General features: G+C 36.0%; 103 protein-coding genes, 3 tRNA genes and 1 pseudogene. 68 read left to right on the top strand and 39 right to left on the bottom strand.

Annotation, left to right across the window (positions count from 1 at the left end; translation table 11 throughout):
- A partial coding sequence (locus EGH73_RS10985) for a GLPGLI family protein (RefSeq protein WP_148041703.1) occupies positions 1–815 on the bottom strand: 815 nt, incomplete at its 3' end.
- Positions 816–872: 57 nt separating this feature from the next.
- Positions 873–1,622 carry a Rossmann-like and DUF2520 domain-containing protein gene (locus tag EGH73_RS10990; RefSeq protein ID WP_123281872.1) on the bottom strand — a complete coding sequence of 250 codons (750 nt, stop codon included), beginning with the start codon at positions 1,620–1,622 and terminating at the stop codon, positions 873–875.
- 120 nt (positions 1,623–1,742) lie between these two features.
- Between EGH73_RS10990 and EGH73_RS10995 the strand changes: the two genes are divergently transcribed.
- From EGH73_RS10995 to serS, 12 genes are all read left to right on the top strand, one after another.
- Positions 1,743–2,300 (top strand): RNA polymerase sigma factor, encoded by a 558-nt coding sequence (locus EGH73_RS10995; RefSeq protein WP_123281873.1) that lies wholly within the window; start codon positions 1,743–1,745, stop codon positions 2,298–2,300.
- 72 nt (positions 2,301–2,372) lie between these two features.
- Entirely contained in the window at positions 2,373–2,948 is a 576-nt protein-coding gene (locus EGH73_RS11000; protein WP_123281874.1) for a hypothetical protein, read from the top strand.
- Between the two features lie 17 nt (positions 2,949–2,965).
- Positions 2,966–3,568, top strand: coding sequence for a hypothetical protein (locus tag EGH73_RS11005; RefSeq protein ID WP_123281875.1), 603 nt, complete (start codon positions 2,966–2,968; stop codon positions 3,566–3,568).
- A 129-nt stretch (positions 3,569–3,697) separates the two neighbouring features.
- Positions 3,698–5,842 (top strand): peptidylprolyl isomerase, encoded by a 2,145-nt coding sequence (locus tag EGH73_RS11010; RefSeq protein WP_123281876.1) that lies wholly within the window; start codon positions 3,698–3,700, stop codon positions 5,840–5,842.
- Positions 5,843–5,965: 123 nt separating this feature from the next.
- Positions 5,966–6,913 carry an MlaD family protein gene (locus EGH73_RS11015; protein ID WP_123281877.1) on the top strand — a complete coding sequence of 316 codons (948 nt, stop codon included), beginning with the start codon at positions 5,966–5,968 and terminating at the stop codon, positions 6,911–6,913.
- Between the two features lie 3 nt (positions 6,914–6,916).
- Entirely contained in the window at positions 6,917–8,230 is a 1,314-nt protein-coding gene (locus tag EGH73_RS11020) for a 4Fe-4S dicluster domain-containing protein (protein WP_123281878.1), read from the top strand.
- 51 nt (positions 8,231–8,281) lie between these two features.
- Complete coding sequence (locus EGH73_RS11025) at positions 8,282–9,067, top strand: (Fe-S)-binding protein (RefSeq protein WP_123281879.1); 786 nt, start codon at positions 8,282–8,284, stop codon at positions 9,065–9,067.
- 146 nt (positions 9,068–9,213) lie between these two features.
- Positions 9,214–9,702 carry a hypothetical protein gene (locus tag EGH73_RS11030; protein ID WP_123281880.1) on the top strand — a complete coding sequence of 163 codons (489 nt, stop codon included), beginning with the start codon at positions 9,214–9,216 and terminating at the stop codon, positions 9,700–9,702.
- Positions 9,703–9,725: 23 nt separating this feature from the next.
- A complete protein-coding gene (locus EGH73_RS11035) occupies positions 9,726–10,859 on the top strand; it encodes a glycosyltransferase (RefSeq protein WP_123281881.1) in 1,134 nt (377 codons plus the stop codon).
- Positions 10,860–10,861: 2 nt separating this feature from the next.
- Positions 10,862–12,106, top strand: a complete 1,245-nt coding sequence (locus tag EGH73_RS11040; RefSeq protein ID WP_123281882.1) for an oligosaccharide flippase family protein — start codon at positions 10,862–10,864, stop codon at positions 12,104–12,106.
- A 26-nt stretch (positions 12,107–12,132) separates the two neighbouring features.
- Positions 12,133–12,636: a hypothetical protein gene (locus EGH73_RS11045; RefSeq protein ID WP_123281883.1), complete on the top strand. Its 504-nt coding sequence runs from the start codon at positions 12,133–12,135 to the stop codon at positions 12,634–12,636.
- Between the two features lie 97 nt (positions 12,637–12,733).
- Positions 12,734–14,005 (top strand): serine--tRNA ligase, encoded by a 1,272-nt coding sequence (gene serS / locus EGH73_RS11050; RefSeq protein ID WP_123281884.1) that lies wholly within the window; start codon positions 12,734–12,736, stop codon positions 14,003–14,005.
- A 161-nt stretch (positions 14,006–14,166) separates the two neighbouring features.
- Here the strand turns inward: serS and EGH73_RS11055 are convergent, their stop codons facing one another.
- The 8 genes from EGH73_RS11055 to EGH73_RS11090 all read right to left on the bottom strand — a co-directional run bounded on the left by EGH73_RS11055 (position 14,167) and on the right by EGH73_RS11090 (position 19,716).
- A complete protein-coding gene (locus EGH73_RS11055) occupies positions 14,167–15,165 on the bottom strand; it encodes a 2-hydroxyacid dehydrogenase (RefSeq protein WP_123281885.1) in 999 nt (332 codons plus the stop codon).
- 55 nt (positions 15,166–15,220) lie between these two features.
- Positions 15,221–15,562 carry a DUF3817 domain-containing protein gene (locus EGH73_RS11060; RefSeq protein WP_123281886.1) on the bottom strand — a complete coding sequence of 114 codons (342 nt, stop codon included), beginning with the start codon at positions 15,560–15,562 and terminating at the stop codon, positions 15,221–15,223.
- A gap of 58 nt (positions 15,563–15,620) precedes the next feature.
- The gene (gene nadD / locus EGH73_RS11065; protein WP_123281887.1) at positions 15,621–16,217 is read right to left on the bottom strand and encodes a nicotinate (nicotinamide) nucleotide adenylyltransferase; all 597 of its coding nucleotides are present in this window, start codon (positions 16,215–16,217) and stop codon (positions 15,621–15,623) included.
- A gap of 6 nt (positions 16,218–16,223) precedes the next feature.
- Complete coding sequence (gene recJ / locus EGH73_RS11070; RefSeq protein WP_123281888.1) at positions 16,224–17,936, bottom strand: single-stranded-DNA-specific exonuclease RecJ; 1,713 nt, start codon at positions 17,934–17,936, stop codon at positions 16,224–16,226.
- A 93-nt stretch (positions 17,937–18,029) separates the two neighbouring features.
- Complete coding sequence (locus EGH73_RS11075; protein ID WP_123281889.1) at positions 18,030–18,923, bottom strand: T9SS type A sorting domain-containing protein; 894 nt, start codon at positions 18,921–18,923, stop codon at positions 18,030–18,032.
- A gap of 474 nt (positions 18,924–19,397) precedes the next feature.
- A tRNA-Leu gene (locus EGH73_RS11080) sits at positions 19,398–19,481 on the bottom strand.
- Between the two features lie 40 nt (positions 19,482–19,521).
- Positions 19,522–19,594: transfer RNA gene (locus EGH73_RS11085), tRNA-Gly, on the bottom strand.
- Between the two features lie 40 nt (positions 19,595–19,634).
- A tRNA-Leu gene (locus tag EGH73_RS11090) sits at positions 19,635–19,716 on the bottom strand.
- 165 nt (positions 19,717–19,881) lie between these two features.
- On the opposite strand from EGH73_RS11090, the gene EGH73_RS11095 reads away from it, so the two are divergent.
- The 4 genes from EGH73_RS11095 to EGH73_RS14225 all read left to right on the top strand — a co-directional run bounded on the left by EGH73_RS11095 (position 19,882) and on the right by EGH73_RS14225 (position 21,867).
- Positions 19,882–20,262 carry a DUF3127 domain-containing protein gene (locus EGH73_RS11095; RefSeq protein WP_123281958.1) on the top strand — a complete coding sequence of 127 codons (381 nt, stop codon included), beginning with the start codon at positions 19,882–19,884 and terminating at the stop codon, positions 20,260–20,262.
- 86 nt (positions 20,263–20,348) lie between these two features.
- The gene (gene aat, locus EGH73_RS11100; RefSeq protein ID WP_123281890.1) at positions 20,349–20,996 is read left to right on the top strand and encodes a leucyl/phenylalanyl-tRNA--protein transferase; all 648 of its coding nucleotides are present in this window, start codon (positions 20,349–20,351) and stop codon (positions 20,994–20,996) included.
- Complete coding sequence (locus tag EGH73_RS11105) at positions 20,993–21,613, top strand: DMT family transporter (protein ID WP_245985509.1); 621 nt, start codon at positions 20,993–20,995, stop codon at positions 21,611–21,613. The genes aat and EGH73_RS11105 overlap by 4 nt, the downstream gene beginning before the upstream one ends.
- Positions 21,568–21,867 carry an EamA family transporter gene (locus tag EGH73_RS14225; protein WP_449401684.1) on the top strand — a complete coding sequence of 100 codons (300 nt, stop codon included), beginning with the start codon at positions 21,568–21,570 and terminating at the stop codon, positions 21,865–21,867. The genes EGH73_RS11105 and EGH73_RS14225 overlap by 46 nt, the downstream gene beginning before the upstream one ends.
- 178 nt (positions 21,868–22,045) lie before the next feature.
- Here the strand turns inward: EGH73_RS14225 and EGH73_RS11110 are convergent, their stop codons facing one another.
- On the bottom strand, positions 22,046–23,536 hold the full coding sequence (locus tag EGH73_RS11110) for a catalase (protein ID WP_123281891.1): 1,491 nt from the start codon (positions 23,534–23,536) through the stop codon (positions 22,046–22,048).
- Between the two features lie 114 nt (positions 23,537–23,650).
- On the opposite strand from EGH73_RS11110, the gene EGH73_RS11115 reads away from it, so the two are divergent.
- The 6 genes from EGH73_RS11115 to EGH73_RS11135 all read left to right on the top strand — a co-directional run bounded on the left by EGH73_RS11115 (position 23,651) and on the right by EGH73_RS11135 (position 28,441).
- Positions 23,651–24,604 carry a hydrogen peroxide-inducible genes activator gene (locus tag EGH73_RS11115; protein ID WP_123281892.1) on the top strand — a complete coding sequence of 318 codons (954 nt, stop codon included), beginning with the start codon at positions 23,651–23,653 and terminating at the stop codon, positions 24,602–24,604.
- A gap of 198 nt (positions 24,605–24,802) precedes the next feature.
- Positions 24,803–26,083, top strand: a complete 1,281-nt coding sequence (gene metK, locus EGH73_RS11120) for a methionine adenosyltransferase (protein WP_089770719.1) — start codon at positions 24,803–24,805, stop codon at positions 26,081–26,083.
- A gap of 188 nt (positions 26,084–26,271) precedes the next feature.
- Positions 26,272–26,688: a hypothetical protein gene (locus tag EGH73_RS11125; RefSeq protein ID WP_245985512.1), complete on the top strand. Its 417-nt coding sequence runs from the start codon at positions 26,272–26,274 to the stop codon at positions 26,686–26,688.
- Between the two features lie 198 nt (positions 26,689–26,886).
- Complete coding sequence (locus EGH73_RS11130) at positions 26,887–27,477, top strand: RNA polymerase sigma factor (RefSeq protein ID WP_123281893.1); 591 nt, start codon at positions 26,887–26,889, stop codon at positions 27,475–27,477.
- Between the two features lie 47 nt (positions 27,478–27,524).
- On the top strand, positions 27,525–27,662 hold the full coding sequence (locus EGH73_RS14030) for a hypothetical protein (RefSeq protein WP_184808101.1): 138 nt from the start codon (positions 27,525–27,527) through the stop codon (positions 27,660–27,662).
- An 80-nt stretch (positions 27,663–27,742) separates the two neighbouring features.
- Positions 27,743–28,441: a YjjG family noncanonical pyrimidine nucleotidase gene (locus tag EGH73_RS11135; RefSeq protein WP_123281894.1), complete on the top strand. Its 699-nt coding sequence runs from the start codon at positions 27,743–27,745 to the stop codon at positions 28,439–28,441.
- Between the two features lie 54 nt (positions 28,442–28,495).
- On the opposite strand, the gene trpS is transcribed toward EGH73_RS11135, so the two are convergent.
- From trpS to ileS, 6 genes are all read right to left on the bottom strand, one after another.
- Positions 28,496–29,464, bottom strand: a complete 969-nt coding sequence (gene trpS, locus EGH73_RS11140) for a tryptophan--tRNA ligase (RefSeq protein ID WP_123281895.1) — start codon at positions 29,462–29,464, stop codon at positions 28,496–28,498.
- Positions 29,465–29,810: 346 nt separating this feature from the next.
- Entirely contained in the window at positions 29,811–30,455 is a 645-nt protein-coding gene (locus tag EGH73_RS11145; protein WP_089770714.1) for a lipoprotein signal peptidase, read from the bottom strand.
- The gene (locus EGH73_RS11150; protein ID WP_123281896.1) at positions 30,455–30,646 is read right to left on the bottom strand and encodes a DUF2683 family protein; all 192 of its coding nucleotides are present in this window, start codon (positions 30,644–30,646) and stop codon (positions 30,455–30,457) included. The genes EGH73_RS11145 and EGH73_RS11150 overlap by 1 nt, the downstream gene beginning before the upstream one ends.
- Before the next feature lie 50 nt (positions 30,647–30,696).
- Complete coding sequence (locus EGH73_RS11155) at positions 30,697–30,942, bottom strand: DUF6576 domain-containing protein (protein WP_123281897.1); 246 nt, start codon at positions 30,940–30,942, stop codon at positions 30,697–30,699.
- A 76-nt stretch (positions 30,943–31,018) separates the two neighbouring features.
- Complete coding sequence (locus EGH73_RS11160) at positions 31,019–31,399, bottom strand: TraR/DksA family transcriptional regulator (protein WP_089770723.1); 381 nt, start codon at positions 31,397–31,399, stop codon at positions 31,019–31,021.
- Positions 31,400–31,547: 148 nt separating this feature from the next.
- Positions 31,548–35,003, bottom strand: coding sequence for an isoleucine--tRNA ligase (gene ileS, locus EGH73_RS11165; RefSeq protein WP_123281898.1), 3,456 nt, complete (start codon positions 35,001–35,003; stop codon positions 31,548–31,550).
- A gap of 192 nt (positions 35,004–35,195) precedes the next feature.
- On the opposite strand from ileS, the gene topA reads away from it, so the two are divergent.
- Complete coding sequence (topA, locus tag EGH73_RS11170; RefSeq protein ID WP_123281899.1) at positions 35,196–37,754, top strand: type I DNA topoisomerase; 2,559 nt, start codon at positions 35,196–35,198, stop codon at positions 37,752–37,754.
- A 398-nt stretch (positions 37,755–38,152) separates the two neighbouring features.
- On the opposite strand, the gene EGH73_RS11175 is transcribed toward topA, so the two are convergent.
- Positions 38,153–39,142: a hypothetical protein gene (locus tag EGH73_RS11175; RefSeq protein WP_123281900.1), complete on the bottom strand. Its 990-nt coding sequence runs from the start codon at positions 39,140–39,142 to the stop codon at positions 38,153–38,155.
- A gap of 275 nt (positions 39,143–39,417) precedes the next feature.
- On the opposite strand from EGH73_RS11175, the gene EGH73_RS11180 reads away from it, so the two are divergent.
- Positions 39,418–39,918 carry a GreA/GreB family elongation factor gene (locus EGH73_RS11180; RefSeq protein ID WP_089770722.1) on the top strand — a complete coding sequence of 167 codons (501 nt, stop codon included), beginning with the start codon at positions 39,418–39,420 and terminating at the stop codon, positions 39,916–39,918.
- Between the two features lie 251 nt (positions 39,919–40,169).
- Here the strand turns inward: EGH73_RS11180 and EGH73_RS11190 are convergent.
- A pseudogene (locus EGH73_RS11190) lies at positions 40,170–40,751 on the bottom strand (LPO_1073/Vpar_1526 family protein); the annotation flags it as partial.
- Between the two features lie 208 nt (positions 40,752–40,959).
- Here EGH73_RS11190 and EGH73_RS11200 point away from each other — a divergent pair.
- The 18 genes from EGH73_RS11200 (at position 40,960) to EGH73_RS11285 (ending at position 61,904) form a co-directional block, all read left to right on the top strand.
- On the top strand, positions 40,960–42,309 hold the full coding sequence (locus EGH73_RS11200; protein ID WP_123281904.1) for a hypothetical protein: 1,350 nt from the start codon (positions 40,960–40,962) through the stop codon (positions 42,307–42,309).
- Positions 42,243–43,370 (top strand): acyltransferase family protein, encoded by a 1,128-nt coding sequence (locus tag EGH73_RS11205; protein WP_123281905.1) that lies wholly within the window; start codon positions 42,243–42,245, stop codon positions 43,368–43,370. The genes EGH73_RS11200 and EGH73_RS11205 overlap by 67 nt, the downstream gene beginning before the upstream one ends.
- Positions 43,371–43,441: 71 nt before the next feature.
- A complete protein-coding gene (locus EGH73_RS11210; protein ID WP_123281906.1) occupies positions 43,442–44,572 on the top strand; it encodes an EpsG family protein in 1,131 nt (376 codons plus the stop codon).
- 13 nt (positions 44,573–44,585) lie between these two features.
- Positions 44,586–46,151 carry an EpsG family protein gene (locus EGH73_RS11215; protein WP_123281907.1) on the top strand — a complete coding sequence of 522 codons (1,566 nt, stop codon included), beginning with the start codon at positions 44,586–44,588 and terminating at the stop codon, positions 46,149–46,151.
- A 2-nt stretch (positions 46,152–46,153) separates the two neighbouring features.
- Complete coding sequence (locus EGH73_RS11220) at positions 46,154–47,224, top strand: formimidoylglutamase (RefSeq protein ID WP_089770540.1); 1,071 nt, start codon at positions 46,154–46,156, stop codon at positions 47,222–47,224.
- 3 nt (positions 47,225–47,227) lie between these two features.
- On the top strand, positions 47,228–48,238 hold the full coding sequence (locus EGH73_RS11225; protein ID WP_123281908.1) for a glycosyltransferase: 1,011 nt from the start codon (positions 47,228–47,230) through the stop codon (positions 48,236–48,238).
- 19 nt (positions 48,239–48,257) lie between these two features.
- Entirely contained in the window at positions 48,258–49,361 is a 1,104-nt protein-coding gene (locus tag EGH73_RS11230) for a glycosyltransferase family 4 protein (RefSeq protein WP_123281909.1), read from the top strand.
- A 29-nt stretch (positions 49,362–49,390) separates the two neighbouring features.
- The gene (locus EGH73_RS11235; RefSeq protein ID WP_089770543.1) at positions 49,391–50,272 is read left to right on the top strand and encodes a polysaccharide biosynthesis/export family protein; all 882 of its coding nucleotides are present in this window, start codon (positions 49,391–49,393) and stop codon (positions 50,270–50,272) included.
- A 2-nt stretch (positions 50,273–50,274) separates the two neighbouring features.
- Positions 50,275–52,776: an exopolysaccharide transport family protein gene (locus EGH73_RS11240; protein ID WP_123281910.1), complete on the top strand. Its 2,502-nt coding sequence runs from the start codon at positions 50,275–50,277 to the stop codon at positions 52,774–52,776.
- Positions 52,777–52,958: 182 nt separating this feature from the next.
- Positions 52,959–53,750: a type IX secretion system protein PorG gene (gene porG, locus EGH73_RS11245; RefSeq protein ID WP_123281911.1), complete on the top strand. Its 792-nt coding sequence runs from the start codon at positions 52,959–52,961 to the stop codon at positions 53,748–53,750.
- 6 nt (positions 53,751–53,756) lie between these two features.
- Positions 53,757–54,509 (top strand): isoprenyl transferase, encoded by a 753-nt coding sequence (locus EGH73_RS11250; protein WP_123281912.1) that lies wholly within the window; start codon positions 53,757–53,759, stop codon positions 54,507–54,509.
- A 30-nt stretch (positions 54,510–54,539) separates the two neighbouring features.
- Complete coding sequence (locus EGH73_RS11255; RefSeq protein ID WP_123281913.1) at positions 54,540–57,074, top strand: BamA/OMP85 family outer membrane protein; 2,535 nt, start codon at positions 54,540–54,542, stop codon at positions 57,072–57,074.
- A 21-nt stretch (positions 57,075–57,095) separates the two neighbouring features.
- Positions 57,096–57,746, top strand: a complete 651-nt coding sequence (locus EGH73_RS11260) for an OmpH family outer membrane protein (RefSeq protein WP_089770548.1) — start codon at positions 57,096–57,098, stop codon at positions 57,744–57,746.
- A 33-nt stretch (positions 57,747–57,779) separates the two neighbouring features.
- A complete protein-coding gene (locus EGH73_RS11265; protein ID WP_089770549.1) occupies positions 57,780–58,283 on the top strand; it encodes an OmpH family outer membrane protein in 504 nt (167 codons plus the stop codon).
- Between the two features lie 60 nt (positions 58,284–58,343).
- The gene (locus EGH73_RS11270; RefSeq protein WP_123281914.1) at positions 58,344–58,826 is read left to right on the top strand and encodes an acyl-CoA thioesterase; all 483 of its coding nucleotides are present in this window, start codon (positions 58,344–58,346) and stop codon (positions 58,824–58,826) included.
- 2 nt (positions 58,827–58,828) lie between these two features.
- On the top strand, positions 58,829–59,698 hold the full coding sequence (gene rfbD, locus EGH73_RS11275) for a dTDP-4-dehydrorhamnose reductase (RefSeq protein ID WP_123281915.1): 870 nt from the start codon (positions 58,829–58,831) through the stop codon (positions 59,696–59,698).
- On the top strand, positions 59,691–60,371 hold the full coding sequence (locus tag EGH73_RS11280) for a hypothetical protein (protein WP_123281916.1): 681 nt from the start codon (positions 59,691–59,693) through the stop codon (positions 60,369–60,371). The genes rfbD and EGH73_RS11280 overlap by 8 nt, the downstream gene beginning before the upstream one ends.
- Positions 60,372–60,533: 162 nt before the next feature.
- The gene (locus tag EGH73_RS11285; protein ID WP_123281917.1) at positions 60,534–61,904 is read left to right on the top strand and encodes a tetratricopeptide repeat protein; all 1,371 of its coding nucleotides are present in this window, start codon (positions 60,534–60,536) and stop codon (positions 61,902–61,904) included.
- A gap of 58 nt (positions 61,905–61,962) precedes the next feature.
- Here EGH73_RS11285 and ypfJ read toward each other — a convergent pair whose 3' ends face one another.
- The 5 genes from ypfJ to EGH73_RS11310 all read right to left on the bottom strand — a co-directional run bounded on the left by ypfJ (position 61,963) and on the right by EGH73_RS11310 (position 66,007).
- Positions 61,963–62,814, bottom strand: a complete 852-nt coding sequence (ypfJ, locus tag EGH73_RS11290; protein WP_123281918.1) for a KPN_02809 family neutral zinc metallopeptidase — start codon at positions 62,812–62,814, stop codon at positions 61,963–61,965.
- 215 nt (positions 62,815–63,029) lie between these two features.
- A complete protein-coding gene (ribH, locus tag EGH73_RS11295; protein ID WP_123281919.1) occupies positions 63,030–63,518 on the bottom strand; it encodes a 6,7-dimethyl-8-ribityllumazine synthase in 489 nt (162 codons plus the stop codon).
- A gap of 3 nt (positions 63,519–63,521) precedes the next feature.
- Complete coding sequence (locus tag EGH73_RS11300; protein WP_123281920.1) at positions 63,522–64,226, bottom strand: YfgM family protein; 705 nt, start codon at positions 64,224–64,226, stop codon at positions 63,522–63,524.
- Between the two features lie 81 nt (positions 64,227–64,307).
- The gene (locus EGH73_RS11305; RefSeq protein WP_123281921.1) at positions 64,308–64,844 is read right to left on the bottom strand and encodes an adenine phosphoribosyltransferase; all 537 of its coding nucleotides are present in this window, start codon (positions 64,842–64,844) and stop codon (positions 64,308–64,310) included.
- Between the two features lie 5 nt (positions 64,845–64,849).
- Positions 64,850–66,007: an NTF2-like N-terminal transpeptidase domain-containing protein gene (locus EGH73_RS11310; RefSeq protein ID WP_123281922.1), complete on the bottom strand. Its 1,158-nt coding sequence runs from the start codon at positions 66,005–66,007 to the stop codon at positions 64,850–64,852.
- A gap of 147 nt (positions 66,008–66,154) precedes the next feature.
- Between EGH73_RS11310 and EGH73_RS11315 the strand changes: the two genes are divergently transcribed.
- The 4 genes from EGH73_RS11315 to EGH73_RS11330 are packed head-to-tail and all read left to right on the top strand — an operon-like array spanning position 66,155 to position 68,598.
- Positions 66,155–66,586, top strand: coding sequence for a RapZ C-terminal domain-containing protein (locus tag EGH73_RS11315; RefSeq protein WP_123281923.1), 432 nt, complete (start codon positions 66,155–66,157; stop codon positions 66,584–66,586).
- A 59-nt stretch (positions 66,587–66,645) separates the two neighbouring features.
- Positions 66,646–67,359: a nucleotidyltransferase family protein gene (locus tag EGH73_RS11320; RefSeq protein WP_123281924.1), complete on the top strand. Its 714-nt coding sequence runs from the start codon at positions 66,646–66,648 to the stop codon at positions 67,357–67,359.
- Entirely contained in the window at positions 67,356–68,066 is a 711-nt protein-coding gene (locus EGH73_RS11325) for an LOG family protein (RefSeq protein WP_089770561.1), read from the top strand. The genes EGH73_RS11320 and EGH73_RS11325 overlap by 4 nt, the downstream gene beginning before the upstream one ends.
- Positions 68,067–68,124: 58 nt before the next feature.
- Positions 68,125–68,598, top strand: coding sequence for a DUF6702 family protein (locus EGH73_RS11330; RefSeq protein WP_123281925.1), 474 nt, complete (start codon positions 68,125–68,127; stop codon positions 68,596–68,598).
- A 29-nt stretch (positions 68,599–68,627) separates the two neighbouring features.
- Here EGH73_RS11330 and EGH73_RS14035 read toward each other — a convergent pair whose 3' ends face one another.
- From EGH73_RS14035 to EGH73_RS11370, 9 genes are all read right to left on the bottom strand, one after another.
- The gene (locus tag EGH73_RS14035) at positions 68,628–68,780 is read right to left on the bottom strand and encodes a hypothetical protein (protein ID WP_184808102.1); all 153 of its coding nucleotides are present in this window, start codon (positions 68,778–68,780) and stop codon (positions 68,628–68,630) included.
- Positions 68,781–68,963: 183 nt separating this feature from the next.
- Positions 68,964–69,701, bottom strand: a complete 738-nt coding sequence (locus tag EGH73_RS11335) for a sulfite exporter TauE/SafE family protein (RefSeq protein ID WP_123281926.1) — start codon at positions 69,699–69,701, stop codon at positions 68,964–68,966.
- A complete protein-coding gene (locus tag EGH73_RS11340; protein WP_123281927.1) occupies positions 69,692–70,141 on the bottom strand; it encodes a FixH family protein in 450 nt (149 codons plus the stop codon). The genes EGH73_RS11335 and EGH73_RS11340 overlap by 10 nt, the downstream gene beginning before the upstream one ends.
- 6 nt (positions 70,142–70,147) lie before the next feature.
- Positions 70,148–71,599 carry a cytochrome c oxidase accessory protein CcoG gene (gene ccoG, locus EGH73_RS11345; protein ID WP_123281928.1) on the bottom strand — a complete coding sequence of 484 codons (1,452 nt, stop codon included), beginning with the start codon at positions 71,597–71,599 and terminating at the stop codon, positions 70,148–70,150.
- Positions 71,600–71,716: 117 nt separating this feature from the next.
- A complete protein-coding gene (locus EGH73_RS11350) occupies positions 71,717–72,601 on the bottom strand; it encodes a c-type cytochrome (RefSeq protein ID WP_123281929.1) in 885 nt (294 codons plus the stop codon).
- 18 nt (positions 72,602–72,619) lie between these two features.
- Entirely contained in the window at positions 72,620–72,814 is a 195-nt protein-coding gene (locus EGH73_RS11355) for a CcoQ/FixQ family Cbb3-type cytochrome c oxidase assembly chaperone (protein WP_123281930.1), read from the bottom strand.
- Between the two features lie 12 nt (positions 72,815–72,826).
- On the bottom strand, positions 72,827–75,112 hold the full coding sequence (ccoN, locus tag EGH73_RS11360) for a cytochrome-c oxidase, cbb3-type subunit I (protein ID WP_123281931.1): 2,286 nt from the start codon (positions 75,110–75,112) through the stop codon (positions 72,827–72,829).
- 14 nt (positions 75,113–75,126) lie between these two features.
- Positions 75,127–75,318, bottom strand: coding sequence for a cbb3-type cytochrome oxidase assembly protein CcoS (ccoS, locus tag EGH73_RS11365; RefSeq protein ID WP_089770429.1), 192 nt, complete (start codon positions 75,316–75,318; stop codon positions 75,127–75,129).
- Positions 75,319–75,426: 108 nt separating this feature from the next.
- Entirely contained in the window at positions 75,427–77,805 is a 2,379-nt protein-coding gene (locus EGH73_RS11370) for a heavy metal translocating P-type ATPase (protein ID WP_123281932.1), read from the bottom strand.
- A 95-nt stretch (positions 77,806–77,900) separates the two neighbouring features.
- Here EGH73_RS11370 and EGH73_RS11375 point away from each other — a divergent pair, with 95 nt between their 5' ends.
- The 4 genes from EGH73_RS11375 to EGH73_RS11390 all read left to right on the top strand — a co-directional run bounded on the left by EGH73_RS11375 (position 77,901) and on the right by EGH73_RS11390 (position 81,038).
- On the top strand, positions 77,901–78,614 hold the full coding sequence (locus EGH73_RS11375; protein ID WP_123281933.1) for a Crp/Fnr family transcriptional regulator: 714 nt from the start codon (positions 77,901–77,903) through the stop codon (positions 78,612–78,614).
- 87 nt (positions 78,615–78,701) lie between these two features.
- Positions 78,702–79,517 carry a 3-methyl-2-oxobutanoate hydroxymethyltransferase gene (gene panB, locus EGH73_RS11380; RefSeq protein WP_123281934.1) on the top strand — a complete coding sequence of 272 codons (816 nt, stop codon included), beginning with the start codon at positions 78,702–78,704 and terminating at the stop codon, positions 79,515–79,517.
- A gap of 55 nt (positions 79,518–79,572) precedes the next feature.
- Complete coding sequence (locus EGH73_RS11385) at positions 79,573–80,346, top strand: carboxylesterase family protein (RefSeq protein WP_184808103.1); 774 nt, start codon at positions 79,573–79,575, stop codon at positions 80,344–80,346.
- A complete protein-coding gene (locus EGH73_RS11390) occupies positions 80,322–81,038 on the top strand; it encodes an RluA family pseudouridine synthase (protein WP_245985514.1) in 717 nt (238 codons plus the stop codon). Before EGH73_RS11385 ends, EGH73_RS11390 begins: the two co-directional genes overlap by 25 nt.
- Here the strand turns inward: EGH73_RS11390 and EGH73_RS11395 are convergent.
- Together EGH73_RS11395 and EGH73_RS11400 are read right to left on the bottom strand one after the other, a co-directional pair.
- On the bottom strand, positions 81,035–82,165 hold the full coding sequence (locus EGH73_RS11395; protein WP_123281937.1) for an ATP-binding protein: 1,131 nt from the start codon (positions 82,163–82,165) through the stop codon (positions 81,035–81,037). The two genes, EGH73_RS11390 and EGH73_RS11395, sit on opposite strands and share 4 nt — an antisense overlap.
- Positions 82,166–82,313: 148 nt before the next feature.
- Complete coding sequence (locus tag EGH73_RS11400) at positions 82,314–84,476, bottom strand: outer membrane beta-barrel protein (RefSeq protein WP_123281938.1); 2,163 nt, start codon at positions 84,474–84,476, stop codon at positions 82,314–82,316.
- Between the two features lie 139 nt (positions 84,477–84,615).
- Here EGH73_RS11400 and EGH73_RS11405 point away from each other — a divergent pair, with 139 nt between their 5' ends.
- On the top strand, positions 84,616–85,167 hold the full coding sequence (locus EGH73_RS11405) for an RNA polymerase sigma factor (protein ID WP_245985515.1): 552 nt from the start codon (positions 84,616–84,618) through the stop codon (positions 85,165–85,167).
- A gap of 62 nt (positions 85,168–85,229) precedes the next feature.
- Complete coding sequence (locus EGH73_RS11410; RefSeq protein ID WP_089770423.1) at positions 85,230–85,628, top strand: hypothetical protein; 399 nt, start codon at positions 85,230–85,232, stop codon at positions 85,626–85,628.
- 100 nt (positions 85,629–85,728) lie between these two features.
- On the opposite strand, the gene EGH73_RS11415 is transcribed toward EGH73_RS11410, so the two are convergent.
- Both EGH73_RS11415 and EGH73_RS11420 read right to left on the bottom strand, forming a co-directional pair.
- On the bottom strand, positions 85,729–87,999 hold the full coding sequence (locus EGH73_RS11415) for an aconitate hydratase (protein ID WP_123281940.1): 2,271 nt from the start codon (positions 87,997–87,999) through the stop codon (positions 85,729–85,731).
- A 298-nt stretch (positions 88,000–88,297) separates the two neighbouring features.
- Complete coding sequence (locus EGH73_RS11420; protein ID WP_123281941.1) at positions 88,298–91,078, bottom strand: bifunctional aconitate hydratase 2/2-methylisocitrate dehydratase; 2,781 nt, start codon at positions 91,076–91,078, stop codon at positions 88,298–88,300.
- A gap of 417 nt (positions 91,079–91,495) precedes the next feature.
- Between EGH73_RS11420 and EGH73_RS14415 the strand changes: the two genes are divergently transcribed.
- The 16 genes from EGH73_RS14415 (at position 91,496) to EGH73_RS11500 (ending at position 106,106) form a co-directional block, all read left to right on the top strand.
- A complete protein-coding gene (locus EGH73_RS14415; RefSeq protein ID WP_376746842.1) occupies positions 91,496–91,783 on the top strand; it encodes a DUF2752 domain-containing protein in 288 nt (95 codons plus the stop codon).
- Between the two features lie 13 nt (positions 91,784–91,796).
- On the top strand, positions 91,797–92,459 hold the full coding sequence (locus EGH73_RS11430) for a WG repeat-containing protein (RefSeq protein ID WP_123281943.1): 663 nt from the start codon (positions 91,797–91,799) through the stop codon (positions 92,457–92,459).
- Between the two features lie 234 nt (positions 92,460–92,693).
- Positions 92,694–94,790: a TonB-dependent receptor gene (locus EGH73_RS11435; protein ID WP_123281944.1), complete on the top strand. Its 2,097-nt coding sequence runs from the start codon at positions 92,694–92,696 to the stop codon at positions 94,788–94,790.
- A 156-nt stretch (positions 94,791–94,946) separates the two neighbouring features.
- The gene (locus EGH73_RS11440) at positions 94,947–95,615 is read left to right on the top strand and encodes a T9SS type A sorting domain-containing protein (RefSeq protein WP_123281945.1); all 669 of its coding nucleotides are present in this window, start codon (positions 94,947–94,949) and stop codon (positions 95,613–95,615) included.
- A 93-nt stretch (positions 95,616–95,708) separates the two neighbouring features.
- Positions 95,709–96,386, top strand: a complete 678-nt coding sequence (locus EGH73_RS11445; RefSeq protein ID WP_123281946.1) for an HU domain-containing protein — start codon at positions 95,709–95,711, stop codon at positions 96,384–96,386.
- A complete protein-coding gene (locus EGH73_RS11450) occupies positions 96,358–96,876 on the top strand; it encodes an acyl-CoA thioesterase (RefSeq protein WP_123281947.1) in 519 nt (172 codons plus the stop codon). The genes EGH73_RS11445 and EGH73_RS11450 overlap by 29 nt, the downstream gene beginning before the upstream one ends.
- Before the next feature lie 102 nt (positions 96,877–96,978).
- The gene (locus EGH73_RS11455; protein ID WP_123281948.1) at positions 96,979–97,926 is read left to right on the top strand and encodes a 2-hydroxyacid dehydrogenase; all 948 of its coding nucleotides are present in this window, start codon (positions 96,979–96,981) and stop codon (positions 97,924–97,926) included.
- 217 nt (positions 97,927–98,143) lie between these two features.
- Positions 98,144–99,712, top strand: a complete 1,569-nt coding sequence (locus tag EGH73_RS11460) for a hypothetical protein (RefSeq protein WP_123281949.1) — start codon at positions 98,144–98,146, stop codon at positions 99,710–99,712.
- The gene (locus EGH73_RS11465) at positions 99,709–100,083 is read left to right on the top strand and encodes a hypothetical protein (protein ID WP_123281950.1); all 375 of its coding nucleotides are present in this window, start codon (positions 99,709–99,711) and stop codon (positions 100,081–100,083) included. Before EGH73_RS11460 ends, EGH73_RS11465 begins: the two co-directional genes overlap by 4 nt.
- 11 nt (positions 100,084–100,094) lie before the next feature.
- The gene (locus EGH73_RS11470; protein WP_123281951.1) at positions 100,095–100,643 is read left to right on the top strand and encodes a hypothetical protein; all 549 of its coding nucleotides are present in this window, start codon (positions 100,095–100,097) and stop codon (positions 100,641–100,643) included.
- A gap of 148 nt (positions 100,644–100,791) precedes the next feature.
- Positions 100,792–102,057 carry a serine hydrolase domain-containing protein gene (locus tag EGH73_RS11475; RefSeq protein ID WP_123281952.1) on the top strand — a complete coding sequence of 422 codons (1,266 nt, stop codon included), beginning with the start codon at positions 100,792–100,794 and terminating at the stop codon, positions 102,055–102,057.
- A 46-nt stretch (positions 102,058–102,103) separates the two neighbouring features.
- Positions 102,104–102,664, top strand: coding sequence for a hypothetical protein (locus EGH73_RS11480; protein WP_123281953.1), 561 nt, complete (start codon positions 102,104–102,106; stop codon positions 102,662–102,664).
- A gap of 280 nt (positions 102,665–102,944) precedes the next feature.
- Complete coding sequence (locus EGH73_RS11485; RefSeq protein ID WP_123281959.1) at positions 102,945–103,463, top strand: sigma-70 family RNA polymerase sigma factor; 519 nt, start codon at positions 102,945–102,947, stop codon at positions 103,461–103,463.
- Positions 103,429–104,166: a hypothetical protein gene (locus EGH73_RS11490; RefSeq protein ID WP_123281954.1), complete on the top strand. Its 738-nt coding sequence runs from the start codon at positions 103,429–103,431 to the stop codon at positions 104,164–104,166. Before EGH73_RS11485 ends, EGH73_RS11490 begins: the two co-directional genes overlap by 35 nt.
- A 78-nt stretch (positions 104,167–104,244) precedes the next feature.
- The gene (locus tag EGH73_RS11495; protein ID WP_123281955.1) at positions 104,245–105,576 is read left to right on the top strand and encodes a DUF4252 domain-containing protein; all 1,332 of its coding nucleotides are present in this window, start codon (positions 104,245–104,247) and stop codon (positions 105,574–105,576) included.
- 5 nt (positions 105,577–105,581) lie between these two features.
- Positions 105,582–106,106, top strand: coding sequence for a DUF4252 domain-containing protein (locus EGH73_RS11500; protein WP_123281956.1), 525 nt, complete (start codon positions 105,582–105,584; stop codon positions 106,104–106,106).
- A gap of 77 nt (positions 106,107–106,183) precedes the next feature.
- Here EGH73_RS11500 and EGH73_RS11505 read toward each other — a convergent pair whose 3' ends face one another.
- Positions 106,184–106,996, bottom strand: a complete 813-nt coding sequence (locus EGH73_RS11505) for a hypothetical protein (RefSeq protein ID WP_184808105.1) — start codon at positions 106,994–106,996, stop codon at positions 106,184–106,186.
- A gap of 18 nt (positions 106,997–107,014) precedes the next feature.
- Positions 107,015–107,734, bottom strand: a complete 720-nt coding sequence (locus EGH73_RS11510; RefSeq protein WP_123281957.1) for an MIP/aquaporin family protein — start codon at positions 107,732–107,734, stop codon at positions 107,015–107,017.
- Positions 107,735–107,759 lie beyond the last annotated feature (25 nt).

Consider the following 107,759-nt stretch of genomic DNA (forward strand, 5'->3'; position numbering starts at 1 on the left):
CAAGGTTTGAGATTGATCCCTGTTTGTCCATTTCCACCAGGCATTGGTTTACTCATAGCTTCTTGAGTTAAATAGGGGCGCATTTCTGCAAGGGGGTCTTTTTTATAGGCATTATAAGATTTCTCAAATTTATCTTTTGATGTTATTGTTGGCGTATAATTAACGCCGTATTTTTCATTGATTTTATCAGATTCAGTTTTTTCGCTGTAATTATCTATTTTTTTATTTCCCGATAATAACCAAGAGTAGTTTTTGCCCTCGTCTTCGATTTTTACAATTAATCCTGGTAATCCGTAGAATTTATACGGCCCATCTTGGAAAGGTATATCGGGCGAGAACCACGCAGTCCATTTTCTTCCACCAAATTCAGTAGTTGCTTTCTGAGTATTATAAGTTCCAACCTTTTCTTTATTAGTTGTAATTTTCCAATCGAATTTTAATTCTTCTTCAAATCCAAAGAATTTTCTACTTATCATATCAGTATATAATTCCTTCATATCTGGATAAGTCTTGTAAACTTTATAACTGAATTTAGGCATTTTTATGGTTTTCATAATATCAACAAAAGTGCCTGATTTTTCCATATCCTCAACTGTTTTCTTGATGATAGAATCTTGTGCTGGAATAGTAAAATCTTGATAAATCGATTTTTTTGCGTTAATATCTAACACCGTCATCACTTTATCAATTTTCGCTGAATCTTTTTTAGGTTTGAAACTTAATTCATAAAAGAAACGGTTGGCTGTTTCTTGTGCAGAAACCATTAATCCTAATAATAACAAAGGAAGAATGACTAATTTTTTGAGAGATTTCATACTTTTATTTTTTTGTTTATGACTAATTAGTGCAAGATTCTGAAAAATGTTACAGAATTATTGATGCATTTTTTTTATTGATTCATTCATCAATTGATATATTTTCAAATGTTCTTCATCAGTAATCAAGTCTTCGTGGAGTTTCAGAACTCTTTCATCTCCTCTTACGGCCGGTCCTGTTTGTGCCAATTTTGGTTCCAGATGATGAATTTTCTCCACAGTTTCATCAATTAATGGAATGAAATAATTGAAATCTAAATCCTGTGAATCCGCGATTTCCTTAGCTCTTGCAAAAAGATGATTCACAAAGTTGCAGGCAAAAACAGCAGTCAAGTGGATGTATTTTCTCTTTTCATAATCCGAAGTCTCAACGTGGTCGGAAATAAGGGACGCCAATTCAAATAATGATTTTTCATCAATCTGATTCTCAGCTTCAATAAAAAAAGGAATTTTGGAATATTCCAGGTTTTTGGTTTTAGAAAAAGTCTGCAAAGGATAAAAGCTCGCTTTTCTGTAATTGCCTTTCAGGATTTCTAGTGGAAGAGAACCGGAAGTATGAGCAACTAAAGCTTTTTCAGTTTTGATTAAATCTGAAACTTGTTCAACCGCCGAATCTGAAACAGAAATCAAATAAAGATCGGCATCAGCTAATTCTTTTGTAGAGTAAGGAATATTTAGTTCTTCCGAGATTTTATTCAATTCAACTTCATTTCGTCCAAAGATTTGACTGACTTCGATATTATTTTGGGTAAAAGCTTTTGCAAGATGAAAGGCGACATTTCCCGAGCCGATGATAACTATTTTCATCCAACAAAGATAAAGTTTTGACTAATGTGTAAACCGTTACGTTTAATATAAATTCAAGGAAAATTCAAAAAAAAATTTAACTTTGGTCTTATTTTTTAATCAAAACAACGAAACATCTGAATGAAGCTCAACGATGAGGAAATTGTAAAGCTTTTAACTGCACCTCAAACTGTAGAGAAAGGTTTGCGCGCGATGATGGATATCTATCAGAGTCGCCTTTATTGGCATATCAGACGTTTGATTGTGGATCACGACCAAGCTCAGGATGTTTTACAGGATACTTTTATCAAAGCGTATCAGAACATTCATCAGTTCAAGAGTGATAGCAAATTGTACACTTGGCTCTACAGGATTGCAACCAACGAGGCTTTGCAACAACTCAACAAAATGAACCGGATTAAGAAAACAGATGAAGATGCAGAATATTATATGCAGAATCTAGTTGCTGATAATGCTGGCAAAGATGGAGAAGAAATCCAGGTTTTGTTGCAACAAGCGATACAAACTTTGCCAGAAAAACAGAAATTGGTTTTCAATATGAGATATTATGATGATTTGCCTTACGAGGAGATTTCTAAGATACTGGATATGTCCGTCGGAACTTTGAAGACCAATTATCATTACGCAAAAGATAAAGTTGAACAATATATAATAGACAACTACTCGGAAGAGTTTTAAAAGAATAATAGAATAATGTTATGAAACGTCTTTGACGTAGCATTTGACAAATGAAAAATTAAATAAGAGCAAATGAAAATTGATATAGAAAAACTGAGCAGAAATACGCCGTATCCGGAACCTTCAGATGAGTTTTTCAAAATGCTTCAAGATCACGTGATTTCGAAAACAATTGGAGAGAAAGTTCCCGTTGTTCAGAAAGAAGCAAAAGTTTTCTCTCTGAATTTCAAATGGATGGCTGCTGCAGCAGTAGTTTTGATTGCTGGACTTACAGCGTTTTTAGGAGTTGATAATTCTTCCGAAACACAAAGTTTTGCTAGTCAAAAACCAATTGTAGATTCTGTTTATAATATTAATGAGCCTAAAAGCAATACATCAGAACAATTAGCAAATATTACTGCGACTGAAGAACATCATACAGATGTTATCAAAAAACAAAATGTTAAAAATCATCACATCGCTTCTGCAAAAATGACTGTTTCTAATGCAAAATATTATAATAATACCGACCGACAAGATTACGCTGTAGAAACTATAAGAAAATCGGAGTCAGAAGTGGAGAAGGTTTTAGTGGCTTTTACGCCAGACCAGTTGAAAGACTTAGATAGAAATAGTGAGCAAGATGTTTATCTTGATCTTTATAATTAATAACAAAATAGAGAGAAATGAAAAAATTGTTATTGACTATTTTAATTGCCGGATTCTTTTCTGCTCACACAGTTAGTGGACAAGACAGAAGATCCGGGACAACAAATTTAAGGTCTCAATCGGGTTCGAATTCTAGTTTACCTGGCAGTTCTGCATCGGCATTATCACCGGTTGGAACTTTACAAAGACAGACCAATATTCCCAGAACTTCTGAGTGGAGAACTATGAATACACAAGAGAAAAGAGATGTCGTAAATAATATGTCTACAAAGGAACGTTCTATGTTTCTACAGAAGATGAAGGAGAATATCGTTATCGATGATATTGACATTTCAGCAGATAAGCAAGACGAATTCAAAGCGCTTTATGCTGAATATCAAACTAATCAAAAACAGATTAAAGAAAAATTTCTTGTAGAAAATAATATAGCAAATCTTTCTGATGAAGAAGCGACAAGAAGACTTAATCAAAGTTTTGATGTTGGTCAGCAACTTCTCAACAACAGAAGAACTTATGCTGACAAATTTTTAAAAATTCTTACACCGCAACAAGTCTTAAAGTTATTCCAAACAGAAGGAAAAATGCGAGAAAAAGTACTTGATAAAAAGAACAGCAATTGATTCAAAACCTCTAGATTTTAGAGGTTTTTCTGTTTTATGTCGCACATTCACAAATGTTTCGAAATAATTTTTCCTATTCTGTTAAAAATATGTATTTTCGCAGACTGATTATAAACATTTAATATAAAGATGGCAATTTTAGGCGAAATTAGAAAAAGATCGTGGCTGTTAGTTGGCGTTATTGCATTAGCACTTTTGGCTTTCTTGGTAAATCCGGATACTATTGACAAGGTTTTTGGTAAAAACCCGAATATTCTTGGAAAGGTTAATGGAGAAGAAATCACAAGAGATGAGCTTAATGACCAGCTTTTCATTATGCAGCAACAGGCTCAGCAACAAGGTCAACCAACCAAAGGTCTTGAAGAGCAGGCTTGGCAGATTCTTGTTCAGTCCAAATTAATCAAGCAGCAGTTCGAAAAAATGGGGCTTAAGCTTACAGATGAGATTTTCTGGAGCCAGCTTCAATATGATCCTATTTTTGCTCAGAATCAGCAATATTTTGATGAAAAAGGTAACTTCAAATTGCAAGAAATAAAAAGCGAAATTGAAAAAGCACAGGCTACAAACCCCGAGAATTATAATTTCTGGCTGAAGAACAAAAAAGCAATCGAGTACCGAATGATGGCAAGAATGCTTTTCGGAAATGTAACAGCTGGTATCACAGTAAGCAAAAAAGAAGCGGAGCTGATGATGAAATTTCGTGATGAAATGGTTAATATCGATTTTGTAAAAGTGGATTACTTGGAGTTTTCCAAAAAAAACAATGTGAAAGTTACCACTCAGGATCTTGCAGACTATATCAAACTACATCCAACAAGGTTTAAAGCGACTGCTAGCAGAAATTTAGCTTATGCTTATTTCCCTGCAACGCCAAGTGCTCAGGATGATGCTGCCACTTTGAACGAGATCAACAAATTGTACCTAAAGGGAACAGATGCTTCTAATGGAGCAGAAAATTTCCAGAATACAAAGAACGATTCTATGTTCGTAGAGTTAAATTCCGATGTTCCTTTCATTCCTCAGTATGTTGGGTTAAATCAGGTTCCACAGGGTATTAAAGATAAAATTGCTACTGCTACAATCGGTCAGACATTTGGCCCATATAAAGAGCAGAATCTTTATGTAGTATCTAAATTGTTAGACAAAAAAGCATCAGATTCTACACAATCAAAACATATCTTAATCGCTTATAAAGGTGCTGAGCGTTCTACCGCTACCAGAACAAAAGAAGCGGCTAAAAAGATTGCAGATAGCTTGCTAGCAGTAATCAAAGCAGATCCTGCAAAATTTGCAGATGGTCTGAAATTATCTGATGAGCCTAATGCTGTTGAAAGAAACGGTAGTGTGGGATGGACGACTCTAACTTCGCCATTTGCGCCCGGATATCTTAAATTTTTGGCTGATAATCCAAAAGGAACAACAGGTCTTGCAGAGACATCTTTCGGATATCATATCATAAATGTCGAGGATAAGAAATCTGGTTCAATGACGTACAAAATCGCTCACCTTGCGAAAAATGTAAAAGCTTCTGATAAAACTGAGAATCAGGTATTGACACAGGCTACAAGATTCATTCAGCAAACTGAAGGAAAAAGCTTCAATCAATTTAAAAATCTTGCTGAGAAAAATAAATATCGATTTGACAATCCAAAAACTGTGGGTAGATTCCAAGGTACACTTCCAGGACTTGGTACAGATAAAGATAGTGATATTATTTCTTGGGCGTTTGACAAGAAAAGAAATATAGGTGATACGGATATTTTTACGGTAGAAGGTACAGGTGACAGAATTGTAGCTTATGTTGTTGGGAAGCAAGATGAAGGCCTTGCGGATCCTGAGACTGTAAGAAATCAGATTGAGCCGATTGTAAAAAATAAACTTCTTGCTAAATCTATTATCGAAAAAATTAACTCTGGAAAATACAGTAGTCTGGATCAGGCTGCAAAAGCTTTCGGAACTACAAAAGCAAATGCTGTTGTAAACTTGTTTAACCCATCTGTAAATGGTTCGATGGAGCCTAGAGTGGCAGGAGCTGCATTCGGATTGACAAACAATAAATTATCTCAGCCGATTGAGGGAATGACGGGTGTTTATCTTGTTGTTAAAAAATCTGTTACTACGAACAAATTGCCAGGAGATGTTAAACAAATTATACAGTCAATGGCGCAGCAAAACGCTCAGCAATTTACAGGATCTTTCTTAAAGAGTCTGCAGGATAACGCTGATATAAAAGATTATAGAATAGACGTTTGGGATAAAACTGCTCAACAGTAATTCCAAGATTTTCCAAAATATTCAAAAGCGGCATAATTGTCGCTTTTGTTGTTTTTTATTTTTTCTATTAATAAAACCAATATTCATATATTTGCTAATTACTAATTACTAAAAACAACAAACGTGAAGTTAAGTAAAGAATTAAAAGCAGGATTGATCGCAATTTTTGCTATAATAAGTTTCGTGATACTTTATCAGTTTATGAAAGGGAAAAATCTCTTCACTACAGATAATGTTTTCTATGCTAAATATGACAATGTAGAAGGTCTTCAGGTTTCCAATCCGGTATCAATCAACGGCCTTAAAGTAGGTCAGGTAGATGAAATAAAACCAATTACGAAAGGAGGTAAATTGCATTTTGTAGTAAAGCTAACTATAGATGATACTTTTGAGTTTTCTAAAAATTCTACAGTGGAAATTTTTGAACCTGGTCTGATGTCTGGAAAAGAAATGAAAATCAATCTTTTTTATGGTGGTGCAACAGCCAAAGACGGTGATACACTGAAGGGGAATTATCAGCTTTCCATGCTTAATTCTCTATCTTCCCAGGTAAAACCTGTAAAAGACCAGCTTTCGGGAGTTCTTCTCAAATTGGATTCTACATTAGCCAGTACAAACAAAATAGTAGATGAGCAAAACAGAAGAGAAATTAAATTGCTACTTGCTAATTTAAATCAGACAGTTGCTGCATTTAAGGGAACAGCAGATCAAACCAACCGAATTTTAGCTTCTAATGAAAATGGATTGCACGAAGCTATTGGCAATGCCAATAAAATGCTTCTTACAACCAATGCAACCGTAGAAAAATATGGTAAAGTTGCAGAGAAAGTAGATGTGGATAAACTCAATCTAACAATTGACGAGTTTAGTAAAACGGCTACTAAGATTAATAACGTTATTTCCGGCATACAAAACGGGGACGGTTCACTTGGTAAATTGACCAAAGATGATGAACTTTACAATAATCTGACAAGAACAGCAGACAACCTTAATAAATTGGTAGAAGATCTTAAGGCAAACCCTAAACGTTACGTTAATTTCTCTGTTTTTGGTAAGAATAATAAAGACTAATATATGCAATATATTGACAATGTAATCTTTCTGATTCTCCTGATTGCTGGCTTTGGATTATTTGCAAAAAGCCTAAAGGAACTTTACCGTAATATAAAGCTGGGTAAAGAAATTAACCGTACAGACAGACCAGCAGAGCGATGGGCAACAATGGCTCGTGTCGCTCTTGGGCAGAGCAAAATGGTAAAAAGACCCATTGCAGGGATTTTACACATCTTTGTTTACGTTGGATTCGTCATAATCAATATTGAACTTCTTGAAATTATTATCGACGGAATTTTCGGTACACACCGTTTCCTTCAAGGTGTTTTAGGAGAAGCATTCTATTCTTTTTTTACAGTCACATTGGAAATATTAGCCTTGTTGGTAGTAGTGGCTGTTGTGATATTTTTCATCAGAAGAAATTTCTATGGGGTGAAGAGATTGACTATGAAAGAATTGTCCGGGTGGCCAAAACAAGATGCCAACTGGATTTTGATTATAGAATTCGCTTTGATGGTAGCTTTTTTTACCATGAACGGCGCGGATTATTTTGCTGATTCTGATCGTTTTGCAGGTAATTTTCCAATATCCTCACACCTGTTTCCATTTTTCCAGAATATGAATGTGGAAACGCTTCATATTATCGAGAAGTTTGCATGGTGGTTTCATTTCGTTGGGATCTTATTCTTTATGAATTATCTTTATTATTCAAAACATCTTCATATCATTTTTGCATTCCCAAATACTTGGTTTGCGAATCTTGAAAAGAAAGGAAAATTTAATAATCTAGATTCTGTTACTAAAGAAATCAAATTGATGATGGATCCAAACGCAGATCCATATGCAGTTCCAGCGGAAGGGGCAGAAGAAGCACCGTCTAAATTCGGAGCCGAAGATATTTTTGATCTTAACCAACATCAGCTTTTAAGTGCTTATTCTTGCACAGAGTGCGGAAGATGTACTTCAGTTTGCCCGGCTAATATCACAGGAAAGAAACTGTCTCCTAGGGCGATAATGATGAAAACAAGAGACAGACTGGAAGAAGTAGGCAAAAATATCAACAAGAATGGAAAGTTTGTGGATGATGGCAGAAAACTTCTCAATGACTACATTACTAAAGAAGAACTCTGGGCTTGTACTACCTGCAACGCTTGTGTAGAAGCTTGTCCTGTTCTGATTGATCCATTGTCCATTATTTTCGAGATGAGGAGATTCCTTGTGATGGAGCAGTCTGCAGCGCCTCAGGAGCTGAACTTGATGATGACCAATGTGGAGAATAATGCTGCCCCTTGGCAGTATAATCAGGCGGATCGTTTGAATTGGGCGAAAGATTAATCTTTAAGTAAGATTTCATTTTAAATCAATACAAAATACATTTTACAACAAATGGATTTCACTATAAAAACAATGGCGGATTACGCTGCGGAAGGCAAATCTCCGGAAGTTCTTTTCTGGGTAGGCTGCGCCGGAAGTTTTGATGATCGTGCAAAAAAAATAACCAAAGCATTCTGCAAAATTTTAAATAAAATCGGAGTAGAATTTGCGGTACTTGGTCAGGAAGAATCCTGCACAGGTGATCCTGCAAAACGTGCTGGAAATGAGTTTGTGTTCCAGATGATGGCTTTGACGAACATCGAAATTCTGAACGCTTATGATGTCAAAAAAATCGTAACGGCCTGTCCTCACTGCTTCAATACTCTTAAGAATGAATATCCAAGTCTGGGTGGGAATTATGAGGTTTTGCATCATACACAATTCCTCAAAGACTTGATGAATGAAGGAAGATTGAAAATAGAAGGCGGAAGTTTCAAAGGGAAAAAAATTACCTTCCACGATCCTTGTTATCTGGGCAGAGCTAATGATGAATATGAAGCACCAAGGATGCTTCTGGAAAAACTAGATGCAGAACTCGTAGAAATGAAACGTTGCAAAACGAATGGTTTATGCTGCGGAGCCGGTGGTGCACAGATGTTCAAAGAGCCCGAAAAAGGGAACAAGGATATTAATATTGAGAGAACTGAAGAGGCGCTATCTTTTGAGCCAAAAGTAATAGCAACGGGATGTCCGTTTTGTAATACAATGATGACGGACGGTGTAAAGCATTTTAATAAAAATGCCGAAGTCGAAGTAAAAGATATTGTGGAGCTTTTAGCGGAAGCAGAAGATCTTTAGATTGTCATCATTAAAAAAGTAAAACCTCAGAAAATCTGAGGTTTTTTGCTTTTACCACTAATTGAATTAAAATCCGTAATTTTATACTTTGATTGACGAAAATGAAATTGCAGAATGTGATTCTATTTTTTAAATAAAAAGATATTATGAAAATTGAAGAATCTAATATTGTTGAAACAAACGATTACCGAGTAATTATTTATCCTGCTTCCAGACCTTTTACAGCTAAGGAGAGCAAAATAATAGCCGAAAAGTTATATGATTTTCTTTCAGGCTGGGCAGCACACGGTAAACCTTTGTCATCCTCTTTCAAGATTGAAAAAAACCAGTTTATAGTCATTTGTGTAGATGAAGAAAAAGAAGCGGCTTCCGGCTGCAGTATCGACGCGCTGGGCAAAATTATGAGAGACTTGGACACTGAGTTCAATCTTGGATTATTTGACAGAATGAAGGCGAGCTATGTTGAAAATGGCGAAGTTAAAACCCTGAAGTTAGCTGATTTTAAAAGCAAAATCAGAAATGGCGAATTGTCTAAAGATATAGAGGTTTTTGATTTTTCAAAAAATACCTATCTCGATTTTCTGAGCCATTTTCTTCAGCCTTTTGCAAGAAGCTGGGCGGCATCTATTTCTTAATTATGATCTAAATTAATTAAGGGTTGAAAATACTTTTTATTTCTTCTTGGTTTCCCAATAAGCTGGAACCTACCAATGGGAATTTCGTACAGCGCCACGCCGAAGCAGTAGCCTTGAAACATGAGGTCGAAATCCTTCATACGATTGGCGATTTTAAACAGACAGAAACTTTCGTTTTTGATGATAAAATCATTAATGGAATCAGAACGTTAGTTGTCTATTACAAAAACTCCAAAAATCCGCTTCAGAATTTCCTTCGACGAATGAAAGCATATAAAATGGGTTTTTCTAAAATGCAAAAGCCCGAATTGGTACATGGTAACGTTCTTCATAACAATATGCTGTTTGCGGTCTATCTCAAGAAAAAATATAAAATTCCGTTTGTAATTTCCGAACACTGGACGGCGCTTCAGGAAGAGAATCTTTATAAGACCTCTGCCAACATAAAGCGAATCGCAAAATTCATTGCGAAGCACGCAGATTACATTTTCCCCGTCAGCGAAAATCTGAAAAAGAGTTTGAAAATGCTCGGAATCAAAACACCGATGAAAGTCATTTCTAATGTTGTTAATACAGATGTTTTTCAGATCAGACAAACTAATGGAAATAAATCAACAAGATTTCTTCATGTTTCCAGCCTTATTCCACGAAAAAGACCTGATAAAATCATTGAAACCGTTCATCAGTTAAAAGTTAATGGTTACGATGTATCATTGGAAATCGGTGGAGATGGTGATACAGCAACACTAAGAAGATTGGTACAAAAACTAAATGCTGAGGAATATATCTCGATTTTTGATGAAATCAGCTATGCAGAAGTTGCGGAAAAAATGCAGGCTTCAGATTGTTTCATTTTATTTAGTGATAATGAAACTCAGGGTTGTGTGATATTGGAGTCTTATGCTTGCGGAAAACCGGTTATTGCGACTTCAGTGGGTGGTGTTCCAGAGTTTATAAAACCGGGATTAGGTGTTTTGATTGAAAAAGCTAATGAGCAGGAATTGTATCAATCAATGCAAAATTTTATAGAAAATAAAATCACTTTCAATAAGCCGGAAGTCTTAAGGGATTTTGTTATTGATAATTTTTCTAAGGATATTATAAGTAATCAATTTACCGAAGTTTATATTAAGATTGGTAAGCCAGCTATAGCATAATTATGGGCGGTTTGAAAGAATTTTTAAGCAGATTTTTTAGCAACAAAGGGCATCACGTCTTTTTTTCTTTTTTGATAGCTAAAATCTGTGGATTTCTTGGCTCTCTTGTTATTATAAGATTACTACCAGAAAACGAATATGGTATTCTTAGTATTGTTATGTCTGTCTGTGCTATTTTTTTACCCTTTTCAGGTTTTGGCAGTAACCAGATACTTTTGAGATATGGCTCGATTTCAGAAAAGGAGAACAAGCAAAATCTGTCATCATATCTTTTTTTCAAAGGGATTTTTAATGAGATTATCCTAATAGTTATATTTGTGGGAATTTCTCTATTTTATGCCCTAAAATATGAAAATATCATCATTATCTTTCTGTTTTTTGGCATTAGGTTAATGGGTTTTTACCTGTCAAATCATATCCAGACTTATTACCGGATCAATGGAAAAAATGACGTATTTGCAAAAGTTAGCAATGCAATTAATATTGGAGGTTTTGTTTTGCTGTTAGTACTTACATACTTATTTAAATTTTATGGTTACCTTCTGGCAATAGCATTAGTCCCTTATCTCTCTTTATTTTGGCTAAAAAAAGAGATGTTTTCTGCAAAAAGTATTGTTTACGAGAATAAAAAAGAAATGTGGCGATTTGGGATTTTTACAGCAGCAACATCTGTCATTTCAGAAACCTTATTCTCATTAGATGTAATGCTTCTTGGATTTATAATGAACGAAAGTGCAGTTGCCAATTATAAGGTGGCAATTTTATTGCCATCTAACATTACTGTTTTGGCTATAAGTTTTATGCAGAGTGATTATCCGCTATTATCAAAAAATTATCAAAATAAAAATTTCCTTATTTCTTATATCAGGAATTACTACAAAATATTTATCCCAATTTGTATATTAATATTAGGTTTTTTTTACACTTTTAAAGATCTTCTACTGAAACTCTTCTTTGGAACCAATTATTCAGATAACAGTAATCTGATGATGATTTTGCTATTCGGCTTTACTTTTGCGATGCTTTCCAGAAATCTGTTTGGAAACCTTTTGCCAGCAGTAGGAAAAATTGAAGTTAATACTTGGGTTTCTCTTATATCATTAATGATTCTTTGTGTTACAGCCTATTTTTTAGTTAATACTTTTGGAATAATAGGAATGGGCTTTTCTCTATCTCTGGTTTTAATATGGGAAGGCTCAGCATACTTAATTTTCTTCAGGAATTATCTGAAGAAACTTACACAATAAATAATTTTAGAATTATCTTTGCAAAGATGAAACTAAGAACATCCATAATTCTCCTAGCCATAATTTTGTTGTTTTCATGCCGTGGGGATGATAATGATTATCAGGTCATAGACCAAGTGCTGAATCTTTACGTCAAAAGTCAGGATGGTAACGATCTTCTAGATTCCGAGCTGGAAGGATCTTATTCTTCCGTCACCTTACTGGATCTTCTCAGTGAGACAGCACTCACCACTGTATCTGGATCAAGCTTGTTAAAGGATGTGACAGATACCACTTATCTGGATTATGCTGGTGGCGCTACCAGATTGTTGAAAGACTCTATTAGTCCGGAGCAGAAAACTTATTATTCAAAATTTATTATCCGATATTCAAAAACAGTTAATACGCAGGCAGTGAATGATGACGATACCATTGAAATCCACTATAAATGGACTCCCTCGCTTTTCGAATTATCAAAAGTCTGGTACAATGATGAACTGAAGTTCACAAAAGTACCTGGACAGCCGAACATTATCACAATCGTGAAATAAAATCATTAAATTTGTACAACTAATGTTGGATGATGGAAGCGCTATGATTAAAATTACGCTAATACATCCAATACCAAACACCTAACACCCAACAAAAATGTTACAGGTTAATTTTTTGCGCGAGAACAAAGAGCGCGTTTTGGAAGGCTTGAAGAAAAGAAACTTCAAGGAACTAGATTTGGTCGATGCTGCAATTGCTGCTGACGACGAAAGAAAAAAGCTGCAATTCGAGCTGGATTCACAACTTTCCGAGATGAACAAAATTTCGAAAGAAATCGGAATGATGATGAAAGACGGTAAAAAACAGGAAGCCGAAGCTGCAAAATCCAAAACATCGCAATACAAAGAATCAAGCAAAGAATTAGAGTCCCAGTTGAAAGATATTGAGAAAAATCTTCTCAATATATTGTATCAGCTTCCCAATATTCCGAACGAAAAAGTAGTTGCCGGTGTTTCTGCTGATGACAACGAGATTGTTTATGAATCTACTACGGTAGAAGGTCTTGGCGAAGGTGCAATTCCACATTGGGAATTGGCAAAAAAATATAATCTTATCGATTTTGAATTGGGAGTTAAAATCGCTGGCGCTGGTTTTCCTGTTTATCTGGGAAAAGGTGCACGTTTACAGAGAGCTTTGGTTCACTATTTTCTTGACAAGAACACAGATGCCGGTTATCTGGAAGTGAATCCGCCTCACGTGGTGAATGAAGCTTCTTGTTACGGAACAGGGCAATTGCCTGATAAAGAGGGACAGATGTATTATGTAGGAGCAGATGATTTGTATCTGATTCCAACAGCCGAGGTGTCTGTTACCAATATCTACCGTGATGTTTTGTTGGACGAAAAAGATTTGCCAATCAAGAATACGGCTTTTTCACAGTGTTACAGAAGAGAAGCAGGAAGCTACGGGGCGCATGTGAGAGGGCTTAACAGGCTTCACCAATTCGAAAAGGTGGAAATTGTGAGAATCGAGAAACCAGAGAATTCCTACGCTGTTTTGGAAGAAATGGTAGATCATATTAAATCCATTTTGGAAGATCTAGAATTGCCTTACAGAATTCTTAGACTTTGCGGTGGTGACACTGGTTTTGCTTCTGCAATGACCTATGATTTCGAGGTTTGGAGTGCTGCTCAGGAAAAATGGTTGGAAGTTAGTTCTGTTTCCAATTTCGAAACTTTCCAGGCCAATCGTCTGAAATGCCGTTATAAAGGAAACGAAGGTAAGTCTCAGCTGGTTCACACCTTGAATGGTTCTGCAATGGCTTTACCAAGAATTATGGCCGCTTTGCTGGAAAATAACCAAACGCCGGAAGGCATCAGATTACCGAAGAAAATCGCAAAATATGCAAGATTTGAACTAATCAATTAATTCAAATTGAATCAATAAAATGAAAGTCGCAAATTCACATTGCGACTTTTTTTGTATTAAATTTTACCCCATTTTTTAATAGAAGGAGAGTGTCGGCTACTTACTTCTGGTGGAAGAAATAATTATTTTTTCCCATATGAAAAAAGGACATTCATTATTTCTTAAAGTAAAACAGCATTCTGATTTATAAATTCTTCATTCTTCTCAAAATGAGAAAGGCTGGATAATGTAGAATTAGCAATCTGTTCGAGAGCTTCCTGGGTAAAGAATGCCTGATGCGCCGTAACCAGAACATTAGGAAAACTCATCAAACGCTGAATTGTATCATCCTCGATAATAGTGTGAGAAAGGTCTCGGAAAAATAATTTCTCTTCCTGCTCATAGACATCAATGCCTAGATAACCAATGTGTTTGGATTTCAGTCCGTGGATTACGGCTTTTGTATCAATTAATCCGCCTCGGCTTGTGTTGATAATCATTACATTTTGCTTCATTTTTTGGATAGAATCTTCATTAATCAAATGATGTGTAGATTCCATCAGCGGACAATGTAATGAAACAATATCGGATTCTGAAAATAATTGTTCCTGAGAAACATATTCGATTCCAAGTTGTTTAAGTTCTTGATTCTCTGTAATATCAAAAGCTAAAACTTTCGCTCCAAAACCTTTCGCAATTTTTGCAAAAGAAGCGCCAATATTTCCAGTTCCAATCACGCCAATTGTTTTCTGATAAAGATTAAAACCCATTAATCCATTCAAAGCAAAATTCTGTTCACGAACGCGGTTGTAAGCTTTGTGTGTTTTTCTGTTAAGCGTGAGAATCATTGCCATTGCGTGTTCAGCTACAGCTTCCGGAGAGTAGGCAGGAACTCTGGAGACTCTCAGTCCGAGACGTTTTGCAGAATCCAGATCCACATTGTTGAAACCGGCACATCTCAAGGCGATATATTTCACGCCTTTTTTTGCCAAAGATTCCAAGACTTCTGCATCCAATTTGTCATTGACAAATGCACAAACAGCATCGGTATTTTCTATAAGATTGAGCACGTGAGGACCAAGATGGGTTTCGAAATAATCCAGCTCAAAATTAAATTTTCGATTCGCTTTGTCAAAAAATTCCTTGTCGTATGGTTTTGAAGAAAAGAATGTAATTTTCATAGCATAAAGTTACGAAATCCTTTTTCACATTAAGATTGTATTTAAATGAAATAAATCAATCTACACGATTTTTTTTGGCTAATTTTTTATCTACCCAAATTGTGGCAAAAGGAAAAAAAGCAGAGCATAATGCGAAAATAAAATCTTCATCGTCCCAATTAAAAATTTTCCTGCAGGGTAAAAGTAATATGAGGTACAAGCTAAAAAAAAGACCGTGTATATTTCCGATGATGATGATGTAAATCGTAGGTAAAAGCCCGTCTTTATCTTCACGGATCCAGATCATTGCTGTAAAAAGAAGAAACCAGGAAACGGCTTCGGCAAGACAAACCTGCTTAAACCATTTGATGAGTTTTTCTTCTGGATATTTTGAGGAATATTTTTCTATGATGTTCATTATTGCAAAGATAGAGGATTAGAGAACAAAGAAAAAAAGACTTGTTGATGATATTTGTCTATTTATAAAATGAAGAACCATCCAAATATTCAAAAACCTCAGGTGGGAGCATTGGTCGTGTATTTTTTCCTTCTTTAATCATATTTCTGATTTCTGTTGCAGACAATTCTATGATTGGCGCATCAATCTGATGGATGTTTTCGTGATTTTTCAATTCTGTCACATTGAGCGGAGTCGAAATGTCTTCACCTAAGATTCTCGGATAAACAATAATCTGATGATTTTTAAGAAGAAGCTCATAGTTTTTCCATTTGTGAAGACTTTTCAAATTGTCTTCTCCCATTATTAATGAAAAGGAATAATCCGGATGTTTTTCCTGAAGGTAAGTCAAAGTATCAATCGTATAACTTGGCGTTGGCAAAGAAAACTCAACATTGGAAGCACGCATCTTTGGATAATTTTTTATCGCCAGCTGAACCATATCCAAACGATTGTGGTCTTTCAAAAGAGATTTTTTGTCTTTGAAAGGATTCTGAGGACTCACCACAAACCACAATTCTTGCATGTCAGAATGTTCCAAAATATAATTAGCCAAAATCAAATGACCAATATGAATAGGATTGAATGATCCGAAAAATAATCCGATTTTTTTCACAATAGATTAGTTATGAAATTTGACATCACGGATATTCAGAAAATGCGAGACATTGCCTTTCCAATGGTTTTCTTCTATAGTGAAGGCGAGGTCAAAAGTTTTAACCTTGAAATCTTCCGCAAACTGACCAAAGCGGAAACCAACACATTCAATATTTCTTCCCGTGGTGGGTTGCAGAATGTTGAATTTGAGATGTGTGTTTTCTTTTCCCATCAGTCTTACATAACCATTCACTTTCACATTTTTAAGAACAAGAACAGGTTTCATATTTTGAGGCCCAAAAGGGGCTAGTTTTCTGTGAAAATTGAAAAACTCACGGTTCAGATCTTCCGGTTTCACCACACTGTCTATGTAGATTGATGGTTCTTTCTGATGCTCCTGAATATTCATTTTTACATATTCTTCAAAACGAATCTTGAATTCCTCAAAATGTTCTTTCTCCATGGAAAGTCCTGCTGCAGCCTGATGTCCACCAAATTTCATAAACAAATCTGAGCAAAATTCCAGCGCTTTGTGAATATCAAAATCTGCAACCGATCTTGCAGAAGCCACCATTTCTCCGTTATTTCCTTCGGTAAAAACCAGTGTTGGCTTGTAATAATTTTCAATTAATCTAGAAGCAACGATGCCAATTACACCTTTATTCCAGCTAGGATCATAAACGATAGTTGAGTAACGTTCTACTTTTTCCAACTCCAAAACTTGATTGAGCGCAGACTGAGTGATGTTGATATCCATCTCGCGACGTTCATCATTCAGGTTTACAATTTCATTTACGATTTGATGAGCCTGTTTCAGGTTGTCGGAAATCATCAGTTCCACAGAAGCTTTGGCGTGAGAAATTCTTCCTGCAGCATTGATTTTGGGTGCAATGTCAAAAACAATATTTGAGATTTCGAAATGCGCCAATTTTTCTTCTGGAATCAAAAGCCTTAATCCAAATTTTCTTGTTTTTCGCAGGAATTTAAGACCTTGCTTTGCTAGCACGCGATTTTCACCGGTCATTGCTACAATATCAGACGCAATACTGATTGCTAAAAGATCGGTCAATTCAAAAAGTTCACTTTCCGGGATTTTATAGATTGTATTCAGACCTTGGCAAAGTTTGAACCCAACGCCACAGCCACTCAATTCTTTGTAAGGATAACGGCAGTCTTTCCGCTTCGGATCCAGAACGGCTACTGCTTTGGGAAGTTTGTCTCCGGGCAAATGGTGATCACAGATGATAAAATCTACACCCACAGAATTGGCAAGGTCTATTTTATCAACCGATTTGATCCCACAGTCTAAAGCTATGATCAGAGAAAATCCATTGTCTTTTGCAAAATGAATTCCCTCATCTGAGATCCCATACCCTTCCACGTTTCTGTCTGGGATGTAAAAATCAAGATATTTTTTATCAACGATTTTGCTTAGGTAAAGGTACATTAGAGCCACAGCTGTAGTTCCATCCACATCATAATCGCCATACACCAGTATTTTTTCTCCGTTTTCTATGGCTGTAGCAATGCGTTCTACCGCATTTTGCATATCGGCCATCAGAAAAGGATTATGAATATCAGTTCCGTTTGGTTTGAAGAATTCGCGGGCCTTCTGATAATTGTCGATCTCGCGTAGCACCAGGATTTTGGATTCTAAAGTTCCAAATCCAATCGAAGAAATCAGTCCGTCAACAATTTCTTCATCAGGCTCGGGTTTATAAATCCATTTTTGACTCATAGCTACAAATGTAAATAAAAAAAACGGCTTTCGGAAATTAAAAACGGCAGTCGTATAATTGACTACCGCAGGATTTACAGGAAGATTTTTATCTTATTTCTTGATGATTTTTTTGGTCTCACTTCCTTTATCTGTTTCGATAGTTACCATATAATTTCCTTTTGGTAAAGAAGCAATATTGAGTATTGACAGATGATCATTTTCTGTTTTTACCAAATTACCTGTTGCGCTATAAATTCTAACCGATTTGATCTTATCATCAGTTCTGATATTGAGGAATTCCGAAGCTGGATTAGGATAAATGCTTATCTGTGATCTGGAAACATCGGAAACTGCCATCTGATCCATATCTCGAATGATGATATTATCTACAATGAAACCGCTTCCGTCATTATCAAATTCAAAATTAAGATCATTGGCTCTCATAACTTTAGATCCAAGCGGTGAGGTGTGAACCAATTGATTATTGAGGTAATATTTAACATTTTTATCGTCCAAATGATCGATCTCGATTCTCAGATTGTACCATTGTCCGGGACTCCAACTTCCCAAATCTTTGAAATTGACATCACTATCAGCATATAATTTACCACTGAACATGAAGTTAAATCCACCGGCCCAGGAATAATTACCATTGTTGTTATAATATAACGAAAGTAGATAATAATCTGAGCTGTCCAGCTTTTCCAATTTTACATCTGCTGAAACAGAAAGACGATTATATTCCGGGATTTTTTTGAAAAGAAATGTGAAGTTTTCAGTGTATTGATTGGTGCTGGTTACCTCTACGGAATTGTTCCCATCACTTGCTTTGCCTGTAACTACTTTAAAATTGCTGTTTGGAACATTGTCTGTTTTTACCGCCCATTCTTTTTGTCCAACTACCGATCCGAGATTATACCCTTCCGAACTTTCAAAAGATATTTTTTGCTGCCCAAATATCAGAGTGGATAATACCGCCGATATAGAGAATAAAATTTTAGTCATAAAATAAATTAAAGGGAAGCGAATTTAAAGATAAATAGACAAATCTTATCATTTTCCTAAATAATATCTAGAATGATTAATAAACATTGAGTAAATGCCAAAACAGTATTGATTATCGTTTGCTTCTTAACTGTTGGCATTTATGATGGAATCCAAAAAGGGCATAACATTGTTCAAAAGTTTGATTACTTGTTAATAGTTAAGTGCGATTATTTTGTTATTCATCTAGCCCTTTTAATTTTATTTTATTTAGAAGTTGGTTGGCTTGGCTTTTTAGGAAATGTAAAATAATTGTAACCAATTCTATTGCTAGATTCTAAAGAAGTTGTCTTTGATGAGTAAACTAGAAGATTATAATTGTTCTAAATGTACTAGGATTTTTTTATCATAAAAATTATGTGCAGTATTTACATAAATATTAATATTTAGAAAACAAAAAGCCTTGAAAATCAAACGATTATCAAGGCTTTTAAGTACCCCAGACGGGACTTGAACCCGTACATCCTTGCGGATACAGGATTTTAAGTCCTGCGTGTCTACCAATTCCACCACCAGGGCGGGTAAAAAAAATAGAAGCTTAAGTAAACCTCTATTTTTGAGCGAAAAACGGGACTCGAACCCGCGACCCCAACCTTGGCAAGGTTGTGCTCTACCAGCTGAGCTATTTTCGCAAAAAAGATTTCTAAATAGTTTTAGAAATCTTTGTTATAGTGCGGATGAAGGGACTCGAACCCCCACGCCTCACAGCACCAGATCCTAAGTCTGGCGTGGCTACCAATTACACCACATCCGCATTTTTGAAGAACTTCTTTTCTTTCGTTTTGGTGAGTGCAAATATAGAGACTTTTCCATTCTCTCCAAAATAATTTTGATGTTTTTTTTATTTTTTTTGCTTTCTCAAGTTTTAATATCATCAATTGTTTTTGTTACCTTTACACACTTAAAATTTTTCGAGATTATGGAATTAACAGGAACGATAAAGAAAATTTCTGATTTACAAACTTTTACAAGCGGATTTCAAAAAAAAGAGATGGTTCTTTTGACTGAAGAGCAATATCCTCAACCTATCAATATAGAATTTTTATCAGAAAAGGTGGACTTGCTTAATCAGTATAAAGTGGGCGACAAAGTCAAAGTTCATATCAATATCAGAGGAAGAGAATGGACCAGTCCGCAGGGAGAAGTGAAATATTTCAATTCTATCACGGCTTGGAGAATGGAAAAAGACGGAGGAAGTGATTTCAATGGGCCTACTGAAGCATCACCATCACAAAATGCACCGGCTACAGAAAATAAAAATGTTTTCGCTGAGGATGAAGATGATGATTTACCTTTCTAATTAATTTGATCAATAAATCATATACAACAACTTCCCTGTATTTTTATAAGTGCAGGGATTGTTTTTTATAAACTCAACATCATGTAATGCTTAGACTTGATCCTAATGATATTTCTTTTCCAGATCCGGAACATTATGATTCGGAGGATGGATTAATGGCTTTTGGCGGAGATTTGAGACCAGAAAGACTTTGGTTTGCTTATCAAATTGGATTATTTCCTTGGTATAATGAAGGCGAAGAAATCCTTTGGTGGTGTCCGGATCCGAGATTTGTTTTATTTCCAAATGAAATTAAAATTTCAAAATCGATGAGAAAAATTCTGCGAGATGAGGTTTTTGAATTTACAGAAAATAGATGTTTTGAAGAAGTGATGAGAAATTGTAAAACATTAGAAAGAAAAGGACAAGATGGAACCTGGATTAATGAAGAACTCATTGCATCTTTTGTAAAACTTCACCATTATGGAAAAGCTAAAAGTTTTGAAGTCTGGCAAAACGGCAATTTGGTTGGTGGATTTTATGGAATTTTAGTCGGAAATGTTTTCTGTGGCGAAAGTATGTTTTCCAAAGTTTCCAATGCTTCGAAAGCTGGCTTTATCTATTTCACTACCAAATATCAAAACCAATGGGAACTTATCGATTGTCAAATCCACTCTGAACATCTTGAAAGTCTAGGTGCTAAAATGATTCCGAAAATTGATTATTTAAATATCTTAAAACAACAAAAACCTTGAATACTGAAAAACTGAAGTGGATTCTCCTGATAGGCTTGTCCGTAATCTGGGGATCATCATTTATACTGATTAAAAAATCTCTTGAACATTTCAATCCATACGAAGTTGGGGCCTTAAGAGTATTGATTTCCGGACTTGTGCTGATGCCTTACGCTGTTTCCAAAATAAAACAATTTCCGAGAAAACATCTGAAGTGGCTCATTATAGCGGCTGTTTCGGGAAATTTTATTCCGATGTTCTTGTTTCCAATTGCTGAGACTCAAATCACGAGTAGTATTGCTGGAATCATTAATTCGATGATGCCAATATTTGTAATTATTGTGGGTTCTTTGGTTTGGAAGTTCTCTACTACCAAAAGGCAATTGATTGGCGTTTTAATTAGTTTTATCGGTGCTTGTATTCTTGCCTTGGGCGGCGGTGACAGTGGTGAGTTAAAAATTATTCCCATTTTATTATTGCTTTTGGCAACATTAATGTACGCCATCAGTACCACGACAGTGAAATCCAGGCTTCATGAAGTTCCTGCGACCATTATGTCGGCTTTCGTATTTTCATTTGTCCTGCTATTGCCATCGTTGGTTGTGCTCGTTCCGGATTCTTCCGAGATTTTGAGATGAATCAGGGAGCTTTGCAGGGACTTGGTTTTGTGGCAATGCTTTCTGTTTTCGGGACTGGTTTGGCAATGATGATGAATTATAAATTGCTGAGCATCTCTACACCACTTTTTGCTTCTACAGTAACTTTGCTGATGCCTATTGTGGCAATTATTTGGGGAATTTTGGATGGAGAAAAACTAACGGCAGTACAAACGATTGGTGCAATAATTATTCTTGCCGGGTTGATTTTTCTTAGAAGCAAGGCGAAGTCTTAGATTTTGTACAAGATTTATTTCAGATATGTTAAACCATAGCCCTGATGGGAACGGCATCCTTTTTTTTGGTTTGGAAAAGCTCAGGCAAAAAAGATATAGTGGACAGCAGGTTCCCGGCTCCTAAAAAGAAACGCTGCTTCAATAAGTGAGGCAGCGTTCCGGAATATTAAGGTCTTTGTTACTTGGTGTGATTCATTGTATTGGCATCGATATTAACGCCCAATCCCTGCGCAACTCTCATTCCTAATTCGATATTTGCACGGAAAAAATGACAAAGCTGGCGGTTGATGATTTCGTCACGTTTCGGTCCGTCAATACCGCTCATGTGACCAACAATGTTGTTGACCAAAGCTGTTCTCGCTTCCTGATTTAGTGCTTTTGTATAAAATAATCCCGGCTGTGTATAGTGGTCGTCATCATTTTGATTTCTGTCATAATGGGCAACGTGACTATTGTCCAAATCATACTCAAAAGCTTTGTAGGAGCTATCTGGTTCTATGTCGCTGAAGCTGTTTGGATAATAATTTGGTTTGTCGCCATAATTGGAATCATCTGCCATAGCGCCTCCTCTTTGAAAATTGTTTACGGCAAACGGACATCTGTTGACTTCCAACTGATGAAAATTGACACCCACTCTGTATCGGTGCGCATCGGCATAAGAAAATAATCTGCCTTGTAACATTTTGTCCGGGGAAAAACTGATACCGTCCACTAAATGACTTGGTGCAAAAGCAGCCTGTTCTACGTGAACAAAGTAATTTCTAGGAATTTCATTGAGTTCCATAACACCGACTTCCTGCAATGGGAATTCGTCCTGAAACCAGACTTTTGTTACATCAAAAGGATTCCAACGCCATTCTTTGGCTTGTTGTTCGGTCATTGTCTGGATATACAGTTTCCATTTTGGGAAATTTCCGGCTTCTATTTCATTGACTAAATCTTCCTGAGCAAAATCCGGATTTTCGCCCTTCATTTTAGTTGCATCTGCATCCGTAAAATTCTTGATGCCTTGCTGAGTTTTGAAATGAAACTTAACCCAAGTTCTCTCATTTTTATCATTAATCATAGAAAAAGTATGAGATCCGAATCCGTGCATATGTCTGTAGCCGTGAGGCGTTCCTCTGTCCGACATGAGGATTAGAACCTGATGCAGCGATTCCGGATTGAGTGACCAGAAATCCCACATCATTGTTTTGCTTTTCAAGTTGGTTTTCGGGACACGTTTCTGAGTGTGAATAAAATCTGGAAATTTTTTGGCATCTTTAATAAAGAAAACAGGTGTGTTATTTCCCACCAGATCCCAGTTTCCGTCTTCGGTGTAGAATTTTAAGGCAAAACCTCTAGGATCTCTCTCGGTGTCTGCACTTCCCATTTCTCCACCTACAGTTGAGAATCTTGCAAACATTTTACAAGCATTACCAACTTTGGAAAACAATTTTGCTCTCGTGTATTGACTTATGTCGTGGGTCACGGTAAAAGTACCGTATGCGCCGGAACCTTTTGCGTGGACTATTCTCTCAGGAATTCTTTCTCTTACAAAATGAGCAAGGTTTTCCTGTAGAATAAAATCCTGTAGCAAAACGGGGCCTCTCGGTCCTACAGTTTGAGAATCCTGATGCTCGTAATAAGGTGAGCCAACGGCGTTTGTGAGTTTTTTTCTGTTTTCCATATGTTAGATTTTATGATTTACTTCATTGTTGATTTTGCGAAATTCGATAAAAAAAGCTATTTATGAAACAAATTAATAATTATATTTGTAATAGATAAAATTAATTACTAAGTCGTGAATATACAACAGCTAGAATATCTGATTGCAGTAGATAAATATAAACATTTTGGAAAAGCTGCACAAGCCTGTTTTATTACCCAGCCAACGCTCAGCGCAATGATTCAAAAGTTTGAAGATGAGCTGGATGTCAAGATTTTTGACAGAACCACGCATCCCATAAGAACTACCGATGCGGGTGCAGAAATCATAAAGGAAGCTCAGAAAGTGATCGATTCCGTCATGGAATTAAAGAACAAAGCCAATTTTCTGAACAATATTCTTGCAGGAAAACTAAATCTTGGGATCATACCGACCGTTTCAAGTTATGTGTTGCCCAATGAAATTTTTTCTTTCCTTAAGAAAAATCCTCAGATTGAATTGAATATCAAGGAAATGACGACGGAAAGCATTATAAAAGCTCTAAAATCCGGGGAATTGGATGCGGGAATCATTTCTACACCTTACGCTGCGGCAGATGAGTTCTATCAGGATTTTCTTTTCAATGAGGAATTGATGTTATATTCTGCTAATCAGGAAGCTGGAGCTAGGAAAGATTGTTTCGTAGTTCCTGAGGATATTGATGTGGATAAGGTGTGGCTTTTGGAGGAAGGTAATTGTCTGAGAACACAATTCGAGAACATCTGTCAGCTGAAAGAAAATTCTCTGAAACCAAGTAATCTCGAATTTTTGGCTTCTAATATCAACACGTTGATTCAAATGGTAGATAAAGTAGGCGGAATTACGATTCTACCAGAAATGGGAGTGGAGCAACTGTCTGCAGAGCAAAAACAAAAAGTTTCACGATTCATAAAGCCTTTTCCTTACAGGGAAATAAGCTTGATTTACTACAAACCTACTTACAAACAGAAAATTATAGATGAGTTGATTTCGGAGATCCGCGTTTCTATGGAAAAACGACTTAACTACTATAAAGATTCTGAAAATTACGTCAGTATCAAACCTGAGTAAATTCATATTCATTTAGTAGGAATTGATTTTGAAATCTAAATTATTGTGTGTATTTTTGCGGTCGAATTTTGAACAACGGAGGAGAACTTTGACTGATTGCAACCTCAATAAAAAATGCTAAAACAGATTTTTCTCTTTTAGTTCCTTTTGCAATCCGTATTTTTCAGCCTCAAAAATTAAAAATATAAAAGGAATAATATGTCTTATTTATTTACGTCCGAATCAGTTTCAGAAGGACACCCGGATAAAATTGCCGATCAGATTTCCGATGCGCTTATCGATCATTTTTTGGCTTATGACAAAAATTCAAAGGTGGCTTGCGAAACTTTAGTTACCACAGGTCAGGTTGTTCTGGCTGGTGAAGTAAAATCAGAAGCTTATCTAGATGTACAGCATATAGCGAGAGATGTCATCAACAAAATTGGATACACGAAAAGTGAATATATGTTTAATGGTGATTCTTGTGGTGTGATTTCAGCAATCCATGAGCAGTCTCCGGACATCAATCAAGGTGTAGACAGAACCTTGGATGAAACGGACTTCGAAGCCAGAGCCAATGCTCAAGGCGCAGGAGATCAAGGGATGATGTTTGGTTACGCCACCAATGAAACTGAAAATTATATGCCTTTGGCTTTGGATCTTGCGCATCAAATTCTAAAAGAATTGGCAGATCTTCGACGAGAAGGAAATGCAATTCCCTACCTACGCCCAGATGCGAAATCTCAAGTAACAATCGAGTATTCTGATGATCATAAACCAGTAAGAATTGACAGTATTGTTGTTTCTACGCAACACGATGATTTTGGTAGCGAAGAAGCAATGTTAGCTAAAATTAAAAAAGATATTATCGAGATTTTAATTCCTAAAGTTAAGGCTAAACAGAAGCCGGAAATTCAGGAATTGTTCAACGGTGATATCAAATATCATATCAACCCAACTGGAAAATTCGTAATCGGTGGCCCTCACGGAGATACAGGTCTTACAGGTAGAAAAATCATTGTAGATACTTACGGTGGAAAAGGTGCTCACGGAGGTGGTGCTTTCTCTGGAAAAGATCCTTCCAAAGTTGACAGAAGTGCAGCATACGCAACAAGACATATCGCTAAAAATCTGGTTGCAGCTGGTGTTGCAGATGAGGTTTTGGTTCAGGTTTCTTATGCGATTGGTGTGGCAGAGCCTTGTGGTCTTTACATCAACACTTATGGAACATCCAAACTGGACATCAACGATGGGGAATTGGCAAAAAGAGTTCAGAAATTATTTGACCTAAGACCTTACGCCGTAGAAAAAAATCTTAAACTCAGAAATCCTATCTATTTAGAAACAGCCGCTTATGGTCATATGGGTAAGGATTATTACGTAGCAGATAAAACCTTCAACAAAGGACATAAAAATGAGTTGACATTGAAAGATCTTGAGTTCTTCACTTGGGAGAAGCTGGATCGTGTAGACGATGTCAAAAAAGAATTCGGATTGTAAAAAATCCAAACTTTAGAAATCTTGAAACTGCTTTATTTTTTTGAATAAAGCAGTTTTTTTATTTTCTCGTCCATTCGAGCATCACTTTTGCTATTTTTGTGAACAATTAAAATTAATCAATGAAATCATTTATATATTCTGCCCTTCTTTTTTTTAGCTTTTGTGCCGTTGCAAAGTCACAAGTTACAATGCACAAGTTAGTTACTGCCGGCTACACCTACCAAAATTCCAGTTTTGGAGAAGTGGGTGGTAAATTGCTTTTTCTCAGTAATGATGATGTGGTCTTCCGGACAGGATTATCTGCCTTGATGGGCTCTGTGAATCACAAGTTCGCTATAATGCCTAAAATTCAGGCTGATTTTCTTTTCAACTTTGAAAGAAATGTGGATTTGTATCATTCCTACTATTTCGTAGCTGGCGCAGAAGCGACCAATAAATATATTGCGCCAAAGGTAGGTTTCAGTCTTTTCGGAATTGTAGATCTGATGGGAGGTTATGGTTTTTCTCTGGACAAAAGCGGAATCAATGGAAAAGAACTGAAAGGGTTTAATATCAATTTCACAATAAATATCCCGATTGTCGCTATTAATGATTTAACTAAATAGTTTTTTCTGAATCAAATTAAACAAAAACGAAAGTTTAACAATTCATTAACGTTTTGTTTGGACTTTTTTATTATTTTTACAAACCTAAATTTTGCGTATAGAAAAAATCTACTCTTAAAAAATAATAACTGAGCCCTGTCAAACCAGTCACAAAAGTATCTGAGTTGATAGTTGGGTTCAAAAAGTAAGAGTAAAGTTATGAAAACGCAAACGGACAGCAACCTGATTTTCCAATATCAGAATGGCGATGAGAAGGCCCTTTCTACATTAATAAACCGACACAAAAAAGACCTGTTCACATTCATTTACTACAAATTGATGGATGAAGATCTGGCAAATGACATCTTCCAGGATACATTTATAAAAGTTATCGTTACGCTAAAAGAAGGCAGATATAAAGAAGAGAATAAATTTATTCTCTGGGCAAAGAGGATTGCTCATAATTTGATTATAGATCACTTCCGTCTTCAGTCTAAGAATAAAAAAATTTCTGAAACCTCTTTTGAAAATGAAGAATTTTCTATTTTTGATATTATCAAGGAACCAGATGGTAATATAGAAGACTTGCTGATAGAGAATCAAATTAATAACGATCTGCTAAAAATGCTAGTTTTGCTGCCGGAAAACCAGCAAGAAGTAATTAAACTAAGATATTTTGATGGGTTAAGTTTCAAAGAAATAGCGGATCACACGGAGACGAGCATCAACACAACACTTGGCCGAGTGAGATATGCGCTTATCAACCTTAGAAAAATCATGGAGGAGCATAAAATAATTTTAACAAAATAATATAATAAAGATTTTTTTTTGGCGTTATTGTTGTAAAGTTTTTGCCTATGAAAAAAAACGACACTTTAGCAAAAAAAGCTTTGACACCAAAAAAAGAAACAATTGATTTTCTGCTGTCGTATTCCAAAAATCTTCAGCCAATAAAAACTAAATTAAAGAAAACGATTTTAGTTTCTAAAAACTAGAATTTATTTTTAGATTAAATAATTGATTTTATGACGGAGCTTTCCTACGTGGATAAAAAATTTAATTAGATTTGTGCCTTATGAAAAATATAAGGCACATTTTTTTTGACCTGGACAATACATTGTGGGATCACCGCAAGAATGCATACCTCACCATCAGAGATTTATTTTCAAAACAGCAAATAGCAGAACAATATCAGATCGATTTTGAGGAGTTTCATTCCACATATCATATCATTAACGAAAGACTTTGGGAGCAGATCCGAGACGGAGATATTGATAAAAATTATCTTAGGAAACACCGTTTCTATGATACATTCTTAAAGTTTGGAGTAGATGATGCAACGCTTGCTGATTATTTTGAACACCATTTCCTAGACGAAATTCTGAAATATAATGAACTGGTAGATGGCGCTTTAGAGGTTCTTAATTATCTAAAAGGTAAACACTACAAAATGCACATTATTTCCAATGGCTTCCAGGAAGTAACGGAAAGGAAATGCATCTTGTCCGGAATTGGCGATTTTTTTGAAACGATTACCAGTGCAGATTCTGTCAATATCAGAAAACCAAGACCGGAAATTTTCGAGTATTCTTTGACTCTTGCAAAAGCAGATAAATCTGAAAGTATCTTGATAGGCGATGATTGGATAGCCGATGTGAAAGGTGCTCAGAACTTTGGAATCGAGGTGATTTTTTTTGATGTTTTAGATGAAAATCCACAGGAAGAAGGATTAAAATTTATCAAAAACCTGTCTGAACTGAAAGAGTATCTATAAAAAAATTCCTCTTCAATTTTTTGAAGAGGAATTTTAATTTTCTAAGGTGAGATTTTAAATTCCCAAGCTTTCTCTCACTCTTTTAATGGTCTGATTTGCGATGACTCTTGTTTTTTCTGCACCCTCTTGGAGTTTTGCTTCCAGTTCGTCCAGATTATTCATATAATAGGTGAATGTTTCTCTTTCTTTTGCAAACTTGATAAGAATCAGCTCCAATAATTCTTTTTTGGCATGGCCGTAGCCATAATTTCCGGCAAGATATTTCGCTCTTAGTTCTTCAGTCTGTTCCGGCGTTGCGATGAGTTGATAGATCGCAAATATTTTATCAGTATCCGGATTTTTTGGCTCTTCAAGCGGTGTAGAATCCGTTTCAATAGACATTACCTGTTTTTTTAGATCTTTCTCCGGAAGAAAAATATTGATAATGTTGCCTCTGGACTTTGACATTTTCTGGCCGTCTATTCCGGGAACGTATTTGGTGTTTTCTTCCAGTTCAGCTTTTGGCAAAACAAAAACTTCGCCCATTTGGTTATTGAATCTTGAAGCCACATCTCTTGCAATTTCCAGATGTTGAAGCTGGTCTTTGCCCACCGGAACAATCTCCGCATCATAAAGTAAAATGTCGGCAGCCATCAGAATCGGATATGTAAACAATCCGGCGTTCACATCCTGCAGACGGTCTGCTTTATCTTTGAACGAATGCGCTAAAGTCAACCTTTGGTAAGGAAAAAAGCAGGAAAGATGCCAAGATAACTCGCAGGTTTCCGGGATGTCGCTCTGCCTGTAGAAAAAGGTTTTTTCCGTGTCCAGTCCGCACGCAAGCCATGCTGCAGCAATCTCGTAGGTATTTTGTTTCAACTCCTTTGCATCTTTAATCTGAGTTAATGAATGCAGATTGGCAATGAATAAAAAAGATTCGTTTTCTGCTTTTTTTGATAATTCGATTGCGGGTATAATCGCTCCCAAAAGGTTTCCGAGATGCGGTGTTCCGGTGGCTTGTATTCCGGTCAGGATTCTAGACATTTAGATTTTAGATTTTAGATTTTAGATTTTAGATTTTCTAAAATTCAGTACACAAAAATAGGAAAGATATAATGTTTAACAAAGTATTGGCTTGTCTGATTTCAGTCTTCATTTAGACCACTGAGATTTTGCTTTGGCAAGATGTTCCCGAAAATTTATTAATTCCCGAAACAAAAGTGGTTTTTACTTTCGAAGCGTAGAGGCAGAATATGAAATGAGTGTATCATTTGCCGTTACAATGGAATAATTGGCAAAAAACATAAAAAGAAATCCTGCCACTATAAGTAACAGGAATATTTGATTAAATTTTAAATAATTTCATCTATATCTTTCATTTCAAATAGTTTTAAAAATCCAAGCCGTTCGGAAAGGCTTTTTTACGGAAAATATATAAAAACAATGCGCCAAGCGTTATAGAACTATCTGCAACGTTGAAAATATATTTGAAAAACTCAATTCTGTTGCCGCCCAAAATAGGAATCCAATCTGGCCAGGTTGTATCAACCAAAGGGAAATGTAACATATCTACAACACAGCCTTTCATCAAATCCGAATAGCCGTGCCCGAAAGCTGTGAGTTTTGAAATGCCATCGTAGCCTATCCAATTACCAGATTCTGCATCGTAGGAAGTTCCGCTATCGAAAATAACACCGTAGAAAATTCCGTCAAAAACATTGCCTATCGCTCCTGCGAAAATCATTGCCATTGGAATCAGAAGATAATTTGAAGCTCCTTCTTTTATCCATTTTTTGAATAATACAATCATTCCAATTGCCAAAGCTACTCTCAAAATAATTAAAGCATATTTTCCCCAAAGTCCACCGAAATGAAGTCCGTATGCCATTCCTGGATTTTCTACAAAGGTTAGCTTAAACCAGTTCAGTCCAAATACATTGATGCTCTCACCAAGAAAAAAATGTGTCTTGACGTAGATTTTGGAAAACTGATCTATTAATAGGATAATAAAAGTGATAAGGATAATTTTTTTCATTACAATCCTTTAGGTTTATTAGGTTTTGGGGATTTTTTCTCGTTTCTGTCGTTGATTTTTTTAACAGTTTTCTGGTTATGAAAGTGATTTCTGGTGTGAAATTTTTCAAACTCGATGCCCATTTCCTTCAGTACACTTTTCAGTGCTGTTAGTTCCATAGAGTTATTCGGATGTACAATGATAGATTCCATTTTGTCTTATTAATTATTTTTCTGAGCGAAAAAATTTTTGCAAATGTAACTCATTTCTTAGATAACTTATTCAGTCTTTGTCGTTCTTTTTCTGTGAGGTCAGCAAGTCCGTTTTCGCCTATTTTACTAAGTAAATGATCAATTTCGTCTTGCCGTTCTTTTCTCTTGGCATTAAACGCATCATCAATGGTGTAATATTTTTCTTCCTTTTGGAATATGTTTTTTACAGATTGATTTCTGCTGACAAAATAAATGATAACAACAGTTACAGGCAAAATAATAACTAAAAACATCATTTGTAATAATAAAAAAGTCCCAATTTCCAATCTTTAGAATCAGAAATTCGGACTTTATTTTTTAATAGTGAGTAATTTATCTCTGCATATTTTTTGCTTCAATGCTTAGTGTAGCGTGTGGAACGGCTTGCAATCGTTCTTTAGGGATTAATTTTCCCGTAACTCTGCAAACACCGTAAGTTTTATTTTCAATACGGATCAGTGCATGTTTTAGATCGCGCAAAAACTTTTCTTGTCTAGACGCCAGTATGGCATTTTGCTCCTTGCTCAGCGTTTCCGCACCCTCCTCAAAAGCTTTGAACGTAGGGGATGTGTCATCAGTTCCGTTATTCTGATTATTGATAAAATTCTCTTTAATCAGGCCGAGATCATTCTCTGCTTTTGCAATTTTATCCTGAATTAATTTTTTAAATTCCTGAAGTTCAGCGTCACTATATCTTAGTTTTTCGTCTGCCATTTCCATCTAGTTATTAATTGTTCAAATTTTAATTTAATTTGCGATGCGCCATCGCAAGATTTTCAGTCGACAAGAATAAAGATAAAATTCGAAAAATAATCCGCTTGATACTTCAATTCATAAATCCTTAATAAAAAAGTAATATGAACTATATTTTTTCAATTTCAATACGGAATTTTACTTCATCAATCTCTATTTCTTCAAATTTTGAAAGTGAATTTACAAATTCTATTTTATCCGACAATACTTCTGACGAAATATATATTTGATTGTTAATAAATTCTTTTTTGAAAGGGCAAGATTCTTCTAATCGGATAGAAATTCTGTCTGTTAGTTCGAAATTTTTATCTTTTCTCAGATTCTGAATTCTGTTTATCAATTCTCTTGCGATCCCTTCAGCTTTCAACTCTTCCGTCAGTGTCAAATCTAATGCCACAGTCGTTTTGCCTTCGCTAGCCACAGTCCATCCTGGGATATCTTTGGTGGATATCTCTACATCTTCAACCGTGATTTCGTAACCGGAAACGTCTGCTTTTCCTGTTTTTTCAAGATCTGCAATTTGTTCTGTAGTGAAACTAGAAATTGCTCCGGCAACAGTTTTCATATCCTTTCCTAATCTCGCACCTAAGGTTTTGAAATTCGGTTTAATTTGTTTAATAATTAAATGAGAAGCTTCTTCCGCATTGATTAGCTGCAATTCTTTAACATTCACTTCTTGTTTTATTAATTCTGCAACTGCCAAAATCTGCTCTTCAGTTTTCTTATCTAAGACAGGAATCAACACTTTTTGAAGCGGCTGACGAACCTTCACATTTTCCTTCTTTCTAAGAGAGAAAACCATACTTGTGATGGTTTGAGCCAAATGCGTTTTTTCTACCAAATCTGTATCAATCAGACTTTCATCTGCCACAGGGAAATCTGTTAAGTGAATAGAATTTACAGAATCTTTTCCGGTCACTTTATTCAAATCCTGGAACAGCTGATCCATAAAGAAAGGTGCAATGGGTGCAGAAAGTTTCGCAACCGTTTCCAGACATGTGTATAAAGTTTGGTAGGCAGAGATTTTATCATCGCTGTAATCGCCTTTCCAGAAACGTCTTCTGCACAGTCTTACGTACCAGTTGGATAGATTGTCATTCACAAAAGTGCTGATTTCTCTCGCCACTCTCGTGGGTTCATAATCTTCGTATAATGCTTTGACGTCTTTGATTAAAAGATTCAGTTCAGATAAAATCCAACGGTCAATTTCCGGTCTGTCTTCAACTTCTTTTTCAGCATAATTAAATCCGTCAACATTGGCATATAAAGCGAAAAAAGAGTAGGTGTTATAAAGTGTTCCGAAGAATTTTCTGCGCACTTCATCAATACCCTCAATGTCAAATTTCAGGTTTTCCCAAGGATTCGCATTGGAAATCATATACCAGCGTGTCGCATCTGGTCCGTAAGTGGAAATGGTTTCAAAAGGATCAATCGTATTGCCTTTGGATTTTGACATTTTAACGCCATTTTTATCCAAAACAAGTCCGTTGCTCATTACATTTTTATAAGCTACAGAATCAAAAACTGTTGTTGCAATGGCGTGAAGCGTATAAAACCAGCCACGCGTCTGATCTACGCCTTCTGCGATGAAATCTGCTGGGAAAGCTTTATTGTTGTCAATTAGCTCTTTGTTTTCAAACGGATAATGCAATTGCGCATAAGGCATCGCTCCGGAATCAAACCAAACATCTATCAGATCGCTTTCACGCTTCATTGGTTTTCCTGATTCGGAAATCAGCGTAATCTGATCGACAATATTTTTGTGAAGATCTACTTTTGCGTAGTTTTCTTCGGACATATTTCCAATTTCGAAATCTTTGAACGGATTTTCTTTCTGGAAACCGGCTTCAATGGATTTTTCTATTGCGTTGTATAATTCCTCTATAGAACCAATGATTACTTCCTCTTTCTTATCTTCCGTTCTCCAGATTGGCAACGGAATTCCCCAATATCTTGAGCGGGAAAGATTCCAGTCGTTGGCGTTTTTCAGCCAATTCCCGAAACGGCCTTCACCTGTGGATTTTGGTTTCCAGTTGATGGTTTCGTTCAAGTCGAACATTCTGTCTTTTACGTCAGTTACTTTGATGAACCAAGAATCTAATGGGTAATATAACAAGGGCTCATCGGTTCTCCAGCTATGTGGATAGCTGTGAACATATTTTTCAACTTTGAAGGCTTTGTTTTCTTTTCTTAGTTTAAGAGCTATTCTCTCATCTACAGAAAGATAGACTTTTAAATCTGCGATAATTGATTTTAAATTTTCTTTCTGAATATTGAATTCTGTTGCTTTTTCTTCATCATTGAGATATTCAGACTTCACGTATTCGTTCGCAAAACCATAGATTTCATCATTAACAACAGATAAGAATCGACCTTGCAAATCTACCAAAGGAACTGGATTTCCGTTCTCGTCCAAAACCAGCATTGGCGGAACTTCCGGGGAAGCTTCTTTTGCCACTTTCGCATCATCTGCACCAAAAGTTGGCGCGGTGTGCACGATTCCTGTTCCGTCTTCCGTTGTTACGAAATCTCCAGAAATTACTCTAAACGCATTTTCCGGATTTTGGTAAGGTTTTGCGTAATCTAAAAGTTGCTCATATTTAATCCCAACCAAATCAGCACCTTTGAATTCTGCTAAAATCTGATAAGGAATAGTTTTTTTCTCGGAAGTATAATTGGCGAAATCTTCATCGCTTCCTTCTACATATTTCTTTCCGAACTGCTTTCCTGTCAAAGCTTTTGCCAAAACAATATTAATCGGTTCAAATGTATATTGATTGAAAGTCTTGACTAAAACATAATCGATTTTTGGCCCAACAGTCAAAGCCGTGTTTGATGGCAAAGTCCAAGGCGTCGTAGTCCAAGCCAGGAAATGAACATCGCCAAAACCTTGTAAAAATGACGGCAAAGTTTCCGGCAAGGTTTTGAATTGCGCGACAACAGTCGTGTCGGTGACATCACGGTAGGCGCCAGGCTGATTCACTTCGTGTGAAGATAATCCCGTTCCCGCTTTCGGAGAATATGGCTGGATAGTGTAGCCTTTGTAAATCAGACCTTTATTATAAATCTGTTTCAATAGCCACCAAACCGACTCCATATATTTTGGTTTGTAGGTGATGTACGGATTTTCCATATCTACCCAATAGCCAATTTTCTCGGTCATATCGTTCCAGACATCGGTGTAGCGCATCACGGCGTTTCGACAAGCTTCGTTGTATTCTTCGATGCTGATTTTTTTGCCGATGTCTTCTTTGGTAATTCCCAATTCTTTCTCAACGCCCAATTCCACAGGAAGTCCGTGTGTATCCCAACCTGCTTTTCTGAAAACCTGTTTTCCGTTTTGGGTCTGGTATCTGCAGAAAATATCCTTAATCGCTCTTGCCATAACGTGGTGAATTCCCGGCATTCCGTTGGCGGAAGGCGGTCCTTCGTAAAAAACAAACTCCGGTTGTCCTTGGCGGATTTCCACGGATTTTTTGAAAGTGTCATTGTTTTTCCAGAATTCTGCAATGGTTTTAGCAGTTTCGGTAAGATTCAGGTTTTTGTATTCTGCGAACTTATTCATTATCAACGTCTAAAAATCGTGTTCTTTATTTATTAAGTCTGCGAATTTAGTGAAAAAAGTAGATATTTATAGTCATCACTCTTGTAATTTTATAGTAAAACTCAACAATATATATAAGGTATAGACAGTAGAAATGAGTTTTGCAGAAATTGATAATAAAAAAACTCCTACTTTTGCAAAAATTTTTCTAGGATGTCAAAAAATTTAGTCATCGTCGAGTCTCCGGCAAAAGCAAAAACGATTCAGAAGTATTTAGGTAAGGATTATGAGGTCAAATCCAGCTTTGGACATATCCGTGATCTGCCTAAAAAAGGGATGGGAATCGACTTGTCGAATTTCACACCCGACTATGAAGTGTCTGCCGATAAAAAGAAACTCGTGACCGAGCTGAAGGCCGCAGTAAAAAAATCAGAAATGGTTTGGCTGGCGTCCGATGAAGACCGCGAAGGTGAAGCGATTGCGTGGCATCTTGCTGAAGAATTAAAATTGAAGCCTGAAAACCGAAAAAGAATTGTTTTCCACGAAATTACAAAAAATGCCATTCTAAAAGCGATTGAAAATCCGAGAGATATTGATCAGAATTTGGTAAACGCTCAGCAGGCGAGGAGAGTTCTGGACAGGATCGTTGGTTTCGAGATGTCGCCCGTGCTGTGGAAAAAAGTGAAGACAGGATTGTCTGCGGGAAGAGTGCAGTCTGTGGCAGTAAGATTGATTGTAGAGAGAGAGAAAGAAATCCGTGAATTTGTACCGAAACCAAGCTTCAAAGTAGAAGGGGTTTTTCTGAATGATGGAAAGCAGGAAATTGCGGCCAAACTTAAAAAAGATTTTGAGAAGGAATCAGATGCAGAGACTTTTCTGCAGCAAGCTCAAACCACAGAATTCAAAGTTCTGAATGTAGAAACCAGACCGGGAACCAGAACCGCTTCGGCTCCATTTACAACATCTACATTGCAACAGGAAGCATCTTCCAGACTAGGATATAATGTTACCACTACTATGCGACTGGCGCAGCGACTTTACGAGGAAGGATTCATTACCTATATGAGAACGGATTCCGTGAATCTTTCTCAGGAAGCGATTAATGGTGCGAAAGCTCAGATTCTTTCAGAATACGGCGAAAATTATTCTAAGCCAAGAAATTATACAACAAAATCATCGTCTGCACAGGAAGCACACGAGGCCATTCGCCCGACAGATTTTTCGGTGAAAACCGTAGGCGATGCGCAGCTAAACAAGCTGTATCAATTGATCTATAGAAGAACGCTTGCTTCCCAGATGGAGAATGCGAAAATAGAGAAAACGGTGATAGAAATCGGGAATCCAAAAATACCTCAGCATTTTGAAGCGCAGGGAGAGGTGATTATTTTCGATGGTTTCCTGAAAGCTTATGGCATCGTAAAAACAGAAGATGATGATGATGAAAGCAACGAAAAGCTATTACCAAAAGTAAAAGTGGGAGAAATCCTAGATTATAAAACCATCACTGCAACAGAAAAATTCACAAAACCCGCTGCAAGATTTACCGAAGCAGGATTGGTGAAGAAATTGGAAGAACTGGGAATCGGACGTCCATCTACGTATGCACCCACAATCCAGACGATCCAAAACCGTGAGTATGTAGATAAGAGAGAAATAGAGCCGCAGACAAGAGAGATCGTTAAGATGACATTGGGCAAATCTGGTGTGAAGAAAGAAGTTCTCGAAGAGAAGTTTGGCGGAGATAAGAATAAATTTGTTCCAACGGACATTGGCGAAGTAGTAAATGACTTCTTAACCGATAATTTTGCTGAGATTCTGGACTACGGCTTCACTGCAAGAGTGGAAGAAGGCTTTGACGAGATTGCCAATGGCGACCAGAAGTGGAAGGAAATGATTACGGATTTCTACTCCAAGTTCCACCCGAGAATTGAAGATGTGGAAGAAAATGCTGATAGGGCAACCGGCGAAAGAATCCTGGGTGTAGATCCGAAAAGCGGTAAGAATGTCCACGCTAGAATTGGAAGATTCGGGCCGATGATCCAGATTGGGGAGCAGGATGACGATGAAAAACCGACATTCGCTTCATTGATGGCCAACCAAAATATAGCAACCATTACTTTGGAAGAAGCTTTGGAGCTATTCAAGCTGCCATTTGATCTTCAGGAGGTGGACGGTCAACCGGTTTCTGTGGGCGTGGGAAGATTTGGTCCTTATGTGAAATGGGGCGAAACGTATATCAGCATTCCTAAAGGCGAAGATCCGCTATCCGTGAATCAGGAAAGAGCGGAGGAACTCATCAACGAAAAGAAAAGAGCCGATGCGCCAATTGCCACTTATAAAGGCGAGCCTGTAACGAAAGGAACAGGAAGATTCGGACCGTTTATCAAATACAAGAGTATCTTTGTCAATGTGCCAAAGCGATATGACTTCGATAATCTTTCCCAGAGCGACATCAATGAACTGATTGATGCGAAGCTGGATAAAGAGGCTAACCGTTACATTCAGCAGTGGGAAAAAGAAAAAATCGCCATAGAGAATGGTCGTTGGGGTCCATTTATCAAATTTGGAAAGGCGAATTTTAAGATCCCGAAAAAGGCAGACGATACTAAATATGAAGCCGAAGAGCTGAAAGAGATCTCTCTAGATGAAGTGAAGAAATGGATCACCGAACAGGATCCGAAAGCTTTTGCCGAGAAAAAAAAACCTGCCGCTAAGAAAGCAACTACCGCGAAAAAGCCTGCTGCGAAAAAAGCGCCAGCGAAAAAGAAGTAAAATTTTACGGATAAAAAAAGTTAACCCTTTTAGCGTTTTCAACTCTGAAAGGGTTTTTTATTTTGTGATCAGCAGTTTTGTAAATATTTGCTCAAAGTCGGGAGACTTTGCGCAGCTTCCGTTTTAGTCTGCCTTTTGGATTTCAAGCAGTTCTCTGTCATAATCGAAAGTTCCAACAGATTTATCTACGATATTACCTCCAAAAGCATTTTTCCGGCATAAAGAATTGTTTAAAATTATCCGTTCACAAATCCATAACGAATAAAAAAACTCCCACAGCTTCCGTTCAACAGGAGTTTATCTCAGCATTTTTATTTTTTATTTTATTTCGATGATTTTTCAATTCATTGTTGGCTCTTCGAGCCCAACGAAACTCTGGTTATAAGCTGAAATATTTTTTAGATTTCTTCAAAATATTCTTTCAAATTCAAATTAGACCTTCCGTAGCTAACAATCTTAATATTTAAAGGTACATTTTTAAATTTTTCAATTGCTTTTTGCAAGGATTCTAAAATCCAATATTCTTCGTTCCCAAAAACTCCACCTCCAACTAAAGTTAAATAAACCAAATCTGAGTTGTTCTTTTCCATGTTTAACATCCCGGCGTACAGAGTTGCCTCGTATAATGCTTCAAGAATAATCCTGGCAAAATATTCCCAATAAAATGATTCTATCTGACTATATCCAACCGGTAAAGCAGAACAATATATTTGAGATACTTTTTGTTTTACTTCGGATAATGTAACTTCAGTTTGCCACTGTATTCCAACTTTAAGTTTTCCTTTTAATCTTTCTCTTTCATTATTATTGAGTTGAGCAATTTTTTTATTAATGGTTAAAAGTCCATTTTGAGAAAGCAGAGCATATCCATTTTTCATTTTCCACAAATTTAGATTTTCATTATCTAATTCTTTTCCAATGAGTTCTAAACAATCAATTTGGTGCTCTTCAGTTTGTCCATTTTGTCCATTTATTTCCACAAAATAATTTCTGTAAATTGTTCCTGCTCCACAAGACATTGCACAGATTGGACCTTGAGTTCTATCAAATTCATATCTGTCAATTCCCATTTCTGGAGTTATATTTGGATTTATCATTTCAAGTAAATTAAATTGAGAAGCAACTTGAAATAATGCATTTTCATTTTCAGGTTGATTATGTAGATTTTTTACATCTGCTACAATCTCACTTACACGAATTTTACCATTGTAGTTATTAATTTGAGGGTTTTGATTTCTTAATTCTTCCAAGCTCGGAATTTCTAACTTCCCAAAAGTGAATTTTTTAGAATTCGCCAATGAAATAAAATAATCATTTTCAACAATTAATTTACTTTTTACATTTTCTGGAGACTCCTCTTGAAATCCTGTTAAATCTTTGAACCACATTTTTTTTAATTTTTAAGTCTACGCTTCGACGCTAAGTGCAGTTGCGTCTGAAGAATGCGAAGTTACTTAAAAAATGTATATTTACATTGCAGACAATGAAGCAATTGCGTCTTAGCTGCTGTTGGTTTCAGTGCTGGCTTTATAGTTAAATGCTTTTCGAAATAGGTTTGCAAACTTTATAACCTTATAGCTCTTAAGTTTTTTTGGTAAATTTTTTGAACTCAAAACATATCAGTAATTTTAAGTTTAACAGAATAAATGTAACACTGGAATATATGAGTAGAGGATTTGTGAAAGAAGGTGATCAGGAGGAACTCCCGATGATTCCGCCCCGTGCCGATTTGCCACCAGGTACGGTAAACTTCGTTACGGAGTTCGGATACGCTCAGTTACTCGCAGAACGTGATGAAATGATTCACGAGCGCGAAAACACCTTGATTTCGGACGAGAATGAAAATCGAATTGCCGTCAATTTAATCAATGCGAAATTGCAATTGTTACTCGATCGAATTGCGTCTGCGAAAATTGTTAATCTTGCCAAACAACCAAAAAATATTGTGAGGTTCGGTGCTGAAGTATTTTTTAAAGTTGACTCTGATCCCACAATCCAGCACTATCAAATCGTGGGCGTAGATGAGGCCAATGTTGCGGAAGGAAAAATAGCGTTTACCTCTCCGATTGCGAAAATCTTTATGGACAGAAAGGTAGGCGATCGAGTGACATTGAAATTGGGAAAAGCGGAAAAGCAATTTGAAATTGTGTCGATAAAATACTGATCGGATTATAAAGTGTCTGACTGTTGATTTGAACTTGGTCGATGATCGCATTGTTGCTAACGGAAAAAGTATTGCTGAAGTGTGGGGTAAATTTAACTGAAAGTTCAATTTCGAACAACCGGAGCAGATGCTTTTTCGGATTGTCTAAATTAATAATACAACGATATGAAAAGCAGCGGCGGCTAAAGGAAACGAATGGTGGTTTATATATTCAACCTCGCCTTTTGCAAATAAATTATTAGGCGTAGTTTTTATTTGAAGAGCTCTTTTATTTCAATTTGTGAAAATTGAGCAAGATTCATCCATCCTATAAGTCTCCCAATTGGTGTCAATCTATAGTGTCCAACATACTTTGTCTCAGCTAATTCAATAAGTTCTATAATATTCGTCAAATTATTTTTTCTACAGTAATCTTTAATAGTTTCATAGTTCTTCCCTTTTATTTCTTCATACTCATTAATAAGGGCTGGAATAATTTCCACATAAACAAATCCCATTGGTTCTAGAACGCGTTTTAAGGAAAGATATTGAATTTCACTTATGGTTATTTCTTTAACTGCTGTAATTGAATTTAGTGTAGGTTTTATATTAATATTTATGTAGTCTAATGGATTGTTTGGCATTTTCGCCTCATGAATCAAAATTTTTAAACTTAAATAATCAATATGAATTTTATTAAGAGAGGGTATAACTGAAAGCGCTTCTGAAGAAATTAATTCAATTATTTCTGGACAATCCTTTGATATTGAAGTACAAAGAATTTCAGATAGTAATTTATAATTACTTTTAGCACCTCTCTTTGCAGCATTTACAGTCATTGCTTGCATTTCAAATTGTAAAGAAGGCTAATACAAATTATATCTATTGCGCTTATCCTGAAATATAGAAAGATAAACGCAGTTTTAATAAAAAAGTTTTTGTCAGGAGAACTTGTGGCTCTTGCATATACATTTACGAAAACATCTGCAACCAAAAAAATTAACGGGCAATCTAAAGTTTTATTAATATTTTTGATGCCTAAACCAAGAAAACACATTCTGCATGGAACATAATCGACTTTGGATAGATTTAAAAGGCTTTCCATGGCTGCCGTTTTTTGTGTCGATAGCCATTTGGATTTTGCTGGCAAGCGCTAATTTTTACTATCAGAGCCAGGGTGGTTATACTGGGACAGGCATCCTTTTCCCGATTTCCGTGATCTATCCCAACCAGTTTCTCTGGAGCGGTTTCGTGTGTGCGTTTTTGTTTCTGGCTTTGGGTGTGCTGGGTTTCCTATATGCACAGAAAATTAATGTTTTTTTTCTTTTTCTGGTAGCTATTGGATTGGTGTTGTTAGGAAATCTGAGTCAGGGTAATTTTGATATTTCTTTTCTGCAACCGTTTTATCTAAAAGGACGGCAATATTATACCGATGCACTAAACATTACGGATAGCAGTGTTTGGCTAAGGGATTTTGCCGACAATCTGGATCAGTTCCAGATGCATACCAAGACCCACCCGCCATTTGTTACGCTTTTGCATTTTTGGATTCTGAATCTCTCGAATATCGAAACGTTGGCAATTGTTTTTTTTGCTATTGGATGTTTGTCTTTTCCGTTGTTTTATAAGATTTTAGTTTATCTCGATTTTGAAGAGACCAGAAGGAAGTGGATGTTGCTTTTGTTTGCCGTGATTCCTTCCGTTAATATCTATCTTTTGGTGTCTATAGATGCATTAGTCCTTACCTCAACGTTATTATTCCTGTTAGGAATGGCGCGGATATATCAACAGCATAAGATAGATTCGGCTTCTTTCTTCCTCATCACGATCGGTTTGATCCTGACTAATCTTTTGACATTCTCAGGTCTTTTTCTGTTTGCGTTGCTGGGCTTTGTCAGTTTATACTTTTTAGTGAAGGGACAATGGAGTTTCGTTTGGCTTAGCCTTATGAGTGCCATCATTTTCGTGATGACATTTGTGTTGATTTATGCCACGACAGGTTATAACCAGCTGGAGACCTTTTTACTGGCATCACACTCAGAAAACCCGGATGGATTCCGGTTATTCCATCAGCCATTGGTTTATCTGATGACCAGGCTGGAAGATATCTGCGAAATATTCCTGTTTCTGTCCTTCGGTTTTTTGGCGGTTTTCTTCTCTAAAAAAGAAGGAACGGAAGTCTTTGAAGATAATTATATCAATATTCTGTTTTTTTCTGCCGTTGCCTCACTGTCTGCAATGCTTTTGACTGGTGCTTACGGAACCGGCGAAACCGCCAGGGCTTGTCTTTTTATGGTGCCGTATTTTCTGATATTGCTCAAAAATATAGATTCCGGACAATTTAGATGCCTGTTTTTTCTGTGCCTGCTGCAGACGTTCGGGATGCAGATGATTGGGAATTATTACTGGTAAAATCAAAAGCTATGCTGAATAATTTAACAGGGCTGAGGTTTTATACAGCCATTTGGGTGTTTCTTTATCATTTTTGTGTCTACACTGGTGGATTGGATAATTTTTTTGTGAGAAAAGGCTATCTCGGTGTTGATATATTTTTTGTGTTAAGTGGATTTATTCTCACTTATGCTTATTATAAAAGTTTTTTTGTGGAAAAGGTTAGCTGGAAAAAATACCATAATTTTATCCTGAAACGTTTTGCCAAAATCTATCCGCTTCAGATCCTTACATTTTTCATTGTCGGAATACTTCTGCTGACGGGGAAATATATATTTCATCAGAAGGATTTAATTATCCGCCCGGATCACATTATCTCAAACCTGTTGATGATCCACGCCTGGAATATTAATGATGCCCTGAGCTGGAATACTCATTCCTGGAGCTTGTCGGATGAGTGGTTTGCTTATCTCTTCTTGTTTATTACAGCCGTTTTTGTCATCAAAGTCAATAAATTATGGGGCAGAATTGCATTGGGCGCTGTTGTTTTGTTTTTTATTGTAAAGTGGTTCCGTATTGAAAATTTTGATCTTAATGAGTATACTTATAATGGCCTGGAAAGAATAGTCCCGGAGTTTTTTCTGGGAATTTCTGTGGGATTGCTCAGGTACGATTTTCAGCTTTCTAAAAGAGCTGCAAGCTCAGTTTTCGTTGTTGGTTGTCTGATGTTTCTTATTCTTGCTTTTTTAGATTACAAAGTAGATGCGTTTTGTATGATCGCATTCGCAACAATTATTTATGCTCTGTCATTCAAAACATATTTTGACAGCATGTTTGACACTAAAACTATGGTTTATCTGGGTAATATCTCCTTTGCATTTTATATGTTCCAACTTACGGCGTTTTATCTTTTCAAACCTTTCCAGGCATATATAGCGGGACAGAACCTGTCTGGATATATTGTGGTGCCATTAGAATTGCTGTTGCTGGTTATGATTAATCTAGCTCTGGCATCTCTGTCTTTTCGATATTTTGAAGAGCCTGCAAGAATATATCTGGTGGAGCGCTTTAAAAAAGAATAAAGTTTTCTTTGAAATAAGAATTATATTTGAACTGTTTAATAAAATATTAAAACGATATACCTGGCGTATTAATGACATTTTTACATCCTGTTTTTACCATAGTTTTTGTATTTCTTATCTTCTACAGCTTGGTGGAGGTTAATAGAGGAGACAATAACAAAACGCCTAAGTTTATCTTCTGGACTATTGGCGCATATATGATTGTAGCAGTGGGTTACAGAAAATATGTTGGTGCAGATTATCCAGTCTATGAGGGGATGTATAACCAATATTTCCCAACGGTAGATTTTGGAATATTGTTCGATAAAATGTTGTTTCGTGAGTCCAAAGTAGATGTAGAATGGATGTATGGGATGCTTAATAAGTTGGTTTTTCTTACGGGTGTCCCTTTCAAAGACTTTACGCTCATTAGCGCGATTATTACTATCTCAGGTAAACTGTATGTATATTACAAAAACAGTCAATATCCTGTTTTTTCTGTATTGCTGTTCCTTATTCCAGCATATTTTATAGCAGATAGTGGTCACATGCGACAAGCATTGGGAATGACATTTTGTATGCTGTCGTTTCAATTTATCAAGGAACGAAAAATTTGGTGGTATCTACTGTGTGTTTATATCGCATTCGGATTTCATAAATCTACGATTGTCTTTCTGCCAGCATATTGGCTAGCTATTATACCAATGAATTCCAGCCGGATATTCTATGCCATTCTGGCTTGTATTATTTTATCCCCGTTTCAGATTTACAATGCATTTTCTAGTTTTCTAGATACGCTCAATGTTCAGGATGTCTCTAATGGATATAATGGATATATCAATTATGAATCTTCCGGATCTAGCTTTATGGACGGACTGATGTTGGTTTTCAGCTTTTTGCTGGTTACTTTTGATAAGGCAACCTGCCAAAAAATTTACTATTATGAATATATGCGGAATATTCTAGTAACGGGAATCTGCCTCTATTTCATCATGCGCAGTAATCCTGTTTTTTCCACCAGACTCGTTGGTTCATATCTGGGATTTGCACCACTTGTCGTTCCGAATATCGTTGCTGCAATGGATAATAAAAACACCAAAAAAATGACCCATCTTTTTTTTGTAGCATTTATGATTTTCTACTATTTCGTATTTGCTAAATATCAGGGTAACGCAGGTAGATTCACACCGGACAAATACCAGAATTTCTTGTGGAGCAATTAATGTTTTGAAAATAATGAAAAAATATACACAACTTTTTCTCGTAATTGTTGTTCTTGCAGCGTTGGTTTTTTACAATATTCAGACTGTGTGTGCTTTTGCAGGGCGATATATTTATCCTTTGGATGATGCTTATATCCATCTTTCAATGGCTCGCAATTTTGCAGAATTTCAAACTTGGGGAATCACACAGTATGAATTTTCTTCTACTACATCATCTCCACTTTTTACATTTCTTCTGGCTCTACTAATCAAAATATTTGGTAACTGGGAATATATCCCTTTGGTTACAAACAGTATTGCAGGCGTTGCGCTCATCTTGGTATTCAATAAATATCTGAAACCGTTCTCGGTAATCACAAGATTTGTTTTCTTAGTGGCACTAATTGTCCTGATGCCTTTGCATCTGATGATAATGACCGGAATGGAGCATGTTTTTCACTCGCTCGCCATGGTTTTAGTTCTTTTAGCTTTTCGGAAATATCTGGAGGATAAAAGCCCGAGACATTTTTCCAATCTGGCTTTGTTTTCTATTATTGCAACAGGATTCCGTTACGAAAGCCTTTTTTTTATTTTCTTTATCTGCGTGTATCTTTTTTTTGTTAGAAAAGATTATGTTATTAGTATAGTTTTAGGTTTATTTGCGCTTTTGCCGGTTTTCGTATATGGCTATATCTCACTAGATCACGGATCATTTTTCCTCCCGAATTCTCTGATTCTTAAAGGTAACACGAACGACGGAATCGCAGGTTTTATAACAAGAGTTGCAGGCAACGCGTACCGCGGAATTTCTGTTTTGATACTGGTGCTGATTCTGATAACACAGATTTTCAGAAACTTTCAAACGCTCAAACATTCCGGCTATCAATCTGTAAGAGTAGCTAAAAATGCTGTTCCTTTTGTAGTTATAGCGGGTTTTTTGGCTCACCTTTTATTTGCTAATTTTGGATGGCTGATTCGCTATGAAGCGTATTTGGTTGTTCTTGTTTTATTTGCAATTGCTCCTTTTGCAGATGGTGTTTTTCGGGAAAAAGCAGGAAATTCTGTTTTTAGATACTTAATGATCGGCTTGCTATTGATGACATTTTATATGCGGTTTATAACGATGATAAAATATCAGCCAATAGCCTCCAAAAACATTTTTGACCAGCAGATTCAGCTTGCGGATTTTGTCCATCAGTATTACCCCGAGTCCAGAATTATTGCAAACGATATCGGAGCTATTACTTATTATAACAATATTCAGCTTCTTGATACGTACGGATTAGGAAGTATTGAGGTGGCGAGGTTAAGAAAGAACGATCACGGCAAGTTTGTGGACAATAAAAATCTTCAGACTTATATTGCCAAAACAGCAGAAAACAGAAATTTTGATATTGCTTTGGTTTTCGATGAATGGGTAAAAATGCCGGATTATTTTGTGAAAGTCGGAACGCTTAGCATTAATAATAATTATATCTGTGGAGGAACTACAGTTTCTTTCTATGCCGTGAAAAAAGAAAATGCAGATAAACTCAGGAAGCAATTATCAGATTTTTCTAAACAAACTCCAAAAGACGTTACAATAAAAATAGCATACTAATTATGAACTTTGAAGACTTTATCATTCCGCCAAAAAAAATCAGGGCCGAAAAATGGCAGATTGGGGACAAGATTATTAATGATATCAAGGAAGACGGTATTGTTCTGCTGTTTGTATCAGATTACAGAGGTGCAGATGGCGATGCCGAAAGTCAGGATTTTACAGGTGTAAGAAGAGAGTTTTACAAATTGTCACAATTGGATTTTGATATTCCGGTTATAGATCTTGGCGATTTGGTTTCTGGAAGAACAATTCATGATTCGCATTATATTTTGCAGGAAGTTCTGTCTGCTTGTCACTATAAAAATGCAATTCCAGTGATCGTAGGCGGTAGCAATGATCTGGCGTTTTCACTTTTCTCTGCGCTTAATTTTCATCAGAATAATATCAATTACACGCAGGTCAGTAATGTTGTTTCGCTGAAACAGGATGAGGAAATTCACGAGTCTAATTTCCTCAGCAAGATACTGGGTTCCAAAAATTTTTCTATAAAAAATTACCATCACCTCGGCTATCAGAAACATCTGAATGAAATGGATTCTGTGAGGCTTATCAGAGAAGTTCAGTTTGATATTATCCGCCTGGCAGAAATGATGAATTCTACAGAAAAAACCGAGCCTTATTTCCGGAAAGCAGATTTGGTTACCATTAATTGTGATGCTATCGAAAGTTTTGGAGAGCCATTTTCTATGAATCCGCAGGTTAATGGGCTGAACAGAAGAGAAATCTGTGCTTATATGAAGGAAATCGGGCTGAGTGAAAAACTGAAATCCGTTGGGATTTTCAATTATAATATTTATTCTGACTCCCAGCTCAATCATCAGTTGCTGGCTCAGATGATCTGGTATCTTATAGAAGGCATCAACATCCAGCGTTCTCACCCGAAGGAAAAATCCTACGAAACTTTTTATGTGCTGATTAATGACGAGAAGTATGCTTTTAAAAGAGAGGTTTTCAGTAATCTGTGGTATTTTGGTGAGGATGATAATATTGATAATTGCATCCCTTGCTCACGTTCGGATTTTGATGAAGCCAAAAAGGGTTTTTTGAATTCGAGGTTCACCAGAAGTTAACTCATGCAGCATCCAAGAACCAAAGTTTCTGTTATTGTTCCCGTTTATAACGTCGAGTTATACTTGGAGAAATGTCTATTGTCATTGGTTAATCAGACTTTGCAGGACATTGAAATAATCGTGGTGAATGATGGAAGCAGAGATCATTCTCAACAAATTATAGAAAAATTCCAGCAGGAGCATCCGCAAAAAATCTTTGCGTACACAAAAGAAAATGGCGGATTAAGTGATGCGCGAAATTTTGGTCTAGACCGTGCGAAGGGCAAGTATATCGGTTTTGTGGACAGTGATGATTATGTTTCCGAGACGATGTTTGAAGAGATGCTGAACATTGCCGAGAAACATCAGGCAGAAATAACACTATGTAATCTTCAGAAAGTAGATGAAAACGGGAATGTTACCCAACAGCTAACGCAGCTACCTGGTTTTCCGGAAAAAATCCTGCTGGAAAATAATATGTCCGTCTTTTCTGATATCTCTTATTTTGCCTGCAATAAGCTTTTCAGAAGAGAATTATTTAAGAACAGAAGATTCAGAAAAGGAATTCACTTTGAAGATATAGAGCTGATACCGCAGTTGGTTATGGATTCTAAAGTCATCGGCTTTACTCCGGCTTATCATTATCAATATCTAGAGAGATCACAATCTATCAGCAAAACACATACCTTGAAAGGATTAGATATTCTAAATGCTGTGAAAACAGTGAGCTTGAAATTTGATGAAAGCCGCTACCACAGTCATAAAAATGCTTTGAAAGGATTTCAGATTCTGGAAGGTGTGTACACATTTCTGGCGTATTTGGCATTTGTAAAAAATAAGGCAGATTTTTACAAAATGTCACGCATATTGGATGAGTTTATGAAAGACAATGATATAAATACGAAAGATATCTTGCAGTATAAGCGGTTTGGAAGGAATTATCTATTATCTTTGCCGTTAGGAAAAAAAGTTTATTACGTCCTTAGTATATTCAGGCTGAGGCGTATTGTCAGAATATTGACAATCAAAAAGTAACCTAGGCCAAGAACACAAAATGAATAACTTCGAAACTTTTTTGGAAAGCACGGGAATATCCTTCTTTTACTTCAAGCTGGTTTTGGGCTTTGTGTTTTCTTTTTTAATCACTTTTATTTCCATTCCTACAATTATTAAGATTTCCAGAAGAAAGAATCTGATGGATGAGCCTGGAGTCAGAAGTTCGCACTTGAGAAAAATCCCTAATCTCGGCGGCATAGCGATATTTTTTTCCCTGGGTGTTTGCGCTCCTATTTTTGCTTACGAATTGTTTGATCGCTATAAGTTTTTATTCGCATCATTTATCATTTTATTTTTTGTAGGAGTAATGGATGATATTATGGTTCTGAGGGCTTACAAAAAGCTACTTGCTCAGATACTTGTGTCGGCTTTGGTGGTAATAGGCTCAGATGTGCGCATCAGGAGTATTTTTGGACTGTTTGGAGTCTATGAGATTAATTATTATATAAGCATAGCTTTCAGTATTTTAACTTTCATTATTCTCATCAATGCTTTTAACCTGATAGATGGGATAGACGGACTGGCTGGTAGTTATACCATTGCAACCAGCATCCTTTTTGGCATCAGTTTCTTCAGGTTGGGGCCGGCTAATGATCCTTTGGTTATCCTTTGTGCAATACTTATTGCAGCATCATTGGGTTTCCTGATCTATAATCTGTCCAATAAAAGAAGTGCAAAAATTTTTATGGGCGATACGGGTTCTATGATTCTTGGATTTCTTCTTGCCTTCACAGGTATTTCATTTATAGAAATCTTTATTGCGAAAAGAGATGAGGTGTTCTATCACCTTCAGTCTGCGCCAGTTATAGCTGTAGCCATTCTTATATTACCGATTATTGATACGCTCACGGTTATTATTACCAGGATTTATCACGGTAAGTCTGTACTGTCTCCGGATAAAAATCACATTCATCACAAGTTACTGAATCTAGGTCTCACACATCGCAGATCTACAGCGTATATCATAGGTTATTATTTAATTATCATTGCTGTAGCTTATTCGCTTAGGCATATAAATGTCAATTATTTACTCATTATTATTTTGGTTATTGGTTTTTTAGGAGCCTATCTTCCTATTTTCTTACTGAGATTCAAAAACTAAAATATTATATTTTTGCAAAAAACTATTTGATGACAAAACAACATCTTTTTAATATCTTTCTATTGGTCTTCATCATTGGTATCTGTACTTCATGCATCAGCAGAAAGGACATCCAGTATCTCCAGCCTAGTGAGAGCTTAACTATCAATGAAGAGGGATTGGTTCCTTATAATGTTCCGGAATATAGAGTTACTAAAGGTGATATACTAAGCCTTAACGTCGTAACCACGCCAAAGGGTGATGCGGCTCAGTTTTACTCTTCTCTAAATGCATCTAGCAGTGGTGCTAATAATGGTGTAATGCAAAGCGGTGGAGCATCTGGCGGACAGTCCAGTGGCGGTTCTGGTGGACAGTCTGGTGGCAATGCAACATTTTATTTTAATGGACTAAAAGTAGATTCCAAAGGAGATGTCAATATCTTCGGAATTGGATACATCAAAGCCGAAGGTAGAACGCTGGAGGACATGACAAAAGAAATTCAGGAAAAGGTAAACGAAAATTTTCTCCAAGGAAAATCTGAGGTAAGGCTTAATCTGGACGGAATCCGTTATTATATCTTAGGCGATATGGAAACTGTGAATGTTACCGGTGAAAAAACAGCATACATGACGCAGCTTAATATTATGCAGGCAATCGCCATGAATGGAGGTCTGAACCGAACTGTCGATCGGAAAAATATAATGATACACAGGAAGTTTCCCGAAGGTATTAAAACGGCAAGACTTGATCTTACAAGAGAAGATGTGATGAACTCACCTTATTACTGGCTTCAAAATGGGGATATTATATATCTCAATACCAATGGTAAAAGTATCAATGGATTTGGAAAAGAACCGCTTCAGACACTCACAACAGGAGTTTCACTACTTACAACTGTGATGTCAGTTTATCTAATCCTAACGCGTCTCTAATCATGATACCTGATAAGAACAATAATACAACGGCGAGCACTCCACAGTCAGAAAAAATAGGTTCCTTTAACTTGTTTGATGTTGAGCATTTTGTAAGAAGAGTAATCCGTAACTGGTATTGGTTTGTGATATTAGGTTTCATTGGTTACTGTATTTCGTATGGTTACAGTAAGTATTATGCTCAGAGAGTTTACTCTTCCAATCTATCTTTAAGTATTTCCAATAACACGGCTAGTTATTTTACGCCCAATCAATCAATTAACTTTATCTGGGGACAAGGTGGGAATCAGGATGGTGTTTACCTGAAAAAAATATTATTATCACGAAGTCATAATGAATATTTGGTAAAGAAACTGAATCTCATTACCAATTATACCACCAAAGGTCTTATAAAAACAACTTATCTGGACAGAGAAGACAGTCCTGTTTTTTTGGAGATTGACAAAAACCACCTGCAACAGGTTAATTATCCTATAACGATTATTCCAAGAAAAGGAAATCAGTATGAAGTCACGCTTCCAGAAGAAGGAGAATCACCGAAACTTTACAATTACATTACAGAAAGTGTGGAGACAGTTGCTCCCTATTCAAGACCAGCTAATAAGATCCTTAAGCTGAATGAATGGTATGAGACTCCCAACCTAAAATTTAAGCTTATTCAAAATCCTACTCCAAGTAATCTCGGGTTGAATAACATAATCATCACCTTAGTCCCTGTAAACCAAGCTGTAAATAGTATTACTAGTAGTCTTTTTGTCGAGTTCGATAAAGAATTGTCATCCATAATGGTAATTTCCAAAACAGGTTATAACCTTAATAATACTGTCAGTTTTCTAAACAGCTCTGTAGATGAACTTATCAAAAAAAGATTAACGGACCAGAATACTGTAGATCAGAATACAGTAAAATATTTGAATGAGAATCTGTTGCTTATAAGGAAAAAATTAGATTCCAGTGCTACTGTTCTGAATAGGCTAAAAATCAATAATAGGCTTTTCGATATGGAGAATATAGACTCCAAGACGTTAGAAAAACTCACAACGCTGGAAAGCCAAAAGGCAGAACTTACCGCAAAAATTAACTCTTTAAATGACATCCGAAATTCTGTTAATACCAACAATCTTGAAAAGATTATAAGCCTAAATGTTGCGGGGATAGAAGATGGCAGCTTCAACGCATCCGTATCTGAGTTAAAGCAACTTTACGCAAAAAGAAGAGAACTTGCCCAGATTTACACCCCCAATTCTGAGCCGATGCGAGAAATTAACAGACTTATAAACGAGGCAAAATACACATCACAGGGTGGGCTTAAAAAATATTTCCAAGGTTACTATGACAGACTTTCTCAGCTGGATTCTCAGATTGGTAAAATAGATCAAGAGTTAGTTTCGCTTCCCGAAAAGCAGAGGATTTTCCTAGATGCGCAAAGAGGATATAATATAATAGAAAATACCTACAATACCCTCCTTACAGAACAGGCAAAATCCCAAATGCGTGTTGCAACCAATCAGAGTAATCTCACAGTTATTGACAAAGCAAAAAATCTTGGACAAGGCCCTATTGCTCCTAATATCGCTGCTACACAAACCCAAATTATCGGCGGACTTCTACTGATACCGCTTATATTTCTGCTTTTAGGAGAATTGTTAGATAATAAGATCAGAAATCTTAAAGAGTTATTGGGTGTAACAAAAATTCCGTTGCTGGGAGTCATTGGCCATAATGGTTACGATAACAATCTTACAGTTTTGGAAGAACCTAAATCATCAATATCAGAAGCTTTCCGTTCCATACGGGCAAATCTCCGTTTTCTTTTCGATGAAGAACAGAAAAGTAAAGTAATATTGGTAACGTCTTCCATCAGTGGAGAAGGAAAAACCTATGTTTCTATTAATATTGCTTCAGTGCTAGGTCTCAGCGGGAAAAAAGCCGTTTTATTGGGAATGGATCTAAGGAAGCCAAAAATCTTCGGTGATTTTAAAATCAATAACAAAAACGGCATCTCCAATTATCTTACAGGGCAGGTAGAACTTGAAGATATTATCAATCACACTAGTATTCCGGGATTGGATGTTATCACTTCAGGTCCCATTCCGCCTAATCCATCAGAACTTTTGATGAGTGATAAAAATATGAATTTCATAGATAAGCTGAAAGATTTGTACGAATATATAATTATTGATTCTCCTCCCGTAGGTCTTGTGGCAGATTCTTTTGAGTTAATTAAAAAGGCAGATACAACAATATATGTGGTTCGCCACGAGTATACCGAAAAGCATATGGTGAGAATGATTACCGAAAAATACTTTAAAAAAGAAGTATCCAATCTGGGATTAGTGTACAATGATTTCGTAATAAAACAAGGCTACGGTTATGGATATGGCTACGGCTACGGTTACGGTTATGGCTATGGTTACGGTTACTTTAATGAAGATGAAAATTATGTGGAACCCACAATTATAAAAATCAGGAATAAGCTTAAAAAGTTTTTAAACACAAAATAAAATAGAAGCCTTTTTTCAAGGCTTTTATTTTTTATAGACTATTTTATCAATAAGTTCGTTTTTGTAATAAGAAATTATGTTTTTTTGTTTTTATTTAACTAAACTTTAAGAAGTTCCTTAATCTAAAAATGTTTTATATTTGCACCAAATTTTTGAACAATAGACCTTTGAGCATATTGAGAATGAAGAGAGAATTAACTTATACCTTTATGGCAATTTTTTGTTTTTTGAGTTTGGTAAAAGCTCAGAGACATGAAGTTGGGATACAGATGGGTATGAGTAATCTTGTAGGTGATATAGGAAGTACAAATTATGTGCTTCAGAAGCCTATAGGAAATATCTCGGATTACGGACTGCCTTTCTATGGTGGCGTGATGTACAGGATGAATTTTAATCCCTATCAAACGATCAGGCTGAATGTCGGATACAATAATATTCAGTTTAATGACAATTACGCAAAAGAAAATTATCGCAGGGCGAGAAAGCTCTCAGGAACCAACTCGGTGGTATCTGCGGATTTGGTTTTTGAATATAATTTTCTTCCGGTCAATGAAGAACAGGTCAGTATGATTAGTCCTTATATATTCGGTGGTGTCTCCGGTTTTTACATGAATACCGTCAAAGCTCATCTGAATGTAAATACTTACGGAACCCAGGTTGTTTATTCCAATGATAAAGCGTTTACGCTCGGAATTCCTTTTGGTGTAGGTCTTAAATATAAATTTAATTATAACTGGGCATTGTCCGGTGAATTTACTTTCAGGCCAACATTCTCAGATCAGGTAGATTACAGTATGCTGAAAGACAGTGATATCACAGTGAAAAGCTCATTGGGAAAAGAACAGACCGCAGCGGCTGTGCAGGCTTTCAAAGACCAGCGCAATGTCGGTAATCTTAATTCAAAAGACTGGATCAATTCGGCAACGCTTATTTTGTCTTATTCATTCGGGAGACCTCCTTGTTATTGCAAATAATGATTTATGCAGGATTTGAAAAAGCTTATAAATAAAGATAAATTGCCAAAGCACGTTGCCGTTATAATGGACGGAAACGGAAGATGGGCAAAATCTAGAGGAGAAGAAAGAACCTTTGGACATAAGAATGCTATTAATGCGGTGCGTAATGTTATCAATGCCTGTAATGAGATTCATATTCCATATCTTACTCTTTACACTTTCTCATCAGAAAACTGGAACAGACCGAAAGAAGAAGTGGATACCTTGATGAATCTTTTATCTGAAACTTTGCTTTTGGAGGCCGAAGAGATTTTTTCTAAAGGACTAAGGATGCATGTGATAGGTGATATATCATCATTACCAGAATTAGTAAAAGACCAACTGATGAATGTGGTTAATCTTACAAAGGATAACAAAGGCGGAAATCTTATTCTTGCTTTGAGCTACGGTTCTCAGAAAGAAATACTAAAAGCTGTTCAGGAAATCAGTAGAGAGGTAAAGGATGGGAAACTTTCAGTAGATGATATTGATGAAAAAGTTTTTGAAAACCATCTTTATACCAAAGATTTTCCGCAGGTAGATCTTATGATTAGAACCAGCGGAGAGGTAAGAATCAGTAACTTCCTGCTTTGGCAGATTGCCTACGCAGAACTTCAGTTTTTAGATGTATTATGGCCAGATTTCTCCAAGGATACATTTTTTCAGTGTGTTATAGATTATCAAAACAAAGAAAGAAGGTACGGAATGACCAGTGACCAGATTCTTTCACAAAAATAAATTACAGAAAAGAGAACAACTTCAATAAGAATGAAATTAAGATTTATACCCATTATATTGCTTACAGCCTCCGTGTACTTTCACGCACAGGTTGTTCCACAGGGTAACAATGCAGATAACACAGAACTTAGCGGAAATCAGAATCAGGAGTATGTTCTGAAGGATATCGTTGTAGACGGTGTCAAAAGATATACCCCAGCACAGATTTTACGTTTTACAGGTCTGGTAAAAGGAGAGAAGTTAGAAATCCCCGGACAGAGAGTCAGCAATGCTGTCAAGAAGCTGTGGGAAACACAGTCGTTTTCTAAAGTAGAAGTATATGTCCAGGATGTAGAAGGACAAAATGTTGTTTTGCAATTTCAGCTTCAGGATCTGAAGGAACTTGGCGAAGTTAAATTTATTGGGAAAGGTATTGGGAAATCTAAAAACGAAAAACTGATTAAGGATAACAATCTGAAACCGGGAACTAAGATTAACAGTAATCTGATTTCCAGTCTTCAGAATAAAATTCCTCAGGAATACATCTCAAAAGGATTTGCGGATGCAAAGATCAATATTCAGGAAAAAGCAAATGGTACAGATGCTAATCTGGTAGATTGGACCATCGAAGTTTCCAAAGGTAAAAAAGTGAAAATCGATAAAATCACTTTTGAAGGAAATGAAAATGTTTCCATCAGAAAACTAAGAAAAAATGGTTTCAAGGAAACCAAGCAGAAGAGATTTATAAAAGGTATTTTCAAACCATCGAAATTTGTTCAGGACAAGTATGATGAGGACAAAAGAAATCTAATCAATTATTATAATTCATTAGGATTCAGAGATGCAACTATTGTGTCTGATTCTGTCTCTAGAAATGAAAAAGGATATAATATCAATGTCAAACTAAACGAAGGTAAGAAATATTACATTGGAGATATTAACTTCATAGGAAATACAACTTATTCATCAGAATTCTTACAAAAGATATTGGGGTACAAAACAGGAGATATTTATGATGCTGTTGGCTTTAATAAAAAAGTTGGCGAAGATGGAGGTAAGGAAGATGATTCTGACCTGAAATCGATTTACATGAATAATGGTTTCCTTTTTTCTACGGTAACACCTATCGAAAAATCGGTAAAAGGAGATTCCATTAATTTGGAAATCAGAATTAATGAAGGGGAAAAAGCGACCTGGAACCGTGTAACTTGGTCTGGAAATACTACGACACACGATCACGTAATTCTTAGAGCACTTAGAACTAAGCCGGGAGCTTTGTTCGCAAAATCAGATATCAAGAGAACATATTTCGAACTGGCGGGGAGGCAGTTTTTTGATCCTCAGCAAATCGGCACCGACGTAAAACCGAATCCGCAGGATAACACAGTTAATATGCACTGGACGCTTGTTGAAAAAGGTTCTTCCCAGGTGCAGTTGCAAGCTGGTTACGGTGGAGGTTCTTTCATCGGAACATTAGGATTAACGTTCAATAACTTCTCTTTAAGGAACTTTTTAAAATTCAAAGATTTCAAGCCGGTTCCACAAGGTGACGGACAAACTTTATCGCTTCAGGCACAGGCAGGACGATATTTTACCAACTATGGAATTTCATTTACAGAGCCTTGGTTATTCGGAACGAGACCTACAGCGCTAAGTGTTGGATTGAATTATTCCAGAGTAAATTACTCATATTCAACGGGAGATCAGACAATGAATATTTTCTCTGCGACAGCAGGATTAACAAGATACTTAAAATGGCCGGATGATTATTTCTCTCTTTACACAGGAATTCAGTACCAGAGCTACAATTTCAGCAATTATCCATTTTATTTTGGAGATGCGCTGGAATATAACGGAAGTACAAAATCATTCAGTTTCAATATTGGTTTGAGTAGAAATTCAGCGGGGTTGGATCCGGTTTTCCCAACTTATGGTTCGAATATAGAAGCGTCGGTGAAATTCACACCGCCATATTCTTGGTTCAGTAATAAAGATTATTCTACCATTAGTACTTTGGACAAGTATAAGTGGATGGAATTCTATAAAGTGAAGTTAAAAGCAGATTTCTACAACGAAGTGGTCGGTAAGCTTGTTCTAAGAACTACTGGAGAAATGGGCTTTCTAAATGGATACAGTAAAGAATTAGGACCGCCGCCTTTTGAAAGATATTATGTTGGAGGTGTAGGTTTGTTCAATGGTAGATTTGATGGTAGAGAATTGGTGCCTTTGAGAGGTTATGAAAATGCTTCATCCACTGGTTTCAGTTCATCTTCACCTTATGATATTACACCTTATGGTGGAGCGACGATTTATAACAGATTCGCAGCAGAACTAAGATATCCTATTTCTATGAATCAAACGGCCAAGATCTTTGCTTTAACATTTGTAGAAGCTGGAAATGCTTGGAACAGTTTCGGCACGTATAATCCATTCAGACTAAAAAGATCTGCAGGGGTTGGGATCAGGGTTTCGATGTCAGCATTTGGATTGATTGGTTTTGACTTTGCTTATGGTTTCGATAAAACTTTAGGAGGTACAGATCCGTCCGGATGGCAAACACACTTCCTGATGAATCAGCCATTATAAAAAAAACACTATTTTTATAGGATGAAAAAATTAGCAATATTCGTAACGGTATTTTTTGCCATAGCTCATATCTATGCACAGAAAATAGGCGTGGTAGATACCAACTATATCCTTAGCAAACTTCCTCAGTACAAAGAAGCTGAGAGTAGACTTAATTCCCAAATCAGCCAATGGCAGTCTGATCTACAGAAACTACAGGCAGATTATGAAAGGAAAAGAGAAGCCTTTGAGAATGAGAAAGTATTGCTGGTAGGCGAACAGCTGAAGATGCGTGAGAAAGAAGTGGTAGATATGGAAGCGAGCATCAGAAATACAATCGGTGCAAGATTCGGGTCTAACGGAGAAGTGAACCAGCTTCGTTCCAATCTCACAAAACCATTTCAGGATCAAATATGGAATGCCATTAAGACCGTGTCTACAAAGAATAATTTGGGCATAGTTCTTGATAAAAGCAACAACATCAGTGTAATATTTTTAGATAAGAAATACGACTATACGGATGCGGTTCTCAGCCTATTGGGGAAGAATGTTTCTAAGGATGAAAAAGCTAGTTCAGGAAGCGTTTCATCCGGAACATTAAATCGGAAAGAACAAAATGGTAAAACTTCTGCTAAAGGCAAAATTAATTCCACGCAGAGAAAAAGCCTTGGTGATTCTGCTGAAATGAAATGAAATAATTTAAATATATAAATATAACTTTTTAAAATGAACAAATTAAATGTATTATTAGTAGCTGTTGTAATGGTTTTTGCTACAGGTTTTGCAAACGCACAGAAAATTGCATCTGTAGACATCAACTCAATATTCACTGCAATGCCGGAAATGAAAGCGTTGGATACACAGTTGCAGTCACTTCAGACAGCTAAACAAACCGAATTGGAAAAGCAAGGGAAGTCTCTTCAGGATCTTATGAAAAAATATCAGGATGAAGCGCCTAAGCAGACTCAGGCTATCAATGAGCAAAGAAGTCAGGAAGTTCAAAAACTTCAGGATAACTTGCAGCAGATGTATACTGCAGCACAGAAAGATATCGCAGAAAAAAGAGATGCAGGATTGGATCCTATCGAAAAGAAAATCAATGATGCCATCACAAAAGTGTCTAAAGCTGCAGGTTATGAATTCGTATTCGATGCTTCCAGCCCGGCTTTAGTTTACAAAGCAGGAACTGATGCTACACCAGCAGTTAAAAAAGAATTAGGCTTAAAATAACAATGTCTTAATAAATCATAAAACCGCTCTTATTCGGAGCGGTTTTTTTATTTTTGCATTATGGAAAAAGAATTTTCATCCACAGTAAAGATCCGTTTCGCAGATTGTGACCCCATTGGTCATCTGAATAATGTAAAATACCTCGAATATATGCTTAACGCTAGGGAGGATCACGTAGAGCAGAACTACGGATTTACTTATGAGCAATATACCAGAGAAACAGGCTGCACTTGGGTTACCATCCAAAATGAAATTGCTTATCTTAAAGAAGTAAGATATAATTCTAAGGTAACTATTACCAGCAAAACCATATTTGTTGATGACCTAACAGCGGTGGTAGAATTACTGATGAAGGATGATAAAGGTGTAGTACACGCTGTTTTTTGGCTCACAGTGATTTACTTTAATATGAAGGCTAGAAGGGCTGAAAAAATGCCGGAAAAGACTTTAAACCAGTTTGACCATTTTCTTGTGAATATAGATCATAAAACGTTTAAAGAAAGGGTTTCGTTTTTCAGAAGCCAGAATAAAATTAAAAATTAATAATGAAAAAAATTCTTGTTATCGGAGGGAACGGCCAGCTTGGTCATTGTCTTCAGAAAATAGCGCCAAAGTATCATAATCTGTATGATTTTAATTTTACAGGATCTGCTGTAGTAGATATTACAAATTATGATCAGGTGGATGAGGCTTTTGCTGAGTATCAGCCTGATTTTGTGATTAATGCTTCGGCTTACACGGCGGTAGATCTTGCTGAAAAAGAATCAGACCGTGCATTTGCGGTAAATGCTGATGCAGTTGGAAATCTGGCTAAGGTCTGTAAAGATAATAACGCTGTGCTAATACACGTTTCCACAGATTACGTCTTTGACGGCGAGACCAATTTAAATTATTCTGAGGATGATTTTACCAATCCCATAGGCGTATATGGTGCATCCAAAAGAAAAGGTGAAGAACTGGCTTTAGACAACAATCCAGAAACGGTTATCTTGAGAACATCTTGGCTCTATTCCGAGTTTAATAGGAATTTTGTCAAAACGATGCTTCATTTATTTGAGATCAAAGATGAGTTAGGAATAGTGGGAGATCAGCACGGACAGCCTACCAATGCCAATGATCTTGCCGAAGCGATTATGGTTATTATAGAATCTCAAAAAAAGACTTTCGGGATCTATCATTTTTCTAATTATCCTGAAACAACTTGGTTTGAATTTGCTAGTAAAATAAAAGAATTTTCTGGTTCTGAGGTTAATTTAAAATCTATTACCACGGAAGAGTTTCCAACACCTGCAAAACGTCCGAAAAGAAGCACAATGTCTTTGGAAAAAATTGAAAAGGATTATAATATAGAGCCAAAACATTGGGAAAACAGTCTGAGAGACTGCGTAGAAATTTTAAAATTAACGAATGCGTAAACTATTATTTATCATTCTTTTATTTTGTTTTCAATTATTTTATCTTCAGGAAGTTACATTGAACAAAGTTGATAAGGTAAACGATAATAAGGAAAAGATTTTTTATAGTATTTCTGATGTTTCAAAATCCGAATATCTTGGAGAAGTTCTCGTGAATGGATTTTCCAAAGACGATGTAAAAATGTTCGGAGAAATTTATAAAAAAGCAAAGCAAATTGGTGCGAATACTTTTTCGCTAAAGCCAATTGAAAAGATAGATGGGACTTTTCAGCAATTCGATCCTGCTTATTATATTCTGAATCTTTACTATACAAAATCCGATGATATTCCGGCGGAAGATAATGTAGCTTTTCTGATATCTTCTTCGGATAACAATCAGAAAATATCGGTAAATAATAAAATCCTGGAAATACATCCGAGAAGTTTCGTGAGATTGCAATTAAGAATTGATGAAGTTTTGACAGTCTCAACAAGAAAATTGCTCGGGTCATCGGTAAAATTGTCAGGCAAAGACGGGCAGCCATCTTTATATTTCTCACTGAGTAATTTTACAATCCGCACTAATGATAGTATCTACGGAGGAATTAATCTAAAATCAGGAGATATTATCGGTTTGGAAAAATCGTTTGGTATGTTTTTGACAACAATATATTCCGAACAGAAAAATGATTAATGTTAATAAATTGTCAGTCCAAGATGGTTTATTTTCAAATCAAAATTGATTAACTTTATATAAAGATTTAAGATCCGGCTAATTGTAATTGAAGTTACGAACCTCACACCAAGCAAATATGCAGTCTGAGCGGAGCTAATTCTCAAATCTAAATCACACATATTGGAAGAATTTTTTGAAAATGAACTTGCGAAAAAGTTCGAAGAAATGATAGAAAATAATGAAGAGTTCTATTTCGATACAGAAGAATATGTAGACATCATTATTTATTACCTAGAGCTGGGAGATTTTAGCTATGCAGAGTTGGCTGTAAATCATGCGCTCAAAATCCACCCGAATTCCCTAGAAATCAAAACAAAACAACTGGAGGTTTTTCTGGAGTTGGAACGTTATACGAAAGCAAAAGATCTGATTGATGAGCTGCATCATTCTTCTTTGGAAGATACAGATTTTTTGGTCTGTTGCGCAAAATATTATTCGAATCTCGGAAATCCGAAAAAGTCTATTGAATATTGTCAGAAAGCTTTGGAATTGGAAGAAGAGGAAAATTTTCTACACAATTTTATTGCCGATGAGTTTATTAATCTAGATGATCCTTTTAATGCACTGAAACATTACAGTGCAGCTTTGGAACACGATCCTTATGATGATTATTCTCTGGAAAATGTGATGCTTTGTTATAATAAGCTGAATAGACCTCAGGAAGCATTGGATTTTTTGAATCAATATCTTGACAGATTTCCTTTTTCGGAAACGGCTTGGCACGAGTACGGACAATATTTCTTCAACAAGAAAAATTACGAAGAGGCGATCAGAGGTTTTGATTACCTCATCGCGATCAATTCTACAGCTGTCGGCGTTTATGCATTTAAAGCATCTTCTTATGAAGCGCTTAGTAAATGGGATGAAGCCATTGCAGTCTATGAAGAAATGCTGGAGCTGGAGTACACCAAAGCATTTACGTTTTACAAAATAGGACTTTGTTACAAAGAAGCAGGTAAACCTGTTCAGGCACTTACATCCTTCCAGAAATCTCTAAAGGAGGATCCGCAGTTTTATCTGGCGATGATGGAGCAATCCTACATTTACGAAGATATGGGTAATACAAAAGAAGCGCTGTATTTTGCTCAAGAAGCTGTTGCTCTAAATGATAGTAACTTGGAGTATCAGAAAAGATTGGCATTTCTATACATCACTTGTGGCGAATATGAGGAAAGTCTTGCATGTCTAAAAAAACTTGTTGAGACTGAACCTAACAGATTTTACAATTGGTACGCATTTTCGGAAATGCTGATGTTGATAGGGGAATATGATGATGCTGTTGCTGTTTTGCAGAAAGCCCTTTTAAGTCATCAGAGAGCTGAGTTATATTATCAGCTGAGCAATTGCTACTTCAATCTTAAAAATGAAACAGAAGGTGTAGTTATGCTGGAGAAGGCTTTGAAACTTGATCCATCTCTGAGTAAAGATATGCAGCAGAAATATCCTTTCATCAAAGAACAGGTGAAGAAGATTAAGACTAAGAAAAAATAACATACAGAAAACAAGCCTCAGATTCGTTCTGAGGCTTGTTTTTTATATGTTAGAAGAATTATTTCAGTAGTGCGTCGAACGTATCCCCTTGTCTGATATCGCCCGTATTATAACCTTTCATAAACCATTCTTTACGTTGCGCAGATGAGCCGTGTGTAAAGCTTTCCTGATTCACATAGCCCTGAGCTCTCTTCTGTATATTATCATCTCCGACAGCCGCTGCTGCGCTCATCGCTTCCTGAATGTCGCCAGGTTCCAATATCTTTTCCCGACTGTCAGTTTGCTTTGCCCAGACGCCAGCGTAGAAATCGGCTTGCAGCTCATTTGCGACAGAAACACGGTTCATGTCTGTCTCGGAGTATCTTCCGCTCTGTCTCAGTTGGTCTATTTTGCCTAACGTACCGAGAAGATTCTGGATATGATGACCATATTCGTGACCTAAAACATATGCAACAGTAAATTGTCCCACTTTTGCCCCAAATTTCGACTGCAACTCGTTGAAGAAACTCATATCCATATAGATTGTTTCGTCATTTGGACAGTAGAATGGACCCATTTCCGACCTTGCTGCTCCGCAACCAGACTGTGTTCCACTCTCGAAAAGAACCACTTTTGCTGGTCTGAATTTGATGTTATTATCATTAAAGGTTTTCGCCCAAGTTTCTTCGTTTAAGGCTTGCAACATATTAACGAATTCACCGATCTTAAGTTCTTCCTGAGACAGTTGTCTTTGCTCGGTCTGTTGGGATCCAGATGTATTACTATTTAAAATGGCAGAAGGATCTCCACCTAAAAAAAATACAATAGCTGCAATAATAATTGTTCCGAGACCGCCTCCTACAAGCATACCGCCACCACCGGATCCGCGTCTGTCATCGAAATTTTCGCTTCTGTCGTCTGTCCATTTCATAATTTATATTTTGTGTTTTTAAAATTAGGAATTTCTTTTATAGAAACAACGAAAAATTATGCCGTACTTTATCAATAGCCCCGATAGAAGCGGCATCCTTTTTTGTTTTTCTTCACTATTCCTTAAAAAAAAGATAAATGTTCTGAAAAACAAAAAAGATACAGCCCTTCGACAAGCTCAGGATAAACTATTAGCGGGATCTGGCTCCTAATTGATTAGAATGAAATCTTATTATTAAAGTCAATCATTTTGAGCGCCGTAACGGCTGCTTCTACACCTTTGTTTCCAAGGTTTCCACCGCTTCTGGCGATGGATTGTTCTTTCGTATCGTCTGTCAGAACACAGAAAATCGCAGGTGTATCGGTCAGTATATTACAATCCTTGATGCCTTGTGTTACGCCTGAACAAACGTAGTCGAAATGTGGCGTCTCTCCACGGATGACATTGCCAATCGCTATGACTGCTGCAAATTTGTCCGAGCGACAAAGTTTCATCGATGCAAAGCTCAATTCGAAAGCACCCGGAACATAGTAAATATGGATATTTTCTTCCTTAATACCTTCTGCTTTTAGTGTTTCTACAGCCCCGTTTCTCAGGTTGTAAGTCACAAAATCATTCCACTCAGAAACAACAATGCCGATTGAATATTCATCGGCATTGGATATGTTGAGCGGCTTGTAATCTGATAGATTAGTAGTTGCCATTGTTTAATAATATTTTGTCATTTCTATGAAAGCATCGGATTGTCCGTTGTCATAGTCTTGGTATTTTTCGTCTATTGTAGAGAAATATTTTTTAGCCTCTGCATTTTTCTTAAGTGCCAAGGCTAGCATTCCTGCTTTTTTTGTAAAATAGTAAGTGGTGTAAGCATCGTCTGAAGCCGAAGCTGCTTTGTCTGCCATAGACAGAGCATCGGCAGCTTTATTTAGATTAGAAAGGCAATCTGCCATTGCACCATATTTTAATGCGACCAAAACTTTATTATTTGAGCTGAAATTATCTAACAGGTCGTATGCCTTTTGGTAATTTCCTTTTTTGAACTCGATAAGACCAGCATTGTAAGCAGAAAGTTTTCCTGCCTTTGTGCTTCCGTATTCTTCGTAAGTTCCTAAGAAACCAGGATTTGCGACAGATTTTCCGCCTAAGGCCAAATCTTCTTTTCCGTCTGTCAGGTTTTTCTGAGCAGCAAGATAACTTTTGGTTGCTTCTTCATTTTTAGGTCCCAAGATGAACTGCTGATATCCGAACCAGCCCAAAACTGCGAGTATCAAAACTCCGAAACCGATGCTCAGTGCTCTTGCATTTTTTTCTAAAAATGATTCTATATTAAGTGCTTCTTTGTCAAGGTCTCTGAAGAATTCTACAGTTTCTTTTCCTTCCTGTTCGTGATTTTTGTTATGCTGGTTTGCCATAATTTTTTTAATAAATAGAGTGCAAATTTAATGTTTTCCTTTTGATATGCAAAAACTTCTTTTTCTGTTGGTTAAAATATTTTAATATTCCAGAATGGAATAAACTTCAGCATCGAATGTTTTCAGTCTTTCTCTGCCGTTCAAATCTTTTAAATCAATCAAAAAACTGAACTGTGAGGGGATTGCGCCTTGTTTTGCAACTAGTTTAGCTGCAGCTTCAGTTGTTCCACCGGTTGCCAATAAATCGTCGTGAATCAAAATGCGCTGACCTTGTTTAATGTGACCAGTTTTCATCTCGATCTCAGCCGAGCCATATTCTAGATCATATTTTTCTCCGATAAATGGAGGAGGGAGTTTTCCTGCTTTCCTAATGAGAACAAAAGGAACGTTTAGAGCAACAGCAATTGCAATCCCAAAAAGATAACCTCGGCTTTCTATTCCACAGACTACATCCACTTTCCCCCTGCTGAAAGAAGCCAAGTCTGCAATGACTTCTTCATATAATTTGGGTTGAAGAAAAATAGGACAAATGTCCTTGAATTGAATTCCCGGAATCGGAAAATCGGGCACGTTTTCTATCGTTTCTTCCAGTTTTTTTACCAATTCTGATGATGCCATTCCTTTTAATTGTTAATTTTATAAGTGGTTATTTTCCAATTGTTGTTTACAGCTTTTAAACCGTAAGTAACGTTAAGTGATGTGGTTTTGCCATTTTTATCGGTGACATCATATGTGACATTCACATTAGCAGAATTATCTTTGTTATAAGGAACTGAAATGTTTTTTACATTGATATTTTTAACTGAGCCAAAACCTGAATTCGGATTAGAAAACTTGTCATAAGAACCCCAGTTTGGATTTTCGGCGGCTTCATAAGCAGCTTTAAAATTCTGCGAAGAAAGATTGCTTAGGAATTTTGTAACAGTATTCTTAGGATCGGCTGTAACCTTTGCAGGAGCGGTAGGAGTTTCTACACCAGGTGTTGGATTGATTTCCGGATTCTGAATCTGAGTGGAGTCTGAAACAACTGGCGGTGGTGGAGTATAAAGGGCTTGTCCGTTGACTGCAACACCGGTTTTAATCATTTGTAATAATTTCTTAGTTGTTTTGACAGTTACTTTGATGTCAATCCTATCTTCATATATTTTTTCTTTTGGGAGTTTGGAATACATAATTGTGAAGCCACGGAACGCAGGATCTTGCATCAGGTTTTTGGATGTTGATATTTTATTTCCGCCGCTGGAAATCTCCATAATAGTTTCCAAAGCTGCACCTTCAAAATCTACTTTATTGCCTCTATTATCTAATAACTGCGGGGTAATAACCAAACCTTTTGATCCGGTAAGACTGTCGCCGGCAATGTTTCTTACAAATATTCCCAGGCTTGCTGCATCGATATCATTGGGGTCTTTTTCAGAAGCGCTCTCGTTTCCGAAGATGTTCATCTCGCCTAGACTAGGTGGTGCTGTGCTGCTCCAGGCAATACCGTTTTTCTTTGCCACTTCATCCGCCATTGCAAAAATCTCGTTTGTTTTTTTGCCGTCCAGAAGTTTTCCGAGCGCTGCAATTTCAGCAACATCGCCATCCGCTTCCACACCAAAAGTTTTTAGGATATATAATGCCTCATTGAATTTTACCTGCTTCAGAGTTGGCAAGCTGGAAGCCATATCATTGATGCTTTCCTGAAAGCTTTTGCGGCTGCTGCCGTCCACGCTTGTTTTTTTACAGCTTACAGTAAGAATCAGCAAAGCTGTTAAAAAGACATATTTTATATACTTCATTTTCAGTAGATTTATTATTAAAAATAAGAAATAAGTTTGAATTGCTCGTCCTAAATCAATTTGTGTGCAAAATTAAATTTAAAATTTATAATTTCCTGATTTTCCAAAGAAAATTAAAAAAAGTAACTTTACGGAAAATTAGAGTTAATGCAGAATAAATTGATTATCGATATCCATAGTTTTTCTTACAAAAAAGGAGGAATTCCGAAGGATGATTCAGGCAATGGTGGCGGTTTCGTGTTCGATTGTCGTGGGATTCTGAATCCGGGAAGAATAGAAGAATATAAAACACAAACGGGCAATGATATCGGCGTTCAGGATTTTTTGGAAACAAAGACAGAAATGCCTGTATTTTTAAAGAATGTTCAGGATCTTATTTCTATCAACATAAGAAATTATTTGGAAAGAGGTTTTGAAAACCTGCAGATCAATTTCGGTTGCACTGGCGGCCAGCACCGTTCGGTTTATTCTGCCATCAAAACAGCAGCTTTTATCCAACAAAATTTTCCTGAAGCAGATGTAAGAATTCATCACGATGAACAGCTGCATCTTAATCTCTCATCGATAAGCGATAACTAATAATTGATTTTCATTAATTATTTAATCATCATCAATTATCATAATATCATTTATAAAGTATGAAAGCAATGATTTTTGCTGCAGGAATGGGAACAAGATTAAAACCATTTACGGATAATCATCCTAAAGCGCTTGCACAGGTAAACGGTGTCCCGCTTCTGGAAAGGAATATAAAGTATCTACAGAGTTACGGAATCAATGATTTCGTCATAAATATACATCATTTTGGAGGACAGATTTTAGCTTTTCTTGCAGAGAATGATAATTTTGGGGCGAATATCGAAATCTCCAATGAATCTGACGAACTTCTGGAAACCGGAGGCGGATTGTTATTTGCAAAAAGATTCTTGGAAAACGAGAAAACTTTCCTGATTATGAATGTTGATATCCTAACAGATCTTAACATTACCAATCTAATCAATATTCACGAATTAAAAGGCGGTATGGTAACTTTGGCCGTTTCGGACAGAGACAGCACAAGGAAACTGATGTTTAATGACAAGATGTATCTAAAAGGATGGAAGAACCTTACCACAAACAAAAAAACAGTGGTTGGCGGTATTTTCAAATTAAGAGAACTCGCATTCAGTGGGGTTCATTGTGTTAATTCTGAGATATTCACGAAAATTACAAGAACAGGAAAATTCTCCATTATGGACGAGTATTTGGACCTGATGAAAGAAGATATTATTATTGGCTATCAGCACACGGCAAATCTTATAGATGTTGGCAAACCGGAATCTGTTGCTGAAGCGGAAAAATTATTCAGATGACAAAACAAGACGAAGAAAAAAGACTGCACGATAGTTTTCGGCAGAAAACCTGGGACGAGACCATCACCAAGGACAGCTGGATGGTTTTCAGAATTATGTCCGAATTTGTAGAAGGCTATGAAAAAATGGCGGAAATAGGGCCTTGTGTTTCTATTTTTGGATCGGCCAGACTGAAAGAAGACAGTTATTATTATAAAATGGCTTCGGAGATTGCCCAAAAAATTACTGAGATTGGTTTTGGCGTCATTACGGGTGGCGGACCAGGAATTATGGAAGCAGGAAACAGAGGAGCAAACGGAAACGGGAAATCCATTGGGCTTAATATTGAACTGCCATTCGAACAGCACTTTAATGCTTATGTAGATAAAGGTTATAAGATCAATTTTGATTATTTTTTCGTTAGAAAAGTGATGTTCGTTAAGTATTCACAAGGATTTGTGGTGATGCCTGGCGGTTTTGGCACTCTGGATGAACTGTCGGAAGCTTTAACCTTAATTCAAACCAATAAAATAGGGAAGTTCCCGATAGTTTTAGTAGGAAGCGATTTCTGGAGCGGCTTGCTGGACTGGTTTAAAGATACGCTACTGAAAGAAGGTCTTATTGCCGAGCAAGATCTTTTGCTTTTCAGAGTGGTGGATAATGCAGAGGATGCGGTGGCTCATATCAAAGCATTTTATGACAAATATTCGGTGAGTGTTAATTTCTAAGAGATGGCATATAATTTGACCAAAATTTTAACAATACAAGTTTCTTAAACATTAAAAAATGAAAAAATCAATATTTATCTTAAGCCTTGGGGTTTTGCTATTGAGCTTATTTAGCTTCAAGGATTTTGATTTCTTTTCTTCGATGACCAAATTGGATTACATTGATGGAAGTAAAACCCTTAAGTTTACGACCAAACTGAATACAACTCATATTTCGCAGGCGGTAAAGATTGACCCAAATACTGCCGCTTTTGAGGCCGAACTTAAAAAATATATCAATAATAATGTTGATATTTCTATAAACGGAAATCCTAAAAATTTAACTTTCACGGGAAGTCAGGTGAATGGTGAATCGGTTTGGATCTATTATGAGATTTCTAATGTTTCGGAAATTTCTAAATTAAGAATTAGAAATAACATCCTTATTTCCCAGTTTCCGAAACAGGTTAATATTATGAACATTACCTACAAAGGAATCCTGAAAACCGTTAATTTTCAAAAAGGAAAAGAAACCTCAGAAATCGATTTCTAAAAATAAAACCGGCAGATGTGCCGGTTTTTTTATTCTGTTTCTATAAGAATGATCTCATCTTTATTTTTGAACTGATGATTCTTATCCATCATTTCCTGAAGATTAATATTTATTTCTATCGTTTTATCATTTATTTTTTTCATCCAGTCGTGACGGCCTTTTACAGATTGTTTTATTGTCAAATAAAAGTTAGTTTTTGAAGTCAATCTCCATCATCTCAAGCAATGATTCAATTGGTTGCTTATCTTCTCCTTTAGTTTCCTCTCCTGATTTAAAGATATCTTGAATCTTTTTCATAATAGTAGTTTATAAAAGCGGTAGATAATTTGGCTTCAGTATAATAAATTGATCACAAAATTGTTTAGTTAATGACAATTAGTATGATCCATATGAAATCCTTTTGAACTGTGATTAACTTTCAATGATTCTGCTTTTGGCGATACATAAGGTATTCCCAATTCCAGTCCTCTAAGTATGAATAATGCTCCAAGACCAATCATAAAAACCGGAATAATGTTCAGTATTTTGACCCGTAAAGTTGTCGTGATAAAATTACTCAGGAAAACAACTGCGAACATGAACGGAAAAGTGCCGATGCCAAAAAGAAACATAAATAAAGCACTTTGCCAGATTCCGCCAGCAGCAATTGATGCAGTAAGTGCCATATACACCATTCCGCAAGGAAGAAGGCCATTGAGGATTCCCGTGATAAATCGTGACTTGTAATCTGGCTTTTGGAGAATCTTACCTAGGTTAATTTTAACTTTAAGTAGTGCTTTTGAAATCATTGGGATTCTTGAAGCGAAGTCTTTTCCGCCAAATGAAAAAACGGCCATTGTGATCAGTAAAATACCCACCAATATACTCAGATAACTTTGGAATCCCGCAAATTGAAAACTTTGACCAATGATGCCAAGTACAGCTCCCAAAAATGAGTAAGTGAAAATCCTACCGAATTGGTAAGTAAGATTCTGTAGATAGAAATTGGCTTTCTGATTTTTCGTTAGTCCCATTGATATAGCAATAGGGCCACACATTCCGATACAGTGAAATCCTGATGCGAAACCGAGTCCTATTGCTGATATTATGAGAGTTATTTCCATAGGATATCGTAGTCTATCTGATAAGGGATTTTATTTTCCGTCCACTTTAGTTTTAGTGTGTAGGATCCTTTGGTGATTACTTTTTTCGGAATGATAAAGTAGTTCTGAGTAATAGTAACTTCTTTAGTTACATCAAGATTGGAATCATCCGTTCGGAACAATATAAAATTAGCTTTGTTTCCATCTGGTTTGGCATCTTTCGGGAAGGTGATTTGTATTCCTTCAGATGTCACTTGGTATGTGGGATGATTCTCCAGTTTCGCTGCATTTTTTTTTGCATCGATTACTTTTTGATATTCTAGTTCCTCTTCATAATAGTTGTTGGAAATCATTTCTGAATTCTGTTTTCCCATGGGAAATATAAAAATCAAAAACAGAATGAATATCATGAAACATCCTAGAGCTATGGCCAGTCCGTGTCCCCAATGTAATTTTTTCATAATTGATTAAAATTGGAATTTGAATGGACCTTCAAAATAAGTGGTGTAAGAATCCAGAAGTTCGCCATTCATATCATAAACACCTAGTGTGAGATTTTGCTTAGATAATTTTATCTGACTTTCTGGGAAGCTCACATTGACAGTTCCTTTTATCATTGCGTCACGCTTTAATATAATTCTGTTGGCAGCACTGGAAGTAATCTCTCCATTTTTAGGCTCAATAATCTTGATAATAACAGTTTTGGTTTCATTTGATTTATTGAGGAAAGTATAGTTATAAGTATTGGTTATTTTACCATCTCTTATAAAAAAGCTAGAGCCAGGCTGCTTCAAAAACTTAGCTTCCATGTCACCTCTATTATAAAGAAGAAATCCTAAAAATCCAGTAAGTATGGCTAAAACTACTGTATAAGCTTTCATTCTTGTGGTGAATTTGAATTTTGCCTGTTCCTCGATTTCTCTTTCGGAGGCATATCTTATCAGACCTGTTGGTAAACCAACTTTCACCATTACTTCATCACAAGCATCGATACAAGCGGTACAGTTTACACATTCCATTTGTAAGCCATCACGGATGTCAATTCCTGTAGGACAGACTACAACACATTGTTTACAATCAATACAATCGCCTTTTCCTGCAGCTCGTCTATCTTCGCCCTTTTTCCATTTGGAGCGGTTTTCTCCACGTTTGTAATCATAAAATACATTGATTGTTTCTTTGTCTATCAATACACCTTGCAGACGGCCATAAGGGCATACCATTGTACAAACTTGCTCTCTGAACCAGGCAAATACAAAGTAAAAGGCAGCAGTGAACAAAACCATCACCAGAAAATTAGTTGGTTTTTCAAATGGACCTTGCTGCATAATATTGAATACTTCTTCATACCCTACAATGTACATAAACATTATATGGGTAATGATGAGAGATATTAACATAAAGGAAAACCATTTAAGCGACCTCTTCCATATTTTTTCGGAATCCCAAGCTTGGTTATCTAGTCTTATTTGTTTATTTCTGTCACCTTCTATAGCATATTCAATTTTACGAAAAATCATTTCTAAAAAAATGGTTTGAGGACATATCCATCCACAAAAAATTCTTCCGAAAGCTACCGTAAAAAGAATAATAAAAACAAGAGAAGTGATGGCGCCTAATGCAAGAATAAAGAAATCCTGAGGGTAAAAAGGTTGACCTAAGATATAAAACTGTCTTTCTATAATATTTATCAATAAAACAGGATTTCCGTTGATTTTTAGAAACGGTATAGAAAAATAAATAATTAGTAATAGAATACTTACTAAAAGTCGATAGTTGGTATATTTCCCTTTAGGTTTTCGCGGATATACCCATTTTCTTTTTCCGGTAGTATCCATTGTCCCAACAGAGTCTCTGAATGTTTCAGCTTCTACTACCCAGCTTTCCGCTTCGTTGTATTTTTTTTCTGTTGTACTCATTTTTAAATTAATTAGATAAAAAAAGAGATTGTCGTGAAAATCGAATGTTTATTAGTTCAATTTTCAAATATTATTCCAGAGGAACAATATCCTTGACAATCTCTTTTTTATATTATTTTAGTTAGATTTTTCCCAGTTCGCTTCAGTTCCCTGAGGAGCGGCTCCACCTTGGGCAGGTGTGATCGGAGCTTGTTCCTGATTGATATGATATACATAAGCCGCAACTTTTTCTATATCATTTCCGGTCAGAATACCGTTTTTACCCCAAGCCTGCATTGTAGGGTTATTTTTACTACCGTTTTCTACCATATAGAAAATAGTTTTGAACAACGTTTTTTCTGGTTGATTGATCCAGTAATTATCGGTTAAGTTAGGACCAATGCCACCTTTTCCTCCTTCCCCATGACATGTCACACAGTTGGTTTGGAAAATCACTTTTCCTTCTTCAACATTATCTTCAGAGAATTTTGCAGTTTCTATCGTAGCTTGTGGAACTGTTTTCATATATTCATCTACTGCAGCAATTTGTTCTTTATATTCCTGATCGTATTCTTTTATAGGATGTGCAAAATCTGTTAGGAAATAAGAAGTAATATATAAAACACAATATGCCACACCAAAATAAAATAGCCCTAACCACCATTTTGGCAGCTGATTGTCAAGCTCCATAATTCCATCGAATCCGTGGTCAATAAGAATATCTTTTTCTTCCTTCTCGGATTGACTTTTGAATGCGCCATTCCAAAGGTACTTGAAATAAGGGGTTTTAGTTTCTAAAAGATAAGAGGCTTTTTCTTCATCTGTAAGCTTCTTAAACTTTTCATTTTCGATCAGATCACCAATTGCTGTTTGGATGAATACAACAATGATGCTGATAACAGCAGTTCCCAGAAAATATTTAGATGTCAGGAAATCTGATGTCTGTGAAAACATATAAAACACAACAAGCAATAATCCTAAAACGATTAGAATATTAATGTAAACAGGTGTTCTTCTTTTCATGATTAATTATATTATAAACTACAAAGTCTGATTTTCGTCTTCGTCTTTTTCCAAAGGCGCATTTTCCTCTTCGCTGTAATATTTTTTAGGCTTGCTTACCACTACGTAAATCACAGCTACAAAAAACAGAATGAAGATGATCATTGCCAAAGTCTGGAAAAAACCTGCGTTATTCACATTGGAAACGATGTCTTTGAAACTTTGCGGAATCATTATTTTTAATTTTTAATTACTGGCCGTTTTTATTTCGGTTGTTTTGATATCTGTTCCCAGTCTTTGCAGGTACGCGATCAAAGCAACGATTTCTCTCTTCTCAAGTGGTACAAATTGCTCGCCAGATTTTGCTTTTGCAGCCTTGGATTCGTCAAAAGATTTCTTAACATCATCCGCTTCGGCGAAAACATTCTTCACTATTGCATTGGCTTGGTTATCCATCCAAGAATCCAGACTATCAATCTGAGCTGTTGTATATGGAACATCGAATGAATTCTTCATCAACTCCAATTTAGCTTTTGTTAGACTTCTGTCCAATGTGTTTTCAATTAACCAAGGATATCTTGGCATAATGGAACCTGCAGAAGTAGATCTCGGATTATACATGTGTTTGAAGTGCCATGAATCTGGTCTTGCGCCCCCTTCTCTGTGCAAATCCGGTCCTGTTCTCTTAGAACCCCAAAGGAAAGGTCTATCGTAGATAAACTCACCTGCTTTGGAATATTGACCGTTTTTACCGTTGAATCTTACTACTTCATCACGGAATGGGCGTATCATCTGTGAGTGACATGCATTACATCCTTCTCTGATGTAAATGTCTCTACCTTCTAGTTCCAGTGGAGAATATGGTTTTACAGATGATATTGTCGGAACATTATCTTTTACAAATATAGTCGGTAGGATTTCCAGCGCACCACCAATTGCAATTACCACGAATGATAAAATGGATAAATAAAGCGGCGTTCTTTCCAACCAAAGGTGGAATGTTTCACCTTCTTTTCTTCCTTTTTTAACGTTAGCCAAAGCTGGAGCTTCTGCAGGAACTTCTTTTTGGAAAGACCCTTTTCTTGCAGTTGCCACCAAGTTTACCACCATTAGAATTGCTCCGGAGAAATAGAATAATCCACCAACAAATCTCATTTTAAAGTATGGAAGAATCGCAGTTACGGTATCTAACCAGTTTTTGTAAACCAAAGTCCCGTCCGGGTTAAACTGTTTCCACATCAAACCTTGTGTAAATCCGGAGATGTACATTGGAACGGCATAGAAAATAATACCCATCGTTCCTAACCAGAAATGCCAGTTGGCTAACTTTACAGACCAAAGTTTGGTTCTCCACATGATCGGAACTAAATAATAAATAACACCGAACGCCATAAATCCGTTCCATCCAAGAGCTCCCAAGTGTACGTGACCAATTACCCAGTCTGTAAAGTGACCAACTTTATTAACGGTTTTAGTCGCTAAAAGTGGACCTTCAAAAGTCGCCATACCGTAACAAGTTACAGCAACTACAAAGAATTTTAGTACAGGATTTTCTCTTACTTTATCCCAAGCACCTCTCAGTGTTAATAGTCCGTTAAGCATACCTCCCCAAGATGGAGCAATCAGCATGATGGAGAATCCTGTTCCCAATGCTTGAGCCCAAGCGGGTAATGCTGTATATTGCAAGTGGTGAGGGCCAGCCCAGATATATACAAATATGAGTGACCAGAAGTGTATAATAGAAAGTTTATAAGAGAATACAGGTCTGTCCGCAGCCTTTGGTACGAAGTAATACATCATCCCAAGAACCGGAGTTGTAAGGAAAAATGCTACTGCGTTATGACCGTACCACCACTGAACCAAGGCATCTTTAACTCCCGCATACGCAGAGTAAGATTTCCAGGTTGTGAATGATAATGGAATTTCTAAGTTGTTGAAAATGTGAAGCATTGCTACGGCAACCCAAGTTCCTATGTAGAACCAGATAGCTACATAAAGGTGTCTTACACGTCTTACTGCTACTGTCGCAAACATATTGATACCGAACAATACCCAAACAACCGTAATCAAAATATCAATTGGCCACTCGTGCTCTGCATATTCTTTAGAAGTGTTAAGACCCATAAAGAACGTGATAATGGTACTTACCAACACCAATTGCCATCCCCAGAAGTGAACCCAGGATAAAGTGTCGCTCCACATTCTTGTCTTGAGTAATCTTTGGATTGAGTAATAAAATCCGCAGAAAAAGCTGTTACCCACAAATGCGAAAATTACCGCACTCGTATGCAGCATCCTAATACGTCCAAAACCAAATGCTCCTTGTGAATTGACAAGACCTTGGAGTCCTTCGCTTCGCAAAGTTCTGATCGTTGGATCATCTGTACCGAGGAAAAATTCCGGTAATTCAGGGTAAAATAGTAACAACGCGGCTGTAAGTCCTAATAAAAAACCTACTAAACCGAAAACAACCGTCGCTATTAGAAAGGCGCGGACTATCCCGTTGTCGTAACTAAATTTTTGTGTTTCCATATTTAAAATAGCAATTATTCTTTTCTGTATTCTTTCGGATTTTCCGTATGTTTTTCTTCTGCATGTTTTTCGTCATCAAATAATATTCTGACGGCTGGTGATTCATCGTCCTCAAACTGACCCTTTCTAGCCCCGATTATAAAAATAATCAGAAAGATGACAGCTAATGAAACACTGCAGATTATCATTAAATATAGAATCTCCATTACAGCTACAAATTTACAATAAAACAGTTCCCAAATTTAGTTAAAATTGCTGACTTTGGTCAGAAGGGAGTATTTTAGGATAATTTATAATGACTCTAAATAAATTTATTAGAGGTTTATTTTAAAATATTTCGAACTCCTAATCCATGTGGAAAGTGTAGTAAACGTGACCACGGTAATGGAACTAATAGGCATAAAAATCGCTGCAAATAGTGGATGCATTTTACCCGATATAGCAAACCCGACTCCGATGATATTGTAACATAAACTGATTATAAATGTGATTTTTACAATCGCTATGGCATCTTTAGAGAGTTTCAGAAATTTGTCCAATTCCGGAATTCTCTCACCATTCATAATCACGTCAGAAGCTGGTGTGAAAGAGTTGCTGTCATCCGCAATTGCAATCCCAACATTGCTCTGTTTAAGAGCACCTGCGTCATTGAGTCCGTCGCCTAGCATAGCTACGTTTTTCCCGTTTTCCTGAAGTTGTTTTATGTAGTCCAATTTGTTTTCAGGGCTTTGATTGAATTTCATTTCCGAAACGTTCGGAATCAGTTTTTCAAGAATTGGCTTTTCCGAAGAATTATCGCCACTCAGGATATTGATGCTGTAGTTTCTAAGATTCACAAAAAGTTGACCGAGCTTATTTCGGTATTCATTCTTAAAGATGAATTTTCCGATGAATTCATTGTTTTTACTAATATACACAGCAGTTTCAAGGTTTTGGGATTCCTGCCCGGTAAATTTTGCTGAACCTATTTTGTAAGTAATTCCTCTGACTTTTCCTTGGTAGCCTTTTCCGGAAATCTCTTCAAAATCCTCTGCTTCAAAATAGTCGTCATTCACTTTCAGAAACTCATAGAGTGACTTGGAAAGTGGATGGTTAGAATTCTTCAGTAATGACTTTATATTTTTAAGGTCAGACTCTTGGATTTCGCTTCCTGTGTAATGGATGTTTGTCTTTTTATTCTCGGTAATTGTCCCTGTTTTGTCAAAAACAAGTGTGTCAATTTTAGCCAGTCTTTCAATGGTTAGTGTGTCCTTTACATAAAATTTATTTCGGCCAAGTATTCTCATAATATGACCGAAAGTAAACGGTGCAGATAATGCCAGAGCACAAGGACAGGCTACTATCAGAATTGCGGAAATCACCTGAAACATCTTCTCCATATCGATTCTTGACCAATAGATTCCGGCAATCAAAGTTATTCCTAATATGATGAATGTGAAATACTTACTTATTGTATTGGTCATCGTGTCCAGTCCGGTTTCGAATTTTTTAAATGCTTCTTTATTCCAAAGCTGCGTCAGGTAACTCTGGTCTACACTTTTTATAACTTCGAGTTCTAGAATAGACCCTGATTGTTTTCCGCCGGCAAATATTTTGTCGCCGGTTTTTTTGGAAATATGAGCAGATTCTCCCGTAATAAAGCTGTTGTCTATGTTTCCTTCGCCTTTAATCAAAATGGAATCTACAGGAATGATTTCCTGATTTCGCACCATAATTCTGTCGCCCACAGCTAAGTCGGATAACAAAATGTTTTCCTGTTTTCCATCAAAATCAACTTTGGTAACGGCAATCGGATAGAACGATTTGTAATCTCTGTCGTAGGATAATGAATTGTAGGTTCTTTTTTGGAACGTTTTCCCAAGCAACATAAAGAACAATAGACCGCAAAGGGTGTCGAAATATCCTGGGCCATAATCTGTTACCACTTCATATACGCTTCTGCCGTAAAGTACGAAGATGCCAAGGACAATTGGTACGTCAATATTAACAATTTTGTTTTTTAGTCCGTACCACGCAGATTTGTAATAGTCAGAAGCAGAATAAAACACAACGGGCGTCGCTAGTAAAAACATAATGAGCCTGAACAGGTTTTTATAAGAATGAAGCCAAACATCATTGCCTGATATATACTCGGGGAAGCTAAAAAACATACCGTTTCCGAAGGCAAATCCAGCGACAGCCAGCTTAATAAGTAAACTTTTGTCAAGTTTGTCTTGCTTTTTATCTGCTGTTTCCAGGTTTATCACTGGTTTGTAACCGAGGTTTGTCAGGAATTTGGCAAGCTCACTTAATTTTAATTCCTCATCCTTAAAAGATACTTGAAGCGTTTTTCTTGTAAAATTGACCTGAGAATATTTAATGTTTTTATTGATGGTATGAAGGCTTTCCAAAAGCCAGATACAAGATGAGCAGTGGATTACCGGGATTTTGAAAGTAACAAGCGTTGTTCCGCCTTCAGAAAAATCAACAACTTTTGAAAAGACTTCCGGTGTATCCAAATAGTCGAATTGCGCATTGTTTTCATTGTTGGGACGCACACCAGAACTTTTATTAATGTTATAAAAATTCTCCAGGTTATGCATATTCAGAATTTCGTAAACCGATTGACAGCCATTGCAACAAAAAAGTTTATCGTCGAAAAGGATTTGGTCTTTGTCGATTTTCTGACCGCAGTGAAAGCATTGTTCTGCCATTAAAAAACTCTCAGATGTTTGGATTGCAAAATTACGGCAAAAATCCTTGTAGGTCGTGTTAAAAAATCTTATTTTTGCTGATAAATGTCATAGGTATGTCTCTTGAACAACAATTAGTTATAGAACAGAATTTCTCAAAAGCATTTCACAAAGATTCTTTACGCGCAAATCTCTCTCAAGAAGATTTTGAAGTTTATGAAAAAGCACTGAAGATACTGGAATTTTCCAAAGGGGAAACGGTTTTCGAAGATGGTGAGTCACCAAAAGGGGTGTATTTTATAGAAAACGGAACTGCAAAACTGTCAAAATCAGGTGTTTATGGTAAAGATCAGATTCTTCGATTCTGCAAAGAGAATGATTTGATAGGTTACCGTTCGTTGCTTTCTGGTGAAAATTTTCAGGCTAAAGCTGAAGCAATGACGCCTATGAAAGTTCAGTTTCTACCTTCGGATGTTTTTCTTAAATTATTAAAGTTAGATCCGAAATTGTCTTACGCAATGCTTCAGAAAATTGCTTATGAATTGGGCGAATCTGCAAATACAGTAACATTTCTCGCTCAGAAAACTGTGCGTGAAAGACTGGCAGAAATTCTGGTTTTGCTAGAGCAAAAATTGGGAACAGATCCGGAAGGATTCATAAAAATCTCTTTGACCAGAGAAGAAATCGCCAACCTAATTGGAACAGCTACAGAAAGCGCCATCCGATTAATCTCCGAATTCAAACAAGATGATTTGATTTCTGTAGAAGGTAGAAATATCAAAATCCTTAACAGAGAAAAATTAATCAAATTGGGTCACGTGGTTATATAAACGATAAAAGATAAGTGATGGTTGATTTCAATCATCATTTTCATTTTCAATCATTTTATAACTTATAATTTATCATTAATAATTCTTATGTCTGTACATTCTGAAATTAAAAAAATCACGACTGAAACCTTACGAAAAATGAAATTCGATAAGGAAAAGATTACCATGCTGACGGCTTACGATTTTACAACTGCGAAAATGGTTGACGCAGGTGGTGTTGATTCAATTCTAATTGGAGATTCTGCCGCGAACGTAATGGCCGGTCACGAAACCACTTTGCCTATTACACTAGATCAAATGATCTATCATACACAATGTGTTGTTCGTGGTGTAGAAAGAGCTTTGGTTGTGGCAGATTTACCTTTCGGAACGTATCAGAGTAATCCAGAGAAAGCTTTGGATTCTGCAGTGAGAATGATGAAAGAAGGTGGCGCCCACGCCATTAAAATCGAAGGTGGAAAAGAGATTGAAGAATCGATTAGAAAAATCGTGAATGCAGGAATTCCGGTTTGTGGACATCTTGGTTTGACACCTCAAAGTATCTATCAATTCGGAACTTATAAAGTAAGAGCTAAAGAAGATGCGGAAGCTGAGAAATTAATTTCTGATTGTAAATTATTGGAAGAATTAGGATGTTTCGCTGTTGTTTTGGAAAAAATTCCTGCAGCGCTTGCCAAAAAAGCTTCGGAAAGTATTTCTATTCCTACTATTGGAATTGGAGCTGGACCAGATTGTGACGGGCAGGTTTTGGTTTACCACGATATGGTTGGGATGAATCAAGGTTTTTCTCCAAAATTCTTGAGAAGATATCTTGACCTTTATACAGAAATTACAGGAGCAGTTTCTCAGTATGTGAAAGATGTGAAAAGCTCAGAATTTCCAAATGACAAAGAAAGCTATTAAACTTTTAATAATTTTATTTGGATTCCTATTTCTATTTTCCTGCACATCGCAGAAAATGAAGTATGGAACGAGAACTGAGATTCACGATAAAGCTGATTCCTTACAATCACTAGCCAGAATCAAATATATCAAGAGTTTGGATGATTCTGATTTCAAGGCTGGGAAATTTGATAATGGAAAAGTAGCTGTGAATTATCGTTTTCTGAAACCACAAACAATTGAAAAGAATAAAAAATATCCATTGGTTTTGGTCTTTCACGGCTCTGGTGCAATTGGTACAAACAATACTTCTCAAATGGGTGTTTTGTCCAAAATGTGGCTTCTTCCGGAAAATAGAAAACAATATCCTGTTTATGTTTTGTCTCCACAATTTCCAATTCGTTCGTCTAATTATCATCTCGATGAAAGCAGAAATGTAAAAGTTTCTAAGTCTAATGAACATCTGGATTTGGTCTTAAAATCAATAGATTCTTTAGTCATTAATGAAAATATTGACCAAGACAGAATCTACGTAATGGGATTTTCTATGGGCGGTGCGACGACTTCTAATGCGATTTCCAAAAGACCAGATCTGTTTGCAGCTGCCATTAATATTTCCGGAATTTCTCAGTTTGATAAAATGGACGAACTCACGAAAATGCCAATTTGGATTGTTCACGGAAGTCTGGATACGGATAATTTTCCTCACAGCAACTTCAAGTTTTTTGACGAAATGAAGTACAAAGGCAAAGTTTTTCTTTGGGAATATAAAGACAAATATCACAACAATATTCTTTCGGCAGAGCTCTTAGACGAGATTCCGAAATGGCTACTAAAACAACATCAATAATGTCTCAAAGTTTTTCTGAATCACAAATCGTCTACGAAGATAATCATATGATGGTCATCAACAAAAAAGCCGGACAATTGGTTCAGGGCGATAAAACCGGTGACTTATCTTTGCTTGAATTGATTAAAGACTTTATCAAAAAAAGAGACGATAAACCGGGCAATGTTTTTCTTGGTTTGGTTCATAGAATTGACAGACCAACTTCTGGTTTGATTATTTATGCAAAAACTTCCAAAGCGCTTTCTAGATTGACTCAAATGGTAAAGAACCGTGAAGTTAAAAAAACGTATTGGGCCGTTGTAGGAAAAGAAATGATTCCCAATTCTCAAAGATTGGTTCATTACCTTAAAAAAAATGAGAAAAATAACAAAGCGATTGTCTATCCAAAAGCAACCGATGGCGCAAAAGAATCGATTTTGACTTATAATTTGATTAAATCCTTAGATAATTATCTTTTGCTGGAAGTGGATTTGGAAACAGGAAGACATCATCAGATTCGTGCGCAACTTTCTAAAATCGGAGTTCCAATCAAAGGTGATTTGAAATACGGAAGTCCGCGTTCTAACCAAGATGGAGGAATTTCCCTTCACGCCAGAAAATTAGAATTTACTCATCCAGTTACCAAGGAGAATATACAAATCATAGCACCAGTTCCGCAGAATGATGCGGTTTGGAGAGCTTGTGAAGATTAATGATTAATCACAAACTCGTGGAAATTTTCTTTCGTGATGATTTTCTCAATTTCTGGTTTATAGGTTTCTGAAAAATTCTTTGGGATTTTTGCCTTTTTTCGATCATTCCATTTGAATTCATAAGCATAGAATTTTCCCTCAGCTTCTTCCAGATAATCAATTTCCTGTTGTGCGTGCGTTCTCCAGAAGTAGGTTTTCAAGTTTTTCAAATGATAAGAATTGGTTTTCATTCTTTCTGAAATCAAGAAATTTTCCCAGAGTTTTCCCACATCATCCCGAAGATTGAGTGGATTGAAGTTGTTCAAAATCGCATTCCGGATGCCGTTGTCGTAGAAGTAAATTTTCTTGCCTTTTTTGATTTCGTTTCTTAGGTTTCGGTTAAAACCATCCAATCTGAAAATAATGAACGATTGCTCCAGAAGCTTGATGTATTTTTCAACGGTCAAATTATCTATCCCAATCAATTGAGAAAGCTCGTTGTAGGACACTTCATTGCCCATTTGCAAAGCAAGAGCGGTGAGCAATTTTTCCAATTTTTCTGGTTTTTGGATGTTTTCCCATTGCAAAACGTCTTTGTAAAGATAACTTTCCGAGAGATTTTTCAAACGTTCAATTTCATCGCCGGGATTAGTTACAATCTCAGGATAATAGCCGAAAACCAAACGATGCTCCAGTAATCTGCGTTCTTCCAGAAAACCGTTTTGATTCGTCATTTCTTCAAAAGACAAAGGAAATAACTGATATTCCCATTTTCGTCCGGTTAAAGGTTCATTGATTTTATTCGCCAAATCAAAAGACGAAGATCCTGTGGCGATGACTTTCACATTTTTAATTTGATCGGTAATCAATTTAATGATAATTCCAATATTTTCGATTCTCTGAGCTTCATCAATAATCAAAGTTTTCGCAGTTCCTATCAAAGTTTTCAAAAAATCCGAAGTTGGATTTTGCAAAATATTCCGGATGTCGCTTTGGTCGCCGTTCCAATAGACGATGGGTTTTTCAAATTGCTCTTTCATCAGCTCCATCAACGTACTTTTTCCAACTTGTCTGGGTCCGCAAAGAATAATGGCTTTTCCATCTTTCAGACGTTTTTCTATATTTTTACCGAGCAATCTTTCAATCATAATTCGGAATTTTTCGATTTCATTCACAAATTTAATATAAATTTTTCGATTCCATTCGTGTTTTTAATATGAATTTTTCGATTTTACATTAAAAAATCCTTCCAAATAGAAATTCTGGAAGGATTAAAAGAATAAATCTTCTTAAATTTTATTGACCTTGATTCAAAACGCCGCCGTTGGAATCCGAAGCGTTATTTTTTATAAGATTAGGATCTTCTTTGGCTAATTTATTTTTGGTCGGAATTTTATAATTGAAAGAAATTCCGAATTTTCGGGTGTCGTTTTTGCTTGATAAAAGTACAGGACTCAAATCGTTTGGCGGAACAGAGTTGAAATAATTCTTATTCTGATTAAAAATATCATCTGCATAAAGCGAAACCGTAAGACGATCATTCATGAATTTTTTAGTCAAATTAATATCAAAAGATTGATTGAAAGGTTTGATAGCTTCAAAATAGAAATAATTTCCTTTGGTAATATGGCGGTAATTGGCTGTGAATTTGATGTCTTTTGGCAAAATAATCTGTGCCATTCCTCCAAAAACCCAGAATCCTTTGTTGTCCAGATCCGGAATTTCGTGTTTTTGATAATTGGTGTATAAATACAGAAAATTAATTTTATCCGGATTAAAATCAAACTTCAGCATCTCTTTCAGACTTTTGGTAAAAACCATAAAAGGAACCGGAATTCCCGCATTGAAGCTGTGTATTCTCATTTTTGGGATGTTGATATTGGTGTTTGTAATCAACAGATCTTTTCTACCCACTTGTTGCGCAATATTGTTGTCGGAATAGCTGATGCTGTAGCTAAAAAAGGCATAATCAAAAGCCGAAATTTTGACCTCGAAGTTATCAAAAATGGTAGGTTGCAAATATGGATTTCCACTATAGTTAATGTTTTGATTATTGAAAATCGTATTGTTTGGATTGAGGAAAGAAATGTTTGGAAGGTTAATTTTCTTGTTATAATTCAAACCAAAATAGACATTTTTCATGAAATTATATTGCACGCTTGCATTCGGGAAAATCCGGAATTGATTGAACGGAACAAGATTTTTTTCTACAACAGCATTATTTTGCCAAATTCTCGTAATTCCGCTGATGTCATAGTTCTCTGCTCTGGCTCCTAGAATGAAATCGAATTTCTTTAGCTTAGATTGCAATTCTGCGTACATAGAAGAAGTTTGCCTTTGATAATCTAAATTTGTAATGATTTTATTATCGGTGTCAAAACTCAGTTTTTCATATAGGCCTCCAACGCTTATTTTACCTTCGTCCAAAATTTTCAAAGGCTGGGAAAAATCCACCTTGAAGCTGTAAACATTTTGATTGGAAGCATTGGCAATATTGTTAACAGGATTGATGAAGCTTTTTTGAGCAAAATCTGTATTGTAATTGTTATAATTTAATTGGAAATCCAGCTTTTTGTTTTTGTCATCAAAGCGTTTTTGATAGGTTAGAGTTGCTTCATTTCTGTTGACTAATGTATTGGCAAAATCCTCGGAATTAATTGGCGTAAGAATATTGTTAACCAAGCCAAAACCATTGCTGGAAATGGCGTTGTCATTATTATTTTTATTAAATTCATAGTTTAAAAGCAAACGATCTTCTCCCAAATCAAAAGTCATTGCGGCATTGGCAAAATAGCCTCTTCCAATTCTATCTGTAATGGTTTTTGAGAAATCATCCATCGTGCTCCATTGCGCACTTTCCCGATAGTTTTGTCCAAAATTAACTTGCCAACCAAAGTATTTGTTTCTGGCATTCAGACTGAGACTGTTCACAGTTCTGTTTCGGAATTTGTCATAATTGGTAAACGCATAGCTTCCGCTATAAGTTGCAGTAAGATAGCTTTTTGCGTTTTTGCTGGTAATGATATTAAGAATAGCGCCGCCGGAAGTTGCCGGAAATTCTGCGCCAGGTTGCGTGATGATTTCGATTCTTTCTATAGAATTTGCGGGCATTCCATCGAGAAAAGCAGTCAGCTCGTTGCTGGAGATATTCAGCGGTCGTCCATCCATGAAAACATCCAGCAATTTTCCCTGATACATCATTCCGGCAATATCTGTTGAAACCAAACCGGGAAGTTTTTTCAAGCCTTCCATCAATGTTCCGGAGTTGAGATTGGGTTGTTCAGAAAAGTCGAAAATCGTTCTGTCCGCCTTTTGTTCAACGGCTTTCTTCGTTTTGGTAATGGTTACTGTCTCAATTTGTTTTTCCTTGTTGTCTGTTTCTTTTTTAGGAGTTTCCTGGGCAAAGTAGATTTGACTTAGAAATAGAGCAGAGATTGGAATGATAGATTTTAACTTCATAGATTGTATTATCAATTAATTAGACTTTCAAATCATTCTTTTGTTACAAGTTGAATCCATTATAAAAATTTTTAACACTTTTAAGGTAAAAAAAAATCTCTGCCGTCATATTCATATGGAGTCGCTATCTTTACAGCCAATGGCCGAAAAAAAATCTGTATCGATTACGGAAGTCGTGAAAAATTACGGTTCCCAGCTCTTGCGCTTTATCAGTTCTAAAGTGGCAAAGACGGAAGATGCGGAGGATATTCTGCAGGAAGTTTGGTTTCAAACCAGCCGATTGACTAACTTAAACGAGATAGAAAATGTTGGCGCTTGGTTGTATTCAGTTACCCGAAACAAAATCATCGACAGTTACAGAAAAAAGAAAACCGAATCTCTGGAAGATTTTGCTTATCAGGATGAAGATGGCGATCTGAATGTGAAAGACATTCTTTTGGCTGATGATAGATATAGTCCGGAACTTAGTGTTTTCAAAGAAATGTTTTGGAACGAGCTGATGAAAGCTTTGGATGAATTACCAGAAAAGCAAAGGCGAGTTTACATCCAAAACGAACTCGAAGATAAAACCCTACAGGAAATTGCAGAGGAAGAAGGCGAAAACATCAAAACCATTATCAGTAGAAAATCTTATGCGGTAAAACACTTGCGAAAAAAACTGCAAGCGCTATATAAGGATTTGAACGATTAAACTATATAGAAGTGAAAATTTTAAAGTTCATTTTGACAATTAAAAATAATAAGTAAAAACAAATGAAACGTAATAAAAAGAAATTTTGGTTGATTTTCCCGTTTGTTATTGCGGCAATGGGATTATTTATTTGGTTTTTCCAATGGCTTTGGAATATCCTTTTGCCAGAGATATTAGGTGTAAAAGCCATTAGTTATTGGCAGGCTTTCGGGATTTTGTTATTATCGAAAATTTTATTCGGAGGTTTTAATGGGAAGAAATTCGGGAGAAGAAATCATTTCGAAGGGCGTGATGATTTGCGAGCAGGTTGGAAACAAAAATTCGAATCCAGATTTTGCGGCAGTGAAGAAGAGCGGGAAGAATTCAAAAAACGATGGAAAGAAAAGTTTGAATCCCGATTTTGCGGAACAGAAGATGAAAAAGAAAAGTTCAAAGAAATGTGGAATCCGAAATCCGAATAGAAGTTTTGGAATCCAGATTTTGAGCTAAAAGACAATAATGCATAAAATAAAAATTCTCACAAACTTTGTGAGAATTTTTTTGCAATTAAAAGTTAAATTTTCAACCTTGTTTTTCCATTTTCTTAATGAGATTAAGTGCAGAACCAGCTTTAAACCATTCGATTTGTCCAGCATTGTAGGTATGGTTAGCTTTAATAATATCTTTAGTTCCATCAGCGTGAACAAACTCTAATGTCAAAGGTTTACTTGGCGCAAATTGATCCAGATCTAGGAAATTAATGATGTCATCTTCCTGGATTTTATCATAGTCATCCTTGTTGTCAAATGTCAAGGCCAGCATTCCTTGTTTCTTAAGGTTTGTTTCGTGGATACGGGCAAAAGATTTTACCAAAACAGCTCTCACGCCAAGATGTCTTGGTTCCATCGCAGCGTGTTCTCTGGAAGAACCTTCACCGTAATTCTCATCGCCTACAACAATGGTTGGAATTTCTGCAGCTTTATATTGTCTTGCAGAATCTGGAACTGGTTTATATTGCCCGTCCAATTGATTTTTAACTTTGTTGGTTTCCATATTGAAAGCATTGACAGCGCCAATTAGCATATTGTTGGAAATGTTGTCAAGGTGTCCGCGATATTTCAGCCAAGGGCCAGCCATAGAGATATGGTCAGTCGTACATTTTCCGTATACTTTGATGAGTAATCTTGCGCCGGTAATATTGAGTCCGTCCCAAGCTGGGAATTCTTCTAATAACTGAAGTCTGTCAGATTCTGGCGAAACAATAACTTCTACATTAGAACCATCTTCCGCCGGCGCAATATAACCCGGGTCGTCCACATCAAATCCTAATCTTGGTAAATCATCTCCGCTTGGTTCGTCAAGAAGAACTTCTATTCCGTCCTTATTTTTAAGTTTATCTGTTAAAGGGTTGAATCTCAAATCTCCTGCAATTGCCATCGCGGTTACCAATTCCGGAGAACCTACGAAAGCATAGGTGTTCGGGTTTCCATCTGCTCTTTTTGAGAAGTTTCTGTTGAAAGAGTGAACAATTGTATTTTTCTCTTGTTTTTCAGCGCCTTCGCGAGCCCATTGTCCGATACAAGGTCCGCAAGCATTCGCAAAAACTCTACCTCCAATTTCGTCAAAAGTTTTTAAGAAACCATCTCTTTCTACCGTAAACCTCACTTGTTCTGAACCTGGAGTAATGGTATATTCTGCTTTGACGTCAAGGTTTTTATCTTTAGCTTGTTTAGCAACAGAAGCAGCTCTTGCTATATCTTCGTAAGATGAATTGGTACAAGAACCAATTAAGCCAACTTCAATTTTTGTAGGCCAGCCGTTTTTCTCTGCAATTTCTTTCATTTTAGAAATCGGAGTATAAAGGTCAGGTGTGAAAGGTCCGTTCAGTGCTGGTTCTAGTTCACTTAAATTGATTTCAATAAGCTGGTCATAATATTTTTCAGGTTCTGCGTGAACTTCTGGGTCAGCTTTCAAAACGTGAGCAATTGCATCTGCTGCATCAGCCAAATCTTCTCTATCTGTTGAACGAAGATATTTGCTCATATTTTGGTCGTACTCAAAAATAGAAGTGGTTGCGCCGATTTCTGCGCCCATATTACAAATCGTTCCTTTTCCAGTACAAGACAATGAATTCGCACCTTCTCCGAAATATTCTACAATCGCACCAGTTCCACCTTTTACAGTAAGAATTCCTGCAACTTTTAGAATGATATCTTTTGGAGCAGTCCAGCCATTAAGTTTTCCAGTTAATTTAACACCAATCATTTTTGGGAATTTCAGTTCCCACGCCATTCCTGCCATTACGTCTACAGCATCTGCGCCACCAACTCCGATCGCCACCATTCCAAGTCCACCAGCATTTACAGTATGAGAATCGGTTCCAATCATCATTCCGCCTGGAAAAGCATAATTTTCTAAAACTACTTGGTGGATAATTCCCGCTCCTGCTTTCCAAAACCCAATGCCGTATTTGTTGGAAACGGATTCTAAAAACTGATAAACTTCGTTATTTTTGTTATTAGCATCTACCAAATCAGTTGCAGATCCAACTCTTGCTTGAATCAAATGATCTAGGTGAACTGTTGAAGGAACAGCGACTTTTTTCTTTCCTGCTTGCATAAATTGTAAAAGCGCCATCTGCGCCGTCGCATCCTGCATTGCCACTCTATCCGGAGCAAAGTCTACATAAGATTCTCCTCTTTTAAATGCTTCTTTTGTCTGTGAAGAAAAAAGGTGAGCACAAAGAATTTTTTCGGAATAAGTAAGAGGTCTTCCCATAAAAGCTCTTGCTTCGTTTACTCTGTTTTCGAAATCAGAATAAACTTTTTTGATCATATCCAAGTCAAAAGTCATATCTCGATATTTTTTATTTTTATTAATCCCGCTTTTTAAAGTAAAGCAGGAGATTTTAAATCATTATCATTTATCAAATTCCATTCCTATACTCGTAAATAAAGGATTAATTATAATGAATGATATTAATATTTTGAAAGTATGAAGTTAAGGAAAAAATAAAGTCGTTGATCTTGACCTAGGTTAAAAAAATATTAAAGCAATTAAAATAGAAAGATTCTAAACAAAAAAATGGAAGACTTCTCGCAAAATCTTCCATTTATATTTAAAATGCCTGATGGCTTTAATTCAAAATCTATTAATGACCAACTGTCACCAATTCTTTAATTGACGGTACAAAAGTCGTTAAATCAATGCCTTCCACAGCTTCTTTGTATTCTTCAATGCTTGGAATTCTTCCTTTAATGGCAGATAAAACCACAACCGGAGTAGAAGCCAATAAAGATTCTCCTTTTTTGCGTTCGGAATCTTCCACCACTCTTCCTTGGAAAAGACGGGTAGAAGTTGCTAAAACTGTATCTCCCTTTTCAGCCTTTTCCTGATTACCCATACAAAGATTACAACCAGGACGCTCTAGGTACATCATATTTTCATATTGCGTACGAGCTTCGCCTTTTGGAGCTGCATCGTTGAATTCGAAGCCAGAATATTTTTCCAATAATTCCCAGTCGCCTTCAGCTTTTAATTCGTCAATAATATTATAAGTAGGGGCTGCAACTACCAATGGAGCTTGGAATTCTACTTTACCATTTTGCTTTTCAAGATTTCTCAACATCTGAGAAACGATTTTCAAATCGCCTTTGTGAACCATACAAGAACCTACGAAACCAAGATCCACTTTTTTCTCACCTCCGTAATAAGTCAAATCTCTGATGGTATCGTGTGTATATCGCTTGGAAACATCGTCATTATTAACATCGGGGTCAGCAATCATTGGTTCATCGATAGCATCAAGATTTACAACAACTTCAGCGTAATATTTGGCATTCGCATCAGGAGTCAATGCTGGTTTTTCTCCGGATTTAATCTCCGAAATTCGCTTATCTGCTTTATTGATCAATCCCTGCAGAACCTGCCTGTCATTGTCCATTCCTTTATCAATCATAATCTGGATTCTTGCTTTTGCAATCTCCAACGATTGGATAAGTGTATCATCTTCAGAAATACAGATTGAAGCTTTCGCTTTCATTTCGGCAGTCCAGTCCGTGAATGTAAATGCCTGATCGGCAGGAAGTGTTCCGATATGAACCTCAATGATTCTACCTTGGAAAACGTTTTCTCCGTCAAATTGCTTTAGCATTTGCGCTTGTGTAGCGTGAACGACATCACGGAAATCCATATGTTCTTTCATCTGACCTTTGAACGTAACTTTTACGGATTCAGGAATAGGCATAGAAGCTTCTCCAGTCGCTAGAGCCAAAGCTACCGTTCCAGAGTCAGCTCCGAACGCAACACCTTTTGACATCCTTGTGTGAGAGTCGCCTCCTATGATGATTGCCCATTCGTCAACCGTAATATCATTAAGAACTTTGTGAATAACGTCTGTCATTGCGTGGTATTCACCTTTCGGATCACGTGCAGTAATTACTCCGAAATCGTTCATAAATTTCATCAGTTTCGGAATGTTTGCCTGAGCTTTCTTATCCCAAACTGAAGCTGTATGACATCCAGATTGGTAAGCGCCATCTACAATTGGAGAAATGACAGTTGCTGCCATTGATTCCAATTCCTGAGCGGTCATTAAGCCAGTAGTGTCCTGAGATCCAACAATATTAACTTCTACACGGACATCTGAACCTGCGTGCAACACTTTGCCCGGCGTAAGTCCAACTGCATTTTTGTTAAATATTTTCTCCACCGCAGTAAGACCTTGTCCTTCCACAGAGATTTCCTTTGAAGGCGCAAAAACCGTAGGAATTTCTATTCCTAAAATCTGTGCTGCAATGGTCTGTATCTTTTTACCAAAAACGATCGCATAAGAACCTCCTGCTTTGATGAATTCCATTTTCTGAGGTGTCAAGGCTTTTGAGATGTCAATCAGTTCCTGACCGTCTTTGTATAATTTTTTTGTTTGGGTGTTGATAGTAAGAACGGTTCCAGTTGCTACTGAATAAGATTCCTCTAGGATAATTTCGCCATTCTCATTTCGTACAGGATTACCATTTTCATCTACTTTTTTCACCCAGTTTTTTAGGTCGATTCCAATGCCACCTGTTACATCAACTGTTGTAAGGAAAATTGGTGAGATGCCATTGGTTCCGCCTACAATTGGCGCTATATTAACAAACGGAATATATGGGCTGGCTTTTTTTCCAGTCCATAGAGCAACATTGTTTACACCAGACATTCTGGATGATCCCACACCCATTGTTCCTTTTTCAGCGATCAGCATCACACTTTTATCCGGATGTTGCGCTTGTAATGCTTTGATTTCTTCCTGAGCCTGCGGTGTGATCATACACTTGCCGTGCAATTCTCTGTCGGATCTGGAGTGTGCCTGGTTTCCCGGAGATAATAAATCAGTGGAAATATCACCTTCACCAGCGATGAAAGTTACAACTTTGATTTCTTCCGGAACTTCCGGAAGCTTGGTAAAAAATTCTGCTTTTGCGTAGCTTTCAAAAATTTCTCTTGCGATAGGGTTGTCATTTTTGAATGCTTCTTTCAGTCTGTCAATATCTGCTTCGTATAAGAAAACTTGTGTTTTCAGCACATCCGCAGCTTGTTTTGCGATCTGAAGATTATTTCCTAAAGCTAAATCTATTAAAACTTTGATAGATGGGCCACCTTTCATATGCGAAAGAAGTTCGAAAGCAAAATCCGGCGTGATTTCTTCTACCACAGATTCCCCCACGATAATTTCTTTTAAAAACTGGGCTTTTGCACCTGCAGCACTAGTGGTTCCGGGAAGCGTATTGTAAATGAAAAACTGAAGAGAATCTGCTCTATAAACATTGTTCTTATCCTTTATCTGTGCGATGATGGCATTTAAAAGTTCTGCACTATCAATCGGTTTCGGATGTAAACCTTGTTCTTTTCTCTCTTCAATTTCTTTAAGATAATCTTTGTAAATATTCATTTTTTTATCGTTTCGATTTTTGTAATTCCATTTTTGGCTAGTTAAAATTAGAATTTTTAATTATACTTTAAAAAATCTTACATTTTTGTAGGCCTCTGCATAATAATTCTAAATAATTTATAATTACTTACCAGTCTCAAAATGCGCTCAAATTTACAACTTTAAAAACTTTTACAATAATTATATAATTTAGATTAAAAATAAATTACATATATTTTTTCTATATTTAATATTTTTACCATAATAATTTTTTATTTTAAAAACCACGGAAATTTACATATAGTGTTGGGAATCATTTTTTTACTTAAAAAGAGCAAAGGACAGATTGCGGTTTTAGTTATTTTGATAGTGTTAATCGTAATCTACTATTTTTTTGATCCTACCAAAAGTGATTGGTTTCTGAGATGTCCACTAAAAGTGATTACTGGATATGAATGTGCGGGATGTGGTGTCCAGAGATCATTTCATTCACTTTTGCACTTGCGGTTTTTAGAAGCATTTAGATATAATGCTTTGTTCGTATTGTCAATTCTATACTTTTTATTTTTAATTATTTTAAAGTATTCTGAATCTTTTAGAAGCAACAAAAAGTTGCTAAATTTTTTCTTCAGCAAAAAATGGTTATGTTTTTTGATAATCATAGTTTTATTATTTTCGCTACTCAAAAACACAGATTGTTATAAAGCTTTTATTAACAATTTATAATTGCTGATTACAGATGAAAAGATTTTTAAATTTCACAGTTGTATATTTCTCTATATCGACTTTCGGTCAGTCTGCTGATATTCCGGAACTTATTCCGAACAGTATTAACAAGAAAACAGGATATATAGATCAAAAAGGTAATGTTATCATAGAGCCACAATATCATATTGCGATGTTCTTCTCGGAAGACTGCAATCTTCTTAATTCGCCTAAAGAAAACCTGCGTCAATTTGGTTCTGCAGATTTTGCAACGGTTGAGCAAGACAGAATTAGTTACAGGATTGATAAAACAGGTAAACGTGTTTATCAGTACCAGAAAAATGATCTCGGCAAATGTTTGAAGCCTTATGAAGCTCTTAAATATAAAGCCTTCATTTATAATGGTTTTTATGGTCTCACAATAAAATCCGATGCAGACGTGAGGAACTTCCGCGATTTTGAAATCTATCCTCAGTACCAGATGCTTTATGTCTTGGATGGGAATATAGATGATCCTATGATTATTGCTGTTAGAGAGAATAAATTCGGCATAATCAATAAAAAAAATCAGGTTGTAATTCCTTTTGAGTATGAAGATATAAAGACTAACCTAAGCTGGAAAACGGCCAGTTTATTTGAGGTTTCCAAAAATGGAAAAGACTATTTTTACATCAATAAAAATAATCACGCATATTAATTAAAATTTTTCTAATTTCGCGTTCAGAAATTTAAGGGGTGCTGTAACAAGCTGAGATTATACCCAATGAACCTGGAACAGATAATGCTGTTTAGGGAAGCATTCATTATAAATGATGAATGATAATTGATTAATAATAACGTTATAAAAAATCATTTATCAATCATCACAAATCATTTATAATCATAATCGCCCCTTTTATTCTCATAAATTTTAACAATTAAATTTAAAAGAATGAAAGGATTTATTTTTTTAGGAGTATTTGCTGCTCCATTTTATTTTTCTCAAACTACAGATTCTACACAAGTTACGAATATCCAAGCTGTAGAATTTACCAAAAGAACGCCAACTGCAAAAGCAATTATTAATGTCCAAAAAGATTTGGCAGATAAAAATCTTGGGCAGGATTTGCCCATTCTTCTGAAAAATCAGATATCTGTTGTATCAACTTCGGATGCCGGAAACGGAATTGGTTACACAGGATTCAGAATCCGTGGGACAGCCGGAACAAGTGTTAATGTAATGCTAAATGGTGTTCCTTATAATGACTCCGAATCTCAAGGGACTTTTTTTGTGAATGTTCCGGATCTCACAAGTTCTGCTTCACAAATTGTAATCCAGAGAGGTGTAGGGACTTCTTCTAATGGTGTTTCTGCCTTTGGGGCGAGTGTTAATGTGATTTCCAAAGATCCCTCAGATGAATTTTCAGTAAAATCTGATGATTCTTATGGTTCATTCAATACGTACAAATATTCTGCAGAAATCAATTCTGGGAAATTCTGGAAAAATCGTTTGTCTGTGATGGGAAGATATACACATATCCATTCCGATGGTTATATAGACAGAGCTTCTTCTAATCTACATTCCTATAATTTTTCTGCTTTGTTTCAGGAAAAAAATACGGAGTTGAGGTTCTTGGCTTTCGGAGGAAAGGAAAAAACATATCAGGCTTGGAACGGAATTGATAAAGAGACTTGGGAGACTAATCCAAGGTATAATTATTCTGGAGAAATTTATGAGGCTAATGGAGACATAAGATATTATGACAATGAAACCGATAATTACAAACAAAATCATTATCAGTTATTATGGAACCAGAGATTTTCTGATGGCTGGAAATTAGAAACCACTGCGCATTATACGAAAGGAAAAGGTTACTATGAAAATTACAAACAGGATGCTAAATTCTCTAAATACAACTTGCCTAATATCATCGACAATGGAATAGAAATAAAAAAATCAGATTTCATCAGAAAAAAATGGTTGGACAATGATTTTTATGGCGTGATTTCTACTTTGTATGGAAAATTAGGTAATCTTGATTTGAATATCGGAGCAGTTGCCAATCAGTATTACGGAAGACATTTTGGTAATGTAACTGGCGTTTTTCTACCACAAATTGATGAACACGAATATTACAGAAATAATTCGGTGAAGAACGAAGTTTCTGGATTTGCCAAAGCAATTTATAAACTCAATCAATTCGAATTTTTTGGCGATTTGCAACTAAGAAACATCAATTATGATACAAAAATTGTGCAACAAGGCGATGGTGAAGGTGCAGATTTATATAGAAAATGGACTTTTTTCAACCCGAAAGTTGGTGTCAATTTCAATATTGAAAACGGAAAAGTATTCGTTTCCTATGCCAATGCGCATCGCGAACCAAACCGAGATGATCTGTTTGCAAATCCGACCACAAAAGAAGAAACCTTACATGATTTTGAGGTAGGTTGGGAACAGCAATTTGGAAAGGTTGTGTTGACGGCTAATGCGTATTATATGGATTACCAAAATCAGTTGGTTTTGTCAGGTAGAATCAACAATGTTGGTGAATTCATTCGTCAGAATGTGGACAAAAGTTATAGATTAGGAATAGAACTTTCTGCCCAAAGCAGACTTTCTGATAAAATTCAATTAGGAGCTAATTTATCTTTGAGTCAGAATAAGATTAAGGAAATCAACTCGGTTCAAAACAATACAGATGTTGTTTTGAAAGATTCTGATATCTCTTTTTCGCCTAACATGATTGCGAACGGAAATGTGGTTTACTCGCCATTCAAAAATTTCAATCTTGGTGTTACTGCGCAATATGTGGGAAAACAATATTTGGATAATTTAGAAACTGCTGATAATCAATTAAAGGATTACTTAGTTCCAGATTTTAATATGTCATACAAGTTGCCTTTTCAGAAACAAGATGTGACTTTGAGGTTCTTGTTAAATAATTTCACAGATACTAAGTATGTCAACAACGGTTTTAGTGGACCATATTACTTCGCACAAGCTAGAATTAACTTCCTTTTTGGGGTTTCTTTGAAGCTGAAATAAAAATATTTAATTTGATAATCAGTAAGTTATGGGTTTTTAAGGTCTATTTTGTAAATTTTTATTTGTTAACTTAAAATTAATATTAGATTTACATAGATTTCCTTGATTTAAAAAAAATCATTGAAAATCAAATATAGACCTTAAAAATTTACATCAATGAAAAAAATCTATTCTTTAGCACTTGCGGCTTTTGCAAGTGTTGCACTTTCTGCACAATTAACTTATACCGTAACAAACGGTGTCTATAAATTAACTTACGGAAAATCAGGAGACTGGAGTTTCTACAATCCGCAAAGTAATCCAACATTCTATGTTCACGTTTGGTCTGCACAGTCAGATGGGGATAATGACAAAGGAAACTTCGACGATTCTTGGAATAACTCAAACACCATGATGAAATGGGATGCTACAGAAAATGCCTACGTTGGAACTATTGACCTCAATTCCAAGCTCTTTACCAATTCCAATTCTACAATGCCAGGGGGAACTGTAGTGCAAAGAATTGGTGTTGTTTTTAAAAACAAATCGAATGGAGCCGATTTTCAATCTGGCGACAGAGATCTTGAAGGGCCAACAACTTTGACAACCTTAGCCGTATATGAAGTTGGTTCAAAAACAAAATCTCAGGTTGCAGACGGAAAATTATTTACTTCTGCAAAAGGAAATCTGGATATAACAGTTTATGATTTCGCAGGAAAAGTACTCAAGACCTTAAAAGTAAACGCAAATGGAAATCCAATTGACTTAAATCTTTCTCAGAAAGGTTTATATCTTGTGAAGATTTCCGGCAACAACGTTTCGGAAGTTGTAAAGTTTGCATATTAACACTTTAATTAATTCATACCAAATCAAAAGGTTGCTGTAAAAAGCAGCCTTTTATATTTTCTATAACATCAAAAATTATGTAGTTTTGTGGCGATGAATTTTGAATATCTTTTATATCAATATCTTCTGAAGCATAATAGAGCAGAAGTTCCGGAGTTTGGTGTTTTCGAACTTACCAAAGAATCTGCTAAAATAGATGCCGAGAATTCCATTATTATTCCACCGAAAGAAATTGTTACTTTTGAGTATAATCCGTCTGGATACGACAATCAATTAGCGAAATATATTGCTGAGGAAACCAACACGAATATTTTTATCGTTCAAAAGAATCTTAAAAATGAAGTGGCAAAATGGTTTCAGAAATTACAGACAGAGAATTCCTTAAGTCTTGAAAATCTTGGACAGTATCAATTAAACGAAGATAACAAAGTTGTTAAGGTAACAAATAATGATGACGATATTTTTGGTTTTGAAAAAGTGGATTTGCAACATCTTAAAACTTTAAAATCAAAAAATAATTTTACAGAAGATTACAGTTTAAATAAAAATGTGATCTGGACTTTTGTGAGTCTCATTATGGTTGGGACTTCGGCACTTTTTCTTTTCGGAAATCAGGAATTCATATTCGGAAAATCATCAAATATCCCGACAAAACAAATTGTCAAAACAGTTGAGAAACCAAAAGTTTTGGTTGCTCCCAAACAAGATTCTATAAAAACAGATAGTATAAAACCTACAACTAATGCAAAAATCCAAAAAACCAATAGATAGCCTTACGGTAATGACGAACATCGTCTTGCCCAACGAAACCAATTCATTAAGAAATCTTTTCGGAGGCGAATTGTTGGCGAGAATGGATAGAGCTGGGGCTATTTCTGCTACAAAACATTCAGAAAAAAGAGTTGTTACAGCTTCTGTAAATCACGTGTCGTTCGATAATCCTATTCCAGAAGGTGGGATTGTGGTGGTAGAAGCCAAAGTCTCCCGTGCTTTTTCTACATCGATGGAGGTGTATGTGGATGTTTGGGAAGATGATCCAATTAATCAGAGAAAAATTCACACCAATAGTGGGATTTACACATTTGTGGCCATTGATGAAAACGGAAAACCTGCAAAAGTTCCCGAACTGGAACCAGAAACAGAATTGGAAATCGAAAGATTTGCCGCCGCAAAAAGAAGAAAAGAATTATCATTAATCCTTTCCGGAAAAATGAAACCAACAGATTCTATTGAACTCAAAAAGTTATTCTTAGGACAATAAATATTAATACAAACAAGAAACGGGCTTTAGCTCGTTTTTTTTGAGTTTTACACATCTCAGACTGTGATCAAAATAATTAATCCAAAGTCTAATATCTAAATTATGAAAATTCTTCAACTCGATAAAAATCATCCATTAATCTCCGAACAATTGACAGCAAAAGGTTTTGTTGTAGAAGAAGACCATTCTTCGACCTATGATGAGGTTTTGGAAAAAATCATTGATTATCAAGGAATCATTATCCGAAGTAGAATTCCCTTAGACAAAAATTTTCTAACAAGAGCTTCTCATCTCAAATTCATTGCGAGAGTTGGCGCAGGAATGGAAAATATCGATATTGAAACAGCTGAGAATTTAGGAATTAAATTAATTAATTCGCCCGAAGGTAACCGTGATTCTGTCGCCGAACACGTGGTTGGGATGTTGTTGATTCTAATGAACAGATTATTCATTGCGTCTAATGAAGTGAAAAACGGAATCTGGAAACGTGAAGAAAATCGTGGCGATGAATTGCTTGGGAAAACTTTCGGAATCATCGGTTACGGAAATATGGGAAAAGCGACAGCTAAAAGGCTTTCTGGTTTTGGGGTCGAGGTTATTTTCCACGATATTTTACCTAATCTTTCCGATGAATTTGCAACGCAGGTTTCTTTGGAAGAGCTTCAAGAAAGAGCGCATATTTTGAGCCTTCATATTCCTTTGACAGATGAAACTCATTATTTGGTTGATGAAGAATTCATTTCGAAAATGGAAAAGAATTTCTATTTTGTCAATACAGCTCGAGGGAAGAATTTAAAAACCAAAGCTTTAGTACAAGCAATTGAATCCGGAAAAGTTTTAGGTGCTTGTCTTGATGTTTTGGAATACGAAAAGTCTTCTTTTGAAAATCTTGAAACTTCGACTTCGCTCAGTACAAAGGAAAATCAGGATTTAAAATATTTATTAAATTCTGAAAAAGTGATTATTACGCCACATATTGGAGGCTGGACAAGTCAAAGTAAAATCAAATTAGCTCAGTTTATTGTAGATAAGATTTTGTATTATTCTTAATGTAAAATTGTCAGTTAATTATTCGTTAAAATAATCAATTATGTATATTATTTTAACGGTTTTGTTTTTTTTAATGGGATTATATTATTGTGTTTTTAATTTAATGTTATTGAGAGTCAAGTTGTTGTCAGCTTTATTGAAATAAATTATGTGAAAATTTTTATAGTGTTTTTTTTTTTTTTTTTCTTTGCCGTCGAATTAATAATTAAATAACACTATGATGAAAATTACATTTTCGAAATTCTTATTAGCAGGCGGTATGCTTTTAAGTTTAAATTCTTGTAGAGAAGAAGCCTTTTCAGAGGGAAAAGTTGAAAACACAACATCTCTCACCGATTCCAATATAAAAAATGGAAGATTATATTTTCCAAACAAAGAATCTTTAAAGGCTAAATATGAGGAACTCAAAAATCTTTCTAATAAGGATATTGTAAATTATTTGAGTAACAAAAAGTTTGAGTCTTTACGCCCTATAATTACAGACGAGAATGAAACACAAGTAATTGAGACTATAAAAGAAAGAAAAATAAATTTATCTAAAAATCAAGGGATTAGTAACAAAGTTGCTGCCCAAAATCCTCCAACTGTAGAAGATGTGTTAACTGATTTGGATGATTTGGAAGAGATAGTTGGAGATGATGCGTATTCTGCAATGTTAAATGGGGAGGCTGAAATTCAAGTTGCGGACAAGATATATAAATATACTGATGCTGGATTATTTATAACCCCAGCTCAAAAATATGATGTATTAGTCAATTATCTTGATGCTAAAAATATTTCTCGTAATCTTTTGGAACCAACAGAAGAAGCGGTAGTACAAGAATTTATTGCAAATATGCCTTCTGGAGAATTGGTTACTGTCAATGAAGATATTGAATATTATAATTCATTTGTACCACTTCCTGATACAGACCCAGACGGTAACCCAGTTCCCTCAGGACCTTCAGGACCAACCAATAATCCTTCTTCTGACCCAGAAATTTCACAGATTGTTGAAGGACTTAAAATAGGAGAAATAAGAAAGCCTAAATTAGGAAATATATTTGGAACAACTTGGGTGACAGATGATAAATATGAAGACCGAAGAAGGGTTAAAGTAAAGTTTTATTCGCAAGATTTATGGTTGGTTTATGCTATTGGCTGTAAAGTTAAACACCAATACAAGGGGTGGACTGGGACTTGGAGAAAAGAAAATGCAGATAAATTAGGGATTGGAGTTAACTCGATTGCATGGTCATTTACACATCCTGTTCATTTTGCTCAAGGTCTGCCAGGACAAAGATATTTTTTTGAAGATAAAGTATTTACATCATTAGATCAATATTATAACTATGTGAATATGGGGCCTGCAAAAATGCCTACTTTGCCATTTGAAAAGAAAATTGATGGCGTTATAGAATGGGTTGTTAATACGACATCTTTAACTCCGGAACAATTAAGAAAATTATTTTATGAGCAAGCTTGGAAGCAAGCTGTAAAGATTGGACAAGCCTACAATAAAAAATATAATAAAGTTGCATTTGTGGTGGATACAGGAACTCTAACATATATTCAGTATTTTGATTTTAGCCAAGTTGAGGATAACCAAGATGTTATAGAAAGAGTTTTTGATTGGGGAGTAGCAACACCACAAGTAACATATACTTTTGGAGGAGGTGTAGGAAATGGAGCGAATATTACAAGTTATGAATTTAATTTTAATCATCCCACTGCAACGAAAGTCAATATGTATGGAATTGCAAAAAAGAATGGTGGTTGGCATGGTGTTAAGTTAATAACAGAATGAAATTTTTAAAATTAGTAATGTTTTTTGGAATTGTATTTTCTTGCTATCCATCAGACGAAGAAATGGAAAGGCAAGTTAATTCCCGATTTCAAGGAGATTGGATTGGTTCTTTTGATGGTGATGAGAAAGGCAATCTTACCTTTAAGGTTACAAGTACGGGTAATTTTACAGGTAATCTTGAATCTACACAAATTTCTTTTTCCGAAGAGTTTTCGGGCTATGTTCAATCCGATGGTAAGTTAAGTGCTAATACAAGAAGCGGTTTCGTTTTTAATGGACAATTAGTCAGTTTTGAAAACTCGACTGGTCAATGGACGAAAAAAAATGGAAACGAGACATTAAAAGGAAATTTTAAAGTTCAAAAAAAATAAAAATTAATACAATGAAAAAGATCATTTTAACGACCTTCTTGTTTTTGGGTATTTATGCTTTTTCGCAGGAAAATGCACGTGTGGAAAAGTCCGTGACAGGTGTTCAGGTAGGATTTTTTGGTGCGGAATTTTATAATGAAGCCAGATTGTCTGAGAATTTTTCTCTCAGAAGCCAATTAGAACTGTATCCTTCAATTTGGGGTGGCGATATGTACAGCAAAACAGGCTTTGCATTGACACCTGCTATCTCATTAACTCCTAAATTCTACTATAATCTTCAAAAAAGAAAAGATTTAGGAAAAAATATTTCCAATAACTCGGGGAATTATGTTTCTCTTAAAGTAGAATATATTCCTGATTGGTTTGTAATTTCTAATACAAAAGATATACACGTGAGCGAAACTATTTCTATTGTTCCAACTTGGGGATTGAGAAGGAATTTTGCAAAGAATTTTAATTACGAGTTCAAAGCAGGTTTAGGAGTTGGAAAGATTTTGAAAAAAGGATATTCTACTCAAGTGATACCAGATTTAAGTTTTAAATTAGGCTATGATTTCTAATAAATTATAATTACTAGAGACGAAAAACCTTTCAGAAATCTATTTTTGGAAGGTTTTTTATTGTTAAAATTTAACAATTCTTAAGAAAATAGGTGGCTTCTAAAGACTCATTTTATGTTAACTTGCAAATCCTTAGAAGTTGGCAAGAATGAATTTTAGAAAAGTAATCACCATAGGTTTAGCGGTTGTATGTATTAATGCTTGTAAAAGCAAAGAGGAACAAATCAATGAAAATGATAATTGCGAATCTAAACTTCCCAATTACGGTAATGTAGATTTAACCAAAGTTTTCACGCCACAAGAATCCACACTTTCCAACGAATCTACAATTCTTCCTCTCATCAATAATTATTATCAAAAAGTTTGGGAACAAGGCGACCTTAGCGGAGGAATCCTGGTTGCAAAAGGCGATAAGATCATCTTCGAAAAATACAGAGGATTTGGCAGAGAAAACATGCAAATGCCAATCGATGAAAATACACCGCTTCACGTAGCATCCGTCAGCAAAACGATGACCGCAATGGCTGTTTTGAAATTGGTAGAAGCAGGAAAACTGAAAATGGAAGATGACTTAACCAAATTCTTTCCAAAATTCCCTTATAAAGATATTACGGTTTTCAGTTTGTTGTCCCAAAGAAGCGGACTACCAAAATATGAACATTTTGACCAAAGTATAAAACCAGCTCCTGAAGAACTGAAGAAAGATTTCATCTCAAACCAGGACGTTTTGGATATGTTAATTAAGTACAAACCAGAGTTGGGGCGACTTTCCAACACAGGATTTATGTATTGCAACACCAACTTTGCGCTTCTGGCGTTGATTGTTGAGAAAGTGACTGCAACACCTTTTCCGGAAGCGATGCAGGAGATTGTTTTCAAACCGCTGAAAATGAACCATACGTTTATATTCCAGAAAAAAGATATTCCGACGGCTTCGCAATCCTTTTACAGCAGATACAGGCTATATCCGTTAGACAGGCTAGATCTTATTTATGGTGATAAGAATGCCTATACCACACCAAGAGATCTACTGAATTTTTCAGTTGCATTATTTTCAAAAGATTTCTTGAAGCCTGAATTGGCCAATAAAATTTTCGAACCTTATAGCAACGAGAAAAAAGGAATCAATAATTATGGTCTTGGGTTCCGTATGAAGGAATTTGATAATGGAGAAAAACTCACGTATCACAACGGTTGGTGGCACGGAAGCAATTCGGTTTTTGCGCACCTTCTGAAATCTAAAGTTACAATAGTTGCCATTGGAAATAAGTATTCACAAAGGGTATATTCCGCATTGTCATTATCAGGATTATTTGAAAATTTCCCTTTCGAAATGGAAAAGTTCAACAAAACGATGAATCCTAAAGGTGCTTCGGCAGAAAGTGATTCTGTTAATGTGAATGCGGGAGAATAATTTGAGTAGTAAAATAGTTATATTTGTTACTAAATATATTTAAACCATGAAAAGAATATTATTTCTATCTGCTTTCGTTTCTACTTTAGTTTATTGTCAACAAGGGAATGCGAATGTTAATAATAGTCCGGTTACTAGAGAGAGTTTAATTGCAAGAGCTGGATATGTTAATCCACTTGAAACGAAAGGCTCGCCTTATTTATACGCAGAATATAAAAAAGCAAGAATAGCTAATAATCAAAAATTAGTAGATATGCGATATAATGCATATAAAGATGAAGTAGATATTATTAATAATGGTAGGAATATGACCATTTACAAAAACCCAGAATATTCTCCGATACATATTATCGACAGTGACGAAATTTTATATTTGTTAGAGTATCCATACAATGGAAAAAAAGTAATTGGATATTTATTTGAAGTTAAAAAATTAGAAACGGCGACTCTTCTGATGAGAATATCTAAGACGTATGACAAAGGTAAATATGCTCAAGATTCTTTTGATAGAGAAAAAGAAAATACTTACGATGACTTGCCAGATATTTTTTATTTTCAAAAAAAGACGGTCAAATTTTGCAACTGCCAAAAACGAAAGATGAGCTGATCAAAATGTTTCCAGAAAAGAAAGATAAAATAGAAACTGAGGTTAAAGATAAAAAATTAAATCCTAAAAATATGAAAATGTTTCCTCAGTTATTCAGAGCATTATCTTAATAATATACATTTAAATAAATTGATTATCAGAACTTTAATAATTTTTAAAGTTCTTTTTTTATTTTTGATGTAATAAACTGTAAGCTGAAGATGTCTTACTTTTAAACAACCAAGAAATGATGAGGATTAAAGATCAAAAGCTTTTAACCTCAAACAGTAAAACTGAATCTATGACTCAAGACAACTTTAAACAAACGGTCTACATACTCAAAGATGAGATGTACCGTTTTGCGAAAAAGTTTTTAATGAGCGCAGATGAAGCGGAAGATGTAGTAATGGATTTGATGATGAAATTCTGGCAAAAGAAAGATGAATTAATGGTTGTGGAAAATCTGAAAAGTTTTGCCCTGCGAAGTGTAAAAAATGAATGCCTGAACCGCTTGAAACATCACGAAGTGAAACTCGGATTTGCAAGCCAGACAAGGCATCAGTCAGAACTTTATCAGATAGAGACCAATAATATGAGAGAGCAGATTTTGGGATTTATCAACCATCTGCCCGAGAAACAAAAAATGGTCATTCACTTAAAAGATGTCGAGGAATATGAGATTTCGGAGATTTCGGAAATGATGGAAATGGAAGAAAATGCAGTCCGGGTCAACCTGATGAGAGCCAGACAAAAAGTGAAAGAATCAATTAACCAACTTTATGAATATGAAAACAGACAGATACAAGGATTGGGAATCTAGATTCTTCGCAGGCGAAGAGCTGACGCCGGAAGAGGAATTGTTCCTGAAAAATGAAAGCGACAATCCGTATTTTTCTTTTCTAAAAGAGGAGAAACAGGAGAAATTAGATATCAAGTTCGAGGAATTCTTAAACAAAGCGACAAAGCAAAATGTCACAAAAGAACCAAAAATAGTAGCACTACCAATTGTGAAAAGAAAATCTTACACACAATATTGGATGGCAGCGAGTTTAGTTCTACTAATGGGAATCAGTGGATTTTGGATGTTTAACAATCCGGAAAATATTGAACCTCAAATTGCAAAACACACAGAAACTCCTAAGAAAGTTGAAACGCCAAAAGTTTCTCCAATTGAAAATGGTTCAACTCAACAGCCAGTTTTAACTCAACAAAATACTCAGCCAAAAATACAGAAAGTAGCAAAGAAAAATGCAGTTGAAAATCAAGAATCAAAAACGCAGTTTGCTTATCATCAACCAAAAGAAATTAAAAAAGATCAAAACCTAAATAAAGTAAACTCAGATTCAGATTATAATCCGAATTATGTGATTATCAATGGAAAACCAATATACAACGAGCAGGAAGCTATTGCTATAACAAAGGATACTTTTAATTATTTCGCAAGTAACGTTACCCAAACTATAAATCACGCAGAATCTGCCCAAAATCAAACCGTTGATTTTTATAGGATTCTAAATTTTTAACATTAATTAAAATCGCTATCAAAGAAAATTCTGAAAATTAGTACTAATAAAGTAGCGATTGCACAGACCAAAATTATTATGAAAAAAATAGCATTATTCATCGTATTATTTCTTCTGTCCACTAATATTTTCGGACAAACAGAAGAGCTCAATAAACTCTTTGATAAGTATCAGGACACAGAAGGTGTCACCTCCATCAAGATTGCGAAACCGATGTTCAAGTTACTGAATAATCTTAAAATCGATAACGAAGAATTGGGGAAAATTCAACCATTGCTTGCAAAAGTTAATGGACTGAAAATGCTGATTCTGGAAAAACCGGAAACATCAAAAAATCCTCTCGTAGACGAAAAGAAAATAGAGAAAGAAATTTCCAATTCTCTTAAAAATATGAAATATGAGGAGTTGGTTACAGTGAACAACCGTGATGCTAAAATCAAATTTATGGCTCAAGATATCACAGCCAATGTGATGGATAATTTGATTCTTAATATTATTTCAGAAGACAGTTCTGTTCTGATGATGTTGGACGGGAAAATCTCTATGGATGATGTGAGCAAAATGATGGAGGAGACCCAAAATGTAACTTCCATTAATCCTGCAAAAACGATTACTTCATCCACTTTTTCTAAAACCAGCACATCCACTCATACCATAACAGATGGCTCTGGAACGGCAACTTTTACCACCACAAATAATTCTGGAGAATCCAATGTTGGAAGTGAGAGAAATGTTCCTGCCTTTAGCGGAATAGAAACTTCTTCTGGAGTAGATGTAGAATTCACTCAAAGTCCAAAGCAAAGTGTGGTTGTAAAAGTAGAGCCTGAGAAGCAACAATACGTCATAACAGAAGTTGAAAACGGTATTTTGAAAATCTTTGTAAGAAATAATGGCGTAAAGAATTTGAATTTTAATAGTCTTAAAGTGATTGTTTCAGGGCCAAAATTATCAAAATTGGTTACCAAATCTGGTTCGATTTTCAAAGCTGTAAATCCAGTTAGCGAATCGAATTTTGCGGCAAGTTGTTCATCTGGTTCACAAGTTTCGGGAAGTTTTAAAATCTCTACAAACACAGCACTGGATGTTTCTTCTGGTGTAAGCGTAAAAATGAATTTGGAAACCAAATCTCTAGCTTTGGAAGCAAGTAGCGGAAGTTCTATCAAATTGTCAGGAAAAGCAGACTCGGGAGTTTACAGTGCAAGCAGCGGAAGTTCTATCTCAGCAGGCGATTTTGTAACCAAATCTGCAGTTGTGGATGCCTCTTCCGGAGCAAGTGTGAAAATCAATACAACAGAAAGTTTAACCGCAAGTGCAACATCCGCAGCATCTGTCCAGTACAGAGGAAATCCTTCTAAAGTGACAAAATCTGCCAATGAAACGACAGGCTCTACTATTAACGCAATCAATTAGAAATTATGTTAAAATTTATATACATTATCATTTTAGCGATTGTCGGTTTCTTTTTACAATCGTGTATGGTTTCTCAGAAAAAAGTTCACACCGATTTTTTTGACAATACAGGATTCAAAGAAAATTCGACTTTTGTCAGTATCAATGTTCCCAGTTTTTTAGCGAAGTCCTATGTGAAGCAAGCGTTGAGAGAAGATGGAGAGAGCCAGGAAGTGATAGATCTTGTAAAGAAAATCAGTGATGTCAAAGTCTTGATTGTAGAAAGTTCTAAAACGCCAGTTAAAGCAGAATTTCAAAAGTATCTTGCTAAAAATAATTACGAAGAATGGATGTCTGTAAAGCAACAAGGGAATCTGATAAGCCTTAATGCTAAGCAAACAGATGACGTTATCAATCGTATGATAATTACTGTAAGAGATGATAATGATGAAACGATTTTTGTAGATGTAAAAGGGAAGTTTACGCCAGATGATATTTCAAAAATCGTTAATGCCACCGAAAAAAATCAAATCAAAATCAAAAGGAATTAATTATTGAAGAAAAAGCCTGCAGATATAGATTTGCAGGCTTTTGGATAAAATTAATTATAATTAAAGTTTCTATGTTTCTAGAAAAGGGTAGTTGAAAGCTGTACTCTTGCGTACTTATGAGAAGGATTCCAGAGGACTCCAGCATTTACTGGGAAATTTGCATCAAATATTTTCAGGTTTCTTGTTGCCACAAGACCAACATTAACCAGGTCAAATTTGTTTTCGCCATTACCATACAAAAAAGTTGTTTCTCCTTTATTGTTGTCACCTGGATTAAGAGCAAAGCCTGCTCCAACCAAGGCTTTTAAATTGGTTTTCTTCCCTCGTATCAATGGGTAACTTGCTTCCACATAAGTAGAATATTTGTTGGCATCATATTCTCCTTTGTCGTTTAATTTCACTTCTCCTGCATTAGCTCCTCCATACAATAAAACATCGGCTTCTAATCTCAAAGGAAAATGGTCATTAAATTGATAGGAAGTTCTAAGATCTATTATATGAGCAGTTTTGGTGTGTCCGTAGTTGAAAATATCTTTTGAAGAAACAATTTCGTTGATGTTTCGAGAATTGAACAAATCCCAGAGCGCAATAGAAAGTCCTTCCGTTTTGTATTGGATGTAATAATTGATTTCCTTGTAATGGGTGTCATCGGAGTCATTAGAAATTGCCATGCCACCCCATATACCTATTTGGAAGTGTTTGTTTTTATCCAAATCATAATACAGCTGGGCTGTAACAGTTGGTTTGTCCGAGATTACCAAACCTCTCCATAAATGAGCTGTTTCTAGTCCTGCGGTAAGGTGTAGGTTTTCGGTAGGCTGAGGTTCTTCTTTTGCGAAGGCAAAAACAGATAGTAGACTGATGCCAAATGCGGCTATATATTTTTTCAAAGTAATAGTTTTTTTTGATTAATGAATTGCTTGATATGCTAAAATGGCTAAAATAGCTCCAACTATAGGTCCAATTACAGGGATCCAGGCGTACCCCCAATCGCTGGTTCCTTTACCTTTTATTGGTAAAATAGCATGCATGATTCTAGGTCCTAAATCTCTTGCGGGGTTAATAGCATAACCCGTAGTTCCGCCTAGAGATACACCAATAGCCCAGATTAATGTAGTAATTGGCCACAAGCCGATGCTGCCTACAGTTTCGCCTTGAGTGGATGCAAAGCTTGATGAGACAAAAATCAAAACAAAAGTTCCTAAAGCTTCTGAGAATAAATTGGACCATGTGTTTTTAATTGCAGGTCCGGTACTGTAGCAAGCAAGCTGAGCGCCTGGATCCTCAAAAGTAGCATCAAAATGATCTTTGTACATTAGCCAAACTAAGAAGGCTCCGGCCATTGCTCCTAGAAATTCTCCACCTAGATAAGAGATTAGCTCTGTAGAGGTAATTCCGTTTCCAATAAATGTAGCAATACTTACAGCGGGGTTTAGATGTGCTGCACTTCCCAAATTGAGAGCAACTGCCGCTCCGGAAAAAACGGCAAAAGCCCAACCTGCGGTAATGACAATTAATCCCGCTCCGTTACCTTTTGTTTTTTGTAATAATACATTGGCTACAACGCCATTTCCTAGAAGAATGAGAATCAATGTTCCCAATAATTCTGCGATAAAAATGTTTGACATGTTATAATAACCTGAGTTCGGGATA

Source organism: Epilithonimonas hominis (assembly GCF_003730015.1).
Lineage (GTDB): Bacteria > Bacteroidota > Bacteroidia > Flavobacteriales > Weeksellaceae > Epilithonimonas > Epilithonimonas hominis.

Coding starts and splice junctions, on each gene's coding strand:
- EGH73_RS10990 (WP_123281872.1), bottom strand. CDS start 1,622: ATGAAAATAGTTATCATCGGCTCGGGAAATGTCGCCTTTCATCTTGCA.
- EGH73_RS10995 (WP_123281873.1), top strand. CDS start 1,743: ATGAAGCTCAACGATGAGGAAATTGTAAAGCTTTTAACTGCACCTCAA.
- EGH73_RS11000 (WP_123281874.1), top strand. CDS start 2,373: ATGAAAATTGATATAGAAAAACTGAGCAGAAATACGCCGTATCCGGAA.
- EGH73_RS11005 (WP_123281875.1), top strand. CDS start 2,966: ATGAAAAAATTGTTATTGACTATTTTAATTGCCGGATTCTTTTCTGCT.
- EGH73_RS11010 (WP_123281876.1), top strand. CDS start 3,698: ATGGCAATTTTAGGCGAAATTAGAAAAAGATCGTGGCTGTTAGTTGGC.
- EGH73_RS11020 (WP_123281878.1), top strand. CDS start 6,917: ATGCAATATATTGACAATGTAATCTTTCTGATTCTCCTGATTGCTGGC.
- EGH73_RS11025 (WP_123281879.1), top strand. CDS start 8,282: ATGGATTTCACTATAAAAACAATGGCGGATTACGCTGCGGAAGGCAAA.
- EGH73_RS11030 (WP_123281880.1), top strand. CDS start 9,214: ATGAAAATTGAAGAATCTAATATTGTTGAAACAAACGATTACCGAGTA.
- EGH73_RS11040 (WP_123281882.1), top strand. CDS start 10,862: ATGGGCGGTTTGAAAGAATTTTTAAGCAGATTTTTTAGCAACAAAGGG.
- EGH73_RS11045 (WP_123281883.1), top strand. CDS start 12,133: ATGAAACTAAGAACATCCATAATTCTCCTAGCCATAATTTTGTTGTTT.
- serS (WP_123281884.1), top strand. CDS start 12,734: ATGTTACAGGTTAATTTTTTGCGCGAGAACAAAGAGCGCGTTTTGGAA.
- EGH73_RS11055 (WP_123281885.1), bottom strand. CDS start 15,165: ATGAAAATTACATTCTTTTCTTCAAAACCATACGACAAGGAATTTTTT.
- EGH73_RS11060 (WP_123281886.1), bottom strand. CDS start 15,562: ATGAACATCATAGAAAAATATTCCTCAAAATATCCAGAAGAAAAACTC.
- recJ (WP_123281888.1), bottom strand. CDS start 17,936: ATGAGTCAAAAATGGATTTATAAACCCGAGCCTGATGAAGAAATTGTT.
- EGH73_RS11075 (WP_123281889.1), bottom strand. CDS start 18,923: ATGACTAAAATTTTATTCTCTATATCGGCGGTATTATCCACTCTGATA.
- EGH73_RS11095 (WP_123281958.1), top strand. CDS start 19,882: ATGGAATTAACAGGAACGATAAAGAAAATTTCTGATTTACAAACTTTT.
- aat (WP_123281890.1), top strand. CDS start 20,349: ATGCTTAGACTTGATCCTAATGATATTTCTTTTCCAGATCCGGAACAT.
- EGH73_RS11110 (WP_123281891.1), bottom strand. CDS start 23,536: ATGGAAAACAGAAAAAAACTCACAAACGCCGTTGGCTCACCTTATTAC.
- metK (WP_089770719.1), top strand. CDS start 24,803: ATGTCTTATTTATTTACGTCCGAATCAGTTTCAGAAGGACACCCGGAT.
- EGH73_RS11125 (WP_245985512.1), top strand. CDS start 26,272: ATGCACAAGTTAGTTACTGCCGGCTACACCTACCAAAATTCCAGTTTT.
- EGH73_RS11130 (WP_123281893.1), top strand. CDS start 26,887: ATGAAAACGCAAACGGACAGCAACCTGATTTTCCAATATCAGAATGGC.
- EGH73_RS14030 (WP_184808101.1), top strand. CDS start 27,525: ATGAAAAAAAACGACACTTTAGCAAAAAAAGCTTTGACACCAAAAAAA.
- EGH73_RS11135 (WP_123281894.1), top strand. CDS start 27,743: ATGAAAAATATAAGGCACATTTTTTTTGACCTGGACAATACATTGTGG.
- trpS (WP_123281895.1), bottom strand. CDS start 29,464: ATGTCTAGAATCCTGACCGGAATACAAGCCACCGGAACACCGCATCTC.
- EGH73_RS11145 (WP_089770714.1), bottom strand. CDS start 30,455: ATGAAAAAAATTATCCTTATCACTTTTATTATCCTATTAATAGATCAG.
- EGH73_RS11150 (WP_123281896.1), bottom strand. CDS start 30,646: ATGGAATCTATCATTGTACATCCGAATAACTCTATGGAACTAACAGCA.
- EGH73_RS11155 (WP_123281897.1), bottom strand. CDS start 30,942: ATGATGTTTTTAGTTATTATTTTGCCTGTAACTGTTGTTATCATTTAT.
- EGH73_RS11160 (WP_089770723.1), bottom strand. CDS start 31,399: ATGGCAGACGAAAAACTAAGATATAGTGACGCTGAACTTCAGGAATTT.
- ileS (WP_123281898.1), bottom strand. CDS start 35,003: ATGAATAAGTTCGCAGAATACAAAAACCTGAATCTTACCGAAACTGCT.
- topA (WP_123281899.1), top strand. CDS start 35,196: ATGTCAAAAAATTTAGTCATCGTCGAGTCTCCGGCAAAAGCAAAAACG.
- EGH73_RS11175 (WP_123281900.1), bottom strand. CDS start 39,142: ATGTGGTTCAAAGATTTAACAGGATTTCAAGAGGAGTCTCCAGAAAAT.
- EGH73_RS11180 (WP_089770722.1), top strand. CDS start 39,418: ATGAGTAGAGGATTTGTGAAAGAAGGTGATCAGGAGGAACTCCCGATG.
- EGH73_RS11200 (WP_123281904.1), top strand. CDS start 40,960: ATGGAACATAATCGACTTTGGATAGATTTAAAAGGCTTTCCATGGCTG.
- EGH73_RS11205 (WP_123281905.1), top strand. CDS start 42,243: ATGCCTGTTTTTTCTGTGCCTGCTGCAGACGTTCGGGATGCAGATGAT.
- EGH73_RS11210 (WP_123281906.1), top strand. CDS start 43,442: ATGACATTTTTACATCCTGTTTTTACCATAGTTTTTGTATTTCTTATC.
- EGH73_RS11215 (WP_123281907.1), top strand. CDS start 44,586: ATGAAAAAATATACACAACTTTTTCTCGTAATTGTTGTTCTTGCAGCG.
- EGH73_RS11220 (WP_089770540.1), top strand. CDS start 46,154: ATGAACTTTGAAGACTTTATCATTCCGCCAAAAAAAATCAGGGCCGAA.
- EGH73_RS11225 (WP_123281908.1), top strand. CDS start 47,228: ATGCAGCATCCAAGAACCAAAGTTTCTGTTATTGTTCCCGTTTATAAC.
- EGH73_RS11230 (WP_123281909.1), top strand. CDS start 48,258: ATGAATAACTTCGAAACTTTTTTGGAAAGCACGGGAATATCCTTCTTT.
- EGH73_RS11235 (WP_089770543.1), top strand. CDS start 49,391: ATGACAAAACAACATCTTTTTAATATCTTTCTATTGGTCTTCATCATT.
- EGH73_RS11240 (WP_123281910.1), top strand. CDS start 50,275: ATGATACCTGATAAGAACAATAATACAACGGCGAGCACTCCACAGTCA.
- porG (WP_123281911.1), top strand. CDS start 52,959: ATGAAGAGAGAATTAACTTATACCTTTATGGCAATTTTTTGTTTTTTG.
- EGH73_RS11250 (WP_123281912.1), top strand. CDS start 53,757: ATGCAGGATTTGAAAAAGCTTATAAATAAAGATAAATTGCCAAAGCAC.
- EGH73_RS11255 (WP_123281913.1), top strand. CDS start 54,540: ATGAAATTAAGATTTATACCCATTATATTGCTTACAGCCTCCGTGTAC.
- EGH73_RS11260 (WP_089770548.1), top strand. CDS start 57,096: ATGAAAAAATTAGCAATATTCGTAACGGTATTTTTTGCCATAGCTCAT.
- EGH73_RS11265 (WP_089770549.1), top strand. CDS start 57,780: ATGAACAAATTAAATGTATTATTAGTAGCTGTTGTAATGGTTTTTGCT.
- EGH73_RS11270 (WP_123281914.1), top strand. CDS start 58,344: ATGGAAAAAGAATTTTCATCCACAGTAAAGATCCGTTTCGCAGATTGT.
- rfbD (WP_123281915.1), top strand. CDS start 58,829: ATGAAAAAAATTCTTGTTATCGGAGGGAACGGCCAGCTTGGTCATTGT.
- EGH73_RS11280 (WP_123281916.1), top strand. CDS start 59,691: ATGCGTAAACTATTATTTATCATTCTTTTATTTTGTTTTCAATTATTT.
- ypfJ (WP_123281918.1), bottom strand. CDS start 62,814: ATGAAATGGACAGACGACAGAAGCGAAAATTTCGATGACAGACGCGGA.
- ribH (WP_123281919.1), bottom strand. CDS start 63,518: ATGGCAACTACTAATCTATCAGATTACAAGCCGCTCAACATATCCAAT.
- EGH73_RS11300 (WP_123281920.1), bottom strand. CDS start 64,226: ATGGCAAACCAGCATAACAAAAATCACGAACAGGAAGGAAAAGAAACT.
- EGH73_RS11305 (WP_123281921.1), bottom strand. CDS start 64,844: ATGGCATCATCAGAATTGGTAAAAAAACTGGAAGAAACGATAGAAAAC.
- EGH73_RS11310 (WP_123281922.1), bottom strand. CDS start 66,007: ATGAAGTATATAAAATATGTCTTTTTAACAGCTTTGCTGATTCTTACT.
- EGH73_RS11315 (WP_123281923.1), top strand. CDS start 66,155: ATGCAGAATAAATTGATTATCGATATCCATAGTTTTTCTTACAAAAAA.
- EGH73_RS11320 (WP_123281924.1), top strand. CDS start 66,646: ATGAAAGCAATGATTTTTGCTGCAGGAATGGGAACAAGATTAAAACCA.
- EGH73_RS11325 (WP_089770561.1), top strand. CDS start 67,356: ATGACAAAACAAGACGAAGAAAAAAGACTGCACGATAGTTTTCGGCAG.
- EGH73_RS11330 (WP_123281925.1), top strand. CDS start 68,125: ATGAAAAAATCAATATTTATCTTAAGCCTTGGGGTTTTGCTATTGAGC.
- EGH73_RS11335 (WP_123281926.1), bottom strand. CDS start 69,701: ATGGAAATAACTCTCATAATATCAGCAATAGGACTCGGTTTCGCATCA.
- EGH73_RS11340 (WP_123281927.1), bottom strand. CDS start 70,141: ATGAAAAAATTACATTGGGGACACGGACTGGCCATAGCTCTAGGATGT.
- ccoG (WP_123281928.1), bottom strand. CDS start 71,599: ATGAGTACAACAGAAAAAAAATACAACGAAGCGGAAAGCTGGGTAGTA.
- EGH73_RS11350 (WP_123281929.1), bottom strand. CDS start 72,601: ATGAAAAGAAGAACACCTGTTTACATTAATATTCTAATCGTTTTAGGA.
- EGH73_RS11355 (WP_123281930.1), bottom strand. CDS start 72,814: ATGATTCCGCAAAGTTTCAAAGACATCGTTTCCAATGTGAATAACGCA.
- ccoN (WP_123281931.1), bottom strand. CDS start 75,112: ATGGAAACACAAAAATTTAGTTACGACAACGGGATAGTCCGCGCCTTT.
- ccoS (WP_089770429.1), bottom strand. CDS start 75,318: ATGGAGATTCTATATTTAATGATAATCTGCAGTGTTTCATTAGCTGTC.
- EGH73_RS11370 (WP_123281932.1), bottom strand. CDS start 77,805: ATGGCAGAACAATGCTTTCACTGCGGTCAGAAAATCGACAAAGACCAA.
- EGH73_RS11375 (WP_123281933.1), top strand. CDS start 77,901: ATGTCTCTTGAACAACAATTAGTTATAGAACAGAATTTCTCAAAAGCA.
- panB (WP_123281934.1), top strand. CDS start 78,702: ATGTCTGTACATTCTGAAATTAAAAAAATCACGACTGAAACCTTACGA.
- EGH73_RS11385 (WP_184808103.1), top strand. CDS start 79,573: ATGAAGTATGGAACGAGAACTGAGATTCACGATAAAGCTGATTCCTTA.
- EGH73_RS11390 (WP_245985514.1), top strand. CDS start 80,322: ATGGCTACTAAAACAACATCAATAATGTCTCAAAGTTTTTCTGAATCA.
- EGH73_RS11395 (WP_123281937.1), bottom strand. CDS start 82,165: ATGATTGAAAGATTGCTCGGTAAAAATATAGAAAAACGTCTGAAAGAT.
- EGH73_RS11400 (WP_123281938.1), bottom strand. CDS start 84,476: ATGAAGTTAAAATCTATCATTCCAATCTCTGCTCTATTTCTAAGTCAA.
- EGH73_RS11405 (WP_245985515.1), top strand. CDS start 84,616: ATGGCCGAAAAAAAATCTGTATCGATTACGGAAGTCGTGAAAAATTAC.
- EGH73_RS11410 (WP_089770423.1), top strand. CDS start 85,230: ATGAAACGTAATAAAAAGAAATTTTGGTTGATTTTCCCGTTTGTTATT.
- EGH73_RS11415 (WP_123281940.1), bottom strand. CDS start 87,999: ATGACTTTTGACTTGGATATGATCAAAAAAGTTTATTCTGATTTCGAA.
- EGH73_RS11420 (WP_123281941.1), bottom strand. CDS start 91,078: ATGAATATTTACAAAGATTATCTTAAAGAAATTGAAGAGAGAAAAGAA.
- EGH73_RS11430 (WP_123281943.1), top strand. CDS start 91,797: ATGAAAAGATTTTTAAATTTCACAGTTGTATATTTCTCTATATCGACT.
- EGH73_RS11435 (WP_123281944.1), top strand. CDS start 92,694: ATGAAAGGATTTATTTTTTTAGGAGTATTTGCTGCTCCATTTTATTTT.
- EGH73_RS11440 (WP_123281945.1), top strand. CDS start 94,947: ATGAAAAAAATCTATTCTTTAGCACTTGCGGCTTTTGCAAGTGTTGCA.
- EGH73_RS11445 (WP_123281946.1), top strand. CDS start 95,709: ATGAATTTTGAATATCTTTTATATCAATATCTTCTGAAGCATAATAGA.
- EGH73_RS11450 (WP_123281947.1), top strand. CDS start 96,358: ATGCAAAAATCCAAAAAACCAATAGATAGCCTTACGGTAATGACGAAC.
- EGH73_RS11455 (WP_123281948.1), top strand. CDS start 96,979: ATGAAAATTCTTCAACTCGATAAAAATCATCCATTAATCTCCGAACAA.
- EGH73_RS11460 (WP_123281949.1), top strand. CDS start 98,144: ATGATGAAAATTACATTTTCGAAATTCTTATTAGCAGGCGGTATGCTT.
- EGH73_RS11465 (WP_123281950.1), top strand. CDS start 99,709: ATGAAATTTTTAAAATTAGTAATGTTTTTTGGAATTGTATTTTCTTGC.
- EGH73_RS11470 (WP_123281951.1), top strand. CDS start 100,095: ATGAAAAAGATCATTTTAACGACCTTCTTGTTTTTGGGTATTTATGCT.
- EGH73_RS11475 (WP_123281952.1), top strand. CDS start 100,792: ATGAATTTTAGAAAAGTAATCACCATAGGTTTAGCGGTTGTATGTATT.
- EGH73_RS11480 (WP_123281953.1), top strand. CDS start 102,104: ATGAAAAGAATATTATTTCTATCTGCTTTCGTTTCTACTTTAGTTTAT.
- EGH73_RS11485 (WP_123281959.1), top strand. CDS start 102,945: ATGACTCAAGACAACTTTAAACAAACGGTCTACATACTCAAAGATGAG.
- EGH73_RS11490 (WP_123281954.1), top strand. CDS start 103,429: ATGAAAACAGACAGATACAAGGATTGGGAATCTAGATTCTTCGCAGGC.
- EGH73_RS11495 (WP_123281955.1), top strand. CDS start 104,245: ATGAAAAAAATAGCATTATTCATCGTATTATTTCTTCTGTCCACTAAT.
- EGH73_RS11500 (WP_123281956.1), top strand. CDS start 105,582: ATGTTAAAATTTATATACATTATCATTTTAGCGATTGTCGGTTTCTTT.
- EGH73_RS11510 (WP_123281957.1), bottom strand. CDS start 107,734: ATGTCAAACATTTTTATCGCAGAATTATTGGGAACATTGATTCTCATT.